At 69.3% G+C, this 109,995-nt stretch carries 113 protein-coding genes (2 of these 113 running past the window's edge); 52 read left to right on the top strand and 61 right to left on the bottom strand.

Annotated features, from left to right (window positions below):
• Nucleotides 1-262: the 3' portion of a hypothetical protein gene (locus G9C85_RS12770; RefSeq protein ID WP_166040515.1), read on the top strand. It extends 155 nt beyond the left edge of the window; 262 of the gene's 417 nt are visible here — the last part of the coding sequence; its start codon lies off the left edge, out of view; its stop codon occupies nucleotides 260-262.
• Between the two features lie 33 nt (nucleotides 263-295).
• Here the strand turns inward: G9C85_RS12770 and G9C85_RS12765 are convergent, their stop codons facing one another.
• Nucleotides 296-1,645, bottom strand: a complete 1,350-nt coding sequence (locus tag G9C85_RS12765; protein ID WP_166040512.1) for a DEAD/DEAH box helicase family protein — start codon at nucleotides 1,643-1,645, stop codon at nucleotides 296-298.
• 202 nt (nucleotides 1,646-1,847) lie between these two features.
• On the opposite strand from G9C85_RS12765, the gene G9C85_RS12760 reads away from it, so the two are divergent.
• The 3 genes from G9C85_RS12760 to dnaJ all read left to right on the top strand — a co-directional run bounded on the left by G9C85_RS12760 (nucleotide 1,848) and on the right by dnaJ (nucleotide 6,345).
• Nucleotides 1,848-2,963, top strand: a complete 1,116-nt coding sequence (locus G9C85_RS12760) for a nucleotide exchange factor GrpE (RefSeq protein ID WP_166040510.1) — start codon at nucleotides 1,848-1,850, stop codon at nucleotides 2,961-2,963.
• Nucleotides 2,964-3,086: 123 nt separating this feature from the next.
• Nucleotides 3,087-5,006, top strand: a complete 1,920-nt coding sequence (gene dnaK, locus G9C85_RS12755) for a molecular chaperone DnaK (RefSeq protein ID WP_166040508.1) — start codon at nucleotides 3,087-3,089, stop codon at nucleotides 5,004-5,006.
• 148 nt (nucleotides 5,007-5,154) lie between these two features.
• Nucleotides 5,155-6,345: a molecular chaperone DnaJ gene (dnaJ, locus tag G9C85_RS12750; protein ID WP_166040506.1), complete on the top strand. Its 1,191-nt coding sequence runs from the start codon at nucleotides 5,155-5,157 to the stop codon at nucleotides 6,343-6,345.
• 61 nt (nucleotides 6,346-6,406) lie between these two features.
• On the opposite strand, the gene G9C85_RS12745 is transcribed toward dnaJ, so the two are convergent.
• Both G9C85_RS12745 and G9C85_RS12740 read right to left on the bottom strand, forming a co-directional pair.
• Nucleotides 6,407-7,210, bottom strand: a complete 804-nt coding sequence (locus G9C85_RS12745; protein ID WP_166040504.1) for a PH domain-containing protein — start codon at nucleotides 7,208-7,210, stop codon at nucleotides 6,407-6,409.
• A 3-nt stretch (nucleotides 7,211-7,213) separates the two neighbouring features.
• Nucleotides 7,214-8,017 (bottom strand): hypothetical protein, encoded by an 804-nt coding sequence (locus G9C85_RS12740; RefSeq protein ID WP_166040502.1) that lies wholly within the window; start codon nucleotides 8,015-8,017, stop codon nucleotides 7,214-7,216.
• Nucleotides 8,018-8,193: 176 nt separating this feature from the next.
• Here G9C85_RS12740 and G9C85_RS12735 point away from each other — a divergent pair, with 176 nt between their 5' ends.
• Together G9C85_RS12735 and G9C85_RS12730 are read left to right on the top strand one after the other, a co-directional pair.
• Nucleotides 8,194-8,919 (top strand): hypothetical protein, encoded by a 726-nt coding sequence (locus G9C85_RS12735; protein WP_166040499.1) that lies wholly within the window; start codon nucleotides 8,194-8,196, stop codon nucleotides 8,917-8,919.
• Nucleotides 8,920-8,956: 37 nt separating this feature from the next.
• Nucleotides 8,957-10,099, top strand: a complete 1,143-nt coding sequence (locus tag G9C85_RS12730) for a PQQ-binding-like beta-propeller repeat protein (protein WP_166040497.1) — start codon at nucleotides 8,957-8,959, stop codon at nucleotides 10,097-10,099.
• Between the two features lie 93 nt (nucleotides 10,100-10,192).
• Here the strand turns inward: G9C85_RS12730 and G9C85_RS12725 are convergent, their stop codons facing one another.
• On the bottom strand, nucleotides 10,193-11,062 hold the full coding sequence (locus tag G9C85_RS12725) for an SDR family oxidoreductase (protein ID WP_166040495.1): 870 nt from the start codon (nucleotides 11,060-11,062) through the stop codon (nucleotides 10,193-10,195).
• A 194-nt stretch (nucleotides 11,063-11,256) separates the two neighbouring features.
• Here G9C85_RS12725 and G9C85_RS12720 point away from each other — a divergent pair, with 194 nt between their 5' ends.
• The gene (locus G9C85_RS12720) at nucleotides 11,257-11,970 is read left to right on the top strand and encodes a helix-turn-helix domain-containing protein (protein WP_166040494.1); all 714 of its coding nucleotides are present in this window, start codon (nucleotides 11,257-11,259) and stop codon (nucleotides 11,968-11,970) included.
• Between the two features lie 81 nt (nucleotides 11,971-12,051).
• Here G9C85_RS12720 and G9C85_RS12715 read toward each other — a convergent pair whose 3' ends face one another.
• The 8 genes from G9C85_RS12715 to G9C85_RS12680 all read right to left on the bottom strand — a co-directional run bounded on the left by G9C85_RS12715 (nucleotide 12,052) and on the right by G9C85_RS12680 (nucleotide 20,106).
• The gene (locus G9C85_RS12715; protein ID WP_166040492.1) at nucleotides 12,052-12,786 is read right to left on the bottom strand and encodes an ABC transporter ATP-binding protein; all 735 of its coding nucleotides are present in this window, start codon (nucleotides 12,784-12,786) and stop codon (nucleotides 12,052-12,054) included.
• A gap of 37 nt (nucleotides 12,787-12,823) precedes the next feature.
• On the bottom strand, nucleotides 12,824-13,600 hold the full coding sequence (locus tag G9C85_RS12710) for an ABC transporter ATP-binding protein (protein ID WP_166040490.1): 777 nt from the start codon (nucleotides 13,598-13,600) through the stop codon (nucleotides 12,824-12,826).
• Nucleotides 13,600-14,817, bottom strand: a complete 1,218-nt coding sequence (locus tag G9C85_RS12705; RefSeq protein WP_369680811.1) for a branched-chain amino acid ABC transporter permease — start codon at nucleotides 14,815-14,817, stop codon at nucleotides 13,600-13,602. The genes G9C85_RS12710 and G9C85_RS12705 overlap by 1 nt, the downstream gene beginning before the upstream one ends.
• Entirely contained in the window at nucleotides 14,814-15,755 is a 942-nt protein-coding gene (locus G9C85_RS12700; protein ID WP_166040488.1) for a branched-chain amino acid ABC transporter permease, read from the bottom strand. Before G9C85_RS12700 ends, G9C85_RS12705 begins: the two co-directional genes overlap by 4 nt.
• Nucleotides 15,756-15,813: 58 nt before the next feature.
• A complete protein-coding gene (locus G9C85_RS12695; RefSeq protein WP_166040486.1) occupies nucleotides 15,814-17,097 on the bottom strand; it encodes an ABC transporter substrate-binding protein in 1,284 nt (427 codons plus the stop codon).
• Between the two features lie 221 nt (nucleotides 17,098-17,318).
• Nucleotides 17,319-19,322, bottom strand: a complete 2,004-nt coding sequence (locus G9C85_RS12690; RefSeq protein ID WP_166040484.1) for an AMP-binding protein — start codon at nucleotides 19,320-19,322, stop codon at nucleotides 17,319-17,321.
• 124 nt (nucleotides 19,323-19,446) lie between these two features.
• The gene (locus G9C85_RS12685) at nucleotides 19,447-19,773 is read right to left on the bottom strand and encodes a transcription factor S (RefSeq protein ID WP_166040481.1); all 327 of its coding nucleotides are present in this window, start codon (nucleotides 19,771-19,773) and stop codon (nucleotides 19,447-19,449) included.
• Between the two features lie 99 nt (nucleotides 19,774-19,872).
• Nucleotides 19,873-20,106: a hypothetical protein gene (locus G9C85_RS12680; RefSeq protein ID WP_166040480.1), complete on the bottom strand. Its 234-nt coding sequence runs from the start codon at nucleotides 20,104-20,106 to the stop codon at nucleotides 19,873-19,875.
• A gap of 189 nt (nucleotides 20,107-20,295) precedes the next feature.
• On the opposite strand from G9C85_RS12680, the gene G9C85_RS12675 reads away from it, so the two are divergent.
• On the top strand, nucleotides 20,296-20,796 hold the full coding sequence (locus G9C85_RS12675) for a DUF5797 family protein (protein ID WP_166040478.1): 501 nt from the start codon (nucleotides 20,296-20,298) through the stop codon (nucleotides 20,794-20,796).
• Nucleotides 20,797-20,824: 28 nt separating this feature from the next.
• On the opposite strand, the gene G9C85_RS12670 is transcribed toward G9C85_RS12675, so the two are convergent.
• Nucleotides 20,825-21,910: a DUF5787 family protein gene (locus G9C85_RS12670; protein WP_166040476.1), complete on the bottom strand. Its 1,086-nt coding sequence runs from the start codon at nucleotides 21,908-21,910 to the stop codon at nucleotides 20,825-20,827.
• Nucleotides 21,911-22,013: 103 nt separating this feature from the next.
• Nucleotides 22,014-22,451 (bottom strand): bis(5'-nucleosyl)-tetraphosphatase, encoded by a 438-nt coding sequence (locus G9C85_RS12665; protein WP_166040474.1) that lies wholly within the window; start codon nucleotides 22,449-22,451, stop codon nucleotides 22,014-22,016.
• A gap of 118 nt (nucleotides 22,452-22,569) precedes the next feature.
• Here G9C85_RS12665 and G9C85_RS12660 point away from each other — a divergent pair, with 118 nt between their 5' ends.
• The 4 genes from G9C85_RS12660 to G9C85_RS12645 all read left to right on the top strand — a co-directional run bounded on the left by G9C85_RS12660 (nucleotide 22,570) and on the right by G9C85_RS12645 (nucleotide 25,398).
• Nucleotides 22,570-22,902 carry an uS10/mL48 family ribosomal protein gene (locus G9C85_RS12660; protein WP_166040472.1) on the top strand — a complete coding sequence of 111 codons (333 nt, stop codon included), beginning with the start codon at nucleotides 22,570-22,572 and terminating at the stop codon, nucleotides 22,900-22,902.
• Nucleotides 22,903-23,063: 161 nt separating this feature from the next.
• Entirely contained in the window at nucleotides 23,064-24,341 is a 1,278-nt protein-coding gene (locus G9C85_RS12655) for an amidohydrolase (protein WP_166040470.1), read from the top strand.
• A gap of 83 nt (nucleotides 24,342-24,424) precedes the next feature.
• Nucleotides 24,425-24,853, top strand: a complete 429-nt coding sequence (locus tag G9C85_RS12650; RefSeq protein WP_166040468.1) for a hypothetical protein — start codon at nucleotides 24,425-24,427, stop codon at nucleotides 24,851-24,853.
• Between the two features lie 110 nt (nucleotides 24,854-24,963).
• The gene (locus G9C85_RS12645) at nucleotides 24,964-25,398 is read left to right on the top strand and encodes a hypothetical protein (RefSeq protein WP_166040466.1); all 435 of its coding nucleotides are present in this window, start codon (nucleotides 24,964-24,966) and stop codon (nucleotides 25,396-25,398) included.
• Between the two features lie 141 nt (nucleotides 25,399-25,539).
• On the opposite strand, the gene G9C85_RS12640 is transcribed toward G9C85_RS12645, so the two are convergent.
• Nucleotides 25,540-26,910, bottom strand: a complete 1,371-nt coding sequence (locus G9C85_RS12640) for a geranylgeranyl reductase family protein (protein ID WP_166040465.1) — start codon at nucleotides 26,908-26,910, stop codon at nucleotides 25,540-25,542.
• Nucleotides 26,911-27,020: 110 nt separating this feature from the next.
• Between G9C85_RS12640 and G9C85_RS12635 the strand changes: the two genes are divergently transcribed.
• Together G9C85_RS12635 and G9C85_RS12630 are read left to right on the top strand one after the other, a co-directional pair.
• Nucleotides 27,021-27,353: a 2Fe-2S iron-sulfur cluster-binding protein gene (locus tag G9C85_RS12635; protein WP_166040463.1), complete on the top strand. Its 333-nt coding sequence runs from the start codon at nucleotides 27,021-27,023 to the stop codon at nucleotides 27,351-27,353.
• A 146-nt stretch (nucleotides 27,354-27,499) separates the two neighbouring features.
• Nucleotides 27,500-27,739, top strand: coding sequence for a hypothetical protein (locus G9C85_RS12630; protein WP_166040461.1), 240 nt, complete (start codon nucleotides 27,500-27,502; stop codon nucleotides 27,737-27,739).
• A gap of 112 nt (nucleotides 27,740-27,851) precedes the next feature.
• Here the strand turns inward: G9C85_RS12630 and G9C85_RS12625 are convergent, their stop codons facing one another.
• Nucleotides 27,852-29,015 (bottom strand): MBL fold metallo-hydrolase, encoded by a 1,164-nt coding sequence (locus G9C85_RS12625; protein WP_166040459.1) that lies wholly within the window; start codon nucleotides 29,013-29,015, stop codon nucleotides 27,852-27,854.
• A 61-nt stretch (nucleotides 29,016-29,076) separates the two neighbouring features.
• Here G9C85_RS12625 and G9C85_RS12620 point away from each other — a divergent pair, with 61 nt between their 5' ends.
• A complete protein-coding gene (locus tag G9C85_RS12620) occupies nucleotides 29,077-29,709 on the top strand; it encodes a rubrerythrin family protein (protein ID WP_166040457.1) in 633 nt (210 codons plus the stop codon).
• A gap of 95 nt (nucleotides 29,710-29,804) precedes the next feature.
• Nucleotides 29,805-30,008: a hypothetical protein gene (locus G9C85_RS12615; protein WP_166040455.1), complete on the top strand. Its 204-nt coding sequence runs from the start codon at nucleotides 29,805-29,807 to the stop codon at nucleotides 30,006-30,008.
• Between the two features lie 68 nt (nucleotides 30,009-30,076).
• On the opposite strand, the gene G9C85_RS12610 is transcribed toward G9C85_RS12615, so the two are convergent.
• The 3 genes from G9C85_RS12610 to G9C85_RS12600 all read right to left on the bottom strand — a co-directional run bounded on the left by G9C85_RS12610 (nucleotide 30,077) and on the right by G9C85_RS12600 (nucleotide 33,277).
• Entirely contained in the window at nucleotides 30,077-31,465 is a 1,389-nt protein-coding gene (locus tag G9C85_RS12610) for an AI-2E family transporter (RefSeq protein WP_166040453.1), read from the bottom strand.
• Nucleotides 31,466-31,729: 264 nt separating this feature from the next.
• Nucleotides 31,730-32,968, bottom strand: coding sequence for a mandelate racemase/muconate lactonizing enzyme family protein (locus G9C85_RS12605; RefSeq protein ID WP_166040450.1), 1,239 nt, complete (start codon nucleotides 32,966-32,968; stop codon nucleotides 31,730-31,732).
• Nucleotides 32,969-33,007: 39 nt separating this feature from the next.
• Nucleotides 33,008-33,277, bottom strand: a complete 270-nt coding sequence (locus G9C85_RS12600; protein ID WP_166040448.1) for a hypothetical protein — start codon at nucleotides 33,275-33,277, stop codon at nucleotides 33,008-33,010.
• A gap of 142 nt (nucleotides 33,278-33,419) precedes the next feature.
• On the opposite strand from G9C85_RS12600, the gene G9C85_RS12595 reads away from it, so the two are divergent.
• Nucleotides 33,420-33,854 (top strand): hypothetical protein, encoded by a 435-nt coding sequence (locus G9C85_RS12595; RefSeq protein ID WP_166040446.1) that lies wholly within the window; start codon nucleotides 33,420-33,422, stop codon nucleotides 33,852-33,854.
• A gap of 212 nt (nucleotides 33,855-34,066) precedes the next feature.
• Complete coding sequence (locus tag G9C85_RS12590) at nucleotides 34,067-34,708, top strand: bifunctional 4-hydroxy-2-oxoglutarate aldolase/2-dehydro-3-deoxy-phosphogluconate aldolase (protein ID WP_166040444.1); 642 nt, start codon at nucleotides 34,067-34,069, stop codon at nucleotides 34,706-34,708.
• Between the two features lie 30 nt (nucleotides 34,709-34,738).
• Here the strand turns inward: G9C85_RS12590 and nth are convergent, their stop codons facing one another.
• Nucleotides 34,739-35,551: an endonuclease III gene (gene nth, locus G9C85_RS12585; protein ID WP_166040442.1), complete on the bottom strand. Its 813-nt coding sequence runs from the start codon at nucleotides 35,549-35,551 to the stop codon at nucleotides 34,739-34,741.
• 109 nt (nucleotides 35,552-35,660) lie between these two features.
• On the opposite strand from nth, the gene G9C85_RS12580 reads away from it, so the two are divergent.
• Entirely contained in the window at nucleotides 35,661-36,251 is a 591-nt protein-coding gene (locus G9C85_RS12580; protein ID WP_369680810.1) for a DUF2391 family protein, read from the top strand.
• 42 nt (nucleotides 36,252-36,293) lie between these two features.
• Here G9C85_RS12580 and G9C85_RS12575 read toward each other — a convergent pair whose 3' ends face one another.
• The 3 genes from G9C85_RS12575 to G9C85_RS12565 all read right to left on the bottom strand — a co-directional run bounded on the left by G9C85_RS12575 (nucleotide 36,294) and on the right by G9C85_RS12565 (nucleotide 37,844).
• Nucleotides 36,294-37,094 (bottom strand): class I SAM-dependent methyltransferase, encoded by an 801-nt coding sequence (locus G9C85_RS12575; RefSeq protein WP_166040440.1) that lies wholly within the window; start codon nucleotides 37,092-37,094, stop codon nucleotides 36,294-36,296.
• Between the two features lie 101 nt (nucleotides 37,095-37,195).
• Nucleotides 37,196-37,666: a DUF371 domain-containing protein gene (locus G9C85_RS12570; RefSeq protein WP_166040438.1), complete on the bottom strand. Its 471-nt coding sequence runs from the start codon at nucleotides 37,664-37,666 to the stop codon at nucleotides 37,196-37,198.
• Nucleotides 37,667-37,691: 25 nt separating this feature from the next.
• The gene (locus tag G9C85_RS12565) at nucleotides 37,692-37,844 is read right to left on the bottom strand and encodes a hypothetical protein (protein ID WP_166040436.1); all 153 of its coding nucleotides are present in this window, start codon (nucleotides 37,842-37,844) and stop codon (nucleotides 37,692-37,694) included.
• A gap of 110 nt (nucleotides 37,845-37,954) precedes the next feature.
• Between G9C85_RS12565 and G9C85_RS12560 the strand changes: the two genes are divergently transcribed.
• From G9C85_RS12560 to G9C85_RS12540, 5 genes are all read left to right on the top strand, one after another.
• Nucleotides 37,955-39,976: a hypothetical protein gene (locus G9C85_RS12560; protein ID WP_166040434.1), complete on the top strand. Its 2,022-nt coding sequence runs from the start codon at nucleotides 37,955-37,957 to the stop codon at nucleotides 39,974-39,976.
• Between the two features lie 251 nt (nucleotides 39,977-40,227).
• Nucleotides 40,228-41,118, top strand: coding sequence for a coiled-coil protein (locus G9C85_RS12555; protein ID WP_166040432.1), 891 nt, complete (start codon nucleotides 40,228-40,230; stop codon nucleotides 41,116-41,118).
• A 97-nt stretch (nucleotides 41,119-41,215) separates the two neighbouring features.
• The gene (gene sppA / locus G9C85_RS12550) at nucleotides 41,216-42,205 is read left to right on the top strand and encodes a signal peptide peptidase SppA (protein ID WP_166040431.1); all 990 of its coding nucleotides are present in this window, start codon (nucleotides 41,216-41,218) and stop codon (nucleotides 42,203-42,205) included.
• Between the two features lie 186 nt (nucleotides 42,206-42,391).
• Nucleotides 42,392-43,558 (top strand): DUF373 family protein, encoded by a 1,167-nt coding sequence (locus G9C85_RS12545; protein ID WP_166040428.1) that lies wholly within the window; start codon nucleotides 42,392-42,394, stop codon nucleotides 43,556-43,558.
• 99 nt (nucleotides 43,559-43,657) lie between these two features.
• A complete protein-coding gene (locus G9C85_RS12540) occupies nucleotides 43,658-44,380 on the top strand; it encodes a diphthine--ammonia ligase (protein WP_166040426.1) in 723 nt (240 codons plus the stop codon).
• A gap of 37 nt (nucleotides 44,381-44,417) precedes the next feature.
• Here G9C85_RS12540 and G9C85_RS12535 read toward each other — a convergent pair whose 3' ends face one another.
• Nucleotides 44,418-45,386, bottom strand: a complete 969-nt coding sequence (locus G9C85_RS12535) for a sugar phosphate nucleotidyltransferase (RefSeq protein ID WP_166040424.1) — start codon at nucleotides 45,384-45,386, stop codon at nucleotides 44,418-44,420.
• Nucleotides 45,387-45,659: 273 nt separating this feature from the next.
• Here G9C85_RS12535 and G9C85_RS12530 point away from each other — a divergent pair, with 273 nt between their 5' ends.
• Both G9C85_RS12530 and G9C85_RS12525 read left to right on the top strand, forming a co-directional pair.
• A complete protein-coding gene (locus tag G9C85_RS12530) occupies nucleotides 45,660-45,965 on the top strand; it encodes a transcriptional regulator (RefSeq protein ID WP_166040423.1) in 306 nt (101 codons plus the stop codon).
• Between the two features lie 96 nt (nucleotides 45,966-46,061).
• Nucleotides 46,062-46,478, top strand: coding sequence for a Rieske 2Fe-2S domain-containing protein (locus G9C85_RS12525; protein ID WP_166040421.1), 417 nt, complete (start codon nucleotides 46,062-46,064; stop codon nucleotides 46,476-46,478).
• A gap of 9 nt (nucleotides 46,479-46,487) precedes the next feature.
• Here the strand turns inward: G9C85_RS12525 and G9C85_RS12520 are convergent, their stop codons facing one another.
• Nucleotides 46,488-46,907: a UPF0146 family protein gene (locus G9C85_RS12520; RefSeq protein ID WP_166040419.1), complete on the bottom strand. Its 420-nt coding sequence runs from the start codon at nucleotides 46,905-46,907 to the stop codon at nucleotides 46,488-46,490.
• Nucleotides 46,908-46,946: 39 nt separating this feature from the next.
• Here G9C85_RS12520 and G9C85_RS12515 point away from each other — a divergent pair, with 39 nt between their 5' ends.
• Both G9C85_RS12515 and G9C85_RS12510 read left to right on the top strand, forming a co-directional pair.
• On the top strand, nucleotides 46,947-47,468 hold the full coding sequence (locus tag G9C85_RS12515) for an archaemetzincin family Zn-dependent metalloprotease (RefSeq protein WP_166040416.1): 522 nt from the start codon (nucleotides 46,947-46,949) through the stop codon (nucleotides 47,466-47,468).
• Nucleotides 47,468-48,133, top strand: coding sequence for a hypothetical protein (locus G9C85_RS12510; protein ID WP_166040414.1), 666 nt, complete (start codon nucleotides 47,468-47,470; stop codon nucleotides 48,131-48,133). Before G9C85_RS12515 ends, G9C85_RS12510 begins: the two co-directional genes overlap by 1 nt.
• Here G9C85_RS12510 and G9C85_RS12505 read toward each other — a convergent pair.
• Both G9C85_RS12505 and G9C85_RS12500 read right to left on the bottom strand, forming a co-directional pair.
• On the bottom strand, nucleotides 48,130-49,944 hold the full coding sequence (locus G9C85_RS12505; RefSeq protein WP_166040412.1) for a ribosome biogenesis/translation initiation ATPase RLI: 1,815 nt from the start codon (nucleotides 49,942-49,944) through the stop codon (nucleotides 48,130-48,132). The two genes, G9C85_RS12510 and G9C85_RS12505, sit on opposite strands and share 4 nt — an antisense overlap.
• A 1-nt stretch (nucleotide 49,945) precedes the next feature.
• The gene (locus G9C85_RS12500) at nucleotides 49,946-50,329 is read right to left on the bottom strand and encodes a hypothetical protein (RefSeq protein WP_193570709.1); all 384 of its coding nucleotides are present in this window, start codon (nucleotides 50,327-50,329) and stop codon (nucleotides 49,946-49,948) included.
• 177 nt (nucleotides 50,330-50,506) lie between these two features.
• Between G9C85_RS12500 and G9C85_RS12495 the strand changes: the two genes are divergently transcribed.
• Nucleotides 50,507-50,794 (top strand): winged helix-turn-helix domain-containing protein, encoded by a 288-nt coding sequence (locus tag G9C85_RS12495; protein WP_166040410.1) that lies wholly within the window; start codon nucleotides 50,507-50,509, stop codon nucleotides 50,792-50,794.
• Nucleotides 50,795-50,961: 167 nt separating this feature from the next.
• Here the strand turns inward: G9C85_RS12495 and G9C85_RS18930 are convergent, their stop codons facing one another.
• The 3 genes from G9C85_RS18930 to G9C85_RS12480 all read right to left on the bottom strand — a co-directional run bounded on the left by G9C85_RS18930 (nucleotide 50,962) and on the right by G9C85_RS12480 (nucleotide 54,961).
• Complete coding sequence (locus tag G9C85_RS18930; protein WP_166040408.1) at nucleotides 50,962-51,633, bottom strand: plastocyanin/azurin family copper-binding protein; 672 nt, start codon at nucleotides 51,631-51,633, stop codon at nucleotides 50,962-50,964.
• A gap of 294 nt (nucleotides 51,634-51,927) precedes the next feature.
• On the bottom strand, nucleotides 51,928-53,820 hold the full coding sequence (locus tag G9C85_RS12485) for a PINc/VapC family ATPase (protein WP_166040406.1): 1,893 nt from the start codon (nucleotides 53,818-53,820) through the stop codon (nucleotides 51,928-51,930).
• Between the two features lie 145 nt (nucleotides 53,821-53,965).
• Entirely contained in the window at nucleotides 53,966-54,961 is a 996-nt protein-coding gene (locus G9C85_RS12480) for a DUF368 domain-containing protein (RefSeq protein WP_166040404.1), read from the bottom strand.
• Nucleotides 54,962-55,021: 60 nt separating this feature from the next.
• On the opposite strand from G9C85_RS12480, the gene G9C85_RS12475 reads away from it, so the two are divergent.
• Entirely contained in the window at nucleotides 55,022-56,275 is a 1,254-nt protein-coding gene (locus G9C85_RS12475) for a M20 family metallopeptidase (RefSeq protein ID WP_166040402.1), read from the top strand.
• A 42-nt stretch (nucleotides 56,276-56,317) separates the two neighbouring features.
• Here the strand turns inward: G9C85_RS12475 and G9C85_RS12470 are convergent, their stop codons facing one another.
• Nucleotides 56,318-57,214: a carotenoid biosynthesis protein gene (locus G9C85_RS12470; RefSeq protein ID WP_166040400.1), complete on the bottom strand. Its 897-nt coding sequence runs from the start codon at nucleotides 57,212-57,214 to the stop codon at nucleotides 56,318-56,320.
• Between the two features lie 186 nt (nucleotides 57,215-57,400).
• On the opposite strand from G9C85_RS12470, the gene G9C85_RS12465 reads away from it, so the two are divergent.
• The 4 genes from G9C85_RS12465 to G9C85_RS12450 all read left to right on the top strand — a co-directional run bounded on the left by G9C85_RS12465 (nucleotide 57,401) and on the right by G9C85_RS12450 (nucleotide 62,441).
• A complete protein-coding gene (locus G9C85_RS12465; protein WP_166040398.1) occupies nucleotides 57,401-58,924 on the top strand; it encodes a carboxypeptidase M32 in 1,524 nt (507 codons plus the stop codon).
• A 108-nt stretch (nucleotides 58,925-59,032) separates the two neighbouring features.
• Nucleotides 59,033-60,088 carry a trans-acting enoyl reductase family protein gene (locus tag G9C85_RS12460; RefSeq protein WP_166040396.1) on the top strand — a complete coding sequence of 352 codons (1,056 nt, stop codon included), beginning with the start codon at nucleotides 59,033-59,035 and terminating at the stop codon, nucleotides 60,086-60,088.
• A gap of 218 nt (nucleotides 60,089-60,306) precedes the next feature.
• Complete coding sequence (locus G9C85_RS12455; RefSeq protein WP_166040394.1) at nucleotides 60,307-61,137, top strand: hypothetical protein; 831 nt, start codon at nucleotides 60,307-60,309, stop codon at nucleotides 61,135-61,137.
• A gap of 77 nt (nucleotides 61,138-61,214) precedes the next feature.
• Nucleotides 61,215-62,441 (top strand): 3-dehydroquinate synthase II, encoded by a 1,227-nt coding sequence (locus tag G9C85_RS12450; protein ID WP_166040392.1) that lies wholly within the window; start codon nucleotides 61,215-61,217, stop codon nucleotides 62,439-62,441.
• Between the two features lie 143 nt (nucleotides 62,442-62,584).
• On the opposite strand, the gene G9C85_RS12445 is transcribed toward G9C85_RS12450, so the two are convergent.
• The 3 genes from G9C85_RS12445 to G9C85_RS12435 form a co-directional block, all read right to left on the bottom strand.
• Nucleotides 62,585-62,980: a zinc ribbon domain-containing protein gene (locus tag G9C85_RS12445; RefSeq protein ID WP_166040390.1), complete on the bottom strand. Its 396-nt coding sequence runs from the start codon at nucleotides 62,978-62,980 to the stop codon at nucleotides 62,585-62,587.
• Between the two features lie 201 nt (nucleotides 62,981-63,181).
• A complete protein-coding gene (locus G9C85_RS12440) occupies nucleotides 63,182-63,928 on the bottom strand; it encodes a type I 3-dehydroquinate dehydratase (RefSeq protein ID WP_166040388.1) in 747 nt (248 codons plus the stop codon).
• A 188-nt stretch (nucleotides 63,929-64,116) separates the two neighbouring features.
• On the bottom strand, nucleotides 64,117-65,079 hold the full coding sequence (locus G9C85_RS12435) for a transcription initiation factor IIB family protein (protein WP_166040386.1): 963 nt from the start codon (nucleotides 65,077-65,079) through the stop codon (nucleotides 64,117-64,119).
• Between the two features lie 318 nt (nucleotides 65,080-65,397).
• On the opposite strand from G9C85_RS12435, the gene yjjX reads away from it, so the two are divergent.
• Nucleotides 65,398-65,913, top strand: coding sequence for an inosine/xanthosine triphosphatase (gene yjjX / locus G9C85_RS12430; protein ID WP_166040384.1), 516 nt, complete (start codon nucleotides 65,398-65,400; stop codon nucleotides 65,911-65,913).
• A 66-nt stretch (nucleotides 65,914-65,979) separates the two neighbouring features.
• Here yjjX and G9C85_RS12425 read toward each other — a convergent pair whose 3' ends face one another.
• Nucleotides 65,980-67,824: a flippase-like domain-containing protein gene (locus tag G9C85_RS12425; RefSeq protein ID WP_166040382.1), complete on the bottom strand. Its 1,845-nt coding sequence runs from the start codon at nucleotides 67,822-67,824 to the stop codon at nucleotides 65,980-65,982.
• A gap of 235 nt (nucleotides 67,825-68,059) precedes the next feature.
• On the opposite strand from G9C85_RS12425, the gene G9C85_RS12420 reads away from it, so the two are divergent.
• Nucleotides 68,060-68,299, top strand: a complete 240-nt coding sequence (locus G9C85_RS12420; RefSeq protein WP_166040380.1) for a hypothetical protein — start codon at nucleotides 68,060-68,062, stop codon at nucleotides 68,297-68,299.
• Nucleotides 68,300-68,507: 208 nt separating this feature from the next.
• Entirely contained in the window at nucleotides 68,508-68,957 is a 450-nt protein-coding gene (locus G9C85_RS12415) for an HTH domain-containing protein (protein ID WP_166040378.1), read from the top strand.
• A gap of 98 nt (nucleotides 68,958-69,055) precedes the next feature.
• On the opposite strand, the gene G9C85_RS12410 is transcribed toward G9C85_RS12415, so the two are convergent.
• The 11 genes from G9C85_RS12410 to ppsA form a co-directional block, all read right to left on the bottom strand.
• Nucleotides 69,056-69,676, bottom strand: coding sequence for a MarR family transcriptional regulator (locus G9C85_RS12410; RefSeq protein WP_166040376.1), 621 nt, complete (start codon nucleotides 69,674-69,676; stop codon nucleotides 69,056-69,058).
• A 52-nt stretch (nucleotides 69,677-69,728) separates the two neighbouring features.
• The gene (locus tag G9C85_RS12405; protein WP_166040374.1) at nucleotides 69,729-70,886 is read right to left on the bottom strand and encodes an SPFH domain-containing protein; all 1,158 of its coding nucleotides are present in this window, start codon (nucleotides 70,884-70,886) and stop codon (nucleotides 69,729-69,731) included.
• A 69-nt stretch (nucleotides 70,887-70,955) separates the two neighbouring features.
• A complete protein-coding gene (locus G9C85_RS12400) occupies nucleotides 70,956-71,642 on the bottom strand; it encodes an NfeD family protein (protein WP_193570708.1) in 687 nt (228 codons plus the stop codon).
• A 67-nt stretch (nucleotides 71,643-71,709) separates the two neighbouring features.
• A complete protein-coding gene (locus G9C85_RS12395; RefSeq protein ID WP_166040372.1) occupies nucleotides 71,710-72,006 on the bottom strand; it encodes a hypothetical protein in 297 nt (98 codons plus the stop codon).
• Nucleotides 72,007-72,177: 171 nt separating this feature from the next.
• The gene (pyk, locus tag G9C85_RS12390) at nucleotides 72,178-73,938 is read right to left on the bottom strand and encodes a pyruvate kinase (protein ID WP_166040370.1); all 1,761 of its coding nucleotides are present in this window, start codon (nucleotides 73,936-73,938) and stop codon (nucleotides 72,178-72,180) included.
• Between the two features lie 133 nt (nucleotides 73,939-74,071).
• Nucleotides 74,072-75,133: a CNNM domain-containing protein gene (locus G9C85_RS12385; RefSeq protein WP_166040368.1), complete on the bottom strand. Its 1,062-nt coding sequence runs from the start codon at nucleotides 75,131-75,133 to the stop codon at nucleotides 74,072-74,074.
• Nucleotides 75,134-75,268: 135 nt separating this feature from the next.
• A complete protein-coding gene (gene metG, locus G9C85_RS12380; RefSeq protein ID WP_166040366.1) occupies nucleotides 75,269-77,485 on the bottom strand; it encodes a methionine--tRNA ligase in 2,217 nt (738 codons plus the stop codon).
• 157 nt (nucleotides 77,486-77,642) lie between these two features.
• The gene (locus G9C85_RS12375; RefSeq protein WP_166040976.1) at nucleotides 77,643-78,143 is read right to left on the bottom strand and encodes a YqaA family protein; all 501 of its coding nucleotides are present in this window, start codon (nucleotides 78,141-78,143) and stop codon (nucleotides 77,643-77,645) included.
• Nucleotides 78,144-78,525: 382 nt separating this feature from the next.
• Nucleotides 78,526-79,602, bottom strand: a complete 1,077-nt coding sequence (gene mfnA / locus G9C85_RS12370; protein WP_166040364.1) for a tyrosine decarboxylase MfnA — start codon at nucleotides 79,600-79,602, stop codon at nucleotides 78,526-78,528.
• Nucleotides 79,603-79,715: 113 nt separating this feature from the next.
• Nucleotides 79,716-80,921: a hypothetical protein gene (locus tag G9C85_RS12365; protein ID WP_166040362.1), complete on the bottom strand. Its 1,206-nt coding sequence runs from the start codon at nucleotides 80,919-80,921 to the stop codon at nucleotides 79,716-79,718.
• 102 nt (nucleotides 80,922-81,023) lie between these two features.
• Nucleotides 81,024-83,357 carry a phosphoenolpyruvate synthase gene (gene ppsA / locus G9C85_RS12360; RefSeq protein WP_166040360.1) on the bottom strand — a complete coding sequence of 778 codons (2,334 nt, stop codon included), beginning with the start codon at nucleotides 83,355-83,357 and terminating at the stop codon, nucleotides 81,024-81,026.
• Between the two features lie 177 nt (nucleotides 83,358-83,534).
• Here ppsA and G9C85_RS12355 point away from each other — a divergent pair, with 177 nt between their 5' ends.
• Nucleotides 83,535-84,170, top strand: coding sequence for a hypothetical protein (locus G9C85_RS12355; protein ID WP_166040358.1), 636 nt, complete (start codon nucleotides 83,535-83,537; stop codon nucleotides 84,168-84,170).
• Nucleotides 84,171-84,200: 30 nt separating this feature from the next.
• Here the strand turns inward: G9C85_RS12355 and G9C85_RS12350 are convergent, their stop codons facing one another.
• On the bottom strand, nucleotides 84,201-85,112 hold the full coding sequence (locus tag G9C85_RS12350) for a PhzF family phenazine biosynthesis protein (protein WP_166040356.1): 912 nt from the start codon (nucleotides 85,110-85,112) through the stop codon (nucleotides 84,201-84,203).
• Between the two features lie 97 nt (nucleotides 85,113-85,209).
• Between G9C85_RS12350 and G9C85_RS12345 the strand changes: the two genes are divergently transcribed.
• Nucleotides 85,210-85,794 carry a CoA pyrophosphatase gene (locus G9C85_RS12345; protein WP_166040974.1) on the top strand — a complete coding sequence of 195 codons (585 nt, stop codon included), beginning with the start codon at nucleotides 85,210-85,212 and terminating at the stop codon, nucleotides 85,792-85,794.
• Between the two features lie 100 nt (nucleotides 85,795-85,894).
• On the opposite strand, the gene G9C85_RS12340 is transcribed toward G9C85_RS12345, so the two are convergent.
• Nucleotides 85,895-87,187, bottom strand: coding sequence for a TRC40/GET3/ArsA family transport-energizing ATPase (locus G9C85_RS12340; protein ID WP_166040354.1), 1,293 nt, complete (start codon nucleotides 87,185-87,187; stop codon nucleotides 85,895-85,897).
• Nucleotides 87,188-87,256: 69 nt separating this feature from the next.
• Entirely contained in the window at nucleotides 87,257-87,685 is a 429-nt protein-coding gene (locus tag G9C85_RS12335) for a response regulator (protein WP_166040352.1), read from the bottom strand.
• 298 nt (nucleotides 87,686-87,983) lie between these two features.
• Here G9C85_RS12335 and G9C85_RS12330 point away from each other — a divergent pair, with 298 nt between their 5' ends.
• Complete coding sequence (locus tag G9C85_RS12330; RefSeq protein ID WP_205254354.1) at nucleotides 87,984-89,060, top strand: hypothetical protein; 1,077 nt, start codon at nucleotides 87,984-87,986, stop codon at nucleotides 89,058-89,060.
• Here G9C85_RS12330 and G9C85_RS12325 read toward each other — a convergent pair.
• On the bottom strand, nucleotides 89,048-90,148 hold the full coding sequence (locus G9C85_RS12325) for a pyridoxal phosphate-dependent aminotransferase (RefSeq protein ID WP_166040350.1): 1,101 nt from the start codon (nucleotides 90,146-90,148) through the stop codon (nucleotides 89,048-89,050). The genes G9C85_RS12330 and G9C85_RS12325 overlap by 13 nt on opposite strands.
• Before the next feature lie 239 nt (nucleotides 90,149-90,387).
• On the opposite strand from G9C85_RS12325, the gene G9C85_RS12320 reads away from it, so the two are divergent.
• Together G9C85_RS12320 and G9C85_RS12315 are read left to right on the top strand one after the other, a co-directional pair.
• Entirely contained in the window at nucleotides 90,388-90,888 is a 501-nt protein-coding gene (locus tag G9C85_RS12320; RefSeq protein WP_205254366.1) for a CinA family protein, read from the top strand.
• Nucleotides 90,889-91,018: 130 nt separating this feature from the next.
• Nucleotides 91,019-91,543, top strand: a complete 525-nt coding sequence (locus tag G9C85_RS12315) for a metal-dependent hydrolase (protein WP_166040346.1) — start codon at nucleotides 91,019-91,021, stop codon at nucleotides 91,541-91,543.
• 37 nt (nucleotides 91,544-91,580) lie between these two features.
• Here the strand turns inward: G9C85_RS12315 and G9C85_RS12310 are convergent, their stop codons facing one another.
• Nucleotides 91,581-92,345, bottom strand: coding sequence for a PHP domain-containing protein (locus tag G9C85_RS12310; RefSeq protein WP_166040344.1), 765 nt, complete (start codon nucleotides 92,343-92,345; stop codon nucleotides 91,581-91,583).
• A 95-nt stretch (nucleotides 92,346-92,440) separates the two neighbouring features.
• Here G9C85_RS12310 and G9C85_RS12305 point away from each other — a divergent pair, with 95 nt between their 5' ends.
• Together G9C85_RS12305 and G9C85_RS12300 are read left to right on the top strand one after the other, a co-directional pair.
• Nucleotides 92,441-92,821, top strand: a complete 381-nt coding sequence (locus tag G9C85_RS12305; protein WP_166040342.1) for a hypothetical protein — start codon at nucleotides 92,441-92,443, stop codon at nucleotides 92,819-92,821.
• A gap of 90 nt (nucleotides 92,822-92,911) precedes the next feature.
• Nucleotides 92,912-93,211, top strand: coding sequence for a hypothetical protein (locus G9C85_RS12300; RefSeq protein ID WP_166040340.1), 300 nt, complete (start codon nucleotides 92,912-92,914; stop codon nucleotides 93,209-93,211).
• Nucleotides 93,212-93,430: 219 nt separating this feature from the next.
• Here the strand turns inward: G9C85_RS12300 and G9C85_RS12295 are convergent, their stop codons facing one another.
• The 5 genes from G9C85_RS12295 to G9C85_RS12275 all read right to left on the bottom strand — a co-directional run bounded on the left by G9C85_RS12295 (nucleotide 93,431) and on the right by G9C85_RS12275 (nucleotide 98,517).
• Entirely contained in the window at nucleotides 93,431-93,868 is a 438-nt protein-coding gene (locus G9C85_RS12295; protein WP_166040338.1) for a transcription elongation factor Spt5, read from the bottom strand.
• A gap of 3 nt (nucleotides 93,869-93,871) precedes the next feature.
• A complete protein-coding gene (locus tag G9C85_RS12290; protein WP_166040337.1) occupies nucleotides 93,872-94,090 on the bottom strand; it encodes a protein translocase SEC61 complex subunit gamma in 219 nt (72 codons plus the stop codon).
• 202 nt (nucleotides 94,091-94,292) lie between these two features.
• Nucleotides 94,293-95,474, bottom strand: coding sequence for a cell division protein FtsZ (gene ftsZ / locus G9C85_RS12285; RefSeq protein WP_205254353.1), 1,182 nt, complete (start codon nucleotides 95,472-95,474; stop codon nucleotides 94,293-94,295).
• Nucleotides 95,475-95,610: 136 nt separating this feature from the next.
• Nucleotides 95,611-97,035 (bottom strand): D-aminoacyl-tRNA deacylase, encoded by a 1,425-nt coding sequence (locus G9C85_RS12280; RefSeq protein ID WP_166040335.1) that lies wholly within the window; start codon nucleotides 97,033-97,035, stop codon nucleotides 95,611-95,613.
• Between the two features lie 78 nt (nucleotides 97,036-97,113).
• Entirely contained in the window at nucleotides 97,114-98,517 is a 1,404-nt protein-coding gene (locus G9C85_RS12275; protein ID WP_166040333.1) for a sodium:calcium antiporter, read from the bottom strand.
• A gap of 141 nt (nucleotides 98,518-98,658) precedes the next feature.
• On the opposite strand from G9C85_RS12275, the gene G9C85_RS12270 reads away from it, so the two are divergent.
• The 7 genes from G9C85_RS12270 (at nucleotide 98,659) to G9C85_RS12240 (ending at nucleotide 105,326) form a co-directional block, all read left to right on the top strand.
• Nucleotides 98,659-99,504, top strand: a complete 846-nt coding sequence (locus tag G9C85_RS12270; RefSeq protein WP_166040331.1) for a universal stress protein — start codon at nucleotides 98,659-98,661, stop codon at nucleotides 99,502-99,504.
• A gap of 91 nt (nucleotides 99,505-99,595) precedes the next feature.
• Entirely contained in the window at nucleotides 99,596-100,423 is an 828-nt protein-coding gene (locus tag G9C85_RS12265) for a shikimate dehydrogenase (protein WP_166040330.1), read from the top strand.
• 83 nt (nucleotides 100,424-100,506) lie between these two features.
• Nucleotides 100,507-101,283, top strand: a complete 777-nt coding sequence (locus G9C85_RS18600; protein WP_193570705.1) for a helix-hairpin-helix domain-containing protein — start codon at nucleotides 100,507-100,509, stop codon at nucleotides 101,281-101,283.
• Between the two features lie 69 nt (nucleotides 101,284-101,352).
• Nucleotides 101,353-102,957, top strand: a complete 1,605-nt coding sequence (gene pabB, locus G9C85_RS12255; RefSeq protein ID WP_166040328.1) for an aminodeoxychorismate synthase, component I — start codon at nucleotides 101,353-101,355, stop codon at nucleotides 102,955-102,957.
• Nucleotides 102,957-103,676 carry an aminodeoxychorismate/anthranilate synthase component II gene (locus tag G9C85_RS12250; RefSeq protein WP_166040326.1) on the top strand — a complete coding sequence of 240 codons (720 nt, stop codon included), beginning with the start codon at nucleotides 102,957-102,959 and terminating at the stop codon, nucleotides 103,674-103,676. Before pabB ends, G9C85_RS12250 begins: the two co-directional genes overlap by 1 nt.
• Entirely contained in the window at nucleotides 103,661-104,611 is a 951-nt protein-coding gene (locus G9C85_RS12245; protein ID WP_166040324.1) for an aminotransferase class IV, read from the top strand. The genes G9C85_RS12250 and G9C85_RS12245 overlap by 16 nt, the downstream gene beginning before the upstream one ends.
• Before the next feature lie 25 nt (nucleotides 104,612-104,636).
• Complete coding sequence (locus G9C85_RS12240; RefSeq protein WP_166040322.1) at nucleotides 104,637-105,326, top strand: HAD family hydrolase; 690 nt, start codon at nucleotides 104,637-104,639, stop codon at nucleotides 105,324-105,326.
• 49 nt (nucleotides 105,327-105,375) lie between these two features.
• Here G9C85_RS12240 and G9C85_RS12235 read toward each other — a convergent pair whose 3' ends face one another.
• The 5 genes from G9C85_RS12235 to trpC form a co-directional block, all read right to left on the bottom strand.
• On the bottom strand, nucleotides 105,376-105,933 hold the full coding sequence (locus G9C85_RS12235) for a SprT-like domain-containing protein (RefSeq protein WP_166040321.1): 558 nt from the start codon (nucleotides 105,931-105,933) through the stop codon (nucleotides 105,376-105,378).
• A 42-nt stretch (nucleotides 105,934-105,975) separates the two neighbouring features.
• Nucleotides 105,976-106,791, bottom strand: coding sequence for a 2-amino-3,7-dideoxy-D-threo-hept-6-ulosonate synthase (locus G9C85_RS12230; protein WP_166040319.1), 816 nt, complete (start codon nucleotides 106,789-106,791; stop codon nucleotides 105,976-105,978).
• Nucleotides 106,792-106,838: 47 nt separating this feature from the next.
• On the bottom strand, nucleotides 106,839-107,678 hold the full coding sequence (gene trpA / locus G9C85_RS12225; protein ID WP_193570750.1) for a tryptophan synthase subunit alpha: 840 nt from the start codon (nucleotides 107,676-107,678) through the stop codon (nucleotides 106,839-106,841).
• Between the two features lie 71 nt (nucleotides 107,679-107,749).
• Nucleotides 107,750-108,985 carry a tryptophan synthase subunit beta gene (gene trpB / locus G9C85_RS12220; RefSeq protein WP_166040315.1) on the bottom strand — a complete coding sequence of 412 codons (1,236 nt, stop codon included), beginning with the start codon at nucleotides 108,983-108,985 and terminating at the stop codon, nucleotides 107,750-107,752.
• Nucleotides 108,982-109,824 carry an indole-3-glycerol phosphate synthase gene (trpC, locus tag G9C85_RS12215; RefSeq protein WP_166040313.1) on the bottom strand — a complete coding sequence of 281 codons (843 nt, stop codon included), beginning with the start codon at nucleotides 109,822-109,824 and terminating at the stop codon, nucleotides 108,982-108,984. The genes trpB and trpC overlap by 4 nt, the downstream gene beginning before the upstream one ends.
• A 159-nt stretch (nucleotides 109,825-109,983) precedes the next feature.
• On the opposite strand from trpC, the gene G9C85_RS12210 reads away from it, so the two are divergent.
• Nucleotides 109,984-109,995 carry the 5' portion of an alpha/beta fold hydrolase gene (locus G9C85_RS12210; RefSeq protein ID WP_166040311.1) on the top strand. The gene runs 951 nt beyond the window's last position, so only the first 12 of its 963 coding nucleotides appear in the window; its start codon is at nucleotides 109,984-109,986; its stop codon lies beyond the right edge, outside the window.

Genomic DNA, 109,995 nt, shown 5'->3' with positions numbered 1-109,995 from the left:
CACGACGACCGCGCCCGGCCGCGGCCTCCAGGCGAGCTTCACGTACGCGACGAACGCCGACACCGACGCGTTCGCGGTCACCGTCACCGTCACGAACGCGATCGACGAACCCCGGTCGGCGGTGCTCGTCGTCACCTGGAACCGCGACGGCGAGACGCAAACCGAGGAACGAGACGTCTCCCTCGACCCCGGCGAGGACGTGTCCTTCGAGATGACGTTCCCCGAGGTCGGGAACCTCTCGTTCGACTGGCGCGAACCCTGACCCGCGACGGGCCGATAGCGGCATTGCCCGGAGTCACCGTCGCCGGCTCGCGACGCGCTCCTCGGCGGTGTCCGCGCTCACGATCTCGTAGAGGCGCGCGGTCTTCCCGTCGCGCGGCCGGAGGATGCGGCCGAGGCGTTGCGTGAACTCGCGCTCGCTCCCGCTCCCCGAGCAGACGACGCCCACGTTCGCCTCCGGGACGTCGACGCCCTCGTCGAGGACGTTCGAGGACACGATCCGCGAGTACCGGCCCTCGCGGAACCGGTCGAGTATCTCCCGACGCTCGCTCGCGCTCGTCTGGTGCGTGACGACGGGGACGAGGAAGCGTTCGGCGACCTCGTACGCGAAGTCGTTGTGTGCCGTGAACACGATGACGCGGTCGTCGCGGTGCCGGTCGAGGACGTCCCCGAGCGCCGCGACCTTCGCCTCGCTCCCGAGCATGATGCGGCGCGCGCGCTCCTTCGCGAGGAGGGCTTCGCGTGCCTCGGGGTCGGTCCCAGATCGTTTGACGAGTTCCTGGTAGTCGCTCCCGCTGCGCATCTGGATGCCCGAGGTGGCGAGGTAGTCCGTGAACGTCTCCTGGTTCGCCTCGTAGCGTTCGCGTTCCTCGGGCGTGAGTTCGACCTCGACGCGCTTGACGTCGTACGGCGCGAGGTGCTCGCCGGCGAGGTCGTCGACGCTCAGGCGGTGGACGAGCGGCCCGACGAGTTCGGCGACGACCTCGTGGGCGTCGTCCGGGCGCTCGAACGTCGCCGTGAGCCCCATCCGAGCGGGCGCGGCGAGTAGGCGCGCGGCGTCGCGGTAGCCCTCGCCGCCGAGGTGGTGGACCTCGTCGAACACCACGAACCCGAACCGGTCGCCGACGTCCTCGGCTTTGAGGTACGCCGAGTCGTACGTCGACACCGTGATCGGCTCGATACGCTGCTCGCCGCCCCCGAACTGGCCGATGGGGACGTCGAACTCCGCCTCCAGTTCGGTGCGCCACTGTTCGAGCAGGTCGATGGTGGGGACGACGACGAGCGTCGGCGTCGACAGCGCCGCCATCGCAGCGAGCGCGATCACGGTCTTCCCGCTCCCGGTGGGGAGTTCCAGGTTCCCGCGCCGCCCGGCGTCCTCCCAGGCGTCGACGGCGTCCTCCTGGTAGGACCGTAGCTCGTACGACGTCTCCAGGTTCGGGACGTCGTCGAGGTCGAGGCCGCGGTCGTCGACGGCGACGTCCGCGGCCGAGAGCGCATCGCGGATCGCCGCGTATCGGAACGCCGGGGCGCGGAGGCCGCCGCTCCGCGGGTCCGACTCCACGCCAGGGAGCGTCGAGCGGACTGCGTCCGAGACGTCGCCGTCGACGCGCACCGAGCCGTTCTCGTACCGGAGCGTGACGGTCACGCCTCCACGTCCGACCGCGCGCCAGATAAGCGAGTCGCTCGATAGCGAATCGATCGATTGCGAATCGGTCGATAGCGAGTCGGTCGACTGCGGCTCGTTCTCCTCGACGGACCACCCGCGGAACCGCGGCGCGAACCGGCGGTCGCGGCCGCCGCGGCACGTACCTGAATCCTTTTATCCGAAGGGGGGTTTTGTTTCCACCATGACCGAAGACGACGGTTCAGTGGACTCCGCGGTCGACGCCGAGGAGGCCGACGACTCGGCACCCCCCGACGGTGCCGAGTCGGGGGGCGAACAGGGCGCCGAAGACGCCGATGACGTGGCCGACAACGACGCGAACCCCGACGACGGCTTCGTGACGGCAGACCCCGAGCCTGCAGCGGACGCGGCCGACGTCGACGAACCGGTCGGGGGCACCGGCGGCGAGGACGCGACCCGGGCGGCGACGCCCGTCAGCGAGGACATCGTCGACCGCGTCGCCGAGTACGACGACGACGCCGCGGGCGAGGTCCGTGCGCTCGTCGAACGCGCGTTCGAACTGAAGACGCAGGCCGAGCGCGTCCCCGAACTTGAGGCTCGCGTCGACGAACTCGAGGACGACGTCGAGTCGCTCCGAGAGGAGCGCGAGGACCTCCAGTCGAAGCTCCGACGGAAGCAAGCGGACTTCAAGAACTACAAGGAGCGCCAGAAGCGCAAGCAAGAGGAGATGAAGGAGCGCGCGACCGAGGACCTCGTGGAGCGCATCGTCGGCGTCCGCGACGACCTCAAGCGCGCGCTCGACCAGGACGTCGACGACGGGGAGAGCATCCGCGACGGCGTCGAGATGACGCTCAAGGAGTTCGATCGCGTGCTCGCCGAGGAGAACGTCGAGGAGATCGCGCCCGAGGCCGGCGAGGACGTCGACCCGCAGCGCCACGAGGTGATGGTGCGCGTCGACAGCGAACACCCTGAGGGCACCGTCGCCGAGGTGTTCAACCCCGGGTACGAGATGGCGGACCGCGTCGTCCAGGCGGCGCAGGTGACGGTGAGCAACGGCGCGAACCACTCCACGCGCGACGAGGACGCGAGCGCGGACGCGGACGAGTCAGCAGCGGAAACGGACGGTTCGAGTGAGGGGAGCGACGCGGAGACCGACGGTTCGAGTGAGGGGAGCGACGCGGAAACGGACGGTTCGGGCGTGGAGGGCGAGGCGGACGGCGAGGAGTCGGGCGACGAGGCGGTGGCGCTCGGCGGTGAAGTCGACGACGGGACGGCGTCGGGGGAGGACGTCGGTCAGGCGAGCGACGAGGACATTAGTGCAGCCCTCGACGACGAGTAGTCTTCTCTCGCGCACTCGAAAATTAGTTCAGGACGGGGCCCTGGGGCGGTTGAGACATTTTAATTCGCCGAGAGGCCGTGTAAAGCAAGTTTTAAACGGCGCAGGTTGCTATGGCAAGACAACATGGCGAGCAACAAGATTCTCGGTATCGACCTCGGTACCACGAACAGCGCGTTCGCGGTGATGGAAGGTGGGGACCCGGAGATCATCGTCAACAACGAGGGCGACCGAACGACGCCGAGCGTCGTCGCGTTCACCGACGACGGTGAGCGCCTCGTCGGGAAGCCCGCGAAGAACCAGGCGATCCAGAATCCCGAGCGAACGATCGCCTCCATCAAGCGTCACATGGGCGAGGAGGACTACGCGGTCGAGATCGACGACGAGGAGTACTCGCCCGAGCAGATCTCGGCGATGACGCTCCAGAAGATCAAGCGCGACGCCGAGGACTACCTCGGCGACGACGTCGAGAAGGCCGTCATCACGGTGCCCGCGTACTTCAGCGACCGCCAGCGGCAGGCGACGAAGGACGCCGGCGAGATCGCGGGCTTCGACGTGGAGCGCATCATCAACGAGCCGACGGCCGCCGCGATGGCGTACGGGCTGGACGACGATTCTGACCAGACCGTGCTCGTGTACGACCTCGGTGGGGGGACGTTCGACGTCTCCATTCTCGACCTCGGCGGCGGCGTGTACGAGGTCGTCGCGACGAACGGGGACAACGACCTCGGTGGGGACGACTGGGACCACGCGATCATCGACTGGCTCGCCGAGGAGTTCGAGAGCGAGCACGGCATCGACCTGCGCGACGACCGGCAGGCGCTCCAGCGCCTGAAGGACGCCGCCGAGGAGGCGAAGATCGAGCTCTCGAGCCGGAAGGAGACGGAGATCAACCTGCCGTTCATCACGGCGACGGACGACGGCCCGATCCACCTCGAGGAGAGCCTGACGCGAGCGAAGTTCGAGTCGCTGTCGGCGGACCTCATCGAGCGCACGCAGGGCCCGACCGAGCAAGCGCTCGACGACGCGGGCTACGACAAGGGCGACATCGACGACGTCATCCTCGTGGGCGGGTCGACGCGGATGCCCCAGGTCAAGGAGCAGGTCGAGGCGATGCTGGACATCGAACCGAAGGGGAACGTCAACCCGGACGAGGCGGTCGCGCTCGGCGCGGCGATCCAAGGTGGCGTGCTCGGCGGCGAAGTCGACGACATCGTCCTGCTGGACGTGACGCCGCTCAGCCTCGGTATCGAGGTGAAGGGCGGGCTGTTCGAGCGTCTCATCGAGAAGAACACGACGATTCCGACCGAGGAGTCGAAGATCTTCACGACGGCGGCGGACAACCAGACGACGGTCCAGGTGCGCGTGTTCCAGGGCGAGCGCGAGATCGCCGAGGAGAACGAGATGCTCGGCGAGTTCCACCTCACCGGCATCCCGCCGGCGCCCGCTGGCACGCCCCAGATCGAGGTGGCGTTCAGCATCGACGAGAACGGTATCGTGAACGTCACGGCCGAGGACAAGGGCAGCGGGAACAAGGAGGACATCACGATCGAGGGCGGTGCTGGGCTCTCGGACGCGGAGATCGACCAGATGCAGGAGGAGGCCAAGGAGCACGCCGAGGAGGACAAGCTCCGGCGTGAACGCATCGAGGCGCGGAACAACGCGGAGGCGACGCTCCAGCGCGCGGAGAAGCTCCTGGACGAGAACGCCGACGAGGTCGACGACGCGCTCGTCGGGGACATCGAGGCGCAGATGGACGAGCTCGAGGCGACGCTCGAGGACGACGAGGCCGACAAGGAAGAGATCGAGGACGCGTCGAAGGCGCTCTCGGAGGAACTCCAGGAGATCGGTAAGCAGATGTACGACGGCGCGGCCCAGGGTGGCCCGCAGGGTGGCCCCGAGGGCGGCATGGGCGGCGCCGGTATGGGCGGCGAAGGCGGCATGGGTGGCATGGGCGGCGACGGTGCCGCGGCCGCCGACGGCGACGACGAGGAGGAGTACGTCGACGCCGACTTCGAGGACGTCGAAGAGGACGAGGAAGCGTAAGCGACGAGTCGGTCGGCCGGTCCGTTGCGGTTCTTTCTTCGCGGATGTGGGTTGCGTGGCGTCTGTAGTGGGTGAGCGCTGCGTGCGTGGTGGCGAGTGGAACCCGCTCTTTTGAAGTGGCTCAACGGAGTAACGGACTACAACGAGAATGACGGAGGACTTCTACGACGCGCTCGGCGTGGGTCGGGATGCGTCCGAGGACGAGATCAAGCAGGCCTATCGGAAGAAGGCCGCGGAGTATCATCCGGACGTGTCCGACGCGGAGGATGCGGAGGAGAAGTTCAAGCGAGTGAAGAAGGCCAAGGAGGTGTTGACGGACGAGGAGAAGCGGCAGGCGTACGATCGGATGGGCCACGAGCGCTTCGAGCAGGCGGAGAAGCGCGGCGGGTTCGACGGGCGTGGCGGTGCCGGCGGTGCCGGTGGCGCTGGTGGACCGTTCGGTGGCGCTGGTGGGCCGTTCGGCGGTGGCGGTGGCGCTGGCGGTGCCGGCGGGATCAACGACATCTTCGAGCAGTTCTTCGGTGGCGGCGGTCAGGGCGGTCAGCGCGGGCCGCGGCCGGGTCGGGACCTCCGGATGGAGCTCGAGCTCGACCTGGAGGAGGCGTTCGAGGGCGTGATGAAGGAGGTCTCGATCACGCGGCCGTCGCGCTGTTCGGTCTGCGACGGCGAGGGGCATCCGCCCGAAGCGAGTGCCGAGACGTGCCCGGAGTGCCAGGGCGAGGGGCGCGTGACGCGCGTCCAGCAGACGCCGTTCGGGCGGATGCAGCAGACCGGCGAGTGCCCGCGCTGTGACGGCGCCGGCGAGCTCTACGACGAGACGTGCAGCGAGTGCCGCGGGGATGGTATCGTGCGCGAGGACGTGACGATGCGCGTGGACATCCCGGAGGGCATCGACACCGGACAGACCATTCGCCGCGAGGGCGAGGGTGCGCCCGGCGAACCGGGGGCGCGCAACGGCGATCTCCTCATCGACGTTCGCGTCCGCGAGCACGACGAGTTCGAGCGCGACGGCGACGACCTCTACTATCGGCTCCCGATCTCGTTCCCGCAGGCGACCTTCGGCGACGAGGTGACCGTGGACGTGTTCGGCGAGGACGTCGACGTGGAGATTCCAGCTGGCACGCAGAGCGGCGAGCAGTTCCGCGAGCGCGGCGCGGGCATGCCGCGAACGCACCGGCGCGGTCGCGGGAGTCTCGTCGTCCAGGTGCAGGTCGTGACGCCGGAGCCCTCGGAGCTGAACGAGGAACAGAAGGAGTCCCTGGAGGCGTTCGCGGAGGCCGGTGGCGAGGAGATAGAGCTCTCCGAGGGATTCTGGCAGAAGATAAAGAACACGTTCTGAGCGCAGCGCAGTGGCAGTCGTCTGGCCGCCGGTCCGGTCGAGCCTTTAATCCGCTTCGTTCTCAGTCGTCGCGAGCGTCGGGTTCGGCGGACTGGCGCGAGTCGTCGTTCCCGGAGACTGGCCGGCGGGCGTCGTCGCCGGCGTCCGAGAGCGGGTCGTCCTCGAACGCGTCACCGCTGTCGTTCGGGGCCGAGTCGGCGTCGGTGACCGTGCTGGCGGGCGCGCTCTCCGTGCCGTCAGCGGACGTCGAGGCACTGTCCGCGGTGGCTGCGTTCGCACTGGCGGCCTGGCGGCGTCCGCCCGCCGCGTTCGCGCCGTCGCCCTGAGCGTCCGCCCGTTGCTTCTCCAGGAGTTCGAGGACGGCGGACTGGAGGCGTTCGGGTTCGGCGGCGTTGTCGAACTCGACGTAGCCGATGCCGCGATTGGAGCCGACGGCGAGGAACGAGATGGTCCCGTACCCGAGCAACGCCTGCGTGCGACTCCGTGACAGCTCGACGCCGCGGATCATGTGCAGCGGGAGTTCCCTGGATTGCTCGCGGTACGCGAGCCGGTACTGGCGGCGGACGCTGTCCGACGTCACGACGTACTGCGTGCGGTGCAGGACGACGTACTTGATCGCGAGGCGGACGAGGCCGACGACGGTGAGCGCGAGGACGACCAGGCCCGCGAGTCGCGCGTACCCCTGCTCGCCGAAGAGCTCGGGGTTCGAGTAGAGGTACGTGCCGACGAACCCGCCGACGAGTACCGTCACCGCGAGGTACCCGAGGACGAGCGTCGTCGCGGGCGTGCCGACGGCGACGTCCTCGCCGCCGAAGGTGTCTTCGTCTCGGTCCGTCAGGAACTTGGTGTGAGTGTCTTCTGTCATGGGTTAGCCGACGATGGGGACGCCGAGTTCGTACGCGAGGATGGTGCCGACGATGTACAGGGCCGGTGCCGCGCCGACCGCTGCGAGGACGAGCAGCCCCGTGAATCGGGACGCGCCGTGGTTGATGCGCGCGCCGAGGTACATCGAGTAGAGGTAGTAGAGGACGCAGACGACGAGGCCGGCGATGACGAGCTGGCCTTCGTTGGAGATCGCGGCGATGTTCACGGGGTCGGGACGCCCGGACGGGAGGGCGAGATCCGACCCGAGGAGGTCGATGAGGAGGTAGACGAACTGCGCTTGCAGGGCGACGACGAACTCCGCGGCGACCGAGGTCGTCTCGGCCTGCGAGAGGTACCAGACGAGACTGAACATCCCGGCGAGGTACGCGCTCGTCGAGTACGTGATGGTGTGCGCGGTCTGGAGGATGCCATCCGAGTTCAGCGTGAGGAGGACCGCGACGTGGTAGTTGACGAGCGTGAGGACCGCTGCGACGGTGAGGAACGCGGAGTTCTGGACGAGCGCGGAGAGGAACTGCCACGCCGTCTCCGGGTCGCTGAACCCGCCGACGACTGCGGCGAACCACTCCGGGGACGCCGCCGTGCTCTGCACGCCGATGCCGGCGAGCGTCAGCGGGATCGCGTACAGTGCGAGGTTGACGACGTAGACGACTGCGAGCCGGTTCAGTTCCAGCGCCGTCCACAGCCACCCGCCGGCGTACTCGTCGGTACGGGACCGCACGAACCGGTGCGGCTGGAAGACGGCGTCGAACAACCCCCGAACCACCCCTGCGACGTATCCTGTTGCCATCGCGTAACACCGCTACGTTCTGACACCACCTGCATAACGATTGCGGCACTCCTCCAGACCGACTGGCTGCGGATTCGCGTCGAGTACTGGCCAGTCGTGCGGTTCGTACGCGCGGTCGCTATCGGGAGCGGGTCGAGACCGTCGCGTCTTTTGGGAGTGGTCGAGAACGCGAGGGTATGGAGACCCTCGTGGACCTCGTCGCTCGCGACCGGCGGTCGGACGCGGACGCGCTGCGCGCACCGGCCGAGGACCAGTTCTTCGACTACCATCGGCTCTGCACGACGACGTGGAAGACCGCGAACTTCCTGCACGCGAGGGGCGTCCGTGCCCGTTCGACGGTCGGCGTCGGCGTGGACGCACGCGCCGAACCCGTCCTCTCGGTGCTGGGCGCCGCGCTCCTCGGCGCGAAGTCGTACGTCGGCGCACCACGGAGCGTGGACGCGCGCGCCGTCGTGAGTCACGTCGACGACGTCGACGACTACGACCTCGACGCCGGCACCCAGCGAGTCGCGTACGGCGGCGACCACGCCGACCCCGGCGTCTATCACTTCGAGGGCGACGTCTGGAGCGAGAACCCCACGATGCCGCCCGAAGCCGACTCGCGTGCGGCCGTCAACGTCGCGCTCGTCACTGGCGCCGACGCCGTCACGCACGGCGAACTCCTCGACGCTGCACGCGACGTCGCCGACCAGTTCTCGCTTACCGACGAGACCGAGGTCGCGGTCCGTGCGCCGCTCAGCGACCCGCGCGCGTTCGCTGGCGGCGTCCTCGCCCCGCTCCTCGTCGGCGGCAGTCTCGTCTTCCCCGACGACGACACCGTCGCCGACGCCGCCGTCCTCGCACCCGACCGCGAGGCGCCCGAGGAGCGCGTGCTCGGGGTCCGCGACGTCGACCTCGGATAGAAGAATACATATGAGTTAGTCGTTAGTTCACACGAACGTGAACGAGAATGTTTCTCGACGGCGGCTCCTGCAGGCTGGAACACTCGCTGGCATCGCCGGCCTCGCCGGCTGCAGTTCATTGACCGGGAGTGGGAGTGGCGATCTGGAAGCGACGGCGGTCGGTGCGGGCTCGTCGTGGGCGACGGACAGGGGGAACACCCAGCGCACGGGACACGCCTGGGGGACGGCCCTCGAAGCTGAACCGACGGTCGCGTGGACGCAGGAGGCGGACGGAGATTCCCTCACAGCCATCGACGGCAAGGTGTTCACCGCCGGTGACGGGTTCGCGGCGCTCGACGCGGCCAGTGGGGAGCCGAAGTGGCGCGTGAGCGAATCGGAGACGTTCGAGAACGGCGGCGGGCAACAGCCGACGGTCGTCGGCGATACCGTCGTGCAGACGACCTCCGGTTCGAGCACGGAGGGGGCCGTCTACGCGTTCGACGCCGAGACCGGTGACCGTCTCTGGGCGCACGAGGTGGCGGAGATCCATCACGCACCTCTCGTCGTCGACGGCACCGTCTACGTATCGCCCCACAGGGAACTGTACGCGTGGGACCTGGAATCGGGCGAAGAGAAGTGGACGCTCGACACGGGCGGTGCAGTGTCCGCCATCGGCGACACCGTCTACTTCGCCGACCGAAAGAGCAAACTGTTCGAACTGGACCCGAGCTCCGGCAGCAAGAACCTCCTTCACGAGACGACGATACTCGAGCCCAGTTACGTCGACGAGACGGTCTATCACTTCTCCGCGTCATACGAACAACTGGTCGCCACGGACCTGTCGAGCGGCGACGCCAGCTGGACGTTCGACCTCGACACCCTCGATCACACGCGTCACGCTATCGCGGGCGACCTCGTCCTCGCCGGCACCCACGGAGGGGAACTGTACGCGATCGACCGCGAAGACGGGAGCGAGCGATGGACGGCGACGACGTCGGGCGCCTTCCGGACGCCGATCGTGGTCCGGGACACGGTCTACCTGGCGACCGCCGACGGCGCAGTCGTCGCGCTCTCGCTCGACGACGGGAGCGAGCGATGGCAGAAGGATCTCGGTGACGGATGGGTGGGTTCGCCCGCGTACGCGAACGGAACGCTCTACGTCGTGCACGACGGCGAAGTGAAGGCACTGGAGTCGAACTGATCGATCCGGCGCACTCGCCGCACGTCTCGGGACGTTCTCGATCCTGTCCTCTCGTGCGTTCTCCACTTCTCGAGCGCGTCGCGGTCCTCGATGCTACTCGTAGGTGAGCGTCATGCCGCCGTCGAACAGGAGGTCTCCGCCGTTGAGGTGGTCGCCGTGCGTCGAGAACCCGAAGACGAAGAGGTTCGCGACGTCGACGGGCTCCATCATCTCCTTCACGCGGGACTGCCCGAGCATGACGTCCTCGATGACCTCGTCGACGGAGATGCCGCGCTGGTCGGCGGTATCGGGTATCTGGTCGGTGACGAGCGGGGTCTTCACGTACCCGGTGCTGATGGAGAACGACCGGAGGCCCGCCCCGCCCTCGGCCGCGATGGACTGCGTGAGGCCGCGGAGACCGAACTTCGAGACGTTGTACCCGACCTTGTCGGCGGTGACGTAGTGGCCGTGGACGGACGCCATGTTGCCGACGGCGCCGACGCCGTCGTCGGTCCCCCGGACGTGCGGGATGGTGCGTTTCGAGAGCGCGATGGGCGCCCGGAGCATGACGTCGTGCATCTGGTCGTACTTCTCCATCGGGAAGTCCTCGATGGCGTCGATGTGCTGGAGGCCGGCGACGTTCGCGAGGTACCGGACGGTCCCGCTGGCGGCGGCGTCCTCGACGATCCGGTCGAGGTCGGCGTCCCTGGTGAGATCGGCGACCGTCGTCTCGATACGTCCGTCGACGTCGAGGGCCTCGGCTTCGGCGGTCGTCTCGGCGAGTCCGTCCTCGTCGACGTCGGTCGCGAGGACGGTGAGGCCGTTCGCGGCGACGGCGAGCGCAGTCGCCCGTCCGATGCCGGAGCCGGCGCCAGTGACGATGCAGACGTTCTCGCGCGAGAAGTGCTCGTCGTCGACGAACAGCACGTCGTCGTCGGTGATCTCGTCGACCGTCAACCGGTCGTGAGATGGGCTCTCTGTCATCCACTAGTGGTGGTCCAGACAGCGGTGAAAAACGAGAGGTTGACATGTATACCACCCGCGATCCGTCACGATGGCAGTCGATGTCGACCGCTCATCGCACTGACGTTCGACGTCGGCGAGCGGGAGTCGCGCGGCCGGCGGCCGCAGCCAGGTAATCAAAAGGAATAAGCGGGCGGGAGGTCATCGATTGTTAGATGATATCACTCCAGATGGACATGGTCCAGTACGACTGTCCGTACATCGACACGACAGTCGAGAACGACGTGTCTTTCTACACTCGCCAGTGGGACTTCGACCACGAGCGCGAGGAACTGGAGACGCGGATCGTCGTCGACGGCGACGACCGGGGCGCGGTCGACAACGGCCTCGGCACGCTCCGCGACCACCCGAACATGCGCGGGTACGACCTGCTTCGGCGCGACGGCGACATCGCACTCATCCGCTCGCGCATCGGCCAGACGAACGCGATGGAGGTCATCCGCGACCGCGGCGGCTACATCACGGGACCCTTCGAGATCGTAGCAGGGAGCGAGATCTGGAACGTCGGCTTCGACCGCGAGGGCGTCGCCAACGGCGCGCTGAGTGCGCTCGAACGCAACAACGACTTCACCGTGGAGTCCCGGGAGTCGATGGCGCTCGAGGACTACTACGACCTGATGCGGAACGTCGACCCAGCCACGTCGCTGCTCGACGGCTGCCGCGAGCTCTCGACGACCGAGCGGGAGACGCTGCGGGCCGCCGTCGCCGACGGCTACTTCGAGACGCCCCGCGACGCGACGCTGTCGACGCTCGCGGAGACGTTCGGGGTGTCGAAGATGGCGGTCTCGAAGAACCTGCGCCGGGGCGAACGGAAGCTCCTCGGGCGCGTGATGGACGCGATCGAGGAGATCGACGTCGAAGACGAGTAGGACCAGCGGCGCGCGACTCCAGGCGCGATTGGCCGCTTCCCTTCATCGGTCGCTTACTGGCCGCTGTCCTTCCTCAGTCGCTTACTGGCCGCTGCCCTGCATCAGTCGCTGTATCTCCTCCTGCTGGACGATCTCCGTCGGGTCGCCGCTGTCGACGATCTCGCCGCGTTCGATCACGTAGAGCTCGTCGACGACCTCCGGGACGTGCGTGACGTTCGATTCGGCGATCAGGACCGCGATGCCCTGATCGTTGATGTCCTCGATGTAGCCCTTGAGGCGTTCGACGATGATGGGCGCGAGCCCCTCCAGGGGCTCGTCGAGGATGAGGAGGTCGGGCTGGAGGCAGAGCGCGCGACCGATCGCGACCATCTTCGCCTGACCGCCGCTGAGGTTCTCGACGAGTTCGTCCCGGCGGTCGTCGAGTTCGTCCAGCAGGTCGAACACGCTCTCGACGACGGCGTCCTCGTCGGTCACCCCGCGAGCGTCGCCCGACGTCCAGATCGGGAGTCGGAAGTTCTCCTCTATGGTCATCCCCGTGAACAGCTTGCGGTCCTCTGGCTGGTAGCCGATGCCGCGGCGCGGAACGACCTCGGGTCGGAGCGCGGTGAGCTCCTCGCCCTTGAACCGGACCGAGCCGCCGCGGACCTCGGTGAGGCCCATGATGCCCCGGAACGTCGTCGTCTTCCCGGCGCCGTTCCGGCCGACGAGCCCGATCGCCTGCCCGGACTCGACGTCGAGGTCGACGTCGTCGGTCACCTGGAAGCCGGCGACGGCGGCGTCGAGTCCCCGGACGCTGAGGAGCGGTTCGTCGCTCATGCTGCCACCTCCCTGCTGATGCGGGAGGCGTCGGCGGTCATGCTTCGACCCCCAGGAGGACGCGGCGCAGTTCGTCGTCCGTCTCGAGTATCGACGCGTCGCCCTCGCCGAGCACGGCGCCCTGGTGGAGCGCGATGACGCGGTCGGCGTGCTCGCTGACGATGTCCATGTCGTGCTCGATGGCGACTGTCGTCACGTCCTCGGCTTTGCTCACGTTCACGATGGTCTCCATGACGTAGTCGGTCTCCTGTGCGGACACGCCCGAGGTCGGCTCGTCGAGCAGGAGGACGTCCGGGTCGAGTCCGAACGACATCGCGACGTCGAGCAGTTTCCGGTCGCCGTGCGGGAGCGTGTCCGCGACGACGTGCTGCTGGTCGTCGAGCCGGAAGCGCTCGAGGAGGTCTTCGACTATCGCCTCGACGCCCTCGTGTTCGTCGCTGAAGCTGAACGCGCTCCCGAGCAGCCCCTGCTCGGAGAGCACCGCCGTCCGCAGGTTCTCCCTGACGGTCATCTCCTCGAACACGTGGACGACCTGGAAGCTCCGGACGACGCCGGCCTTCACGCGCTCCTCGGGCGCCATGTCCGTGATGTCCACGGACGTCTCCTCGCCGTCGTCGTCCGTCCGATGGAGGACGACGCTCCCCTCGTCGGGCTCCAGCAGTCCCGTGAGGAGGTTGACGAGCGTGGTCTTGCCGGCGCCGTTCGGGCCGACGATGAACACCATCTCGCCGTCCTCGCGACCGAACTCGACGTCGACGTCGTCGGTCGCGACGAGCTGGCCGAACGCCTTACGGAGGTTGCGTGCTTCCAGCATTATCGCACCCCGAACACGAGTACGACGAGGTTGCGTTTCGCGCGCGAGAGCGCGGCGACGAGCGCGTCGGCGCCGTCCTGGACCCAGTCGCCGGCGACCGACGGGTCGTCGACGAGCGCCCCGGCGCGGTCGCGGAGCGGACTCCCGGACTGGAGCGAGCCGACGATGCCCCGTGGGAACCCGAACACGAGCAGGACCAGCACGAGGCCGGTGAGCGCGTCGAAGTAGTTCGTGAAGTCCTGGCCGACGTCCTGCAGGAACACGAGCACGATCCCGCCGACGAGCGGCCCGATCAGGGTCCCGAACCCGCCGAGGATCGCCATGAACAGGATCTCTCCCGACCGGAGGAAGTACAGCGTCGACTCCGGGCGGACGTGCTGCTGGACGAGTCCGTACATGCCACCGGCGAGAGCGCCGTAGACGCCCGAGAGCACGAACGCCGCCAGGACGTACCGCCGCACGGGAATACCGATGAACTGGGCGCGCGTTCGGTCTTGCCCGATGGCGTCGAGCGCGTTCCCGAACGGCGAGTTCACGATCCGCCACATCACGAACAGCGCGACGACGACGACGAGCACCGTCAGGTAGTAGACGACGACGGCGTACACGTCCGGCGCGAGGTCCGCACCGAGCAGCGTCGCCTGGTTCGCGTCGCCGGGCCTGACGGAGATGCCGTCGCTCCCGCCGACGTAGCTCTGTCCTTGCGCGATCGCGTACAGGAGCTGGCCGAACGCGAGCGTCAGCAGCGAGAAGTACAGGCCGGTGTGGCGAAGCGAGAGGAACCCGATGACGCCCGCCATCAGCGTCCCGATGAGCGTCGCCGCGGCGAGCAACAGGATCATGCTCGTCACGTCGAAGTGCGTCGCGAGCACGCCCGCAGTGTACGCGCCCGTCCCGAAGAACGCCGCGTGCCCGAACGAAACGAGCTTCGTGTGCCGGAGCAGGACGTTCAGGCCGACGGCGGCGAGCCCGAACAGGACGCCCTGGTGGAGCACGCGGAGTTGGATACTCGACGAGAGCGACGCGATGTCCGGGACGGCGACGAACAGCACGAGCAGCGCGAGCCAGCCGACGACGCGGAGCGGCGTCAGCACCATCCCGCGGGTGACGCGCACGTACCGCTCGCCGTCGTGCGTGGTCGTGGACGGCAAGTAGCTGCTGCGCCCCCACGCCTCGAGCGGCCGCGGGTCGTCGGCGGTGGACGGGTGGTCGGTCACGCCGTCTCACCCCACGTCCCGAACAGGCCGTTCGGTTTCACGAGCAGGATGAGCGCCATGATCGCGAACGGCGCGGCGATCTCCGCCGGCGGATACTGCCAGACCGCCCACCGGCTGAGGACGCCGACGAGCATCGCGCCGACGAACGCACCTCGGAGACTCCCGAGGCCGCCGATGACGATGACGACGAACGACAACACGAGCGGGTTCGCGCCCATCTCGAGGTTCGCCTGGCTCTGGGGGAGCGCCATCGCGCCGGCGAATCCGGCGAAGAACGCGCCCATCGCGAACACGAGCGTGAACGTCCGGTCGGTGCTCACGCCGATCGCGGTCGCCATCTCGCGGTCGATCGCGGTCGCCCTGATGATGCGACCCATCTTCGTCCGGTTGAAGAAGTAGAACAGCCCGACGACGACGAGCGCCCCGACGGCGATGATGACGAGCTTGAACGTCGGGAAGTTCAGGCCGACGAACTCGGCGGCCGGGATGGCGTTGATGCCGCTGTAGACGTCCCCAGCGCGGACGGGCAGCGGCCCCCAGATGAACTTGTTGACGTCCTTGAGTATCAGGAGGAGTCCGAACGTGAGCACGAGCTGGTACACCTCGTCTCGCCCGTAGAGCGGTCTGAGGAACAGCGCTTCGAGGAGTACGCCGAGCGGTATCAGGACCGCGGCCGCGACCGCAGCGGCGAGCAACGCGACCACGAGGAAGACGGCGAGCCCCACGACGCCCTCGGGTGCCGCGACCAGCCCGGTGGCGTACCCGTACACGGAGAACGCGACGTACGCCCCGACGGCGTACAGCTCCCCGTGCGCGAGGTTGAGGACGTCCAGGATGCCCAGGATGATCGTGAGTCCCGAGGCTATGAGGAACAGGATGAACCCGTACTGGATGCCGTTGAGCGTGTGCGTCGCGAAGTTCGCTACGTCGACGACCATCGTCCCTCGCGACTTCGGGTCGGTTTCGGATGCATCGAGGCCATGAGTGCGTGTGTCGTCACCAGCTGTTGACCCACGCTTCGGCGTCCGTGCCGATCGGGGGTGCGACCTCCTGGGGCGTGAAGACGTTCACGTCCTCGAGGACGGCCCGTCCGAGGTCGTCGTCCCACTCCATCCGGCCGGAGTACGCGTTGGACTTGCCCTGGTGGTCCGACCCCATCACGTGGTAGCCCGCGGGCGTGTGGAACCCGTGGTCCTCGAGCGACCGCGCGATCTGCTCCTGGGACGGCCAGCCGCCCGTGAGCTGGACGGCCTTCTCGGTCGCGGTCGCCCACGCCGTCACCGCGCCGTACCCGCTCATGAAGTGCGCGGTCGGGACGACGTCGTACTGGTCCTGGGCCTCCTGGAACAGGTCTTCGTTCGGACTCCAGCGCGACCCGTTCGGGAAGTCCCAGTACCAGTTGCGGCTGCCCGAGAACGCCTCGGCCTGCTCGACGACGTCCTGCCCGAGTTCGTCGACGGCGCTGTAGAGGACGCTCCCGACGAGTTGGGTGTTGTCGAACATGTCGTTCGCCGCGGCCTGGTTCATGAGCGTCGTGACGTCGCCGCCCCAGCAACTGGAGAACGTGACGTCCGGCTCGGTGTCGTTCACCTGCGTGATGTGCGTGGACATGTCGTCCGCGAGGAGGTCCGGGAACCCCTCGTGAGTGACCTCGACGTCGCCGACGAGCTTCTCGATGGCGAGCTTGAAGAACTTCCACTCGTCCTGCCCGAACGCGTAGTTCGGGTTGATGCCCGCAATGGAGTCGATGTTGTCCGCACCGAGCCGCGAGACGGCCTCGCGGGCGGCGGTCACGCACTCCATCACGTCGTAGTTCTGGAAGCGGAACGAGTACGTTGGGTCCGGGACCGTGTCCTCGTACAGCGTCGTCACCGTGCCGTCCGTGCCGACGTTGACGACGCCCTGGGACTCGACCTCGGGGGCGAGCGCCGCGTGCCCGCCGCTGGAGATCGGGCCGAACGTCACGTCCTTGCCCTCGTCGACGAACTGCGTGTAGTTCTCGACGGCGGCGTCCGCCTCGTGCGCCACGTCCAGTTCCATCTCCCGTCCGGCGATACCGCCGGCGTCGTTGATGCGCTGGATGGCGATCTCGGCGCCGTACTGGGCCTGGAGGCCGAGGACCGACGCCGCACCCTCGGTGTACGTCTGTAACCCGGCCTGGATCGGTTCGTCCGGGACGTCGGCGTCGCCGTCGGCGACAGCGCCGTCGTCGTCGCCGAGGATCGTGCTGCAGCCGGCGAGCGCCGCGGCGACCGCGGTCCCGCCTACCATCCCCAGCATCGAACGTCGATCGATTCCACCGTCGGAGTCCGTGTTGTGTCTCGTCATTGTCGATTGCACGCAGTGGCGGACCACCGGCATGTGCCAATGGTACCCACTGTCACGTCTATGGGATGGAGACAGACGGCGGAATAACCGCGTGTTTACACGTCAACCCGCGCCCGTCACGGTCCGCGAATCCGCGACGGCGGGGCGAAGCGCGAGAACGAGCGCCAGCGCGCTCAGCGAGCGTTCTCCACTTCCTCGAGCGCCTCGGGGTTCTCTATGCTGCTCATGTCGCCGAGTTCCTCGCCAGTGTAGACGCCCTCGATGGCGCGACGGATGATCTTCCCGCTCTGGGTCTTCGGGAACTCGTCGACGAACAGGACCTCCCGCGGCCGGAAGGGCTTCCCGAGTTCCTCGCCGACGACGGCGCGGAGTTCGTCGCGGAGGTCGTCGGACTCCTCGAACCCGTCCTCGAGGACGACGTACGTGACGACCGCGGTCCCGGTGGTGTCGTCGGGCGCGCCGACGGCCGCGGCCTGATTCACGGCGTCGTGCTCCATGAGCGCACCCTCGACCTCCGCGGGGCCGACCTTCCGACCCGCCACGTTCAGGGCGTCGTCCGCGCGCCCGTGGAGGAACCAGAAGCCGTCCGCGTCCATCTGCGCCCAGTCGCCGTGATCCCAGAGGTCCTCCCAGCTGCTCCAGTACTCGTCGAGGTAGCGCTCGTCGCCGCTCCACAGGCTCTTGGTCATGCTCGGGCAGGAGTCCCGGGCGACGAGGAACCCGCGCTCGTTCGAGTCCCTGATGGACTCGCCGTTCTGATCCACGACGTCGATGTCCATCCCGAGCCCGGGCCCGCCGAGCGTACAGGGCTTCAGGTCGTTGATTGGCATCGGCATCAGGAAGCAGCCACAGATCTCCGTCCCACCGGAGATGTTGATGATCGGGGCCTCGCCACCGCCGACCTCGTCGAGGAACCACTGCCAGCTCTCGGGGTCCCACGGCTCGCCCGTCGACCCGAGAATGCGGAGCGAGGAGAGGTCGTGCCCCTCGAGCCACTCGTCGCCGTGCTTGCGGAGCGCGCGGATCGCGGTCGGCGAGATCCCGAACTGCGTCAGGCCGTGCCGGTCGATCATCTCCCAGAACCGGTCGGGCTCGGGGTGGTCGGGCGCGCCCTCGTACATGAAGATCGTCCCGCCGAACGAGTGATTCCCGATGAGCGTCCACGGCCCCATCATCCACCCGATGTCGCTCACCCAGAAGAACCGGTCGCTGGGCTTGACGTCGAACCCGAAGTACAGTTCCTTCGCGCACTGCACCTGGACCCCTGCGTGCGTGTGCACGATGCCCTTGGGCTTCCCGGTGGTGCCCGACGAGTACAGGAGCATCGACTCCTGGTCGCTGTCGAGGGACTTCGAGTCGTACGCGTCGTCGCGCGTCTCGACGGCGTCCGCCCACGTCTCGTCGCGGCTCGTCCACGCGATGGACTCGTCGTCGCTGTCGACGAGCCCCAGGCGCTCGTAGACGACCGTGTGCTCCACGTGTCCGGCCTCCTCGATCGCTTCGTCGGCGGCGTCCTTCAGCGTCACCTCGCCGCCGCGGCGATAGAAGCCGTCGCCAGTGAACAGCACCGAGCACTCCGAGTCCGCGATCCGGGTCGCGGTCGCGTCCACGCCGAACCCGGAGAAGATCGGGACCGCGATCACGCCGACCTTGAAGCAGCCGTAGAGGATGCTCGTCACCTCCGGCACCATCGGCATGTACAGCCCGACGGTGTCGCCGGTCCCGACGCCGACGGACTCCAGGTAGTTCGCGACCATGTTCGACTGCCGGTGGAGTTCGTGATAGGTCACCTCGCGGACCTCGCCGTCCTCGCCCTCCCAGATCGTCGCGACCTTGTTCCGGCGCTCGCTGTCGGGCGCCGCCCACCGATCGACGACGTTGTGCGCGAGATTCAACTCGCCGCCGGGATACCAGTCCGTGAACTGCGGGCCATCCGAGTCGTCCCGGACGCTATCGTAGTCCTCGTAGAACTCGATGTCGAGGTAGTCGACGACCTCGTCCCAGAACCAGTCGACGCCGCTCGCGGGCTCTCCCGCCAGCTCCGTCGTCGTTCGCTCGATCAGTTCGTCGTAGTCGTCCATGCCGTAGGTCTGCATGAACTCGTAGACGTTCGTCGACTCCACGAACGCCCGGTCGGGTTCGAACGCGACCTCGGACACGTCCTCGAGGGATTCCATGTCGTTTCGCAACTCTCGCAGGCACGACAAAGAAGTTTCTCAACGAACGGGCCCGCGAAGAGGACGTCGCGAACGCGAACGCGGACGCGGACGCGCCCGCAGACCGCGAGCTAGTCGAGCGCCCTCAGTTGTCGTCCTCGCGCCACTTGTGCTCGCACTCGGTGCAGATGAAGAACCGCGTCTCGGACTCGTCGGCCGCGCGAATCTGCTGCATGTAGTAGTACGCCCGGTCGTTGTCGCACTTCGGGCAGTGCTCGGTCGACGTCGGCAGGCCTCGCTCCTCGGCCTCCGTGACGTCCACGACCTCCGAGTGCTCCTGGCCCTCCGTCGTCACCATCTGGGCCTGCTCGGTCTTCGCGTCCGCACGGGCCTGCTCGTGCCCGCAACTCCCGCACACCCAGTGGTCGCCCTCGGTCTTCATCATCGAACCGCATTCGTCACAGAACTCCATCCTTGGCCCGGAGCTACGGCCGGGCGGCGTGTTAAGTCGTCCGCTTCGCCCGGACCGATAGCGTGCTCGCGCGGCACGCGACCACGCCCGGCCGCGACGTCAGCCGGGGCCGTCGCGGTCGACGACGGCGTCGAGTTCCGCTCGCAGGTCGCCGGCGCCGTGGAACGCGTCGCTGTCCGTCTCCGAGACGAGCACGCCGAGGTTCGCCACGCCGCCGTCCGGGAGCTCGACGGTGACGTCCGCGAGTTCCGCGGCGGCGTCGTCGCGGACGAGCGGGTACGAGAACTCCGCGAGCGCGGCCTCGACGCTGTCGTACGCGAGGTTCCCCTCCATGCCAGTTAGTGACGAACGGTTGGGCCTTAGTGGTACCGCCGACCACCCCCGTCCGGTCGGCGAGCACGACGAAACCGGAAAAGCACGACGAGACCGGACGAGCACGACGAAACCGGACGAGCGCCCCCGGATCGTCTCCGGCGGCGGAGTCCAGAAGCGGGAAATACGGGCCGCCTGTAACCCCGAGTGATGACGCTCTCCGAGGAGGCACGCGACCGGCTGGCGGACATCGTGGAACTCCAGCCGACGAAGAACGGGGAACTGCAGGAGCGCTGGGGGATGGAGAGCGGGAGCGACGTCCACCAGTACCTCGAGAACGAACTGGGCGAGCACTACTACCGGAACGACGACAGCCTGATCTGCGCGACGCCGGAGGCCGCGGAGCTCGTCGACGTGGAACCGGGGATCGTCTCGGGCGACGACGGGACGACGACGGCGGTGCGCGTCCCGCGCCTGCAGGCCCGTATCGTCGAGGTGCTGCCGACGGCCGACGAGGACGGCGACAGCGTGGTCGCGGTCCTGCACGCGCTGCGGGACGCGTACGACGTGGATCCGTCGACGGACGACGTGCGGTCCGCGCTCCAGGCCCTCAAGCGCAAGGGCGTCGTCGAGGCGGTCTACACGACCGTCCCGACGTTCCGGCTCGCGGTCGACCGCGACGAACTCGACGTCGCCATCTCCGACGAGTAGCGGTCAGCCGTCTCAGACGACTCCCGTCTCAGGCGTCGTCCGGCGTCGGCCGACGCCGCTGCTGACGTCGCTCGAGAACGCGACGCGCGCCCTTCCCGGGGCCGCCGTCGATCGGCCACCCGCGCTGGCGCCACGCCGGCGGTTCCGGCTCGAAGTCGCCACACGCGCCCCGGCACTGGGCGCTCGTCTGGCAGCGGTCCTTCGCCTCACAGAAGGGAACGAGGCCGTCGCCGGCGGCCTCGAGCGCGAAGTGCCGGCAGTCCGGGCGCATCGCGTCGACGTACGACCGCCACCCGCGCTCGTACGCGCGCTCCGCGATCGCCGCTCGCTTCTCTCGCTTCCAGTCCACGTCCACGTACTCGAAGCGCGCCGCGGACGCGTCGAAGCCGTCCGTGGAGTCCGCGGCGTCGGGGTTCTCGAGAACCCTGGTACCGGGGTCGTCCACGGCCAGCGACCGCGGGTGCCAGACGACGTCCGCGGTCGTCCGCTCGGCCTCGGTGCCGACGGCGTCGTCGACCGCGAGGATGCCCGCCTCGACCGGCAATCCCTCCAGGAGCGCCGGTTCGACGCGGTCGTCCGTCGAGCGCGTCGCGACCCACGCCTCGTCCGCGAGCGAGAGCGCGACGTCGGTCTCGACCTGGTCCGCGAGCACGTCCGCGGCTTTCCGGTCCAGGTCGGGCTTGTTCTCGACGGCGACGATCCGCCGCACCCAGTCCGGGTACGGCCCGATGCGGCGGATCTCGATGCGGCCGCCGCGCTTGCGGTGCTCGATCGCGCCACGCGCCGACAGCGCGTGGATCGCCTCGCGGACGTACCGCCACGGATACCCGGGGTCGGGAAGTGCGTCCCGATAGTACGTCCAATCCGCGGGCGCGTTCCGCACGACGTGCAGGTCGTTCGATGAGAGCGCTCGCTCCCCGAACGCCCCGCGCGCCGTCAGGCCCGCGAGGTCGCACTCGACGACGACGGTGTCCCACCGGCGGTCGCGCGTGCCGAGCTGGCGCGCGACGAGCACGGCGCTGTCGCGCTCGCGGCCCGGCGGCCACTCGCGCTCCGCCCAGCGACACACCGCCAGTTCGAACGGGAACTCCGCGTCCGCACCCGGAAGCGTCACGCCACCGACTCCGCGACCGACCACCGAATCCCTTTCGGTGCCAGCGACCCCCGCGTGGAGCCGCCGCTCCGCGTGCCGAACCGCCGGGTCGGCGTCGACGCCGCTATATCTCGTCCTCGTCCTCGAGCGCGTTCAGGTACTCGTGGGCTTCCTCCAGGATCTCGCGCGGCCCGTCCTGCGTGACCGTGTTCACGGCCTGGTCGTAGTCGCGCCACTGGAGGTCGCGGTGCTCCGTGGACAGCTCGGCGCTCGCCTCGTAGGACTTCGCGATGAACAGGTGCACGGTCTTGTGGATGGTGTCCCCGCCGGCCTCGAAGACGTAGTCGTAGTCCTTGCGGAACCCGTCGAGCAGGCGGAAGTCGTGGATGCCGGCTTCCTCCTTCACCTCGCGGATGGCGGTCTGCTGTAACTCCTCGTCGCCCTCAACGCCGCCCTTCGGGAACTCCCAGTCCCCGGGACGGCTCTTGAGGAGAAGGTACTCGCGCTGGCCCCGAGTGTCCCGGAAGAGGATGGCACCCGCGCTCGTAGCTTCGACTGTCATTGCAAGTACGTAAACCACCCCGATTTAAGAGAATATCGGAGAGCGTTCCACGTCGGTCTCCCTCGCCGCGACAGTTCCGTTGTCCTTTAGGTAGTCGCCCGAGTGGGACAGTACACGAATGAGCTTCGTCACACGCCTCACCCTGGAGAGCGGGGACCGGACCGTCCTCGATTCGGTCGTCGACGACATCTGCGACGCCGCCTCGCGGAAGGGCGCAGAGCTGAAGGGTCCGCGCTCGCACCCGCCGACCGAACTCCGAGTCCCGCTCCAGAAGTCCGTCGCGGACGCGGACGCGTTCGGCAACTGGGAGTACACCGTCTACGAGCGCACGGTCGAACTCGTCGGGCACGACGACCTCGCGCGCTCGATCGCGGACTGGGAGTTCCCGTCCTCCGTCCACGTGAGCGTCGAGGTCGAGAACGTTCGCTCGCAGGGCCAGCGCCCGCTGTAGTCGCGTCGGCGTCCAGCCGATCTGGCGGCGGTGGAGTTCGAGGTGTCCGTGCGACGAAGTCCGTCTTCTCGCGTCGTCGTCGCGTCCTGCGTCGCGTTCCGAACCGAGGAGCCGCGCGCGAGCCTGGGTCAATTAAGTACGCGGCGGGCCTGGGGTGGGGTATGACACGAGTCGACCGCGAGCGACTGGTCGCGTTGCGTCGCGAGTTCCATCGACAGCCCGAACCGGCGTGGCGCGAGTTCTGGACGACCGCGCGCATCGTCGAGGAACTGGAGGCGATCGGCGTGGACGAACTGTACGTCGGGCGGGACGCGCTCGACGGCGAGCACCGGATCGCACTCCCGGAGGACGCGGCGCTCGGCGAGTGGTTCGAGCGGGCGCGCGACGCCGGCGTGGACGAGGAGACGCTCGCCGCGATGGAGGGCGGATACACGGGCTGCGTCGCCGTCGTCGACTGCGGACCGGGCCCGACCGTCGGGTTGCGCGTCGACATCGACGGCCTGCCGCGCGCGGAGTCCACGGACGACGAGCACGTCCCGGCGAAGGAGGGGTTCCGGTCCGAGACGGGCGCGATGCACGCCTGCGGGCACGACGGTCACGCCACCATCGGTCTCGGCGTCGTCGAGGCGATCCGCGACTCCGAATTCTCGGGGACGCTGAAGGTGTTCTTCCAGCCCGCCGAGGAGGTCATCGGCGGCGGGAAGGCGATGGCGTCGAGCGAGCACCTCGCGGACGTCGACTACCTCTACGCCGTCCACCTCGGCCTCGACCACCCGACGGGCGAGGTCGTGGCGGGCATCGACGGGTTCCTCGCCGTCGAGCACCTCGACGTCCGGTTCGAGGGAGCGCCCGGTCACGCCGGCGCGAAGCCCGAGGAGGGACGGAACGCGATGCAAGCGATGGCCGCGGCGGTCCAGAACATGTACGGGATCAGCCGGCACTCCGACGGCGCGACGCGCGTGAACGCCGGCGTCGTCGAGGGCGGGACGGCGTCGAACATCATCGCCGAGGACGTCCGCGCGCAGATCGAAGTGCGTGGGGAGACCACCGAACTGAAGGACTACATGAGCGATCGCGTCGAGGACGTCGTCGCGGGCGCGGCCCGGATGCACGAGTGCGAGTTCGACGTCTCCCTCGGTGGGCAAGCGCCGAGCGCGACGAGCGACCAGGCGCTCGTCGACTACGTGTCCGACGTCGCCGGCGGTACCGAGGGCGTCGACTCGATCGTCGAGCGGGACGAACTCGGCGGGAGCGAGGATGCGACCTTCCTCATGCAGGCCGTGCAGGACCGCGGCGGACTGGCGTGCTACGTCGGCGTCGGCACCGACCATCCCGGCGGGCACCACACCGCGACGTTCGACGTCGACGAGGACTCGCTCCCGATCGGCATCGACGTCCTCGTCGGCGCCATCGAGCGCGTCGCCGCGGAACGGCCCTGACACGGGTTCGACCGTCCGCTATCGACTTTCCTTCGACCCCCGAGTCGGTAACTTTACGTTCGTTACTATTGGATGTTCAAGGCATGGTCGCGACGCATCGGCCCGCCGGGGTCTCGTTCGCTGCAGGATGGGCCGCCATCGGTGGGGCATGGAACCTGCTGGGCGCGTTCGGCGCGGGAGTGCTCGGCATCGGCGCCGCGAGCACCCCCGGCGTCGCCGTCGTCGCGCTCCTGCTATCGGCGTTCCAGGTCCTCCTCGGGTTCGGGATGCTCGTCCTCGCGGGCGGCCTCTACAAGGTCCAGTCCTGGGCGCGCCTCGGCGGGATCGTCCTGTTCGGCCTGTTCTCGCTCGTCGAGGCCGTGAGCGTCCTGGCTGGGAGCATCGGTTCGCTGCTCGTCCTCGGGCTGAACGCTGCCGCACTCGCCGTGCTCGTCCTCGACGCCGACGCGTTCGGGACGTCTCGTCCCGACCTCTCGGAGGGCTCCGCCTCGAGTTATCGTCCCGGTCGCTGAACGGGCACCCGTCGGCGCGCAACCGCACCCGTGGAATCGACGCCCGACCAACAGATAATTCCGCCAGTCACTCCGAAGATTTTATCCATCGCTGGCGCATTCGTTCCAGTATGTCGAAGCGAAAAGAACGAGCGACTGGAACCGCAGTCGCGGCCGTCTGCGGGCTCCTCACCGGCGGCTTCGCCCTCTCGGTGGCACTCCTGGAGTTCCTCGTCGGCCTCCACTTCGCACCTGGGACGCTCGTCGCCCAGGTCGCGTACTTCGTCGGCGGGTTCCTCGTCGTCGGCATCTCTGCGGGCGTGTTCTCGATGCGTCCCGCCGCTCGAAAGCTCGCCGTCCCCGTGCACCTCGGTGCCGCCGGCGTCTTCGCAGTCATGTGCGCGAGCAACCTCGACGCCACCTCCGTCGCGCTCGTGGGCGCCGTCATGGCCGGGATCAACGTCGTCGCCATCGTCGCACTCCTCACCTCGGAGGACATCGCGGTCGGCGGCCGCACGGACACGAGCGACGACCACGCCATCGACATCGGCACCGGCTTCCGCTGACCGCGTCCACGCCGGCGACCTCGATCTTCGACGCACACCGTCGAGCACGCGACGCAAACCGTCGAGCACGCGACGCACACCGTTAGGCGACCGCTCGCTATCGACAGTCGGTCTCGAAAGCACTCCGAGAAGGGGCTGCGGTCAGTACTTCGGGTCCGCGCCCGTCGTCGCGTACACGTCGTCCATGATGTCGTCGCGTCGATTCTGCCACACGTCGAAGCTGTCGGGCGAACTCGGGTACTGCTCGTAGTGCGAGAGCAGGTCGTCCGCGACGGTCTTCGTCCTGTAGAAGTCGTAGATCTGGCCCCAGTACCCGAAGCTCTTGATCGCGGCCTTGAGTTTGAGTTTCAGGCCGAAGCTCGTCGACCCCTCGTACAGTGCCTCCGCGAGGTTCTCGCCGGGGAGTGCCGCGAGCAAGCCCATGAGGTCGTCGACGTCGACCGCGGTCGAGAGGATGTTGTACACGTCCAGGGCCGCGTATCGGCCGCCGAAGTGCTCCATGACGCGCTCGTTGTACGCCCAGAGCGCCGCCTCGCTCACGTCGCCCGCGGCGATCGCGTCCATCGCTTGCTCGGCCGCGTACTTCCCGGCGTACGCCGCGCCGGCGATCCCGCCGCCCGTCGTCGGATTGACGTGGCCGGCGGCGTCGCCGACCGCGATGAACCCTGGCGCGACCGCGGAGTCGTACGGCCGCCGCGTCGGGAGCGCCGCGCCGAGTTTGTCCGTGACCGTCGCGCCCTGGAACTCCGGTCGCGCTCGCAGGTCGCGCTTCAGGTCCTCGACGAGCTTCATCGGCTCCTCGGTCATCTGGAACCCGAGTCCGACGTTGATCTCCGTCTCGGTGCGAGGGAAGTACCAGAGGTAGCCCGCCGCGCGCTCCGTCGGCTTGAACACGAGCGCGTCCGACCACTCGACGGGTTCGTCGACCTCGACGATCTCGCGGTACGCCGAACAGAACTGCGAGTACGTCACGTTCGTGTCGAACGTCGCGGCCTCCAGGTCGGCCTTGTCCTGGAGGATGCTGAGCGCGCCCGCGGCGTCGATGACGACGTCCGCGTCGTACGTGACGACGTCGCCCTTGCGCTTCCCGCGGACGCCGGCGACCTGGCCGTCGGCGGTCTGCTGGACGTCCTGCACGACCGTGTCGTAGTGGAACTCCGCGCCCGCCTCGCTCGCCCCGTCGATGATGAGGCGGCCGTACTCCCAGCGGTCGATGACCGCGAGTTCGCCCGGGACCGGAATGTCGAGGACGGTGTCCTCCTGTGGGATCTCGAAGCGACCGTGGTCGACGTCCGTGTTCGTGAACGCCGACTCGATCTTCGACTTCGGGATCGCCTCCGGGAACGCGTTCGCGCCCTTCAGCGCGTCGCCGCACGCGATGTGGCCCGCCTCCTCCTCGGTCTTCCGTTCGACGACGGCGACGGACAGGCCTTCGCGGGCGAGCGTCGCCGCGGCGTAACAGCCCGACGTGCCGGCACCGACGACGACGACGTCGTACTCGTGCGTGGTCATACGCCCGGAGAATCGCGCCACTATGAAGAAACTTTACACGCGAATCCGTCGTCTCGACGGGGCCAGAATTGTAGTAAAGAGTTTTGTTCCGGGTCCCGGAAGGCGTGGACATGACGGAGTACACCGTGGAGTTCGTGGGGACGGGCGAGTCCATCACCGTCTCGGACAAGCAGACGATCCTCAAGCGATGCATCGAGGAGGGCATCGCCCAGGAGTACTCGTGCCGGGTCGGGATGTGCCTGGCGTGCTCGGCGGAGATCGTCGAGGGCGACGTCACCCAGCCCGCCGCCCGCGGTCTCACGGACGAGGAGAGAGAGAACTACGCGCTGACGTGCATGGCACGCCCGAACTCGGACCTCAAACTCGACCGCGGCGAGTACCCGCCGAGCATCGAGGACGACGTCGACGCGATGGGCGACCAGGCCGCGGCCGCCGACGACTGAGCGGAACGCGTCGACGATCGGCCGGACGTGTGGACGACCGGCCGTAACGCGAACCGCACGTCCATCGTGCGCGCACCGGGTGGGACGCAGGCGTCGGTCGAGTCGACTCCGCACGGCTTTTATAACGAGACGTCGTTCCGTGGCGTATGGCCGGTATCGTCACCACGCTGTTCGCCTCCGTACTCGCGTTCGCCGCCGGTGGACTGCTCGCGACGCCGTTCACCACGTTCGACGGGGACTCCACGAACCAGGGGCTCGCCGCAGTGAACGGACTCGTCTTCGTTGGCGTCGCTTTCTACGTCCAACTGGAACCCCTCTTCCTCATCGGGTCGCTGTTCGCCGGCGTCCTCGTCGTCGGCGCCATCACCGAGTTCCTCCGCCAGTAGCGTCCGTCTCCGACGCATCCCGGTGCGGCGACGTATCGACACGAATCGGTCGCCACTCAGTCTGCAGCGCGAATCGGTCGCCACTCAGTCTGCAGCGCGAATCGGTCGCCACTCAGTTCACTGCGCAGTTGTTCGGGCCGAGTTCCAGTTCGAACGCCGTCTCGTCGTCGATGGACTCCCGGCCGAGGTTCACGTCGACGATGCGCCGGTAGTTCTTCGGTGGCGGCGACTCGGAGAGCACCGCGTCGACGAACGCCGCCCGGTCGCGACCGACTGCGTCCAGGGTGTCGTGGACGTCGGCGACGGTCGTCGAGAACGTGCCGTCGTCGGCGCGCGGCGCGTCCGGACTCCGGTGCCCCGGGAACAGTCGCGTCGTCGGCGGAAGCGAGCAGAGCTGCTCCGTGATCGTTCGATGCAGGCGTTCCGCGAGGTCGAGCGCTCTCGCCTCCGGGTCATCGTCGAACTGTGCTTCGAGGTCCGGTCGGGCGACGCCGTCGACGAAGACGGAGTCGCCGACGAGGACCGCGTCCCCGAACTCCAGGCCCGTCATCTCCGAGGTGTGGCCGGGAAGTCCGACCGCGCGCACGGCCGCGTCGCCGAACGCGAGCGTCTCGCCGGCCGCGAGCGGTCGTGCACCGTACGTCAGTCCGCGCTCGCGCGCGCCCTCCGGCAGCACGGGCTGGGCGTCCGTGCCGCGCGCGACGTCGCGAACGCCGGAGACGTGGTCGGCGTGCACGTGCGTATCGATCGCGTACGCGATGTCCGCGTTCCGGTCGCTCGCGTCCCGCGCGTACCGGTCCGTGAACGCCCGGAGCGGGTCGACCACGACCGCCTCGTCGCCCGAGACGAGCAGGTAACTCAGGCACCCGCTCGACGGCCGGTCGTACTGGACTATCGTCCCCGCGCTCGTCTCCGTCTCCACGGACGTGATGAGCCGCGCCCACCCCTCCATGCCCGCTTCCAGATGGACGGCGTCCACGCCGGCCTCCGCGAGCGCGTTCGCGACCTCCGCGCTCGCCTCGCCGGCCGCGCACACCACCACCAAGGGCTCGGGGACGTCCGCGACGAGGTCCGCGACGTCACCCGTCACCTGCGCCTGCACGAACCGCGAGTACGGCACCTGCTCGACGGTGACGTTAGGGCCGTCGATCCGCCACTCGTCGACCTCGTCGCGGTTCCGGAGGTCGACGATGGCGACGTCGTCGCCGCGCGCCACCCGGTCGGCGAGTACGCGCGGCGCGACCGTCGGCGCGTCCGAGACGTCCTGGGAGGTCATGTCGGGGCGTACGTGGCGAGGCGAGATAAAGTTCAAGCCCTCGCGCTCGCATCGCTTCGACATGGACGCCGCTGCCCTCCGGGACGCCGTGGAGACCGCGAAGCAGTCGGAGCTGGATCGATTGGGGTCCTCGAAGTACCTGATCGCGCTGACGGGCGCCGACCTCGGCGAGGACGCCGTCCTCGCGGCCGTCGCCGAGAGCGAGTACCTCGCGCGGGAGACGTTCGCCGGCTGGCGGGACGACGCGACCGACGACGACGTCCGGGAGGCGTTCTCCGCCGTCGCCGACCAGGAGGCCGAGCACTACGACCGCGTCTGCGACCGCCTCGGCGCGCGCCCGGAACCGGACCACGCGGGCGCGGTCCACGGCTACCTCCGCGAGCGCGAGGACGCCGTCGCGAGGATCGCGGGCGGGCTCGTCGGGCGACCGCTCGTCAGCCTCCGCGCGCACACGCAGGTCGTCGGGTTCTACGTCAACGAGGCCGACAGGGCGGGCGCGGACCTCTTCCGGGACCTCAAGGCCGAGACCGCCGAGGAACTCGATACCGGCCTCGAACTCCTCGACGCGCACTGCGAGACGGACGAGGATCGCGAGCGCGCGCAGGCGACCGCCGAGTACGTCGTCCAGCTCGCGTACGACGAGTACGCGGACTCGCTCACCGAACTCGGCGTCAACCCCAAGTCCACGTGCTGAGGCCTGCCGGGCCATCACACGTTCGAACCTGACCGCGCCGCGACCGCAGCGACCGAACCAGTCGTTTCAAGACCCTGACGTGAGTGGCGTCGTGCATGGACGAACGCTGCCCCGATTGCTCGGTCACCCTCGAACGCGTCGAGTTCGGCATGAGCGACGCCTGGAACCCGCACGTCCGCACCGGCGAGAAGAAGGACGGCCTCCTCGGGAAGTTCGGCATGAACGAGACCGTCGACGTCGACGCCGTCATGTGCCCCGAGTGCGGCCTCGTCCGCCTCTACGCCGACGTCGAGCGCTGACGCAGAACGCGGCCTCGAACCGAAGCGCCCGAATCAGTCGTTCGCCGCCTCGAACCGAAGCGCTCGAATCAGTCGTTTGCGGCCTCGTCGTCGCTCCCGACGCCCCGGTGCGCGTCCACCGGGTCGGACCGCGTCGGCTCCCCGAGTTCCCCCGGCGGCAGCTCGTCCGCGGTCGGTGGCGGCGCGTCGGCGTCCGGCGACTCGTCGCCTCCGAGCGTCGGAGCGGCGCGTGGCGAGTCGTCGACCAGCCCCCCGTCGACGTCGTCGGACTCGCCGAGTTCCGGGACTTCGCGCTCCGGGTGGAACAGCCACGGGACGACGATGCGCGCGAACTCGAACAGGACGACGAGGACGAACGGCCCGAGGAACAGCCCGTACCACCCGAAGAGGAACGGGCCGAGCGTGTACGCGAGCATCACCGCGCCGACGTGGAGCGAACGGCCGCTCACGTACGGGCGCAGCAACTGGTCGGGGATGTAGTCGACGACGACGAACGAGATGGCGAGGAAGGCGACGGGGAACCAGAGGTCCTCCGGCCCGCTCAGTGCGGTGAGGCCGAAGAGGTACGCGGCCAGCGGGAGCGTGACGAGCTTGATTCCGATGACGGGGACGAGGCTCGCGACGCCGACGATCAACCCGAGGAGCAGCGGTTCCGGGATGCTCGAGGACGGCGGCGACACCAGGTTCAGCGCGACGAACGTCAGTACAGCGAGGAAGCCCGTGAGGAGTGCGTTCAGGATGTTCCCGAAGAACACGTTCTTCAGGTCGCGGTCGACCGCGACGAAGTACGCGTCCAGGATGCCGCCCGGTTCGACGAACGTCCCGCGCGCCCACGCCGCCACCCGGTAGTCGTCCCGTAGCAGGTAGAACGTGACGATGAGGACGACGAACGCGTGGACGAGTACCGTGAACAGCTGGCCGACCGTCGCGAGCACGATCCCGAGGCCGTCACCGAGGCCCGCACCGAGCGCGGGGTCCGCGAGCCGCATCGGGTCCTCGACGATCGCCGCGATCGTCCCTGGGACGTCCGAGAACAGCGAGTCGAGGTTCGCGTACGGCTCGACGAGCGCCGTGAGCTGGTCGCTGAGTTCGCTGTCCATGACGTCCGCGAACGCCCGCACCGCCACCACGACCGTCCACGCGACCAGCGCCAGCACGGGAAGTCCGACCGTGAACAGCGTCACGGCGACGGCGACCGTCCGCGACTCGATCCGCGGATGCACGAACCGCGAGAACACCGGCCGCGACACGTAGTACGCGAACACGCCCAACACGACCGTCCCCACGTACTGCCACACGAGGAACGCGAACACGACCGCGAACGCGAACGCGACCACCCAGAGCGCGACCCGGCCCCGATCGACGTCGAGCACCCCCAGCCCGCGATCGAGGCGTACCCCGCTCTCGTCGCCCGATTCCACGGCCTCCCCGTCCTCGTTCGTCGCACCTTCGTTCATGATCGACCTCGCGAGCTCGGCAGCCGAGCACGCCAGCGTCCGACGGACCAGCACGCCAGTCCGAGCCGACGAGTCTGCTCGACCGCGCCGGATTCACTCGACCAGACGAGCGCACCCCGAAAAACGATAGTTCAAGACAACAGTCCAGGTACGACCACTCGCAGACCACTTGCTCGCACACGGTCGCGGAACGAACGAGAGAACAGCACGAACGAGACGCACGGTTCGACGAGTCCCTTCGCTCGCGTGTCGAGCCCGACGAAGCTACGCTTCGTCGAAGAGGGTCTCGCCGTCGACCATGTGGGCCTCGACGGCGTCCATGTCCAGCGTCACGCCGAGTCCCGGCTCCTCGGGGACGGTGATGTAGCCGTCCTCGATGACGTCCTCCTCGACGAGGTCTGCCCACCAGTCGAGCTCGTAGGAGTGATACTCGACGGCGAGCGAGTTCGGGATGGCCGCAGCGACGTGTGCGGACGCCATCGTCGCGACCGGCGAGGAGACGTTGTGCATCGCGACCGGGACGTAGTACTGGTTCGCGACGTCCGCGATCTTCCGCGTCTCCCGCATCCCGCCGACCTTCGGCAGGTCCGGTGCGACGATGTCGACCGCCTGGTTCTCGATGAGGCGGCGTTCCTCGGTGACGCGATAGCGGTTCTCGCCGACCGCGATTGGCGTCGTCGTCGACTTCGTGACCTCCTCCTGGACCTCGAGGTTCTCCGGCGGTACCGGGTCCTCGAGCCACCAGACGTCGTACTCCTCGAGCTTGCTCGCCAGTCGCTTCGCGGAGCCCGCGGAGAACGTCCAGTGACAGTCGAACGCGACGTCCGCTTCGTCCTTCACGCGCTCGGTGACCTGTTCCACGATGTCGACCTTGTGCCGGATCTGGCCGGGGCGGAGGTGGCGGTTCGCGCGGTCCTTCTCGAACCCGGTCGGGATGTCGAGGTCGAACTTGAGCGCGTCGTACCCGAGTTCGTCGACGACGCGCTCGGCCTCGTCCGCGCACGCTTCGGGGTTCGCCTCCTGCTCGGTGTGGCAGTCGCAGTAGACGCGGACGTCGTCGCGGTACTTCCCGCCGAGCAGCTGGTACGCGGGGACGTCGAGGAGCTTCCCCGCGACGTCGTGGAGCGCGAGTTCGATGCCGGAGATGGCGGTGACGGTCACGCCTTCGATGCTTCCTTCGCCGCTCATCTTCTGGACGAGGTGCTCGAACAGCCGGTCGATGTCGAGCGGGTTCTCGCCGACGAGGAACGGCGTCATGCGCTCGATGAGTTCCGGGACGCCCGCGCCCCAGTAGGCCTCGCCGGTGCCGACGACGCCCGCGTCCGTGTAGACGCGGACGAGCGTCCACGGGAAGTTCCCGTTCACCATCGTGGTCTGGACGTCCGTTATCTCGACGTCGCGGCCGCCGCCGCGGTCGCCCGTGACGCCCATCGTGTCGCCCGACAGGTCGCGCATCGTGTACTCCGCGTTCGGGTCGTGGAGGTCGGCGTAATCGATTCCCATAGAGTAGTGTTTACTCGTGTTCCAGTAAAGTTTTCGACGCTACGGTGGGTTGTCGTCCTCGACGACGCGATCGCGCTCCCAGTCCGGCGGCGGCGAGTTCATCGACGCCACCTCCTTGCGGATCCAGCGGACGTACGCGCCCAGGACCCCGATCGCGACCACCGAGAACGCGAGCGTGACGAACGCGAGCAGCGTCGCGGCCCCACCGAGGTCGAGGAACGCGATCGCGCTCGCGGAGAGCACGACGTACGTCCCGAGCAACGCGAACAGCGTCTGCAGCGACAGCAGTCGACGAATCAGCCCCCACATGGCTGGAGCGTGAACTGCCACCACCTTGGCTATTGTGCCGTCCGCTGCCGGGACGGTACCGGCCGGTGCCGCGTGAGACCGAACCCGATTCGGACGCGACGCCGACCGGTTTCAAGCCGCTGGCGGTCGTTCGGCCGAGTGGATGCGCTCGACACATCACTTCGTGCTATCCGTGCTCGTCGGCGCCGCGACCGTCCCGTTCGTCGACGCGCCCGTTCGTCCGGTCGTCGTCGTGGCGTACGTGGCCGTCCTCGGCGTCGGCATCGACCTCGACCACTTCGCGCTGGCGTGGTACAACTCCGGGTCGCTGCGTGCGCTCCGCGGATGCCTCGCCGACCCGCGGCGCGTGTTCGTCGCACAGGACGAGATCTTCGAACCGGGCGAGGTCTGGCCGCTCGAGCGACTGCTCTCGCACGCGGTACTCGGCGGCGTCCTCGTCGGCGGACTGCTCGCGGTCGACGCGGTCGCGCTGGCTGTCGTCTCGGGGGTGGTGCTGTACGTGCACGTGCTCGCCGATCTCGCGTGGGACGTCCTGCACCAGGAGCGGTACTTCGAGAACGTTCGGGCGGCGACGTGACCGGCGTCGGGTCGCGAGCGTGGCCGGAATCGACTCCAGGTCGCGAGCGTGGCCGGAATCGACTCCAGGTCGCGAGCGTGGCCGGAATCGACTCCAGGTCGCGAACGTGGCCGGAATCGACTCCGCGTCCCGAACGTGGCCGGAATCGACTCCGCGTCCCGAACGTGGCCGTTGGGCGTGGGTTTATGTCTTCGCCGATTGGATTCTCGAGCATGAACGAGACGGTCGCACGGATGCACGAGAGCGGCGTAGTCGCCGTGCTGCGGGGCGTGGAGCCGGACGTCGTCCTGAACGTCGCGGAGGCGCTCCGCGAGGGCGGCGTGACGGCGATGGAGGTCACGATGGGGTCGCCGCGGTCCCTGGAGGCCCTGGAGACGCTCGCGGGGCACTACGACGGACAGGACGTCGTCGTCGGGGCCGGGACGGTCCTCGACGAGGCGACGGCGCGACACGCCCACCTCGCCGGGGCGGCGTTCGTGGTGAGTCCGACGTTCGACCGCGGCGTCGTCGAGGCGTGCAACCGCTACGGGGTCGCGGTCGCGCCCGGCGTGGCGACGCCGACGGAGGCCCTCGACGCGTTCGAGGCGGGCGCGGACGTCTGCAAGGTGTTCCCGGCGTCGACGTACGGCCCCGGCTACCTGTCGAGCCTCCGTGGCCCGCTCCCCCAGATCCCGCTGATGCCGACCGGCGGCATCGGCCCCGACAACGCCGCGGCGTACGTCGAGGCGGGCGCGGAGCTGGTCGGCGCTGGCAGCTCGCTCGTCCCCGACGACGCACTCGAGCGCGAGGACTGGGCGGCGATCACGGCGCGAGCCGAGGAGCTGGTCCGCGCGGTCGAGGGCGCTCGCGACTGACGGCTGAGAATCGGCGAGAGGCCTCGGCGTTCAGTCCGCGGCCTCGCTCGGGTCCTCGACCTCGCCGGTGACCGGGTAGACGCCGACCTGGTCGCAGGCGTCCGCGAGCGGGCACGCGTCGGGGTCGTCGAGACACGCGGGCTTCCGGGCCGTGCAGTACTCGCGACCGAACTGGATGGTCGCGGTGTGCCCGAACCCGCACTTCTCGGCCGGTACCTCGCGTTCGAGGACGGCGCGGACGGCCTCGTGGTCCGCGTCCGGGGGCGCGATGCCCATCCGGCGGTAGATCCGGTGCACGTGCGTGTCCACGGGGAACACGCCGCCCTGGCCGCCCGCGAACAGGAGCACGCAGTCCGCGGTCTTCGGGCCGACGCCCTTCAGTTCGAGGAGCGTCTCGCGGACCTCGCCGGGGTCGCCGTCGCGGACGAACGCGTCGAAGTCGGTCGTCGACCCGAACGCGTCGAGCACCCACTCGGCAGCGCGCTGGATGCTCTCTGCCTTCTGGTTGTAGAGCCCGGCCGACGAGATGGTCTCCGCAAGCTCGTCGCGGGGCGCGTCGACGAGGTTCGCGGCCAGTTCCTCGACGGGTCCGAATCGTTCGACGAGCGCGTCGTGAGCGGGCTGGCTCGCGACGTCGCTCGTGTTCTGGCTGAGGATGGTGCGGACGAGGCACTCGAAGCCGTCCCGGCCGCCGTAGGCCTTCTGCCAGTACAGTTCGCCGAGGCGGTCGACGACCGCTTCGGCGCGCGTTCCCGCAGTCGCCGGGTCGAAGGTGGCCTCGACGCCGCCACCGGCGCTTCCCCCGGAGATGTTCACGTCCGGTTCCGCGTCGTCGTCGCTCATACTCGCACACTGGGGCGACAGCGCCAAGTAGGGTTCGCCCGACGAAGACGAGACGACGTCCGGTTCGCCCGACGAAGATGTTAGTACGTCGGACCGTGACGCCACGGGCATGAGCGACGCCGCGATGTACGAAGGACCGATGGACGACGACGAGGGGGAGTCGCCGGACATGGGCGACCTCTACGACGAACTGGAGGCGCTCGCGGACGCCGTGGACGACCCCGACGAGCGCGAGCGCGTCGAGCGCGCGATGCGGACGGCGGCCGCGGTCGAACCCGGTGGGCTGTTCGGGCGCGTCATCAAGGGCTTCGACCGCGGGGACGTCGCGGAGGCGCTCCTCGGGAGCGCGCTGTTCGGCATCCCGATGCTCGTCGAGGGCGGCACCGGCGAGGTCGGCGCGTTCCTCGCGACGCACCCCGTCTCCGTCGTCGGGACGCTCGCGTTCACGGTCGCCGCGATCGTCGGCATCCTCTACGTCAGCGACTTCCAGGACGTCCGCGTCACGCACCGCATCTTCGGGGTCGTTCCGCGGCGACTCGCGGGCGTCCTCGGAATCTCGCTCGCGTTCGCAATCGTCTCGATGACGGCGTGGGGCCGCGTCGAGTGGGCGACGCCGCTCTCCGCGGCCGCTTCGGTCTCCGTCGCGTGGGTGCCGATGGCGATCGGCGCGGCGCTCGGCGACATCCTCCCCGGGACCTGACCACGAGCATCGCCCGGGACACCGGTTGCCGGCGGGTGGGGGTCACTCGACGACGGCGCGCACCTGGAGGTACTCGACGCGAACGACGTTGTCCGCGAACCAGTCCTCGAGGACGCCGACCGCCTCCTCGCGGAGTCGCTCGCGCGCGTCGTCGTCCGCCAGCCCCCCGAGGACGGGCGAGAGCGGCCCGGACTCCTCGGCGAACTCGCGCCAGAAGTGCTCGGGGGAGACGTACCGGAAGCGCGCGAACCGCCGCGCGAACGAGAAGTCCGCGACCCCGGGGACGTGCTCGCGGACGAAGTCGGGGTCGCCCCACTGGAGGTGCGAGGTCGCGTCCGCCTCGCGTCCGTCGACGTACCCCGTCAGGACGTCCGTGAGGTCGCCGACGACGCCGTCCGGCGACCACGCCGTGAACGCGACCCGACCACCGGACTGCGTGACCCTGGCGAGCTGGCGGCCCGCCGCCGCGGGGTTCGGCGCGAACACGTGCCCGAAGTTCGAGAGCGTCGCCTCGAACGCGTCGTCGCGGAACGGCAGGTGTTCGGCGTCGCCCTCCAGGAACGAGACGTCGACGGCACCCTCGACGTCAGCGCTCGCGCGCGCCAGCTCCAGCATCCGGCGGGAGAGGTCGACGCCCACGACGCGAGCGCCCGCCTGCGACGCCGTGAGCGCGACGTTCCCCGTGCCGCAGCCGACGTCGAGCACGTCGTCGCCGGGGTCGACGCCAGCGGCGTTCACGAGTCGAGCGATCGCCGGAAGGAGGTTCGGTGCGAGCGACGGGTACCGGCCGGTCGACCAGGCGTGGCGAGCGGCGGCCTTCGAATCGGCTCGGTCGTCGTCCATGCCTCCACGTCGGTGGGCGGAAGTCAAAAGTCGGGGTGCCTCGACGAATCGGTCGCAGGTATCGACGGCGCCGGTTGCCTCGGCTGCATCTGTATCGAGCGTTACGTCGCCGGTTCGACCTCGAGAACGACGCGGACGTCGGCGCCGGCGGCGAGCGCGTCGACGACGTCTCGGTCGACGGACTCGGCTGCGCCGTCGGCCGCGTGCATGATCGTGCGGTCGTCGACGTGCGTCGACGTCCGCCCGACCATGCTCCGGTCGTCGGTGAGCGCCAGGTCGGGGTGGCCTCGTCCCTCGAACGTCACCGACGCGTCGTCGACCTCGAGCGTGACGCGGACCGTCGCGTCGACGTCCTGGAGCGCGGTCCTGAAGTCCTCGGAGAAGTCGGCAGGGGCGCGGTCGGCGTCGACGGCGAGGATGCAGTCGCCCGCGGGCGTGAGCCAGTCGTCGGTCGTCACCTCGAACGTGCTCGCGTGCTCGGCGGTGACGTTCTCGTGGCCGGTCGCGTGCACGACCTCGCGACGCGTCTCGGCTGCCTCGTCCTCGGTTGCAGCTCTCTCGTCTGCGGTCATGGCCGCGAGTTCCTCGTGGGCGTACTTAGCGCTCGCGGACCACGGTGACCGTGACAGTCCCGCAGTCGCACTCGTACATGCGGCGTTCGCCGTCGCCGAGGTCCATCGCGAGGCCGAACGCCGCGTCGTCGAGCGCCGCGTCGCAGCCCTCGCAGGTCGCCGTCAGTTCTTCGAGCATACACCGTCTGTCGACCTACTCCCATATCAGGGTGAGCCGTCCGCGCGGTGAAAGTGAAAGTGGTCGGCGGACACAACGCCTATGGGTTCGGCCCGCGCCACTTTCACCGAATGGCTGGTGAGTGGCGCGCTGGCGCGGTCGACGAAGACGACGGCTCGGGGTCGCCGACGGTGGACTCGTGGGAGCCGGTGACGGTGCCCGGACGACCGGAACGGTTCGCGGGCGCGGACGCCGTCGCGTACCGAAAGCGGTTCCCGGACCCGAGACAGACCGCGAGCCAGCGCGCCCTCCTCGACTTCCGCGGACTGTTCGGGACGGCGACAGTCTACCTGAACGGGGACGTCCTCGGCACGCACGACACGTACTTTCGGCCGGCGCGCTTCGAGTTCGAGCCCGCCGACGAGAACGACCTCGTCGTCGTCTGCCGTCGCCCGACCGACGGATACGCCGGCGCGTACGGCACCGACGACGTCCCGGATCGGCTCGCAGTACCGGGCATCTGGTGGGGCGTCCACCTCCGACTCCGACCGCGATCGTTCCTCGCGGACCTCGCCGTGAACGCCCGACGTCCCGAACCCGACCGCGGCGTCGTCGACGTCGCCGCGACCGTCGACGCCGGAGAGGCCGTCGACGACGCCGTGACGCTCTCGGTTCGCCCGGAGAACTTCCGGGGGAGCGGCGGGTCGATGGAGCGCGTCCCCGTCGACGCCGACGCCGGCTCCAGAGTGACGGTCACGCACTCCGTCGAGGTCCGCGACCCCGCAGCGTGGTGGCCCGCGGACCGCGGCGACCCGAACCGCTACACCGTTCGCGCGACGTTCGGCGATCAGGAACGTAGCGTCGCCACGGGGTTCTGTACGGTCGCGTTCGACCGCGACGACGGTCTCCGCGTGAACGGCGAGCGCGTCCGCGCCCGCGGCGTGAACGTCCTCCCGACGACGGAGCCCGAGGCCGACCTGGAACGCGCTCGCGACCTGAACGCGACGCTCGTCCGCCTGCACGGGCACGTCCTCCCGGAGTCGTTCTACGACGCCGCCGACGCCGCCGGCGTCTTCGTCGCCCAGGACCTCCCGCTCACCGGACCCGGACCCCGCGACGTCGACCGGAGCGTCGAGCGCGGTCGTTCGCTCGCTCGCGCGCTCGCGACGCACGTCGACCACCACCCGAGCGTCGCGTGCTACGGCGTCCACGACGACCCCGTCGACCCGTTCGCCGACCGCATCCCGAGCGGGCGCACCGCGCGCTACCGGCTCCGAACCCGGGCGGCCCGCATCAGCGTCGACCGCGACCTCGCCGACGCCGTCGCCGACGCCCTCCCGCCGGACGCCGTCGCGTTCCCCGTCTGCGGCGCGCTCGGGACCAGCCCGGACGCCGCCCACCTCTACCCGGGCTGGCAGTACGGCCGCGCCGCCGACGTCGACTGGCTCACCGACACCTACCCCGACGCCGCCCGCGTCGTCACCGAGTTCGGCGCCGGATCGCTCGCTGACGGCGCCGAGACCGCCGATGGAGCGGTGACCGGCGGCGCCGAGACCGCCGATGGAGCGGCGACCGGCGACTCGACTCCGGTTGGATTGGACCGAGACACCCTCGACGCCGTCCTCGACGACGTCGACGCCGGCCCGTGGGGCGACCCCACCGGCGACGGCGCCGGGGAGCAATGGGGCGGTGCTGCCGGCGACGGCGTCGTCGCTCGCTCGCAGGGCACGCAGGCGCGGGTGCTCGCTCGGGTGGCAAGCGGCTTCCGGCGGCACGGGACGGCGGTCCTCGCCGCGTTCTGCCTCCGCGACGTCGACGACGGCGGCGGGATGGGCGTCTACGCTCGCGAAGGCACCGCCAAGCCCGCCGCGGGCGCGCTCGCCGATGCGCTCGCACCCGTCCAGGCGTTCCTCGCGGAAGACCCACCCGGCACGGTCGACGTCGTGCTCGTCAACGACGCGCCCGCGACCGTCTCCGGCACGCTCGCCGTCCGATCCGACGGCGGCGACGGCGTCGACGAGCGCTTCGACGTGGAGGCACCCGCCCTCGGCGTCGCGACCGCCGGCAGCGTCACGGTCCCCTCGTCTGCGACAGCGGTGTCACTGTCGTTCGAGACCGGCGCCGGCGCGGTCGACCGCACCATTCGTTTATAACCACGGACGACCCGTGTGGGAACCGTTCACTCCCGTCGTGGGCACGCCCTCGCACGGTTTCGCCGGTTCGAGGGACCGGCAGATTTAAATTACAGGATGCGGTATGTACGGGTACCAGAACGCCGCCGGGTGTTCGGGTAGCATCGCTCGCAGACCAGAATGACACGGAATCTTATCGCAGTAGCGTTCACCCAGGTCTCGAGCATCCGCTATCGCCCCGGCGCGGGACGGAATAGAGGGTTGACTAACCCATGGTAGATTCGATAGACACATCCAAGAACGTAGAGCTCACAGAAGACGACCTCGAGAACAAGAGCAAAGGTCAGCTCATCAAAGTCGCTGGCCAGCTCCGAGATCGACGGAACGATCTCAACCAGATGGCGTCGGAACGCGCCTCCTCCCGCGACGACCTGAACGCGAAGACTCGCGAGAAGGTCGACGAGGCCCAGGAGCACCGCGAGAAGCGCGACGAACTCAACGAGCTCGTCCAGGAGCACAAGGAGAAGCGCAACGAACTGAACGCCGACGCGAACGAACTCTTCGACAAGGTCGAGCGGATGAAGTCCGACCTCGACCTCGACGAGGGCACGGACCTCGAGAAGCTCGAGTCCGAGATCGAGGACCTCGAGTTCAAGCAGCAGACCGAGGTGCTCTCCAGCGAGGAGGAGAAGGAGCTCATCGAGAAGATCGAGAGCAAGCGCGAAGAGTACCAGGAACGCGAGGAGAAGATGGGCAACACCGAGGACCTCGACGAGCTCGTCGAGGAGGCCGAGGAAGTCCGCTCCGAAGCGTCCAAGCACCACCAGAAGGTGACGGAGCTCGCTGACAAGGCTCAGGAGCACCACAACCAGATGATCGAGGCCTACCGCGAGGCCGACGACATCCGCGACGAGGCCGACGAGATGCACGAGAAGTTCGTGCAGGCTCAGGAGGCGGCCGACCGCCACCACGAGGACTTCGTACGCGTCCAGAAGCGCCTGCGCGAACTGGACAAGCAGGAAGAGGAGGAGGAGCAGGCCGAGCGCGAGAAGAAGAAGGAGGAGGTCCAGGAGGAAGCCGAGGAGATCTACGAGCGCTTCAAGGACGGCGAGACCCTCGACACCGAGGACCTCATGAAGCTGCAGAAGGCCGGACGCCTCTAGACGCGGGTTCTCTTTCCGTTCTGTTTCGACCGAGGTCCGCGAGCGACGGCGTTCGCGGTCGCGGTCGTTTTTGTAGGGGGCGCTCTAAAGCGGGGGTATGGTTGACGCTCGGAGCGTGCTCCGTCTCGGTATCGTCCTGCTCGGCGCCCTCGTGGGCGTGGTCGTCGGCTGGTGGTTGTTCGTCGGCTGGGGACCGGATCCGCTCGCGGTCCTCCTGGTGCTCGCGACCGCGGCCGTCCTCGTTCGCGTCACTGGAAGCATCGCCAGCAGCGTGCTCCCCGGATACAACGTCGCGGAGGTGGAAGTGAAGGGCCCGATCACGCGCGACGGCGGTGGCGGTCGGCTGCCGTCGTCGCCGACGTCGCCGGGCGCGGACGAGATCGTCGAGCAGATCGAGCGCGCCGACGACGACGGCAGCGTCGACGCGCTCCTCGTGAAACTGAACACGCCCGGTGGCGAAGTCGTGCCGAGCGACGACATCCGGACCGCCGCGAAGCGATTCGACGGCCCCACGATCGCGTACACGAACGACCTCTGCGCGAGCGGCGGCTACTGGATCGCCTCCGGCTGCGACGAACTCTGGGCGCGCGACGCCAGCCTCGTCGGGAGCATCGGGGTGATCCTCGGCCAGGTGAACGCGAAGGAGCTCGCGGACAAAGTCGGGGTCCAGTACGAGGCGCTGACCGCCGGCGAGTACAAGGACGCCGGGTCGCCGCTCAAGGAGTTCACGGACGACGACCGCGAGTACCTCCAGGGCCTCGTCGACGAGTGGTACGACGACTTCGTCGAACGCGTCGCCGACGGCCGCGACATGGACCCCGACGCCGTCCGCGACACCGAAGCGAAGGTGTACCTCGGCGAGACCGCTCACGAGATCGGGCTCGTCGACGCACTCGGCGCGCGCGACGACGTCGAAGACGAACTCGAACGCCGACTCGGCACCGACGTCACCGTCGAAGCGTTCCGCCCACAGCACGGCCTCGGCGAACGCCTCCGCGGCAGCGCCCAGGCAGTCGCGTACGCCGCCGGCGCCGGCGTCGGGAGCGTCGTCGCGAACGACGACGGCCCCGACTTCGAACTCCGGTAACGAGCCCAAAACAGCCACCACAGAAACGGCGACCTGGCGGTCGCCGTATGCTCGTGCAGTCAATCCCCTCCACACCAAAACACCGCACAGCACAGCCACCACAGAAACGGCGACCTCGCGGTCGCCGTATGCTCGTGCAGTCGGTCCACGGCAGATTTATACGGCCGGTCCTGTTCGATTACGTCAGTGGCTACGCTGGTCGTGTGCGTGGACCGGGCGGACGACATCGGCCGGAAGACCGGGCTGGAGACGCCGATCGTCGGCTGGGAGGCCGTGCGGTCGCTCGTGACGGACGTCGGACTCGCGGACCCCGAAGATTCGAGCGTGAACAGCCTCCTCGAGACCCTCCGGGTCGCTCGGGACCTCCGCGACGGCGACGAAGAGAGCGTCGTGGCGGTGGTGTCCGGCGCGAGCGACAGCGTCGTCGGCGCGGACCGCGCCGTCGCACTCCAGCTCGACGACCTCATCGCCGAATACGATCTGGATCGCGCGGTCGTCGTCATCGACAGCGCGGAAGACGAACGGCTCGTCCCCGTCGTCGAAAGTCGCCTGAACGTCGACAGCGTCGACCGCGTCGTCGTCCGGCAAGCGAGGGACATCGAGTCGACGTACTACCTCCTCAAGCAGTTCCTCGCCGACGAAGAACTCCGTCAGACCGTCCTCGTCCCCATCGGGCTCGCGTTCGTCGCGTTCCCCGCGCTCGCGTTGATGTACAGTCCCGCCGTCGGCGCGGCGACGATCACCGCCGTCATCGGCGTGTTCCTCCTCTACAAGGGATTCAGTATCGACGACGTCATCACCGACGTCGCGAGCCAGACGCGGGACGCCCTCTACTCGGGGAACGTCTCCGTCGTCACGTACGTCGTCGCCGTCGGGCTGACGCTCGTCGGCGTGTTCGTCGGCGCGCTCGGCGCGTCGAACGTCGAGAACGTCGAGGGCGTCGTCGTCCCAGCGATGCGGTTCGCGTACGACTCGATACCGTGGCTGACGACCGCGGGCGTCACCGCGAGCGTCGGCCGCATCCTCGACGAATCACTCACCGACGACCGATCGCTGTCCTCGTCGAGCCTCAACATCCCGTTCGTGCTCGCGTCCGTCGCACTCGTCGTCCGCGGATTCAGCGGGTACTTCCTCGAACGCGCCGGGATCTTCGATCGGTTCACGGTCCCGACGACGCGCCTGGGCGCGGTCCGCATCGAGTCGTTCACGCTCGGCACCGGCGAACGCCTCGCCGTGTTCGTCGTCGCCGCCGTCCTGCTCGCGATCGTCGGCGTCCGCATCGCCGCGTTCGTCACCGAGACCTCCATCGAGGACGACGCCATCGACGACGACGAACTCGAGACCGGGTCCTGAACGCGGGCGAAGCCGCCACCAACGGGCCCGGTCGCCGCGACGTGTCCGAGTGAGGCCGAAACCGCGGGAGGTTTCCGCTCGTAGCGCGTCCTCGCTCGTATGACAGCAGACGGTTCGTGGGTCGGCCTGTTCTCCGGCGGGAAGGACTCCTCGTGGGCGATATACCGTGCGATGGAGCGCGGCCTGGACGTCTCTCGGCTGGTGACGGTGCATCCCGAGAACGACTCGTACATGTACCACGTGCCGGCGACGCACCTGACCGCGCTCGCCGCGGAGAGCATCGGTATCGACCTCGTCGACGTCCATCCCGAGGACTTCGAGGCCGAGACTGCGACGGACTCCGGCGAGCAGGGGGACACCGAACTCGAACCCCTGGAGGCCGCGCTCGAGGCGCTCGACGCGGACCTCCCCGGTGGCGTCGCGGGCGTCACCGCTGGCGCGGTCGAGAGCGAGTACCAGACCTCGCGGATCGAGGCGATGTGCGAACGTCTCGACTGCGACCTGTTCGCGCCGCTCTGGCAGGAGGACCCCCGCGAGCTCGCGGCCGCGATGCTCGACGCCGGGTTCGAGATCGTCGTCCTCCAGGTCGCCGCCGGCGGCCTCGACGAGTCCTGGCTCGGTCGCACACTCGACGCCGCGGCGTTCGACGAACTCGAAGCGCTCAACGACGAGTACGGGGTACACGTCCTCGGCGAAGGCGGCGAGTTCGAGACGTTCGTCGTCGACGGCCCGCACATGGAGCGACGGATCGACCTCGAATACGACACCGTCTGGGAGGGCACGCGCGGGCACGTCGAGATAACGGACGCGACGCTCGAGTGAGCCAGGAGGACGCGACGTGGAAGAGAGCTGACGGGCGCTACGAGCCGTTCGTGATCTGGCTGTGCGCGCCGATGAGTGCGCCCGCGAGGTCGAGGTTGTCCAGGTGCGTGTGTTCGTCGATGATGGAGTCCCGCAGGTCGCAGTCCGCGATGGTGGCGTCCGAGAACACCACGGAGTGGTCGAGGTGGCTGTCCGAGATCTCTGCGTCGCCCATCACGTGCACGTTCTCGCCGAGGGTCGTGTTCGAGAGGGTCGCGCTCTCGGCGACGTGATTGTCGCCGTTGAGGTACCAGGCGACCGCTTCGAGATAGGAGTCCGGCGTCCCGATGTCGAACCACGCGCCGTCGAACGTGAACGCGTACGTGTCCTCGCGGGACTGCAGCCACTGCACGAACCACCCGGGTTCGTCCGGGTTGTTGTCGCCGTCGAGGTACGTCTCGAGCATCCCGACGGTGTCCGCGGTGAACGCGTAGCACGCGATGGAGACGAGCGTACTCTTGGGGTCGTCGGGTTTCTCCTGAAAGTCGACGACGCGGTCGCCGTCGAGCTCGACGAGCCCGTAGGATTTCGCGCGTTCCTTCGACCCGACGTCGTACGCCGCGAGCGACGGCGCGCCCTTCGCCTCGAAGAAGTCGACGAACTCGGAGACGTCGAAGCTAATGAGGTTGTCGCCGGCGACGACGACGAGGTCCTCCTCGATGCCCTCGCGGTCGACGAGCTGGGCGAGCGCGCCGATGACGCCGAACTTCTCGTCCTCGCCCGTCGTGTCCTCGACGGAGAGCGTCGGTTTCCGGAACTCGCTGTCGGCGAGGTACGCCTCGAAGTCGTCCGCGAACCGCTCGTTCGTCGAGACGTAGACGTCCGTGATGCGGTCGTCGGATTCCAGCTCGGAGAAAATCTGGTCGATGACCGTCGAGTCACCGACCGGGAGGAACATCTTCGGTCGGTGCTTCGTGATCGGCCACATGCGGGTGGCGTAACCCCCCGCGAGCACGACAGCTTTCATACCCCCGGGTTCTCTCCGTCATTTTAAGACCTTTGTCCTTCCCTGTCGTCGAAATGGAAGGACGACTCGGTCGTTCCGCCGCGTGCTGTGGTACGTAGCCAGACGAAACGCGGCGACTCGGTCGTCGCCACGACGCTCGTCGCCGCGTCGACGATCGCGGTCGCCGGGGTCGCCCTGATGCTGCCGGGGTGGACGCGGCCGGGGCCGCAGCAGGGCGTTTCTCTGCCGGGGGTCGCAGCAAGACGTTTATCGGTCGGTCCCAAAACCCGACGTATGCGCGAGGCCGACGCGACCACCCGGCAGCGCATGACCGATCGACTCCGCGCCGAACCCGCCACCCCGAGCGCGCTCGCGACGGAGTTCGAAGTGACCGCCGGCGCGGCCCTCCGGCACGTCGAACACATCTCGCACACGGTCGAGGGGAGCGACGGCGACGAGGAGCTGCTCGTCGCCCCGCCGGAGTGCGTGGAGTGCGGGTTCAGCGAGTTCGACGACCTCCTGAACCGCCCGTCTCGGTGCCCCGAGTGCAAGCACGAGGGCGTCGAGGAACCCGCGTTCGTCATCGAGACGCGATCCTGACCGGGGGCGTCGATTGCGACCGGGTATCTCGCTCGACAGCGCGGTCTCGCCCGCGACCGCAAGTCCAATACCGTCGCTGGCTCGTACGTCCCCTCGATGACCGAGGGGACGCGGGTGGCGGCGGTCGAGGACGCACCCGTCGGGTCGACGCACCTGTTCAGGGTGCGGGACGCCGACGGCGAGATCGACGAGGCGCTGCTCACGCGACTCGAGGACGGCGTGGTCGCGTACCTGAACCGCTGCATGCACTTCCGGCACGTCCGCATCGACAAGGGCGATGGCGCGTCGATGCGCGACGGCGAACTCGTCTGCGAGAACCACGCCGCGATGTTCGACGCCGACTCCGGCGTCTGCACGTACGGGCCCTGCGAGGGCGCCGTCCTCGACGTCGTCGAGACGACGACTCGCGACGGGGGCGTCTTCCTCGTCGACGACGACTACGAGTACGTCGGCGACGGCCCGATCGAGACCGACGACGGCGCCAGTACGTCCGACTCGAACGTCGAGTGGTGACGCGAGCGCTCACCTGCGTGCCGTTCTGCGACTACTCGCGACGTACAGCGTCTCGCGGACGCCGTCGAGCGCCTCCGGGGTCGCGGGGACGACCGCCGGGTCGGCGCCGAGGGTCGTGAACGCGGCGTCGGCGCCGACGCTCCGGGCGACGTCGACGAGCGCGCGCTGGAGTTCCGGCGGGCAGTTCAGGGCGTACACGACGTCGGCGTCGGCGTACACCGAATGGTCCGGTGTCGTCACGTCGTCGACGACGAACGCGACGCCCTCGGGGACGCTCCGGGGGCGGACGTCCGTCGCCGTCACGGTCCGCCCGCGGTCCGCGAGTGCGGCAGCGACGGCGTGGCGGCACCCGACCCCGACCTCGACGAGGACGTCGTAGTCGTCGAGGCGGTCGGCGAGCGCCAGGTGGCGTGCGTCTCGTGGTCCCACGCCGGGATGTTTATAGGTGGACGTACCTAACCGTAGCGCATGCTCGTCGACATCGTCCCTGTCGGGGAGGTGCCGGCGCACGTCAAGCGCGCCGCCTCCGAGGGACTTCGATCTGTCTATGGGTGCGACGTCACCGTCCACGACCCCCAGTCCCTCCCCCGGGACGCCTTCGACACGCAGCGCAGCCAGTACGCAGCCGAAGAGTTCATCCAGCTCGCCGAGCGCGTCGGCTCGGGCTCGAAGAACATCGCGGTCACGACCAAGGACCTCTTCTATCGCCGCCGGAACTACGTGTTCGGGCTCGCGTACCTCGACGGGAGCGGGAGCGTCGTCTCGACGTACCGCCTCCAGACGTCGAGCGACGGCGGGCTCGCCGAGTCAGACTCCGAGGACGTCTACCAGGACCGCATCCGGAAGGAGATCGTGCACGAGATCGGGCACACGCTCGGGCTCGAGCACTGCGACAACAAGCGCTGCGTGATGAACTTCTCCCCGACCGTCCGCGAGGTGGACGTCAAAGAGGAGACGCTCTGTGGCACGTGCCAGCGACAGGTCCTCTGATGGCGCTGCCGCCGGGATGGCATCGCGAGTACGAGGGACGCCACGGCGCGGAGTACTTCTACGAACGACGGAACCTCACGGTGAGCGTGCTCCCCAGGTACGAGCGCGCGCAGGGGCGAGCGAGCCAGAAGGAGCCGTCGCGGTACGTCGTGCGCGTCCACCGGTTGCTGTCGCCGGGGCCGAGCGTCCCGTTGACGCTCGGGGAGCGCGAGACGTTCGCGGACGCGAACGCCCTGGCGCGGAAGTACATGACGCGCGTCGACTCGGTGCGTCTCCGGGCCGCGGACGACGACCTGCTCGCGGCGTTCGCGGGCGTGGCGACGTACGACGACGACGTCCTCAGGGCGCTGTGCCGGTCGATCGCGGGCTCGGCCGTCCGCACGGTCGTGCACGTCGACGACGACGAAGTGGCGGTGGCACACGAGACCGACGAGTCGGCCGCGGCGGTCCGCGAACGACTCGGTGATCGACTGCGTGCGCTCGCCGGCTTGACGATGCCGTCCGACGAGGCGGTGTACGTCGCGACCGACGGCGGCGACCTCGCGTGGTTCCCGCGCGGCCCCGACGCCGGCACGCTCGTCGAGTTCGCGTCCGGCCACGACGACGTCAGCAGCTTCCTCGAAGAGATTGCGACGTTCGTAAAGCGACGAGACGAGGACGGCTAGTTCGCGTAGTAGTACTCGCCGTCCTTGCGCTGCTGCTTGTCCTTCTGGCTGCCGGGCTTGTTGACGCGTGGGCGCTTCGTGCGTTCGTCGCGGCGGAACGTGACGCCGAGGTTCGAGAGGAACTCGTTCATCCCCGACCGCATCTCCTGGGGCGGCGTCGCGTGTCCGTGCGCGGCGGGCTCGCCCTCGAACACTTGCAGGCGGTCCGCGAGCAGGTCGATCATGTAGATGTCGTGGTCGATGACCATCACGGTCGCGTCCTGGCGTTCCGCGTACCGGCGGATCGCCCGGGTCGCCTGCACGCGCTGCTCGACGTCGAGGTGCGCGCTCGGCTCGTCGAGCAGGTAGAGGTCGGCTTCCTCGCTCAGGCACGCCGCGATCGCGACGCGCTGGCGTTCCCCGCCCGAGAGGTCCTCGAGGTTCTGCTCCATGATGCGCTCTAGCTGGAGCGGCTGCGCGATCTCGGTGTCCCAGTAGCTCGACCCGAACTGGTCCGTGATCGACTGCAGGAACACGTCGACGCGCATCGGTTGCGCGATGTCGATGTACTGGGGCTTGTACGAGATGTCGAGGTCGACGTCGATCGCGCCGCTCGTCGGCTCGATCTCGCCCGCGAGCATCTTCGCGAACGTCGACTTCCCGATGCCGTTCGGGCCGACGATACCGAGCACTTCGTTCTCGCGGATCGCACCGCCCTCGACCTCGAGACCGAACTCGCCCTCGCCGTAGCTCATCTCCATGTCCGGGTACTCCGCGAGCACCTGCCCGCTCTCGACGGGCCGCGGGGCGTGCTCTTCGAACTGGATGGGGTTCGGGCGGATGCGCATGTTCTCGTTCTCGAGGTACCCCTTGAGGTACTCGTTGATGCCGTTCCGCACGCTCTTGGGGTCCGTGACGACGCCGTACGCGCCGGGTTCGCCGTACGCGACGTTCAGGGTGTCGGCGAGCAGGTCGAGGATGGCGAGGTCGTGCTCGACGACGAGCATCGACTTCTCCTCGTCTTCGGCGAGTTCGCGGATGATGCGCGCCGCGGTGACGCGCTGCCCGATGTCGAGGTACGGCGTGATCTCGTCGAGGAAGTAGAAGTCCGCGTCGCGAGCGAGACACGCGATGATCGCGACGCGCTGGAGTTCGCCACCGGAGAGCGAGTCGATGGACTGGTCCATCACGGGCCCGATCTCCATGCGTTCCACGAGGTCGTCGAGGACGCCGCGTTCGTCCGTCGCCGCGAGGAGCTCGCGCGTGTTCCCGTCGAAGCGCGACGGGATCTCGTCGACGTACTGGGGCTTGCGTGCGACCGTCAGGTCGCCCTCGTCGAGCCGCCGGAGGTACGTCTGCTGTTCGGTCCCGCGGTACTCCTCCATCACGGCTTCGAACGACGGCGGGTCCGCGTGCTCGCCGAGGTTCGGCATCATCTCGCCGGCGAGGATGCGGACCGCGGTCGTCTTCCCGATCCCGTTCGGGCCGAGGACGCCCGTCACCTGTCCCTGGTTGGGCGCCGGTAGTCCGTACAGCGAGAACGCGTTCTCGCCGTAGCGGTGCGCGGGTCGATCGTCGAGCTCGCTCGGGAGGTTGATGATCTCGATCGCGTCGAACGGACACTTCTCGACACAGATCCCGCAGGTCTCACCGAGACAGATCTCCTCGCTGATCCGGACCTGGTCGGGCTTCCCGTCGACGGTGTCCTCCCCGCGGACCGTGATGCAGTCCTTCCCGGTGCGATTGGGCGGACAGAAGTTCTTGCACTCGTAGTTACAGCGGTCGGGCTGGCAGCGCTCCAGGTCCACGACCGCGATGCTGTCGTCGGCCATGTCAGTACGCCAGTGCCGCGAGTGCGTGCTTCGCTCCGACCGCGAACGCCTCGTTCGCCTCGGTGGCGGCGTGCGCGCCGGAGGTGAGGATGATGGTCCACGTCACGAACCACATCGCGAACGTGATGAAGAGGATGAACAGGAAGTCCTTCGCGCCGAAGTCGTCCTTCAGGATGCCCAATACCTTCTGAAGTGGGTACTGGACGAGGATCGCGACCGCGACCATGACCTGGGCCGTCTGGTCCATGGCGGCCTCCGTCATCGGGAGGTCCTGGGTCACGTACCACGAGCCGAAGGCAGCGGCGACGCCGAGGAACGCGGCGATGCCGGTTCGCGTCACGGCGAGGACGTGTGCTTGTCGTTGGCTCTGCGTCTCTGTCGCCATGCGTGTAGGTCCGAGTCGTCGCCCCAAAAGGCGTTCGCTCTCCACCGCGACGTGCGGGCTCGCGTCGACGACGCGTTCGACGGACGGACGACTCGCGCGCGATGCCTTCGACGGTTGGGCGACCCGGGCGCGGTTCGGGTCAATCTTTAAGACCGAGGGGCGTTTCGATTCGTAACGATGAGTGACTCAGGGGAGGACCTCGACGAGCTACCGCCGAGCGCGAAACTCGTCTACAAGGTACTCGAATACGACGGCCCGCTCACCCAGAAACAGATAGTCGAGGAGTCGATGCTGTCGGCGCGCACGGTCCGGTACGCCCTGGAGCGACTGCAGGACATCGACCTCGTCAGTCAGGACGTCTACTTCGCGGACGCCCGCCAGAGCCTGTACGAGTTGACGGGCGAACCCATCGCCGCGGACGGCGGCGAGGCCGAGGGCGACGTCGAGACCTGCTGCGCGGAGTAACGACCGATAGTCGACGGCCTTCAGTCGAACCGGGTCGGTTCGGGCCGGGTTTCGGCGAGGTCTCGTCGCGGTTCGCTCCGTTCTTCGTCCATTCGTCCTCTTGGCGACGCGTCTCTCGACGGCTGTTCGAGTGCGTTCTCTGTTCAGTGTGGAGAGTCTGCGAGACGCTATTGGCCCGCGCCCTGGCCTCGCCCGAACGTCGCGGTCGTGACCGCGTTCAGTGCCGCGAGCATCTCCGCGGCGGCGTCCGGGAGCGAGTCCTGTGGCTCCGCGAGCGCCGGTTCGTTCGCGAGGTCCGGCGTTCCGACCACGACCCTGCCGACCATCCCGAGGCTCTCGTGGGGACGACAGAAGTAGTCGTAGACGCCGGGGGCCTCGAACGTCCGTTCGAACGTCGCGCCCCGCTCGTCGAGGAGGCCGCTGTCCCAGCCGGTCGCGTCCGCGGGCACGCGCTGCGGGCGGTCGTTCGCCTCGGCGTACGCGGTCGCGGTGTGCGCGCCCTGGACGAGCTCCCACGTCACGGTGCTCCCGGCCTCGACCCACTGGACGGGGTCGCTGTAGAAGTTCGGCCCGTTCGTCGCCGAGACCATCCCGATCCGTATCCCGGCCGACTGATCGCCACCCGTCTCGGTCCCCTCCTGGCTCGCGCCGAGTCCGGAGACGGCCGCGAGTCCGACGAGGCCGCCGGTCGCCTTCGCGAACGACCGGCGACTCACTCTCGACAGGGCGGCGGTCGTCGGGCGTGGACTGGTTTCGTCGGCAGTCGCGTCGTCGCCAGTCGCTTCGTCGATACGCGCGTCGTCGTCGCTCGCGTCGGCGGAAGTGGATGGACGAGTCATGGGTATTCGGTCGGCCCCTCGGTTCGAGAGACCGACCGGGACCTACGGCTCGCACGTCGATAAAACGGGTCGGGATTCACGCGGATTCGCAGTTCGATAAACCCGTCAGCAGTCGGGGCCCGGACCCCCCGTACCCGACTGGAAGGAGCGGCCAAGCCGTCGCCTACTGGCGACAGTACGCCCAGTGGCCCGGCGAGTCGACCGGGCACCCGTCCAGCGAACCGAACGACCCGTTCCAGCGAACCGGACGGAGCACTCCAGCGAGCCGGTCGGTTCTCGCACCTGCGACCGGCGTCAGGCCGTGTGGACGGCGATGGTCGCCTTCCGGTCGACGGCGCGCTCTAACTCCTCCGCGATGCCGCTCCCCCGAGACACCTGGACCTCGCCGCCGCGGCCGACGGTCGCCGTGAACAGGTACTCGTTGCCAGCGCGCACCTCGACGGTCTCGCCCGTGTGACCCTCGACCGGGATGACGACGTGTCGGCTCGTGATCTCCGGCTGGACGAGCTGGCCGGTCTCCTCGGCGCCGCCGGACCCGCCCGACGCGCTCGCGGAGCCGCTCGACGCGTTCGCCGACCCGCTCGACCCGCCAGTCTCGTAGTGGGGGTTCTCGTCGTGCGTGCGGACGTCGATGTCGATCCCGAGGCGGTTCTCGACGTCCTGGATGCGGCCGCCGCCCTTCCCGATGACGCTCGAGATGTCGTCGTCGTCGACGTAGACGACTGCCGTGTTCTGGCCCTTCAGCTGGACGCTGACGTGGCCGCGAGCGATCGAGCGGATCTCGCGCTCGATCTCTTGCTTCGCGATGCGGTCGACGCCGGAGTCGCTGCTCTCGCCGGCGTCCTCCAGCGGGACCGTGACGACCTGCCGGTTGAACGTGTAGATCTCGTACTTGGGTTCGCCGCTCTCGAACTCGTTGATCGTGATGACGGGGCGCGCGAGGTCCTCCTCGGTGAGGCCGTGCGGGACCTTCACCTCGGTCTTGACGTCGTACACGGTGTCGACTTCGCCGGCTTCGATGTAGACGACCGTGTCGACGACCTGCGGGATCATCCCGAGTTCGACGCGGCCGACGAGGCGCTGGAGCGCGTCGATCGCGCGCGTCGCGTGCACGACGCCGACCATGCCGACGCCCGCGAGTCGCATGTCCGCGAACACCTCGAAGTCGTCGGTCTTCCGGACCTCGTCGTAGATCGTGTAGTCCGGCCGCACCATCAGGAGCGAGTCGGCGGTGTTCGCCATCGACCCGTCGAGTTCCGTGTACTGCGTGATGTCCGGCCCGACCTGGAGGTCGCGGGGTTTCTCCATCGTCTTCACGGAGAAGTCGTGCTCTGCGAGGTAGTTCGCGACGGCTTGCGCGAACGTCGACTTCCCCGCACCGGGGCTCCCGGAGATGAGGACGCCGCGCTGGCGCTCGAGGAGGCGGTCGGTGAGTTCGTCCGCGAACTCGTAGTCCTCGATGGTCGTGAGCGCGATCGGGCGGACGGCCGTGATCTCGATGCCGTCCGCGAACGGCGGGCGCGCGACCGCGATCCGGTAGTCGCGGAACTGCACGATGTCCATCCCCGTCTTCGAGAGCTCGAGGAACCCGTCCGACTCCTCCTTGGCGGCGTTGACGACCTCGTTCGCGTACTCGTCCATCGTCGCCTCGTCGAGCGGGTCGTCCGCGACCGGGACGTAGTGCATGTCGCCGATCTCGCCGCGCTTTGCCTTCGGGACCGCGCCCGCCTTGAGGTGGACGCTCATCGTGTCGTCGTCGAAGTAGTTCTCGATGGCGAGCGTCCCGAGTTCCTCGACCTCCGGGGAGACGACGTCGACGTCGATGCCCTTGGCCGTCGCGACCTGGCCCTGGACGACGTCGCTCGTCAGGAACGTCGCGCCGCGGTCCTCCGCGATCTCGCGGATGAGCGCGTCGATCTCGCCCTCGCTCGCCGCGTCGATGGCGACGTCGTCGGGACGCTCCCCGACGTACTTCAGATTGATGACGTCGTCGTCGGCGCGCTCGGCGAGTCGCTGCAGTTCCTCCAGGCCCGCCCAGCCGGTGTCGTGGCCGGCGTTGGCCTGCGCTTCGAGCTCGGCGACGACGGCCTCGGGGACCATGACGGTCGCGCCCTCGTACGTGCCGTCGTCGACCTTCGCGGACACGCGGCCGTCGACGACCACGCTCGTGTCCGGGACTACGTTCATGCACGACTCTACGGGCCTCGCCGTTTAAAAGGGTGGTTTGTTGGTCGCTCCCACGACCGACGCGGCGGCCGGGAGCGGGCGCGAGCGCCCGGCGAGCACCCCGGCGTCGCGCGTTCAGTGGTCGTCGACGGCTGCCGTCGCGCGCTCAGCGGTCGTGGCCGGCGACGTCCGCGTCGACGTCGTCGAGGTCGCCGGTGTCGACGTCGATGTCGACGGCGTAGCGGTCGAGCGCGAACAGGATGACGGCGCCGACGACGGCGACGGCGACGAACTGCGCGAGGACGTCGGTCGTCCACGCGAGGCCCTCGCGCCGCGAGACTTCGGTGACGGGCGCGCGGAGGGCGCCGGCGACGAGTGCGACGAGGAAGGCCATGGTGGTCCGGCGGTCGGCCTCGAGCGCGCGGTCGACGAGGCGCGCGACCGTGAGGAGGCCGACGGCGGCGCCGGCGAGGAACGCGACGACGGTCGCGGCGGGGTCGAGGACGCGGTCGACCGCGCCGCCGGTCGCGAGCGCGAGCGCGGCGTCGACGAACCCGGAGAGTGCCTCGGTGAGGTACGTGTACTGTCCGAGGACGACGAGGATGAGCGCGCCCGAGATGCCGGGGAGGATGGTGGCGCTGATGGCGACCGTGCCGGCGAAGAACGTGAGTGCGAGGTTGTGACCGGCGAGCAGTTCGACGTCGCCCGAGAGCGTGAACGCGACGAGGAACCCGGCGACGGCCGCGATCGCGTGCCGGCGCGTGTCGAGACTGATCTGGCGGGAGAGCACGAGCGCGCTCGCGAAGATGAGCCCGAAGAAGAACCCGAACAGCGCGACGGGGTGGGTGACCTCGGCGTAGTGGACGATGCGGGAGATGACGACGATCGCGAGGGAGATGCCGACGGCGAGCGTCCCCAAGAAGAGCGCGTCGGTGTCCTCGACGACCGCCCAGAGGCCGCCCGCGTCGAGGCTCGCGACCGCGCGGAGCGCGCGAACGGCGGCGTCCGGCGTCAGGTCGGTGATGGCGTCGATGAGACGGTCGTAGATGCCGGCCAGGAGTGCGATGGTGCCGCCGGAGACGCCGGGGACGGCGTCGGCGGTCCCCATGCAGAGTCCGACGAGGAACATGCGGAGAGAGAGTCCGTTGGCGTCGTCCGTCATTGCACACGGGTTCGAAAAGCGCGGAGAAACCTCTTGTGGAGTCGCCTCACAGTCTCGCCCATGACGAATCCGAGTTCGAACGTGGGCGCTGACGGCGACGGGCGCGACGAGCCACCCGAACGCGACGAGCCACCCGAACGCGACGCGGTCCCGGAGGTCGTGGCGTTGACGCGCGAACTCGTCGCCGTTCCCGTCGACGACGCCGAGGCCGTCGCGGGCGACCGCATCGAGGCGTGGCTCCGCGAGCACGCCCCCGGCGACGTCCTGCGGGACGATCACGGGAACGTGTTCGCGCGTCGGACGCCCGGGAGCGAACCTGCGGAGACCGACCGCGAGCTCGCGGACGCGGGGGACGTGACCGCGCGCGACCGGCCGACGCTCGCGCTCGTCGGCCACCACGACGTGGTGCCGCCGGACGACTCGCAGGTCGCGGCCGACGGGACCATCGCGTTCGAATCGAGCGCGGACGGCGAGCGCGTCAGGGGTCGCGGGACGGCGGACATGAAGGGCGCGGTCGCGGCGACGATGCTCGCGTTCCGGGACGCCGACCTTACTGACTCCACTGCACCCGAGCGCGATCTCGCGTTCGCGTCGTTCGTCGGCGAGGAAGCGGGCGGCGTCGGCGCTCGCGCGGCGATCGCGGACGGGTTCGCGCCCGAGTGGGCAGTGGTCGGCGAGGGGTCGACTGGGTACTCGACGCCGGACGCGACCGACGTCGCGGTCGCGCACAAGGGCCGGCGAGCGGTCACCGTCACCGCCGACGGAACCTCGGTGCACGCGAGCGTCCCCGAGGACGGCGCGAACGCCATCTACCGCGCGACGGATGCGGTCGACGTCCTACGCGAACTCGAGTGGCCGAGCGTCGACGTCGCCGGCGAGACGATCTCGGGGAGCGTCGTCGTCACGGAGATCGACGGCGGGAGCGCGTGGAACGTCGTCCCCGACTCCTGTTCGGTGACGGTGGACGAGCGGACGGTGCCCGGGGAGCGCGCGCCCGTCTCGCGCGTCGAGGCCGTCGACGGCGTCACGTGGACGGTCGACCAGGACCTCCCGCCGATGCGCTGTCGCGACGACGCGTTCGCGGACGCCGTGCTCGCGGCGGCGGCCGACTCGCAGGACGCGACGCCCGAACTGGTGAGCAAGCCGCACGCGACCGACGCGGGGTGGCTCGACGACCGCGCCGGCGTCGCCTGCGTCGTCTGCGGCGTCGCCGAACCGGGCGAAGCCCACACCGCCGGGGAGAGCGCGAGCGTCGCCGTCCTCGACCGCTGTGCGCGAATCTACCGCGCGATCGCCGAGCGACCGTTCGCCTGACCGCTCGTCGGTCGTTCGAGTCGACCGGGTGCGCTCGATCGCTCAGGGCGTCTCGGGCGTCGCCTCCGGCGAGCGCCCGCGGGCGAGGACGACGGGGGCGACGTGGAGGGCGGCGGCGACGCCGAGCATCGCGAGACTCATCGCGAGGAGGAACGGCTCCGTGCGGTGGACGCCGAGCCAGAGGAGCGCGGCGAGGAAGTAGCCGTGCGTGAGGAACACCGCGAGCGACGGGAGCGTCGCGGGCTGGCGGAGCGACGCGTTCGAGCGCGCGACGGCGATACCAGCGGCGACCATGCAGGACCCGAGGACGATCGCCTTCCGGAGCGTCGACTCGAGCGTCACGACGTCCCACGCGAACATCGCGACGTAGAGGAGCGCGGACGCGGCGACGAGCGTCACCGCGGCAGCCACTGCTCGGGCCCTGACCTCGTCCACCCCGTCGGACCACGCCGCGGTCGCTGCGCGACCGAGCGCGACGTCGTAGACGGCGACGAACAGGAAGCCGACCGCGAACCACCCGAAGAAGTTCCCGAGCGGCACGCCGAAGTACTCGCCGGCGGGCGTCCACGTCCAGAACCCGACGGGCTGGACGCGGATGGCGACGGCGTCGAGCGCGAGGTCGACGTGCAGCACGAACAGCGCGACGAACGCCGCGCGAGCAGGCGGGTCGATCTCCCAGCGGCGCGCGGTCTCGTAGCCCGCGTACAGGACGACGCTCCACCCGAGCCCGATCGCGAGCGGAATGCCGGCGACGTCGACGAACCGCGCGGCCGGGTACGTGTAGTCCTCGAACCCGAGGACGACGAGCTTCTCCAGCACGACCCCGTAGACGACGGCCGTTCCGAAGAACGGCAGGTCGCGAGTCCGGTACGCGTGCACGCCACAGAGACCCGCGACGACGACCGTCAGGAGCTCGAAGCTCGCGTACGGCGAGAGCATACCGGGAACCTCGCCGGAGTGGTTCATAAACCATCGGGTCGAAACTGCCTCCTGTAGCATACGGCGTCCGCCAGGACGCCGTTTCTGGAGTTGCAGTGGTGTCGCGGGTGGCGCTGGCGAGATCGTCGAGCGGTGGGCCGGTGAGAATCCATGCTTTCATGAGCAGGTAGCGGAAAGTATTGCGCGATGGATACGGACGCTTCTGTGGCGACGGAGACGCCGGCCGCGTACGAGGAGTTCCTCGAGACGGTCACGCGATACAAGAACCTCGGGTACGCGAGGGGAGTGCTGTCGTGGGACCAGGAGGTCATGATGCCCGAGGCGGGGACGCCGGCGCGGTCCCGGCAGACCGCCGCGCTGTCGGCCGTGAGTCACGAACTGCTGACGAGCGACGAGCTCGGCGAGCAGCTCGACGCGCTCGCGGACGCGGACCTGACCGACGAGCAGGCGGCGGTCGTCCGCGAGGTGTCCCGCGAGCGCGAGCGAGCGACGAGCGTCCCGACCGAGCTCGTCGAGGAGATCAGTCAGAAGACGAGCGAGGCGCACCCGACGTGGAAGGAGGCGAGGGCCGAGGACGACTTCTCGACGTTCGCGCCCGCGCTGGCGGAGCTCGTCGAACTGAAGCGCGAGTACGCGAATCACATCGCGCCCGAGAAGGACCCCTACGAGACGCTGTTCGAGGAGTACGAACCGTACCTCGGACTCGAGACGGCCGAGCGCGTACTCGACCGCCTCAAGGAGGAGCTCCCGCCGCTCGTCGACGCGGTCCGCGACAGCGACGCCGACCTGGCGGTCGATTCGTTCGACGACACCTACGACACCGACGACCAGATGGCGTTCGTGCGTGCGGTCCTGGACGAACTCGGCTACGACTGGGACCGCGGACGGCTCGACGAGGCCCCGCATCCGTTCTCGTCGGGCACGCAGTACGACGCGCGCGTCACGACGCGATTCGACGAGGAGGACCCGCTCGGCGCGACGTACTCGACGGTCCACGAGTTCGGGCACGCGTCGTACACGCAGGGACTCCCCGACGAGCACTACGGGACGCCGCTGGGCGAAGCCCGCGACCTGACCGTCCACGAGTCCCAGAGTCGCCTCTGGGAGAACCACGTCGGCCGCTCGAAGGCGTTCTGGCAGTACTTCCTCCCGGAACTCAAGGCGCACTTCGACGGGCTGGACGACGTCACCGTCGAGGACGCCTACGAGGCCGCGAACCAGGTGTACGAGGACAACCTCATTCGCGTCGAAGCGGACGAGCTCACGTACCACATGCACGTCGTGGTGCGCTTCGAGATCGAACGCGACCTGATCTCGGGCGACCTCGACGTCGAGGACGTCCCGGAGGCCTGGAACGACAAGTACGAACAGTACCTCGGGATTCGTCCGGAGACGGACGCCGAGGGCTGCCTGCAGGACATCCACTGGAGTCACGGGAGCTTCGGGTACTTCTCGACGTACTCCCTGGGGAGCGTCCTCGCCGCGCAGCTGTACGCCGCCGCCGAGGACGACCTCGACGACCTCGACGCGAAGCTCCGCGAGGGCGAGTTCGACCCCCTCATGGAGTGGCTGAACGAGCACGTCCACCGGCACGGGAAGCGCTACGAGACCGACGACCTCGTCGAACACGCGACCGGCGAACCCTACACGGCCGACTACTTCCTCGACTACGTCACCGAGAAGTACGAGGACCTGTACGACCTCGCGTAGGCCCGCTGCGCTCCCTGGCTTCGCACGGGAACGCTTCCGCTGGCAAGCGTCGCGGGTTGTTCGCACGTACACGTAGCCTTATCCGACCGGAGAGCACAGGGGAGTGACATGGCCGACGACGTCCTCATCTACGGATCTTACGGGTACACGGGCGAGTTGATAGCGAAGCAGGCGGCGGCGTCGAGCGACCTCGACCCGACCGTGGCCGGTCGGAACGCCGAGAAGGTTCGGTCGCAGGCGAGCCGATTGGGGCTGGAGGGCGCGGTGTTCTCGCTTTCGGGCGGCGACGACGTCGCGAGCGAGATCGGGGACTTCGACGTGGTCCTGAACTGCGCGGGCCCGTTCTCGCGGACGGCAGAGCCGATGGTGGACGCGTGCATCGAGACGGGCACGCACTACCTCGACATCACGGGCGAGTGGCAGGTCTTCGACGCGCTCGCGCAACGGAGCGAGGAAGCCGCGGACGCGGGCGTCATGCTCCTGCCGGGGACGGGATTCGACGTGGTGCCGTCGGACTGCCTGGCGGCGCACCTCGTCGACCGGCTGCCGGACGCCGAGTCGATCACGCTCGCGCTCGGCGGGATGGGCGGCCTGTCGCGGGGGACGGCGATGACGATGGTCGAGGGGTTCGGCGACGACGGCGTCGTCCGCGAGAACGGCGAGTTGAAGCGCGTCCCGCAGGCGTTCGACGACCGCGAGTTCGAGTTCTCGCACGGCACCCGGAGCGCGATGACGATCCCCTGGGGGGACGTGGTGACGGCCTACCACTCGACGGGCGTGGGGAACGTCCGCGTGTACTCGGAGACGCACCCGGACACGATCTCTCGCCTCCGGACGTTCCGCAAGCTCGCACCGCTCGTGCAGACGGGGCCGGTGCAGTCGCTCCTGAAGTGGCTCGTCGACCGCCGAATCGACGGCCCGGACGACGAGCAACTCCGCGAGGGTAGCGGCGAGATCTACGGCGAAGCCGAGAACGCAGCCGGCGAGCGCGTCGTCTCGCACCTCGAGACCCCGAACGCGTACGCGCTCACTCGCGACACCGCCCTGCTGTGCGTGCGTCGCGTCCTCGACGGCGACGCCCCCACCGGCTACCAGACGCCGTCGACCGCGTACGGGAAGGACCTCGTGCTCGAGGTCGACGGCGTCGAGCGAATCGACGACTGACTCCGCGAGCATACGGCGGCCTACTGCCCGCACCAGCATACGGCGTCCGCCAGGACGCCGTTTCCGCTCCTCCCTGACTCCACCAGCATACGGCGGCCTACTGCCCGCACGAGCATACGGCGGCCGCCAGGCCGCCGTTTCCACGCGCTAATTCTCCAAGCGTACGGCGGCCGCGGCGCCGGAGAAAGCTTTTGTCGTCGCCCGCATCAGAGTCGGGTATGAGCGGACGCGACGACGACGTGTTCGACGTCGACGACCTCCGGCGTTCGGTCGGTGGTGCGTGGCGGGCGGTCGGTGGCCAGCCGGTCGTGCTGGGGGTGGCGCTGGCGGTGGTCGCGACGGCGCTCGCGCTCGGAGTGGTGCCGCACGCGCTGGGTGCGGTGGGTGCGGATACCGTCGACACCGGCAGTGGCCCGAACCCGAACCCCGCGGAGTCCGGGGACGGAGCGCGCCAGCGCTACCAGAACTATCTGACGAACATCACGTTCCTGTTCGCGCCGATACTGCTCCCGGTCGTCGCGGTCGGCGTGGCGTTCGCCGGAGCGCTCCGCGCCCGCGGGTCGCGGCGCACTCGCGTCGGCGGCGTCGCCCTCGGTGCGTTCGTCGGCGTCGCGGTCGGGTTCGTCGCGTTCGTCGCCGTCGCCCACCTCGCGTACGGCCAGGCCGGAGAGGGCTACATCGTCGAGGAGTCCTCGGTGTCGCTCGCGTTCGGCGCGATCGCGGTGAACGCGCTCGCGCTCGCCGCGGTCACCGCCGTCGGGAGCGCGCTCGCGGGCGTCGCCGGGACGCTCGTCGAACCCGAACCGGGTAGCGCGGGCGTTCCGACGCGACCGGTCGACGAAGCGGTCGACGGCGACGAGACGGTAGGGAGCGACGAGGACGTCGTCGACGCGGCAAGCGAGACGGACGGCTCGACCGAACGCCCGGCCAACGTCGACGACGCCCCGGCGAACGATTCCCGTGACGTCGGCGGCCAGCACGGCTCGCACACGCCGACGTACGACCCCGACGGCCGGAACTGGGACGGCACCGGCGAGGACTCCTCCTGACCCGGGCTCGTTGCCCGCGCTTTCGCGTCGGTGTCGCATCCGCCACGTTCAAGCGACCGCCACGAGGAGATAGCGGCATGACACGCGAAGTCTGGCTGAAGGCCGACGACGAGGTCGGCGACTGGGACGCTCGACGGCGTCGCATCACCGCCGGTCTCGAGGCCGGCGTGGACTGGGTGGTGGTCGACGAGGCCGACGTCGGGCGCGTCCGCGAACTCGGCGAGGTGAACGTCGCGGCGTTCAGCGCGGACGGCGACAGCACGCTCGTCGACGACGCCGACGAATCCGGCGTCGACCGCATCGAGGACGCAGAGGGCGACGACGACGAGGAGGGCGGCGACGCGATCGACGTCGAGCCCGCGGACGCGTACCTCGTCGGGAAGGGCGGCGAGGGCGACGGGACGGTGTCGCTCCCGCCGGACCTCTCCGGGTCGGCGGACCTGTCGACGGTACGGCGCGGTGCCGCGGACGGCTCGTACGTCGAGATCCGCGGACAGGAGTACGAGGCGTTCGCGGAGGCGGCCGCGGACGCTGGCGAGTACACGATCGTCGTCGGCGAGGACTGGACGATCATCCCCCTGGAGAACCTCATCGCGCGCATCGGCGACGAGACGACGCTGGTCGCTGGCGTGACGACCGCGGAGGAGGCGCGGACGGCGTTCGAGACGCTGGAACTCGGCGCGGACGCGGTCCTCCTGGACTCGGACGACCCGGACGTCGTCCGGGAGACGGTCGCGGAACGGGACGCGACCGAGCGCGAGCAACTGGACCTGACGTGGGCAGAGGTAACGAGTATCGAACAGACCGGGAGTGCGGACCGCGTCTGCGTGGATACGGCGTCGCTGATGGACGACGACGAGGGGATGCTCGTCGGGTCGATGAGTCGCGGGCTCGTGTTCGTGCACGCGGAGACCGCGGAGTCGCCGTACGTCGCGAGCCGGCCGTTCCGCGTGAACGCGGGCGCGGTGCACGCGTACGTGCGGACGCCCGACGGCGGCACGAAGTACTTGAGCGAACTCGGGTCGGGCGACGAGGTCCAGCTCGTCGACGTCGACGGCGGGACCCGAGAGGCCGTCGTAGGCCGCGCGAAGATCGAGCGCCGGCCGATGTTCCGCGTGGAACTGGAGCGCGACGGCGACCGGTTCGAGACCCTCCTCCAGAACGCGGAGACGATCAAGGTCCAGACGCGCGAGGGCCGGACGGCGGTCACGGACCTCGAGCCCGGCGACGAGCTCCTCGTGTACTACGAGGACACCGCGCGGCACTTCGGCGAAGCAGTTGATGAACGGATAATAGAGAAGTAGTCGCTCTCACGGAGCGACGAACGCCGAGCCGGCGCGTCAGCGCCGGTGAGGGCGAGTGGCGCTACGCGCCTCGAGGAAGCGAGACGGCGAAGCCGTCGAGCACGTCGCTTCTACGGAGCGACGTACGCCGAGCCGGCGGTCGCTTATTCTGTCGTTGGTTCTTCGAACTCGTAGGTGCACCAGTGACAGAAGCCGTGCGTGGGGTCGATCTCGCGGCCGCATCGGGGGCAGGTGGGGCCGTCGGTGGGTTGCTGGTGGGTCTGGAGGGCCTGGACGTAGGCGTCCATCATGGCGGCGAACTGGACGACGGTGACGGCGATGGTGCCCCAGTCGGACATGCTTTCGGTGGCGCGCATGACGGACTCGAACGTGGGGTCGGCCACGTACGCGGATTCGGGGAGGAAGATGGCGAGCGTGGAGATGAACAGGCCGGCGAAGAGGAGGGCGCGCACCCAGCGGCGGAGGAGTGCCTGGCCGAGGCCTGGGAACAGCAGCGAGCAGATGCCGACGGCGACGGCGCGCACCCGAGTACCGAGCATGGGGCGGCGTTTTCTCGCCGGGGTCTTTACCGTTCGGTTTCGTCGGACGCCGCGTTCGGAGTGGACGTGTGGCGTCGACGTTCCTGGCAGCTAGGCTCACCGGAGGTCGTGGACGTTCCTGCCAGCTAGACTCACCGGAGGTCGTGGACGTTCCTGCCAGCTAGACTCACCGGAGGTCGTGGACGTTCCTGCCAGCTAGACTCACCGGAGGTCGGCGACGAGGCCGGCGAGCGTCGCGAGGTCGTACTGGCCGGGTGCGGTCGCGCGCTCCGGGTCGACGGGCGCGTACCCGATTTTCGACCCGTAGACGGGTGCGACGGCGCGCGTGTGCCGGCCGACCGCGCCCATCGCCATCGTCGCCACTGGTTCGTCCGCGAGCTCGCTCGTCACCGCGAGCACGTCCAGGGCGTCGCGCGTGGATTCGGCGGTCACCGCGAGCTTCGCCACGTCCGCGTGCTCGAGGCCGGTGGCGAGCGTCTCGCGCATCGCCGCTCGGGACGGCGTGCGCTCGAAGTCGTGACTCGACGCGATCACCGCGACGTCGTTCGCTCGTGCTTCCGCGAGCACGGTGTCGACGCCGGGCGATCCGGCGGCGAGGCTCGCGAGTTCGACGTCCACCGCCGCGACCGCGTCGACGCTCGCCGCCGCCGCGAGCGACTCCAGGCGATTCCGCGCTCGCGTCTCGTCGACCGCGTCCTGCTCGCTCGGCGGCACGTCCGGCGCCGCTTCGCCGCCCTCCCACGCCGCGCGGTTCGTCGCCACCACCGGCAGGTCGCCGTCGTACTCGGCGAGCGCCGTCACCGACGGCGACACCGCTCCCGCGTCCGCCGCCGCGTCCACCGCGTCCATGCGGTACTCGATCGCGTCCGCGTGCTCGCGCGCCACCGCCGACGCGGCGTCCGCGAGATCGTCGGTCGCCGCACACAGCACGAACGACTCGAAGTCCATGCCCGGCTATCCGTCGACAGCGCGGGAGAAAGTTCCGGTCGCGACGGCACTCGCGGCCGTCGTCCGCTGGAACCCTCGGTCGTGAAAACGGCGGCCTGCCAGCCGCCGGATGCTCGTGCGGTCAATCAGCTCGAAACGGCGGCCTGACGGCCGCCGTACGCTCGTGCAGCCGGTTTACGCTCGTGCAGTCAGGCGAGTCCGAGCGTGTCCTCGGCTTCGAGGAGCTCGTGGTAGCGGTTCCGGATGGTGACCTCGGAGATGTCGGCGACGTCGGATACGGCGGCCTGCGTCGTCTTCTCGTTGGTCAGGAGGCTCGCGGCGTAGACGGCGGCGGCGGCGAGGCCGACCGGCGACTTCCCGGAGTGAACGCCCTTCTCCTTGGCGGTCTTGAGGAGCGAGCGCGCGCGGTGCTCGGCCTCGTCGCTGAGTTCGAGACCGCTCGCGAACCGCGGCACGTAGCTCTCGGGGTCCGCGGGCGCGACCTGGAGGCCGAGTTCGCGGACGACGTAACGGTACGTGCGCGCGACCTCGTTCTTCTCGACGCGCGAGACGTCGCCGATCTCGTCGAGGCTGCGCGGGACGCCGGCCTGGCGCGCGGCGGCGTACACCGCGGAGGTCGCGACGCCCTCGATGCTGCGACCCGGGAGGAGGTCCTCGTCGAGCGCGCGCCGGTAGATGACGCTGGCGGTCTCGCGGACGTTGTCCGGGAGGCCGACCGCGCTCGCCATGCGGTCGATCTCGCCGAGCGCCTGCTTGAGGTTGCGTTCCTTGCTGTCGCGCGTGCGGAAGCGCTCGTTCCACTTGCGGAGGCGCTGCATCTTCTCGCGCTGGCGGGAGTCCAGCGAGTTGCCGTAGGCGTCCTTGTCCCGCCAGTCGATGTTCGTCGACAGCCCCTTGTCGTGCATCGTGTTCGTCGTGGGCGCGCCGACGCGGGACTTCTCGTTCTTCTCCTGGGCGTCGAACGCGCGCCACTCGGGGCCGCGGTCGACCTCGTCGGTGTCGACGACGAGTCCGCACATGTTGCAGACCGTCTCCTGACCCTCTGTGACGACGTCACCGTTGCACTCCGGGCAGGTGACCTGCTCGCCCTTCTCCGATTCCTCTTCCGTGCTCGCGACTCTCGTTCTGGTTCGTGTTCGTGCGTCTGTCATGGTTGGTGCGAAGGCGGGGGCTACCGGGGGAGCGGCCGAACGTGAGAACCCGGACGCCCGCAGTTCCGTAACACCTTGATGACGCACGCCACTACATAAGGGTTCCGGAATTTTCTTCCAGAACCGGAGTAATCGCCCGCTAGAGCGGTGCATGTGAACGAACGACAAAACATCTAAGTACCACCACGTGGTCGGCAGCCGTCGGCGAACTGCTCCGGAGGCACCCGAACGCCTCCACGGAGTCCCCGCGTCGACGGTCGAATACCGGGCGGCGCAGTGAGCAACGCCTATACCACCCTCGCCCCCAAAGCATCTCGTATGTTCGTCGGCGTCGGCTCGACCAATCCCGTGAAGCGTTCAGCCACCAAAGCCGCCATCGGCGAGATGCCGGGGCTGTCCGTCGACGCCGTCGACGTCGACAGCGGCGTCCCCGAGCAACCCCGCGGCCACGCTCAGACCGTCGAGGGTGCCATCTCGCGCGCTCGTCGAGCGTACGACGCCGGCGAGTTCGACCTCGGCGTCGGCATCGAAGGCGGGATCGCCGAGTTCGACGGTGTCGACGGCCGCTTCCTCGTCATGTGGGCGGCCGTCACCGACGGCGACCGCGTCGAGACCGCGAGCGGCCCCGCCCTTCGCCTCCCGGACGCGGTCGCCGAGCGCGTCGACGCCGGCGAGGAACTCGGCCCGGTCATGGACGACGCGTACGGTCGCGAGAGCGTCGCCACCCAGGAGGGCGCCGCCGGCATCCTCACCGGGAACGTCGTCTCGCGCACCGACGCGCTCGAGACCGCCGTCGCCGGTGCGCTCGGGCCGTTCGTCACCGACGCCTACTGACTCCTGGAGACCACGCGCCGTCGGCCGCGACTACTGTTTCGCGGGGTCGGACTCGGCGGGGTCGAGCTACTGTTTCGCGGGTTCGGACTCGGCGGGGTCGACCTCGTCCGCGCTCTCCGCGACCGCTTCCGTCAGCGAGACGTTCAGGACGAGCATCGACCCGAGGCCGCCGACGACCGTCACGACGTTCTTCACGAAGTGGTCGACGACCGCGACGGCGAGTGCCACCTCCGCACCGACGCTCGCTGGCGTCAGCGCGACGACGAGGAGCGTGAACGCGCCCTCGTAGAGCCCGACGCCACCGGGCGTGAGCGGGAGTACCTTCGCGAGGTTCCCGACGCTCACCGCGAAGAACGCGACCGCGAGCAGCCACGGGAGCGCGAGCACGTCGAACCCGCCGAACGCGCGCATCACGACCACCGCGGTGAGGACGTCCAGCGTCCAGATGACGACGCTCGACCCGGCGATCACCGAGAACGCCCGCCCGTCGCTCGCGACGCGCTGGATGTCCCCGACGAACTGCTCGAGGACGCCGGCGACGTAGCCGACGTAGGAGTCCGAGGAGATCGACTGGAGCGCCGCCTCGATGCGGTTCCCGTCCGTCCGCGCCGACGCGACGATGGCGACGACCGACCCGATCGCGAGGATGCCGACGACTGCCGCGAGGTAGACCGCGGTCTGTCCGCTCTGTCCGACGTCGCCGCTCGCGGCCTCGCCCGCGAGTGCCGCCTGGAGGTCCGCCGCGTTCCCCGTCGCGACGAGCGCAATCAGGACCGACCCCGCGAGCATCGTGATGGTGAGGAGGTCGAACACGCGCTCGACGGCGAGCGACGCGAACCCGGACGGATAGGGAATGCCGCGTCGGGCCTTGACGACGTACGCGCGGACCGCGTCGCCGGCGCGCGCGGGGAACACGAGGTTCCCGGTCTGGGAGATGAATATCGCGCCCGTGAGGAACCCGACGTCGCTGTCGTACCCGATCTCCGAGAGGATGTCGCGGTAGCGGACGCCACGCAGCGGCCAGGACAGCAGGTAGACGACCGCCGACGCCGCGACGAGCGCCGGGTCGGCGCCCGCCATCTTGTCGAGCACCTCTCCAGGGTCGAGGTACAGCGGCATCAGTCCGATAGCGACGAGCGTCAGGAGCGTCCCGGCGACGATGCCGACGCGGCGGTTCACGCGCGGCGACACCGACAGCTCCCACCAGGTCCGGACGATCTGGCTCCCCATCCCGAACACGTCCCGGACGAGGTCGACCTTCGTGTCGCCCTTGGGCTCCCAGTCGACGGGGAACTCCTTGACGCGCATGCCGCGACGCTGGGCCTTCACGAGGACCTCGGTGTCCCAGAACCAGTGCTGGTCCTGCACGACCGGCATCAGTTCCAGGAGGGCGGCCCTGTCGAACGCCTTGAACCCGCACTGGTGGTCCTGGAGGTCGGAGCGGAGGAACAGTCGCGTCAGGCCGTTGAAGACGCGACTCGGGACGCCGCGCTTGGCGGGACGGTCGGCTTCGCGGCCCGCGATCCACCGGGAGCCGGTCGCGACGTCGTATCCCTCCGTGCGGACGGACTCGACGAGTTCCTCCAGGTGACGCATGTCGGTCGCCATGTCCGTGTCGAAGTACACGAGCGTCTCGCCCGCCGACGCCTCGAACGCGCGCTCGAGCGCGCCGCCGCGACCGAGTCGCTCGTCGGCGTGGAAGTGCCGGACGCGGTCGTCGGCCGCCGCCATCTCGTCGGCGATCTCCGGCGTCTCGTCCTCGCAGCCGTCCTCGGCGACGATCACCTCGAACGCGTCGGGCGGGAGGAACGCGGCGAGCGCGTCGAGGGTCGTCTCCACCGTGGTCCTGATGGTGGCCGCCTCGTTGTACGCGGGGAGGACGACACTCACCTCGACGAACTCGCGACTCATTGGGTCGGACTGCGTCATCCGCCGGTAAGAAGTTTCTGAACCGTTCTGGAAGCGACGGACGGAAGCGACTCCCTGCGTTCGAGGGACCAGACGGTACGTTCGCGTTAACCGGCCGTACCAACGGTGGACAGCCAGGGGGACCCAGGCACCATCTGTCGTCGGAGAACCGCAAGCAAGCGGCGGATTAACCACCCGTACCAAACCCCCTAAGGGAGCCGCTCCCGTCGTCTCGTGTATGAGCACGAGTGCCGCGGCGACGACGGACCTCTCCGAGAAGCAGCGACGCATCCTCGAGTACCTCCGGGGCGAGGCCGACGCGAAGACGTACTTCAAGTCCCGCCTCATCGGGCAGGACCTCGACATGACCGCGAAGGAGGTCGGGACGAACATGACGGCCATCGCGGCCGGCGACTTCGAGGTCGACGTCGAGAAGTGGGGCTACTCGTCTTCGACGACCTGGAAGGTGACCACGTAGGCCGAACCGCGAACTCGTCGACTCCCGCCGCCTGTCATCCACCACGCCCCAGTCGGGCCCCGACACCCCGACCCGGACCGGACCCCAGCGAGGGCCACGCTTTTCGCGGTCCGTTTCGCTCCGTCGCACCGTGTACCCCCGCGTTCGGTATCGAGGACCGACACTCACCGAACGGTTTATGATGAACGTTGATTAAGGACTAGGCGTCATGACCGCGACACTCAACGTCTACCTCAGGGCGTACACGCCGATCTCGAAGTCCCAGGACGAGGTCGTCGCCGCGGCACGCACGCTCGACGCCACCGACCGCGTCGACGACTGCGAGTTCACCGAATGGCCCGCGACCGTCTCCCTCGACCGCGACGTCGAAGCCGTCGACGTCTACGAGACCGTCACCGCGTGGGGCGACGCGAACGACGTCGACGTCAGCACCCCGTTCCGGCTCCACACCCGGACCAACCCGATGACGGACGACAGAGAGAGCGTCCTCCACACGCCAGTCGTCTACCTCACGCTCGAATACGACGGCGACCTCGCCGGCGTCGCCCCCTGCACGCTTCCCGACGGCACGCACGTCACCGCGAAGGCGTTCCTCGACGCCCTCCAGGACGAACGCGACCCGTACCGCGCACTGGCCACCGGCGCACTCGTCGCCTGACCACGCCAGGGAGCACGGTCACGCCAGCCCTCTTTCTTCGCCGTGCGCTGACCGCATCATAACGATCGAATCGAACCGATTCTCCCAGAACCAGCCAGCTACGCGTCGAACGTCACGAGGTCCGCCGCCTCGCGCGAGAGCGCGACCGCGCGCTCGTCGAAGCTGTCCGCGTAACCGACGACGAGCAGCAACACCGTCTCCGGCGCCGCCACCGCGTACCCGTCCTCGCGCGACAGCAACCCCGCGGCCTCCAGTTCGCCCGCGTACTTGCTCACCGTCGGCCGCGACACGCCCAGTTCGGTGGCCAGGTCCGACGGCGTCGCCGACGAGTCTCGCAGGAGCGTCACGAGCATCCCGCGCGGCGTCTCCCGACGCAGGTAGCCGAGCGCGCGCATCTCGAACTCCGAGAACTCCCCGGCCGGATACAGGCGCTTGTAGTCGCCGTCCCGGTACACCGACACCCGCCCCTCCTCGACGAGCTGCCGGACGTGATGCTGGGTCTCGCCCGTCCCGAGCTGGAGGTCGTCGCGCACCTTCGAGAAGTGCGCGCCCGGCGTCGTCGACAGGTACCCCGTGATGGCGTCGCGGACGTCGCTCTCGCTCGCGTCCGCCCTCGAATCGGCGTCCGAGAACGTCGCGAGCGGGCTCGCCGCGCCGAGCGCAGCGAACCGCCGGAGCGTCGCTCGCTTCTGTTCGTCGACGCCGTCCTGTTCGGTCATCTATCAAATACGCGTTGCACGCGGAGAAATAAAACCGCTTCGCCTGTCGCGCTCAGTTCGACTGGGACTCCTCGCCGTCCATCTCGTCGGTCGCGGGATTGAACTCGTCCTCCATCTCCGCGATGACGTCGTCCGGGTCCTGGATGTCCGCGGGGTCCTCGCCCTCCTTGATCGCCTGCGCTTGCTCCTCCATGGCCTCGACGTCGGGCTCGCTCTCCTCCTCGATCTGACCGAGGATCTCGTCGATGTCGTCGAGCCCGAGGATCTCGCGGGTCTCCTCGTCGAAGTCCTTCGTCTCCAGTTCGCCGTCGCCGGTCTTCACGTCGCTCCCCGTGAGGTGCTTCCCGTACCGGCCGAGCATGCTCGAGAGCTCCTGGGGGAGGATGAACGTCGTCGACTCGCTCTGCCCGATGTTCTCCAGGCTCTCGAGGCCCTTGTCGATGATGGCGCGCTCGCCCATCGCCTCCGCGGACTTCGCGCGGAGCACGGTCGAGATTGCGTCACCCTGCGCCTCGAGGATCTGGCTCTGCTTCTCACCCTGCGCGCGGATGATGTTGGACTGCTTCTCACCCTGCGCTTCCTCGATCGCGGAGCGCCGTTCACCCTGCGCTTCGAGGATCATCGCACGCCGCCGGCGCTCGGCGGACGTTTGCTGCTCCATCGCCTGCTGGACGTCCTTCGAGGGGTTGACCTCGCGGACCTCGACGGACTCGACGCGAACCCCCCACTCGTCGGTGGGTTCGTCGAGCTCCTTGCGGATGCGCGCGTTGATCTCCTGGCGCTTGTTGAGCGTGTCGTCGAGCTCCATGTCGCCGATGACGGCCCGTAGCGTGGTCTGTGCGAGGTTCGAGACGGCGCGCTTGTAGTCGTCGACCTCGAGGAACGCCTTCTTGGCGTCCATGACCTTGATGTAGACGACGGCGTCGGCGGTCACGGGCGAGTTGTCGCGCGTGATCGCTTCCTGGCGCGGGACGTCGAGCGTCTCCGTGCGCATGTCGAACGTGTACGTCTTCGACACGAACGGCGTCACGAAGTTCACGCCCGGGTCCAGGAGCTTCTGGTACTTCCCAAACCGGGTGTACGCTCGCTTCTCGTACGCGTTGACTATCTGGACGGAACTGGCGAGAGCGGCGATCGCGAGGACCAACACGATGACGACGAGCAGCAGCACTATCGTGCCGCCGGCACCCTGCAGTGGTAGCAATACCATAGTTCGACCTTTGATGGACGACTAAAAAGCCTTCTTGTTTCTCTACTAACTAAACGGAACTGATACCAATCAGGCCCGTTCCGTCTCGGTCTCCTCTTCGCCGTCCTCCGACCGCGCCTCCTCATCGTTCGCGGCCGTCTCACCCGCTCTTGTGGACGAGTCGCTCGAGGACGCCCTCGACCTCGTCGTCGCCGTGTCGTCCGAATCGCCCTCGTCCGTGCTCGCAGTCGAATCGTCCGCGGTCCTGCCGCGCGCGAGTTCCCGGTCGATGCTGTCCTCGCGGATCCTGTCCAGGGACGCGACCGTCAGGACGTTCCCGCCACCGGGGTCCGTGACGATGACCTCCTCGCCCTCCTCGATGTCGCCGTGCTCGGAGCGCGCGCGATAGTTCGGATCGAAGCCACCACCCTTCTGGAGTCGGACCGCACCGCCGCGGGACGTGATGGTCTCCGTGACCACCGCCGTCACCCCGGACAGGTCGTCCGAGTCGGTCGTCTGCCCGCGGTCCGGGCCGTTGTACAGGTCCATCTCGCGGAACGCGAAGTACGCGAACACGCCGAACACGACGGTCATGAGCGCCAGCGCGACGACCGACGAGAACGCTCCCCCGAGCAGGATGCCGACGACTCCGGAGAGGAACAGCGCGACGCCGACGACGACGAACTGCGCACCGGGAATCACCGCCTCCGCGAGCATCAACGCAGTCCCCGCGAGGACCAGCAATAGCGGCAATCCCACGCCGAGAGGGTCGACCATGCGCGACGCTTGGTGGGCGGTCCGATTAAACCTTGTGCGGCGACGCGAACGAGAATCCGGCGCGACGTCAGACGCTCAGCACGAGGAACGCGACGAGGCCGACGGTCGCGAGGACGCCGAGCACGACGAACGCGGCGTTCTCCGCGTCGATCGACTGGGGCGTCACCGGGTCGTCGCCCGACGGATACTCGGGCTCGTCGTCCTCTGCGAGTTCGGCGAGGTCGCGCTCGACGGTCTCGCGGACGTCGTCGTCGACCGATTCGGTCCCGGAGCCGGTGTCGTCGCGCCCGACGCCCCACTCGAAGCCGTCTTCGCGAACGTCGTCTGCGCCGTCCGCGTCGTCCACGGACGTGTCCTCGTTCATGCACCGTGATAGCGGACGCAACGTGAAAAACCGCCGGGTCCGCGCCGTCGCAGCATTCGAATCGAACGCGCCGCCGGCGTCGGGGTGGCGTCGAACCGTCCCGGCAGACCGGGTCGGCGTCGGAGTGGCGTCGCACGGTCACGACCGACCGGGTCGGCGTCGGGCGCGCCGTCAGTACTCGGCGCGCTCGGTTCCGGGCCGACGGATCTCGCCCTCGTAGACGACGCCGCGTTCCGCGTCCAGCGTCACGACCTCGCCCGCTCGGCCGCCGACGACGTCCGCGCCGCTCACCATCGGGATGCCGACCTCGCGCGCGACCAGCGCGGGGTAGCCCGTCATCCCCGACCGGGCGTCGACGATGCCGCCGATCCGGGAGACGTCGCCGTGGAACTCGTCGTCGAAGTCCGCGTCGAGCGCGACGATCGCGCCCGCCGGGAGGTCAGTGATGTCGCCGTCGGGAACGTGATGGAGCGGTCCCGAGACGTATCCCGAGACGACGCCGCGCCCGGCGGCGAGCGTCTCCGCGGCGATGTGGACCTTCAGCATGTTCGTCGTCCCGGCTCCCTCGAGGTCGGTCATCATCCCCGAGAGGACGACGACGGTGTCGCCGCTCTCCGCGACGTCGGCGTCGAGCGCGGCCTGCACCGCGTGCTCGATGACGTCGTCAGCGCCCGAGACGCCGAGCGGCGCGTACTGCGCGTTCACGCCCCACGAGAGTGCGAGCTGGCGGCGCACGCGGTCCGCGTTCGTCGCCGCGACGATCGGGACGTTCGGTCGGTACTTCGCGGTCTTCAGCGCCGTGTAGCCGGACTCGGTCCCGGCGACGATCGCGCTCGCCCCGAGGTCGCGAGCGAGGTAGCGCGCGGACCGCGCCAGCGCGTCCGTCCGGGAGTCGTCCGCGCCCGGGACGCGGCGCTCGTTCGCCTCGTCGTACTCCTGGTCGCCCTCGACCTGGCTGACGATGCGGTCCATCGCCTTCACGACCTCGACGGGGTGGTCGCCGATTGCGGTCTCCCCGGAGAGCATCACGGCGTCCGTGCCGTCGAGGACTGCGTTCGCGACGTCGCTCGCCTCCGCGCGCGTCGGCCGGCGCTCGTGGACCATCGAGTCCAGCATCTCCGTCGCCGTGATGACGGGCGTCCCCGTCTGCTGGCAGCGACGGATGATGCGCTTCTGGATCATCGGCACCTGCTCCATCGGGAGCTCGACGCCGAGGTCGCCGCGCGCGACCATGACGCCGTAGGCGGCGTCGATGATCTCCTCCAGGTTCTCGACCGCGCCGGCGCGCTCGATCTTCGCCACGACGGGGACGTCCGCGCCGAGGTCCTCGAGGACCTCCGAGACCTCGAAGACGTCCGCGGCGTCGCGGACGAACGACGCCGCGACGAAGTCCACGTCGTGCTCGGCGGCGAGTTCCAGGTCGCGGCGGTCCGACTCGGTGACGACCTCGAGGTCGAGGTCGACGCCGGGCGTGTTCACGCCCTTGCGACTGGCGAGTTCGCCGCCGTCGTCGACGCGAGCGTGGACGCCGTCGTCGTCGACGCGTTCGACAGTGGTCTCGATGCGGCCGTCGTCGAGCAGGACCTTGTCGCCGGGTCCGACGCCCGCGATGTCGCAGGACAGCCCGACGACTTCCGGCGTGGCGGTGTCGCCCGCGACGAACGTGACGGTGCTCCCCGTCTCGACGTGGATGGGTTCGTCGAGCGGCGCCGTCCTGACCTCGGGGCCCTGCATGTCGACCATCGTGGCGAGCGGGAACTCCGTCTCCTCGTCGACCGACCGGACCGTCTCGACGATGCTCGCGCGACTCTCCAGCGTACCGTGACTGGAGTTGACGCGCGCGACCGACATGCCGGCGTCGGCGAGGTCGCGTATCGTCCTGCGGTCGCTCGAGGCGGGACCGAGCGTGCAGACGATCTTGGCTCTTCGCATGCCAGTCGTTACACTGCCGCCGTCCAAAAGCCTTCTCGGTTGACTCGTCTCCGAGTACTCACGTTGCCGTCCGCGATATCGCAGTCGGCACCCGCTCCCGTCGCCGTCTCGCCGACGCCCGCCTGACGCCGTCTCAGTGCGCGTCCAGCGGATCCTCGACGTCACCGGTCACGGACTCGAGGAGGTCCGTCACCGTGACCAGACCGACGACCTCGCCGTCCTCGAACACGAGCGCCAGCTCCTGGCCCTCCGCCTGGAACTGGTCGATCGCGTCGCTGACGTCCACGTCCGGCGAGAGCGTCATCGGTGGCGCCGCGAGCGATTCGAGGTCCACGTCCCCGCCATCGAACGCCCCAGGATGCTCGGCGAACGCCGGCAGGTAGACGATCCCCTCGAACTCGGTGAGGTCCTCGCCGACGAGCGGGTACCGCGTCTGGGGCTGCTCGGCCATCCGCCGCCGGTTCTCCTCGGCGTCGACGGCCGTCGACAGCGCGACGACGTCGTCGGCGGGCACCATCACGTCCCGGACCGGCTGCTCGCCTATCGCGAGCGCGTTCATCACCTCCTCCTGGCGTTCCTCGGACAGGTCGCCCTCGTCGAGCACCGACCCGAGTCGGTTCCGGAGGTCCGCGCGGGACTCGATCACGTCCTCCTCCGTCTCCAGCCACGCGCCCGTCATCTCGACGCCGAACAGCTTCAGCGTCAGCTTCGCCACGTAGTCGCCGAGCGCGATGATCGGCGAGATCGCGCGATGGAACCAGTACAGCGGCGTCGCGCCGTACCGGCAGACGAACCGCGAGCGCTCGACGCCGAGGTACGTCGGCGTCTGCTCGCCGTGCGTGAGGTGCACGAGGTTGATGATGAGGAACGCGATCACCGCGCCGGCGCCGACGGACGCGAACGCCGTGTTCGCAAACACCGGCTCGAAGATCGCCGCGAGCGCCGGCTCGGCGACGATCCCCACCGCGATGCTCGACGCCGTGATCCCGACCTGGCACGTCGTCAGGTAGAGCTCTAGTTCCTGCGTCATCTCCCACGCGCGCTCGAGCGCCCCGCCGGCGCCGTCGCCGACGAACTCGCGCTCGGAGAACTGGCGAGCGCGCGTCAACGCGAACTCGATCGCGACGAAGAACCCGTTCGCGAGGATCAGTCCCACCCCAGCGAGCAGACGCACCGCTACCTCGACTGTGTTCATCACATCAGGACCGTCGAACCACCTGGTACTTGAAAGTAAGTACAAGAGGACTAGTACCGGACCGCCGCGAGAACGCCACCCCGACATGCCCGGCGTCCGCGACGCCGTCCGTTCGAATCGAGCCGGGAAATCAGGCTAGCGGACCTTCGTGCCCGGCTCCGAGTCGCCGTGCGTCGTCAGGAGGTCGGCGTCCTCGCCCGCGGCGAGCACCATCCCGTTGGACTCCACGCCGAACAGCTCGTTCTGCTCCATGTTCGCCACGACGACGACCTTCGTCCCCGGGAGGTCGTCGAGGTCGTGGAGTTGCTTGATGCCTGCGACGACGGTCCGCGTCTCGGCGCCGAGGTCGACGTCGAGTTTCGCGAGCTTGTCCGCGCCCTCAATTGGCTCGGCGGCCTCGACGCGGCCGACGCGGAGGTCCATCGCCTGGAACTCGTCGAAACTGATGCGGTCCTCGCTGAGAGGTTCGACGTCCGTCATGCTCGCATCTTCGCTCGCCGTCGAGTCGTCGCTTTCGGTCTCGGCCGCGTCCGCGTCGCCGTCGTCCGCGTCGCCGTCGTCCGCGTCCGCGTCGCCGTCGTCCGCGTCGTCTTCGGCGGCCGCGATCTTCTCCGCGAGCGCCGCCTCGAGTTCGTCGACGCGCTCGTCCTCGACCTGCTCGAACAGCTCGTCGGGCTCGCCGAACGCGCCCGGCGCCTCGGTCGCCGCCTCGAGCGTGACCTCGCTGGCGTCGACGTCCTCGCCGAGCTGCGCGAACGCGCGGTCGGCCTTCTCCGGCATGAACGGCTCGACGAGGACCGCGACGGCCTTCGCGACCTGCACGCAGTCCCGGATCACCTGCGCTTGCTCCGCACCGCCGTCCTCGAGCTTCCAAGGCTCGTGGCCCTGGATGTACTCGTTCCCGAAGCGCGCGAGCCGCACGCCCGCCTCGCTCCCCTCGCGGAGGTCGTACTCGTTGACCGCGTCCCGGAACTCGTCGATTGCCGCCTCGATTCGCTCGGCGACGTCCTCGCTCACGTCGACCTCGGGGGTTCCGTCGAAGTTCCGCGCCGCGAACAGCAGGCTCCGGTAGAAGAAGTTCCCGACGGTCCCGACGAGTTCGCCGTTCACGCGCTCGGCGAACCGCTCCCAGGAGAAGTCGAGGTCCTGCTGGAACCCGCCCATCGTCGTCAGGTAGTACCGCAGCAGGTCCGGGTGGAACCCCTCGTCGAGGTACTCCTGCGCCCAGATCGCACGATTCCGGCTGGTGGAGAGGCCCTTCCCGTTGATCGTCACGAACCCGGTCGCACAGACGGCGCGCGGGGCTGTGTAGCCGGCGACGTGCAGCATCGCGGGCCAGAAGATCGTGTGGTGCTGGATGATGTCCCGTCCGATGACGTGGATTATCTCGCCGTTTCGACTCCCAGCCGCATCCGCGTCGGTCGCGTCGGTCGCGCCGGGCGCACCCGCGGCGGCGTCGACCTCGCCGTCGCCGTCCGTCGCCTGCGGCTTCCAGACCGCCTCCCAGTCGTAGGTTTCCGCGCCGACGCGTTCGCTGTACTGCTTCGTCGACGAGACGTACTCGATCGGCGCGTCCACCCACACGTACAGCACGAGGTCGTCCTCCGCGCCGGGGTAGTCGATTCCCCAGTCCATGTCTCGCGTGATGCACCAGTCCTGGAGGCCGCTCTCGATCCACTCCCGGGGCTGGTTCCGGGCGTTGCTCGTCCCCTCCAGGCCGTCGAGGAACTCCGTGAGGTAGTCGCTGAGGTCGCTCACCGCGAAGAACTTGTGCTCGCGGTCGCGGTACTCCGCGCTGTTGCCCGTTATCGTACTCACGGGGTCCTCGATCTCGCCCGGTTCGAGGTGACGGCCGCAGCCCTCGTCGCACTCGTCGCCACGTGCAGTCTCCCCACAGTACGGGCACGTCCCGCGAACGTAACGGTCGGGGAGCGGCTGGTCCTCCTCGGGGTCCCACGCCACCTTGATCTCCTTCTCGTACACGTACCCCTCGTCTTCGAGCGTCGAGACGATCTCCCGGGTCAGCTCGATGTTCGTCTCGTCGTGCGTGTGCCCGTAGTTGTCGAACTCGACGTTGAACTTCGGGAACGTCGCCTCGTACTGCTCGTGGTACGCCATCGCGAACGTCTCCGGGTCGACGCCGTCCTGTTCCGCGCCGACCGCGATCGGCGTGCCGTGCATGTCCGACCCGCTGACGAACGCCGTCTGCTGGCCGAGTTTTCGAAGTGCGCGGCTGTACGCGTCGCCTGCCGTGTACGACCGCAGGTGACCGACGTGGAGGTCGCCGTTCGCGTACGGCAACCCGCACGTCACCACCGCGGGCTCGTCGGTCGGGTACTCGTCGCTGCTCATGGCTATTCCTCCGGTCGGTGCGGGCCTAAAACCCGCCGGTTCGTGCCCGATACCGAGCGTGCTCGTCGGGACCGTACTGGTCGCTCGTCGAGACCGTACTGGTGGGTGGTCCGCGCGAGCGATGCGAGAGCACGACGGAACGGCGTTCGCGGCCCCGTCAGATGATCGCGAGCACCGCCTCCGCGCCCGCCGCCCAGAGCACCAGGCGGCCGACGCTGCCCGCGAACGTCGCGAGCGCGAACTTCACGTAGTCCTCCTCGAGCACCGAGAACGCGTAGATCGAGAGGGTGTCCGGGAACCCGGGAACGCAGAGCGCCAGTGCGAGCCCGACGTAGCCGTACTTGCGTGCGATTTCGACGGTCTGTTTCTCGCTCCACTCGACGACGTCGAACCGCGACCGGCGGAGGAACGAGATGACGGGGCCGGACTCCTTGGCTTCCTGTCCGAGGTGGAACGCGAACACGCTCCCGGCGGCCTTCCCCGCGCCACTCACGAGGACGATGATGCCGAGTTCCATCCACGCCGGCAACCCGACGTTGATCGGGGCGAGCAATACGACCTCGCTCGGGAGCGGGAGGACGAACGCGATGAGGAACGAGTAGAGGGCGACGATGCCGAGACCCACCCAGCCGGTCGCGGTCCGCACCAGCCCCTCCAGCCACTTGAACTCCCACCAGGGGCCGTCCGTGCACTCGGGTCTCGCCGGGACGGTCGTCGTCCCGTTCGTCGAAGCGGTCTCGTTCGGCGTCGCACACTGCGTCGTCGTGGTCGCCTCCTGGGAGAGCAATGTCGCGGCAGCGTCGACGTCGACGCCGCCGACCGGGGGGGCACTCGCCTGGAGGGCAGCGGCGGCGTCGAAGAGGGCGTCGACGCCAGCGGGCGCGAGTGCGAGGGCGGCATCTACCACGGTTTGCTCGACCGTGACGCGGCACGAAACCTAAGCCTTGTCTTCTGCACTCGCGACGCGACCGCTCGCCGTCTCGTGGACGCACAGGTCGCGAGAAGCACCGGTCACAGACCGCCGCGCGCGACCGTCGCAGTCACCGACCGCCGCGCGCGACCGTCGCAGTCACCGACTCGACGTCCGCGACGAACGACTCCAGCATCTCCCGCGTGACGTGGGGCATGCAGACGACGCGGAGTTCGCCGTCGCTCGTCCGCGAGAGCCGCCACTCGCGCTCGCGGAGCGCCTCGAACGCCTCGTCGGTGACGCTCGCCGCGACCAGCGGGAGCTCCGGGTCGACGACGTTCAGGCCGGCGGCTGCGAGCGCGTCCGCGAGCCACTCGGCGTTCGCCTGCGCGCGTTGGGACGCCTCCCGATAGCCGTCCGGCCAGAGCGCCCGCAAGGCCGCGTGCGCGCTCGCCACGCCAGCGCCCGACCGCGTCCCCGTGAGCGTCGCCTGCGACGCCGACTCGAGGTACGGCGTATCCACCGCGAGCGCGTCGAACAGCTCGGCGTCGCGCGCGAGCAGCCCGCCGGCCGGGATGGCGGCCTGCCCCATCTTGTGCGGGTCGATCGTCATCGTATCGATGGATGCGTCCGCGAAACTCCAGTCGTGGTCCGTGAACGGCAGCACGAACCCGCCCCAGGCCGCGTCGACGTGCACGAGCGCGCCGTACTCGTGCCCGACCGCCGCCAGCTCCGGGATCGGGTCGACGCGCCCGTACTCCGTCGACCCCGCGACGCCGACGACCAGCACCGTATCCTCGTCGCAGAACCGCTCGACGGCCCCGACGTCCGCCGTGTAATCGTCCTCCAGCGACGTGACGCGAAGTTCCACGCCGAGCACGTCCGCCGCCTTCTTGAACGAGAAGTGCGCGCTCTCGGGCACGACGACGTTCGGCGTCTGCGTCACCGCGCGGTTCCGCGCCATCCGCACCGCCTGGATGTTCGCCTCCGTCCCACCGGAGGCGACGTACCCCGACGGGTCGGCGACGCCAACCACGTCACCGAGCATCTCGACGACCTCGGTCTCGAGGTCGGCGACGGACTGGTACGTCGCGGGGTCGCCCGGGTTCGTCGCGAGAAATCGCTCCGCGGCCTCGCGAGCCGCCGGGTGCGGTTCCGTGCACATCGAGGAGAGCACCCGGTCGAAGTCCTGCGGTTGGCCGCGCATACAGACACGTTCGTCGTCCACAGTTTATCAGTTTTGTTTCGAGAAGTCACTGCGGCGAGACCGGCCGCGAGCGGTGCGGACGCACTCGGTACACCGATTGGACGGGGCCCCGGTCAGGCGACTGGTGCGCCCGCCACACCGACGCCGTCCGCCGACCCGACCACGCCGACCTCGGTGACGGGCGCGAGCGACCCGACGCTCCCGTTCGTCGTCGGACCGACTTCCGTCCGTACGACGACCTCGCCCTGGTCGCCGTACATCGCGAGGTTCACGGACCCGCCGATGCCACCGTCGAACGCCGGCGGCGACCCGAACGTGACGTTCAGGTCGCGGCCGCCGGCCGAAGCGACGTAGATCGTCTCGCCGGCTTCGAACGCCTCCGGAAGTCGCGTGAACGCGACGCCCTGGCCCTCGGTCGGCGTGAGGACGAGTTGCGTCCCTGCCGCGACGGTGTCACCGCCCTCGTGCGTGATCGCCAGGACGCTCCCGTTGTACTCGTAGGAGAAGTCCACGGTCGTCGCCTCCTCGCGGATCGTCCCGACCCACGACGGCGTGGCGACGTCCACGCCACCGACCTCCGCGAGACGGAACTCGAACGACGACGTCGCGTTCCCGTACTGTGCCTCCTGGGTCGCGTTCACGGAGAGTTCGTGGATGCGCCCGTTCGGCGACACGACGAACCGGCCGTCGTAGGACGTGATCGCCTGCGCGCCCCGGACGTCCGACGCGTTCCGGGCGACGTACTCGATGCGCGTCTCGCCGTCGACCTGGAACGTGCGGTTCACCGCGAAGTCGCCGAGGCGAACGTACTGGACGAGTTGCTGCGAGTAGTTCAGCGACGACGCGCTATCGTCGATGCGGTAGTCGCTGTAGACCGTTCGAGTGGCGTTCGAACTCTCGGTGAGTACCCACGTGTCGTTGACGAACGCGCGCGTCGTCGAGTTGCCCTGCGCCGTCTTCGTCTCGTACTCGTAGACCGTGTTCCCGTTCGCACCGACGCGCTGCACGCCGTTGCGTTCCATCGAGAGGATGCCAGTGGAGTTCTGGAACGTCTCCACGCGGTAGCTCGTCCCCGAGAGCGAGCCGTGGTGTGCGGCGAGCAGTTTCGTGCCGTTGACGCCGTCGGCGGTCATCCACGACGGCGTGTCGACGTCGTCGAATCCGGTGTCGGCGCCGCCGTCCGTGGTGCCGTTCGTACCGGGGTCGGTCGTGTCACCGTCGGTCGTCGCCGTCGTCGCCGTCGTCTGCCCGCCGTTGCAGCCAGCGAGTGCGAGCATCGCCGCGACGGCCACGACGAGGAGGGCTCTCCCTGTATCCATGTATGGACTGGTCCCGGCCGGGCGTAAGTATCTCTTGGTTCGGCGAACGAACGGGCCACGTGTGCAAGTGGCGTGACGACAGCTCCGGCGGCCGTGGTCGCGTCAGCGGACGTCGTCGAGGAGGAGCTTCTGCTCGACGCGCTTGACCTCGTGCTGGACGTCCCGGACCGCGTCGATGTTCGCGGAGATACTGGACACGCCCTCGTTCACGAGGTACCGCACCATCTCGGGCTTCGAACCGGCTTGCCCGCAGATCGACGTGTCGACGTCGTGCTCGCGGCACGTCTCGATCGTCCGCCCGATGAGCTCCAGGACCGCCGGGTGGAGTTCGTCGAAGCGATTGGCGACCCGGCCGTTGTTCCGGTCGACCGCGAGCGTGTACTGGGTGAGGTCGTTCGTCCCGAAGCTCGCGAAGTCGATGCCGGCCGCCGCCATCTCCTCCACGCAGAGCGCGGAACTCGGCGTCTCGATCATCACGCCCCACGTGCGCTTCTCCGGGTCGATGCCGGCCTCCTCCATGAGCGCCTTCGCTCGAATCACGTCCTCGGCGTCGTTCACGAGCGGCAGCATCAGTTCGACGTTGTCGTACCCCATCGAGTACATGCGACGGAACGCCTCGAGTTCGTGCTTGAACGTCTCGGGCGCGTCCAGACTCCGCCGGATGCCGCGGTACCCCAGCATCGGGTTGTGCTCTTCGGGTTCGTCCTCGCCGCCCTGGAGCTGTCGGAACTCGTCGGTCGGGGCGTCTAGCGTCCGCACCCTGACGGGGCGCGGGTAGAACTCTTCGGCGACGCGCTGGATGCCGTCGATGATCTCGTCGACGTACGCGTCGACGCCGTGATCCGCGACGTACTTCTCCGGCGTCTTGTTCGTCGACATGATCATGTGCTCCATGCGGAGCAGCCCGACGCCGTCCGCGCCCGTCGCCGCCGCACGATCGCCGGCTTCGGGGATGGAGACGTTGACCTTCACTTCGGTCGCGGTCATCGGCTTCACGGGCGCCTGCGGGCGGACCTCCTCGACGGGTTCGCGCTCCTCGTCGGGGGTCTCGACCGCGCCCTCGCGGATCGTGCCCTTGTCGCCGTCGATCGTGATCGTCTGGCCGTCGGCGAGCGCGGTCGTGCCGTCGCCCGCGCCGACGACCGCTGGGACGCCGAGTTCCCGCGAGACGATGGCGGCGTGACTCGTCATCCCGCCCTCGTCCGTGACGATGCCCGCCGCGCGCTTCATCGCCGGCACCATGTCCGGCGTCGTCATCTCGGTGACGATGATGTCGCCCTCCTCGACCTTGTCGAGCTGGTCGAGCTTCTTCACGATCCGCGCCGCGCCACTAGCGATGCCGGGACTGGACCCGAGACCGGAGACGAGGACGTCGCCGCTCCCGCCGTCGGTCGTCGTGCTCGCCCCGTCGACTGCCGCCGTCTCGTTCGCGTCCTCGGCACCCACGTCGACCCCTGCGTCGACGCGCGTGTCGCCGGCGTCCTCGACGTCGTCCGCGATCGTCGTGATGGGGCGGGACTGCAGCATGTAGACCTCGTCGTCGACGATCGCCCACTCGACGTCCTGGGGCGTATCGTAGTGCGTCTCGACGGTCTCGCCGAGCTCCTGGAGCGCGCCGAGCTCCTCGTCGGTCAGGACGCGCCGCTCCCGGTCGCTCTCGGGGACCTCGCGTTCGACGGTCTCGCCGGTCTCGTCGTCCTTCTCCATCATCACCTTCTTGTCCGCGACCGTCACCTCCTCGACGGTCCCCGTCTGGCGGTCGAGGACGTAGTTGTCCGGCGACACGGACCCGGAGACGACCGCTTCGCCGAGCCCCCACGCGGACTCGACGATCATCTTCGGTTCGCCCGTCGAGGGGTGACTGGTGAACATCACGCCGGACTTCTCCGCGTCCACCATCTGCTGGACGACGACCGCGATGTTGACGTCGCTGTGCGCGAACCCCTGCTGTTTCCGGTAGTAGATCGCGCGTTGCGTGAACAGGCTCGCCCAGCACTCGCGAACGCGCTCCAGGAGGTCGTCCGCCCGGATGTTGAGGAACGTCTCCTGTTGTCCGGCGAAGGAGGCGTCGGGGAGGTCTTCGGCGGTCGCCGAGGAGCGCACGGCGACGAACTCCTCGCCGTCGCCGAGGTCCGCGTACGCGCCGAGGATCTCCTCGCGGAGTTCGTCGGGGAACGGCGAGTTCAGGATGAGCTCGCTCGCCCGCTCCTGGGCTTCGGCGAGCGCTTCGGTGTCGTCGACGTCGACGTCGACGGCCTCGAAGAGTTCGTCGGCGATGCCGGCCTCCTCGATGAACGTCCGGTAGGTGTCCGCGGACACGACGAACCCCGGCGGGACCGGGAGTCCGGCGGCGGTCAGTTCACCGAGGGAGGCCCCTTTTCCGCCGACGCGCTCGAGGTCGCTGGCTCTGATGTCGTCCAGCCACAGTACTGCCATCTGTGTGCGGTCGTGCGCCGGAAACAACCAAGAAGGTTCCGACACCAGCGAGTGTACGTTCACTCGCCCACGGATGAAAACCGCGGGCGAAAACGAAAGGGAGGCGGCTCCTGTGGTCGATTCGATGACATTCGCGGGGCCCCAGAGTTAATACGACCGCCGCGCGAGCGTGCCTGCATGGATGGCAAGCAGACCGTCAAGTACGTCGCGCTCTATCAGGTGCTCGCGACGCTCGCGACAGTGGTGGGACTCGGCATCGTCGGCCTTGGCGTCTCGATGGGGTTCGGCGAGACCATCGCGATCGTACTGAACGACGCCCCCCAGAACTGGGGCGACGCGATCGCGGCCGCGAACCCGACCGTATTCGGTATCCTCGCGGTCGTCGGCGTTCTCGTGTGGCAGGTCGGGAAGTCGCTCGCGCTCGTGTTCACGATAGGGAAGGTCGCCGAGGGCAGTGCCGGCACCGCCGGTGGCGCCGATGTGGACGCCGCAGCCGTGAAGCGCGAGGTCCTGAGCGACGTCGACGACCGCCTCTCCGGCATCGAGTCCGACGTGAAGCGCCACGAGAACCGGATCTCGCAAGCGTCGAGTGCATCGCCGAAGGGGTCGTCGCGCAGTGACGAGAGCGAGGACGACGCGTCGAACCGTCGGTCGCGGCGACGCGCGAGCGAGTCCGCGAGCGCCACCGGCGACGACGCCGACGCCTCGAGCGACGACGCCGAGTCGAACCGCCGGAGCAACCGGCGGTCCTCGCGGAGTTCGTCGGCGGACGCCCGGAGCGGCTCCGGGTCGAGTTCGAACGGGTCCGAGTGAGGTGCGAGCGGCGAGTCGAACGAACGCGGGTCAGGCCTCGACGATGTCGTCTTCTTCGTGCGCCGGAACGCGGAGCCGGCCGTCCATCGCGGTCGTCGACTGGCCGCCCACCGTGACGGTCTCGCCGCGGACGCGGACGCGGACGATTCCGGGCCGGTCGACGAAGTGCCCTTGCTCGCAGACGACCTCGTCCGGGAAGTCCGTGAACGCACCCGACTGCCGGAGGTACGCGCCCACTGCGCCGCTCGCGGTGCCCGTGACGGGGTCCTCGGGGATGCCGAGGCCCGGGCAGAACGCGCGAGCGTGGAGCGTGCTCTCGCCCTCCAGCGCGTCGAACGTGAACAGGTAGACGCCCGCGGCGTCGTACTCGTCGGCGAGCGCAGCGACCGCGTCGTCGTCCGGGTCCGCGCCGCCGACGTGCTCGAGGAAGTTCACGGGCACGACGAGGAACGGCAGGCCGGTGGAGGCGACGGCCGCCGAGAGGTCCGCGCCGACGTCCTGGAACGCCGCCGGGTCCACGCCGAGCGCCTCACCGACGCGCTCGTAGTCGACGTCCACGGGCCGGACGACCGGCGCGTCCTGGGTCATCCACACCGTCCCGTCGTCCTCCACGTCGACGTCGAGCACGCCGACGTTCGTCTCGATCGTGTGCGACCCAGCGTCGATTCGGTCGTCATCGAGGAGGAACCCGTGCGTCGCGACGGTCGCGTGCCCGCAGAGGTCGACCTCCTGCGTCGGCGAATAGTACGCGAGCGCGCGGTCGGCGTCCGCGCTCTCCGTGACGAACGCCGTCTCGGAGACCGCGAGTTCGCGCGCGACCGCCTGCATCTGTTCCGGCACGAGGTCGTCCGCGTCGGGGACGACGCCAGCGGCGTTCCCGGCGAGCGGTTCGGTCGTGAACGCGTCGACGAGCGCCACCCGTCGCGTGTCGTTGTCGGTCACGTCACGAGCGACGACGCCACGGCCCAAGAATCCACAGGTCCCGCGCTCGCTCCGCGAGGGTGAACGCTATACGGGTCGCGTCCATACGGTGAAGCGAATGGACCTCGGCCGCATCCGCGCGCTCGACCCGATCACCGTCACCGACCAGCCGCGGGACGCGGGCGTCCTCATCCCGATCGTCGAACGCGCAGACGGCGACTACCTCCTGTTCACGAAGCGCAGCGACGACCTCGGCAAGCACCCCGGCCAGATGAGCTTCCCCGGCGGCGGCCGCGAACCCGGCGACGCCGACATCGAGGCGACCGCGCTCCGCGAAGCGTTCGAGGAGATCGGGCTCGCACCCGAGGAAGTCGAAGTCATCACGCGCATCGACGACATCCGCACCATCACCGAGTACGCCGTCACCCCCGTCGTCGCACGCATCCCCGACCGCACGTACAAGCCGGACGAGCGCGAGGTCGCGGCGGTCGTCGTCGTCGCCGTCGACGACCTCCTCGACGACGAGAACTACGAGGTCGAACGCCGCGACCACCCCGAGTACGGCGAAGTCGTCGTCCACTACTTCCACGTCGACGACTACACCATCTGGGGCGCCACCGCCCGCATCCTCGTCCAGTTCCTCGAACTGACAACGGACTGGCGCGCACCCGACAAGATGGACCGCGAAGACCGGATCGCCTGACTCCGCGACGCAAGACCCGCGCGCTACTCCGCTCCTACAACGACCGCAGCAACCACTAGTCGCGGGCGACGCGAGACCCTCGCTCCGCTCGGGCCTCGCGCTACTCCAGGCAGTGAGCGACGACCCTGAGCATGCGGTCGCCGGCGACCTCGTCGGCGAACAGCGGCACGCGCTTGACGTCGTGTCCGCGGAAGACGTCCTGCGCTCGCGCGAGGGCGTCCTGCTGGACGCTCCAGCGCTGCTGGCAGAATTCGCAGTCCTCGAGGTCTGGCGTCACGAAGTCGGTCGCGTCGACCGCGTCCGTGACGTCCGCGAGGTCCTCCATCACCTTGTTCACGACGACGGTGCCGTTCGGGATCGAGTAGTCGTCGAGCTGGCGGATGAGGCGCTCGGACTCGAGGACGCTCATCTCCTCGGGGATCATGACGACCCGGAAGTCCGTGCGGGCGGGGTCCTGGAGGACGTCACGGAGTTCCTCGATGCGGTCCGCGAGCTCGCGGAGGTCGTCCACGCCGCCCGCGTCCTGGGCGTCGTCGTCGCCGAACATGCCCATCATGCCGTCCATGAGTCCGCTGAGGCGTTCCTTGATCGACATCATCCGGCCGACCATCGAGTCCATGACCTCCGGGAGTTCGAGCAACCGGAGGGTGTGGCCGGTCGGAGCGGTGTCGACGACGACGCGGTCGAACCGCGGGTCGTCGATGTACTCCATGAGGAGCTGGATGGCAGCGGCCTCGTCCGCGCCCGGGACGGCACCGCCCATCATCGACCCGAGCGGGTCGTCGCCGCCGAGCATCTCGCCGAGGCCGCCCATCGGGCCGGCGCCGCCGTTCGCGCCCCCGAACGGACCCGAACCGCCACCGCCCGACTGGCCGCCACCGCCCAGCCCGCCCGACTGGTCTCCACTGCCAGGGCCGCCGGCGGCGTCCGCGAACGGGTCGTCGTCGCCGAACCCCTCGCCGTTCCCGGTGACGCCGAGCGCGTCGACGCCCTCCTCCGCGGCGACCTCCGGGTCGATCTCCGCGCCCCAGAGCGGGACGTCCTCGCGGACGCGCCCGGGTTTGGCCGGGACGTCCACGCCGAGCGTGTCCGACAGCGAGTGCGCGGGGTCCGTCGAGACGACGAGCGTCCGCGTGCCGTCGCTCGCGCTCGCGAGCGCAGTCGCCGCCGCCATCGTCGTCTTCCCGACGCCGCCCTTCCCGCCGTAGAGCACGTACTCGGGTGCGTCGACGCCGTCGAGCGAGACGTCCTCGGTCGTGCGCGTCTCGGGCTCGCCGCCAGCGTCGTCGACCACGTCTACGTCGATGTCCGACGACCCGTCGTCTGCGGCGTTCTCGTCCGCGACGTCGTCGTCCTCGACCTCCTCGACCGGCGAGACGTCGATGTCACTCATACGCCGCGGTTCGCGACTCGGACTTGTGTACTTCCCGGTCTCCCGAGAGGGGGCGCCGCCCCCGTGGAGTCACCGTGCGTACCGGTCGAGGGTCCCGACGAACTCCTCGCAATCGACGGGTTTGTCGAGTTTGGCGGCGACCGCCCCACCGCCCAGGGGCCCCCCGTCCTCGTGGTCTTCGAGTCGGCTGGCGCTGACGACGACGACGTCGCCGTCGAACGTCGTCTCGTCGAGTCGCGCGAGGACTTCGGGACCCGAGACCTTCGGCATGTGCAGGTCGAGCACCAGGACGTCGACCGCGGCGTCGAGCGCTGCCAGTGCCTCTTCGCCGTCGGCGGCCTCCCGCGTGTCGTAGTGTCGTTCGCGCGCCAGCCAGAGTCGCTCGGTCTCGCGGAACGCGTCGTCGTCCTCCGTCAAGAGCACGGTCGTTGCGTCCCGCTGTCGGCCGAGGTCCCGAGCGTCCTCCCGGGCGGCGTCACCTGTGATGTTTTTCGCCATTGATCGTCCTGTCATCCGCCCTGTTCGAACGGCTCAGAAATCAATACACCATATTTTGGACTGATGGGTTGTTTTGAACAACCGGGTGACCCGACAGCATCTGAGAACAGCGTCCCCGGACGGGCTGGTTCGCTGTCGCCCGGCTGGTTCGCTTCGTTCGACGGTCGCAGTCACTCTTTGTCGACGTGCGAGGACGCTCGACCGATCGGTGTGCCACCGGCCGGTACGCTCGCCTTCACGCGCATTGCCAGCAATTAACCAAGTGGGTTCGCGCCCTGCGTTCCGAGCGGTTTCGCCCATGCACGAGCAGACACGACTGGCCGACGACGGGGGACAGGGCGGCGACGCGAGCGGCGCCGACCGCTCGGAACGGCGTTCGCACGGCGATCACGACGCGTCCCGGCGGCGACTGCTCCGGGTCGCCGGCGGCGCGATCGCGACGGTCGGCCTGAGCGTCGGTTCGTCCAGCGCCGCGGGTGCCACGGCGGGGGCGACGGCAGACGGGACGTCCACGGCGGCCGACCTCGACCGGGACTGCCAGGACGCGACGCTCGAGCCGAGCATGACGCACTACGATCACTCGGTTCACGACGTCTGCGCGGACGACCACTACGAGACGCGGGCGCTCCAGTACCGCGTGCGGTCGACCCTCGAGTCGCAGTACCCGACCGTCGGGTCGCTCGTCGACGACGGCTTCGTCCCGTACTTCGACTTCTTCGCCGAGGAAGCGACGTGGTCGCACTGGCTGCATCCCGAGTACGTCGGCGACGACGGCGTCCTCGACCCGGCCCGTCCCGAGTCCGTGCTCGTCGACCACGAGTACTGGCGACCGATGGGCGTGATGTTCATCGCGACGCCGGACGGCGACCGCCTCGATCCGCCGCCGTCCGTGTACGCCGAGTCCGGCGGCGAGTGCACGCCCTGGCACGCGCACGTCGGCGTCCCCGGCCGGTACGCGTGGGCGAAATTCCGCGCTGCGGACGGCGGAGCGGTCGAATGGCCGTGCCGGACGCCGTGGATGATGCACGTCTGGAACTACGCCGACGAGCACGTGTACGCTCACGGCGCGCCCGACGACCGCGGCGGCGCACCCGCCGAACCCGCCGGGTTCGACACGGACGCCGACACGAGCGAGGAACCGCTCGCGCCCGAGCACCTCCCGGACGCGCTCCGCGAACGCAGCCGCGACCGCTGGGGCGACGTCGCCACGCGCTGGGGCGACGCCTGGGCGGACGCCTGGGACGAAGCCACCGACGGCGACGCCACCGACGGCAGTGGCGGCAGTGACGGCGAAGCCGACGACGAGGACGACGGCGACGGCTGGGATCTCCCGTGGAACGTCCCGCGGTCGTTCGACCTCGGTCAGTCGAAGTAGGCCGCGAGCCGCTGCGCTGCCTCGTCGACGCGGGGCGTGACGAGCGCGAAGCGCAGCCAGTCGTCGTACGCGTCCCCGAACGCCTCGCCGGGCATCCCCGCGACGCCCGCCTCGTCGACCAGTCTCTCGACGTTCTCGAGCGTCCCCGGGAACCCCTCGAAGCGCGCGAGGACGTAGAACGCGCCGTCGGGGACGGTGTACTCCGCGCCGGCGTCGTCGAGCGCGCTCGTGAACGCGTCCACGCGCTCGCGGAGCAGTTCGCGGTTGGCCTCGTGGTACGCGGGGTCGGTCTCGCGGAGCGCGCGGTACGCGGCGTGCTGGCCGGGGCGCGTCGTCGCGACGTTCACGAGCATGTGCCGGCTCTTCGCGTCCTCGACGAGGTCGTGGGGGAATATCGCGTACCCGACGCGGAGGCCGGTGGCGGCGAACGTCTTCGAGAACGAGTTCGTGACGACCCGGTGGTCGCTGTCGACGGAGAGCGCGCTCACGAACGACCCCGAGAGGTCGTAATGGTCGTACACCTCGTCGCTCACCAGGACCGCGTCGTTCGCCTCCGCGATGGCGACGAGGTCCTCCACGGTCTCGCGCGGGTACACGGCGCCAGTCGGGTTGTTCGGCGAGTTCACGACGATCGCGGCGGTGTCCTCGCTCGCCGCCTCGCGGACCCGCTCGGGGTCGAGTTGCCCGTCGCTCTCGGCGGGCACGAACACTTGCTCGCCGCCGAGCATCGTCGTCTTCCCCGGATAGTACGGGTAGACGGGGTCGGTGAGGATCACGTCGCCACCCGGCTGGCGTTCCAGCGCGCGCGCCATCGCGAGGTAGTTCGCCTCCCCCCCGCCGTTCGTCACGATTATCTGCTCGGGGTCGACGCCGCGACGCTGGGCGATCTCCTCGCGGAGGTGCGCCAGCCCCTCGCTCGGCGGGTACTGGAACCGGTCGCCGGCGAAGTCCGCGTACTCGCGGAGGCCGTCACGGAGTGCCTCCGGCGGCTCCCAGTCCGGGTTCCCGCTCACCATGTCGACGACGTCCCGGTCCGCGTCGGCCGCGTACGACATCACGTGGAAGAACAGCGGCGTCTCGTACTCCATACCCGAAGGCGTCGCACTCGTCCCCCGTAGGTCTATCGCGACCCCGCCAGGGCGTGCCGACCCGGCGTCGTCCGGCAGACGAGCGAGTCGGTCCGGCATCGGTGACGGACGAAGCGCTCAACTCGCTCGCGCGAGTGCGTTCGACCATGGACGACGTCGAAGACCACGAGAAGGGGCGAACGCCGGACGACGGCGTCGACGACCCCCAGGCCGAGGCCGTGGACGAACGCACGCTGGCGATGGCGGTCGGCGACCGGCTGCGCGAGCGCGAGGAGACCGTCGCCGTCGCGGAATCCTGTACGGGCGGCCTCGTCGGCGCGCGCATCACGACCGTCCCGGGGGCGTCGGACTACTTCGAAGAGGGCGTCGTGACCTACGCGTACGGCGCGAAGGAGCGACGCCTCGGCGTGAATCGAGAGGCGCTCGACGCCCACGGCGCCGTCTCGGAACCGGTCGCGCGCCAGATGGCACGGGGCGTGCGCGACACCGCCGACGCGACATGGGGCGTCTCGACGACGGGCGTCGCCGGGCCGACCGGCGGTACCGACGACGCCCCCGTCGGCACCGTCTACGTCGGCGTCGCCTACGCCGCGCCCTGGGGGAGCGAGGCGTCGTTCGCGTCCGTCGAGCGCTACGCGTTCGACGGCGACCGTGCGGCCGTGCGCGACGCGACGGTGACCGCCGCGCTAGCGGACCTCGTCGACGCGATCGATGGGGAGGCAGAACGGACAGATTCCTGATGTAGGATCGACGGCGCAGGACGGGGGACCTGACAACCGCTACGGACGAGCGTCTGACGCGCGTCAGACACGGAGAGGGCTTCGAGGTGGCACACTTATGTTCGAGTAGTCGACAGTGTCCATACGGCGAATGAACAAGAAGGGACATATCCTCAACGGAGCACTTCTGGCACTGGGGCTCGCGTACATCCGGTCGCCGCTCGGCGACCAGCCGCTGGCGGCCGACGTCGAGACGCTCCTCGTCGACGCGACGCTGCTCCTCCCGCCGCTCGTGCTCGGCGCACTGCTTCCCGACATCGACACCGCGTTCGGGAAACACCGCAAGACCCTCCACAACCTCCCGCTGCTCGCCGCCTTCGTCGCCTACCCGTTCTTCTTCGGGAACCTCGAGTTCGTGTGGATCGGCATCGCCACGCACTACGTGCTCGACGTCCTCGGGAGCAAGCGCGGCATCGCGCTATTCTACCCGTTCTCCTCGAAGGAGTACGGGTTCCCCATCGGCGTCCGGACGTCGAGCAGCTGGTCCGGCCCGATGACGATAGCCATCACGGGCTTCGAGATCGCGGTGTGCGCGCTCGTCGCCGCCGTCGCGATCAGCGGCTTCGACTTCCAGCTCGAGACGGCCCGGCAGACGATCACCGCGCTCTACCCATAGAACCGCCACGGGGACGATCCCGGGTCCCTCAGGTCGCTCACTCGTAGACGGCGACGTCGTCGAACCGAGAGCCGTACAGGAGGTGGCGCGGATGCGTCGGCTCGGTGCCCTGCAGGAACGTGCGGTCGACCTTCGCCCACGTGTTCTCGAACCCGAGGTGCGAGAACTCCACTGCCTTCCAGAACCGATGCGAGAGCGACGACCGTCGCCCGACGCGACGCGCATCGTCGCTCTCGAACGCGTCGACGACGTCCGCGGGCGTCTGGATCTCGCCGTCGAACGCCGTCCACACCTCGCCGACGCTCCCCGGCACGTGCGCGTACGACGACCCGAACGGCGCCACGTCGAAGTCCGCCACGAGGCGCTTCGCGCGGTCGGCCCACCCACCGAGGAGCTTCGGGTTGTACGCCTCTACGGCCGCGATCTGGTCGCGGTACCGCTGGATCTCCTCGTACCCGAGACTCACGTTCAGGAACGTCGGGTGCGGGACGAGCACCGTCGCGTCCTGCCGGTCGAACTCGGCCATCGCGCCCTCGAGCGTGATGAAGTCCGGCACGGGCTCCGAGAGCCCGATCGCGAGCACGTGCCGACGGTTCCGCCACGTCCCCGTGAACACCTCGCGGCCCGGGACGACGAGCAGCTCGTCGTCGCTGTACCGCGCCGCCGCCTCCCGGACGTCCGGCAACTGCTCGAAGTGCGGCGCGTACACGAGCGCGTCCACCCCGCGGCGCTTCGCGCGCTCGACGACCGCGTCCGACAGCACCTTCACGTGCGCGTCCACCCGGAACTCGTCGCTCCCCATACTACTCCATCGAATCGCGCCGGCCGATATAAGAGCGACGAAACCGCTGCCCGCAGTCGCGGTGCTTATCTGTACTAGCGACGACCCGTCGGACAATGGCTACCGAGACCACGCACGCGCTCGCACTCGCCGCCCTCGCGGCGTGCGCGACGGCTCTCCTCAGCGTCCCCGTGCTCGTCGCACCTCTTTCGACGGCCACCACGGTCGCTGCCGTCGCCGCCGTCGCCGTCGCCGTCGCCGGTATCGTCCTCGTCGTCGCCCGAGACCTCCGCCGCGGCCCGAACTGGCCAGTGCGACTCTACCGTAGCGGCCTCGTCGCCGCCGTCGCGTCGTTCTTCGCCACCACAGCACTCACCCCACCGGACCCCCTCTCGCAAGTTCGCTACGGCGCGCCCGCGCTCGGCGTCGGCCTCCTCCTCGCGCACGTCGCCGTCGCATACGACGTCGACAGAGCGATCGTCACCCGCATCCGCTGACCGCGGTCGTCGACAGAGCGATCGTCGCCCGCATCCGCTGACGTCTCTGACAACCTTCAAGACAGCGACCGCCGTACGGGCAGACATCGAATGTCCTGGGAATGTGGAATCGAGGACTGTGGCGGCATCTTCGAGACTGCCGAGGACGCCATCGTCCACCAGACCACCGACCACGAGCGCTGCGAGTGCAAGGTGTGCGGGACCGTCGTCCCCGACGGCTACCTCGCCATCCGGCACGCGTTCACCGAACACACCCGCGCCGAGTACGTCCGCGCGTACGGCGCGAGCGCACAGGAAGTCCGCGACCGCGAGGAAGTCAGGGACGCCATCGAGAGCGAAGCGGACCTGAACGCCGTCGTCGAACGACTCAACGGCGACCCGCGCGCCTGAGCGCGGCTCCGCAGTCGCGTCCCTACTCGGAGTGATTCGACTGCGAGAATCGAGCCGAACGCGAGCGCGAACCCCTCAGCGACCGCCTATCGCGCTTCGGCGTCTCGCGGCTCGCTACCATTCGCCGTTCGACTTTCCGAGGAGCGATTCGCTTCGCTTCACCGCTCCTCGCTGTTCCCATGAGTGAGCGCGCGAACGAACGGGAGCACGAAGAGCGCGTCAGCGCTCTTCGGAGTCCAGCACGCGAATCTGGTCGCCACGAACGGTGACCGGAATCGGGACGGTCGCCTCGTACAGTTCGACCGTCACCTGGTCCTTGCCCTCGTCGATGCGTTGAACCTGCGCCTTCTCGCCCTTGAACGGGCCGGCGATGAGCTCCACGATGTCGCTCTCGGCGATCCCCTCGACGTCCGGCGTCGGCGAGAGGAAGTGCTCGACCTCGCTGATGTCGGACTCGCCGGGGATGGTACCCCGGGCGTGCGGGATGTCCTCGAGCACGCGCTCCAGGATGCCCGAGTCGTCGGCCTCGACCATCACGTAACTCGTCAGCGAGTCGGGGGCAAGCGCAGCGTGGATGTCCTCCATCTCGCGGTTCATGATCATGTCCGCGACCGTTCGTTCCTGGCTGGCCGTGGTCTTGACAGCGTAGATCGGCATCTGTTACCACCACAGCGCGAGCGCGGCACCGCCCGCCGCCGGATCGGTGATGAACGACGTGACCAGCAGCGACATGAACTGTGCGATGATGAACCCGAGGATGCCGACGAGCACGATGCCGGCACCGGCGATCTTCGCGATCTGCGAGAACTCGGTGAAGGACGGGGTGCTCGCCAACTTGAGCACGCGGACGTACGACGAGAGCTCCGTCGGTAATTCCATGCGCGCCGATTCGACGCGCTCGCTTTTCTATCTATTGCATTCGCACCGGCCGCCCGAACCGTGGCCGACCGCCCGCGGGCGTCGACGCGCCACCGGGCGCGTCGGGACTGGTGGATGGAAGACGGAAGGACGTCCGAACGCCGTCGCCGACGGTCGCGTACGAGTCAGCAGTCGACCGCTGGCTCGACGGCGTCGCGTCAGTTCACTCGATGAAGTCGATGTCGTTGCCGGACTGCTGCATCTGGTCGCGCTGCGCGGCCGGCTGCGAGGACACCTGTGCGTCGCCCTCGTCGCCGTTCCCGTATATCTGCGGGGAGTCGACGCCGGTGACGACGATCATCGTCCGCATGCGGCCCTCGAGGGACTCGTCGACGCTCGTCCCCCAGATGATGCGGGCGTCCGGGTCGATCCGGTCGTAGATCTCCTCGACGACGCCCTCGGCCTCCTCGATGCTCATGTCGTTCCCGCCCGTGACGTTCACGAGCGCGGACGAGGCGCCGGAGATGTCGACGTCGAGCAAGGGAGAGCGGAGTGCGGACGTGACGGAGTCCTTGGACTTCGCGTCCGAGTCGGACTCGCCGAGACCGATCATCGCGACGCCGCCGCGCTCCATGACGGTGCGGACGTCCGCGAAGTCGAGGTTAACGAGCCCGGGCTTCGTGATGAGTTCCGTAATGCCCTTCACCGAGCGCATGAGGACTTCGTCGCTGACCTTGAACGCCTGCTTGACGGGGAGCTTCCCGACGGAGTCCAGCAGGCGGTCGTTCGGGACGACGATGACGGTGTCGGAGACGTCCCGCAGACGCTCCAGGCCGGCTTCCGCGTTCGTCCGCCGAACCTCGCCTTCGGCCGTGAACGGCGTCGTGACGATGCTGATCGTGAGCGCGCCCGCTTCGCGGGCGGCCTTCGCGACCACGGGTGCGGAACCGGTCCCGGTGCCGCCGCCGAGGCCGGCGGTGACGAACACCATGTCCGAGCCCTCGATGGCGTCGTAGATCTCGCTCTGGGACTCGAGCGCGGCCTCCTCGCCCACTTGGGGCAGGGACCCGGCGCCGCGGCCGCCGGTCTTGTCCTCGCCCATGAGGATCTTCGTGTCCGCCTCGATCTCGTAGAGGTGCTGGACGTCCGTGTTCGCGGCGACGAGCTTCGCGCCCGTGATGCCCTCCTCGTGGATGCGGTTGATGGTGTTCCCGCCCGCGCCCCCGCACCCGACGACCGTGATGTTCGTCTGGAGGTCCTCCAGGACGTCCTCCAGCTGGTCGTCGGTCATGGTGCCGGACTCGCGCGATGGCGCCGGCGAGTGGGCGTCGTCCCCACCCGACCGACGCCCGGGGTCCTCCCCGCCCTCGGCCTCGTCAATAGCGTCTTCGACGATCGAATCCATCCTTGACCCTCTTTATTCTATGGAGGGTAATTACGTTTCCCCTCTCTGTCAGACGTCCGCATGACGGAAAATTCGCGGTCGGTCCAAGCGTAGTAAGCGGCGCTTACCGGCCAGATGGGGAGCTTCAGACCATCGATTAGATTTCGAACACGTCCTCGCGGTGGGTCGTGACGTCCTCGGGACGGACGCGGTCGCCGTCGACCGTCACCGCTTCGCCGCCGGCGAGTCGCCCGAACTTCGGGCCTTCCGGGACGCCCTCTTGATGCGCGCGCCGCGGGTCGAACGCCTCCTTCGACGCGACCACGCGGTCGCCGTCGCGACGCACCGCGTCGTAGTCTTCGGCGACCACGTCGACGAGCGCGTCGACGAGCGCGTCGTACGCGTCCGCGTCGGGGAACGCCGCGCGACCCTGGACCTGCGACCCGCCGTTGCGCGTCTGGAACGCCACCGTCTCGGTCTCGACGACCGTGCGCGTCCGGTCGGCGTCGACGGACCGCGCCGTCTCGACGAGGGCGTCGGGGAGCGCGCGCGTCACCCAGTCGTCGGCATCGCCGGCCGTCCACCGTCGTCGGTCGCCGAACCGGACGCCGTCGGCGACCGACCCGAGTTCGTCCTCGACCGCCGCGACCGCCTCGAGGTCGCGGTCGGCGACCTCGCGGAGCCACGTCTCGCTGACCACGCGATATCCGAGGTCCTCGACGACTGCTTCGAGGTCGGGGCGAGTCCCCTCGACGAGCGCGTGCTCGGCGTCGCTCGCCTCGAACGCCCGGTCGAGGACGCCCCGGTGCTCGCCGGGGTCGCCCATCGCGTCCAGCCCCCAGTCCGCGGCGACGTGCCCGACCGTCCACGGCGTCTCCCGGACGACGCGCTCGAACCGCGGCACGTAGTGGCCGCCGCCGAACCCGACGACGGTGCGGTCGCCCGTCACCGAGCGCTCGCTGCCCGACCGCTCGCCCATCACCGACCGCTCGCCCATCACCGACCGCTCGCCGTCCGACCGCTCGTTCCCCGACTCGGCGAGCGCCGCGAGGTCGAGGATCGCCTTCGCGACCGCGCTCGCGCCGTCGGGGTCGCGCCACTCGGTCTCGCCGCTCCCGAGTTCGACGAACAGCGACGGACAGCCGACGGCACTCGGGCCGTGGTGCGTGCACTCCATCCCGACCTCGTACCCTTCGGGCGCGTACTCGACGAACGAGTCGACGAGCGCGGCCTGCGCGCCGGGGGCGGCGGTCGCGAGCGCGTCGTCGTCGCCGCCGTACTCCGCTGGCCCGAAGTTCCCCGTGAAGTGCGCGGTCAGGAGCGGTCCCGTGTCGCCGGAGTGTCGGGACGCGAACGCCAGCAGTCCGGGGGTCGTCGAGAACGCCTCCGCCGCGTCGTCGAGTTCCAGGTGGAGGTCGTCGAACGTCCGCAGCTCGAAGGGGTCGTGGACGTAGACGTCGCCACCGCCGGCGGCGTCGGGGCGGGACTCGTCGACCGTCCGCTCCCAGTCGACGCGGTCGAGCAGGCGTTCGCCGACGTGCTCGGACGCCTCGTCCGCACGACTGACGACGATTGCGATCACGACAGTCGGTTGCGGACTCGCCGGCAAGAATGAGTCGATTCCGCGTCGGCTGCTTCGGTCCCGTATCGCCCGGACCCGTCAGTCGGCGCCCTCGGCGGGTGCCGTCCCGTTGCCGAGCGCGTACCGGGCGGTCCGCGCGCTCCGAACGAAGATGGCGGCGAGCTCCCGGCGCCGGTACCAGAACAGCCCGAGCGAGATGGCGAGGTAGAGCACCGTGTACGCGTACAGGATGGCGATGCTCAGCTCCGTCTCTCGCGCGACGGACGTCGTCGTGATGATGACGACGTACTCCATGGCCACCTGCGAGACGAACAGGACGAGGAGCATCACCGCCTCCCGGACCGAGATCTCGAAGTTCGTGATGATCGCGATCGCGAACAGGCTCTGGGCGGCCGTGATCCAGATCTCGGCGGCCTGCTTCTCGTCGAACGGCAGCGTGCCGATGCTCCCGGACGCGATCGAGTAGACGACCGCGAGCGTGCCGACCAGGAGCGTCCACTGGTTGAGCTTCGAGGAGATGAGCGCGTTGAACCCCGCCGTCGAGCGCGCCTTGTTCACGAGGTACGCGACGACGATCAGCTCCGGGCTCTCGCTCGCGAGCGGCGCGACCCACTGGATCATGAAGAACTCGGGGATGTTGTACGCGAGCCCGACCTCTTCGAGGCCGTGCGCGAACGGATGCACGGCGGTGTAGATCATCAGACCGGAGTACGCGAACAGCGTGATGGACGTCAGCGCCCGGACCGGGAACGGTCGCCGCTGGAGGTACGCTGGCACGCCGACCTGTTCCTCGTGCTCCTCAACGTCGCCGCGCACGATGATCGCGATGTACGCGACGTACAGTCCGAGGAGGACGACGGTATCGATGACGTCGATGCCGCCGAGGAACGGGACGGTGAACGCGAACACGGTCGCGACGAGCAGGAACGCGATCTCGAGGCCGATGTCGCGGTCGAGGTGGACCTTGCTCGCGAGGAACCCGTCGCTCCGTTCGACGGACGAGTCGCGTTCGCTGCCGGCGCGGTAGACGGTGAACAGCGCGATGCCTGACCAGCCCAGTCCGATGAGGATGCGGTTCGCGCCCGTCATGTTCGCGATCGCGAGGTTCGCGTCGTGACACGCGTCCTTCACGGCCTGCGTCTGCGAGGGGAGGTTGCTCGCGCTACAGGCGGCCTCGGTCGCACCGCCGCTCCCGGCCTGCCACGCGTAGAGCGCGTCGACGGCGTACTCGGGCGCGACCGCGAGCACCGCGAGCACCGCGATCGCGAACGCTCGCGGGACGTCCTTCTCCGCGGTCTCCGCGCCCCACGCGAGCATGAACGACGCGCCGAGGACCGCCACGCCGCTCACTGCGACTGTCGAGAGGTTCCCGAGACCCACCGCGTCCGGGCCACCCACGAGTTCTACCGTCACCCATGGAGCCGTGAGGAGGGCGGCGAGCGCGAGGGCGACCAGCGGGTGCCGGAGCCGGTCTTTGAGCATATCTGAAGGTCCGCCAAGGTACAAGTAACCCTTGCGATTTCCGGAGGTAGTGCTGCGTGGAATCCTCTCACGTAGCATCGAATTGGTCGCCGCGGCAGCCGCGGGTTTTTGTGCCGGGTTCCCCTATCGTTCAGTCGACACATGTTCGAGGAGGTAGTCGTCGCGACCGATGGGAGCGACTGCGGGATGCGAGCGGCGCGCGTCGGCGTCGAACTGGCGGCGACGTACGACGCGTCGGCCACGGTCGTCGTCGCCGCAGACGGCGAGCTGTCGACGGCGGACGCGCGGTCGATCGCGGACGACGTATCGGAGATCGGCGCGGCGAACCAGTTGACGGTGCGGACGCGAGTCTTGGAGGACGACCCGCGGTCGGCGATCGTCGAGACGGCCGTGGACGCGGACGCGGACGTGATCGCGATGGGGCGGCACGGACACGCGGGCCTCAGGGAGCGGTTCCTCGGAAGCGTCACGGAGCGCGTGCTGCGATCGACCGACCGGCCGGTGTTGACGGTCCCCGAGCAGGGTCAGGGCGTGGGCGACTACGAGGACGTGCTGGTGACCTCGGACGGCAGCGACGCGGCGCGGGCAGCGATACCGGCGGGTGCGAGCGTCGCGACGACGTACGACGCGACGATGCACGTGCTGTCGGTCGTGGACGTCGCTCGCGAGGCGGGGCCGTTCAACGCCGGGGGAGTGAGCGAGGAGTACGTCGACGGACTGGTCGCCGAGGCCACCGAGGAACTGGACGCGTTCGCGGCGGCCTGCGAGGAAGCTGCGGGCGACGGCGCGCTCGACCCCACGCGGTCGGTTCGGACGGGGTCGCCATCGGCGGAGATAACGGCGTACGTCGACGACGCGGGCGTGGACTTCGTCGCGATGGCGTCCCGCGGCGAGGGGTCGTTCGCCGGCCAGTTGCTCGGCAGTACGACCGACCGCGTGCTCAAGCAGGTGGACGTCCCGGTGCTCGTCGTTCGACCCGACGAGTGAGCGGCATCGGATTCCGTCCACGCAAGTACGAGCACCAGGGGGCGTTCCCGGTGACGCATGGCTTTTGGTCGGCGGTCCCGACGCCCCGCGTATGGACGTGTACGGACTAATCGGGAATCCGGTCGGGCACTCGCTGTCGCCGCCGATGCACGAGGCTGCGTACGACGCGCTCGGGCTCGACGCGCGGTACGTGACGTTCGAGCCGGACGAGGACGCGGCCGTCGACGCAGTCGCTGGCGCGGACGCGCTCGGCGTCGCGGGATTGAACGTGACGGTGCCGTTCAAGCGCGACGTCGCCGCTGCGGTCGAGACGGACGACCTGGCGTCGGCGGTCGGTGCGGTGAACACGCTCGACTTCTCCGGAGAGACGGTGACGGGACACAACACGGACGTGGAGGGGGCGGTCCGTGCGCTCCGCGAGCAGGCGGACGCGAAACTCGAGGGTTCGACGGCGGTCGTCGTCGGCGCGGGCGGCGCGGGGCGAGCGGTCGCGTTCGGACTGGCGGACGCTGGCGCGAGCGTTCGCGTCGCGAACCGGACGGTCGAGCGCGCGGAGTCGCTCGCCGCCGACGTCTCGCGGGCGGTCGACGGCGCGACCGTCGGTGCCCGCGGACTGGACGACCTCGTCGGGGCGCTGGCGGACGCGGACGTCCTCGTGAACGCGACGAGCGTCGGGATGGAGGAAGACGAGACGCCGGTCCCAGCCGCGGCCCTGCACGGCGGCCTCGTGGTCCTCGATGCGGTGTACGCGCCCCTGGAGACGCGACTCCTTCGGGACGCTACCGCGGCGGGCGCGCGGACCGTCGACGGCGCGTGGATGCTGCTCTACCAGGGCGCAGCCGCGTTCGAACGCTGGACCGACGAGCCCGCGCCCGTCGACGCGATGAACGACGCGCTTCGGAACGGCCTCTCCCAGTAAGCCTCGCTTACCGGGGGCGGGCGAGGTGGCAGGAAGCGCGCGGGCAGCGGCTTTTAAGTCCGGCGGGGTTCCACTATTCCATAATGGGACTGCTATCGAAGTTGAAGTCGGTACTCGGACTCGACGATGGCGACGAGGACCGCTCGGGGCGACGGGGCGACGACGTCGGCGTGACCGTCGAACGCGAACGCGACGACGCGGACGCCGCGAACGAGGCGACCGTGAAGGGCGTCGACGAAGGAGCCGCGTCCACGGCCGGGACCGACGATGCGACATCGCCATCGACCGACGAAGGGAGCACGTCGACGGACTCGACCGAACCGACCGACGACGCGACGACCGAACCGACCGACGACGCGACGACCGAACCGACCGACCACGACGACGCGACGGCCCGGGCGGCGACCGAAGCGGCCGCCGAGGCCGCTTCGGACGAGCCGGCGGACGCTGCCGAAGCCGAGTCGACGAAAGAATCTGCTGCCGACGCCGGATCCGACGACGACGCCGCCGAAGCGGACGCTGACACAGAAGCGACCGAAGCCGAACCCAGTGCCGAAGCGACCGAAGCCGAACCCAGCGCCGAAGCGACCGAAGCCGAACCCAGCGCCGAAGCGACCGAAGCCGAACCCAGCGCCGAAGCGACCGAAGCCGAACCCAGTGCCGACGCCGAGGCGGCCGCGGGGGAGGACGTGCAGGACATCAAGGGGATCGGGCCGGCGTACGCCGACCGGCTCGCTGCGGTCGGCATCTCGACGGTCGCGGAGCTCGCGGCCGCGGACCCCGACGCAATCGCCGAGGAGGCCGACCTGGCGCCGGGGCGAGTGAAGCAGTGGGTCGACCGCGCGAACGCGCGCCAGTAGCGCTCGTCGCCGACCGCGCTCTCCGCCGACACCGTAACACCGTTTAGCACCGGGTTCGACCTGTCGGGTATGGATTCGCCGCGGGTGGTGACCGACGCGAGCGCGTTCCGATCGGCCGCGCGGGACGCGACGCCGGGGACGCGAGTGCCCGTCGAGTTGCGCGTGGCCGTCGACGACCCGTGGGTGGCGTACCGTCGCGCTCGCCGCGGCCACGGCGAGTGGGGCGCGTTCCTCGAGACGACGGGGCTGGACGGCGCCGGGAGTTCCGCGGCTCACTCTGACGGTGCCGGCGAGCGCGAGGGCTGGGGGTACTTCGCGGTCGATCCCATCGAGCGATTCACGGCGCGCCCGGACGCGACACCGGTCGACGACCGCGAGCCGGCGCACCCGGGCGCGGCCTCGCCGTCGCTGCAGGCCCTCGAGGGACTCCTCGGCGGGTTCGACCTGGAGCGCGGCGACTGCGACGTCCCGTACCCCTGTGGCGCGTTCGGCTGGCTCTCCTACGACCTCGCGCGCGAGCTCGAATCGCTGCCGGAGTCGACCGTCGACGACCGCGGACTCCCGCACGTCCAGGTGGGCGTCTACGACGCGGTCGCGGCGTGGACGACGGCGGACGCGGCGACCGAGGGCGAGACGACGCTCCGCGTGACCGCGTGCCCGGAACTCCCCGCGGACGCCTGGGCGGACGACGGCGACCTCGACGAGGCCGTCGTCGACGCGTGCTACGAGGAGGGCGTCGAGCGCGCGAAGGCGCTCGCTGCGCGCGCGCTCTCGGGCGACCCCGAACACGGACCCGCACCGGCCGGGGACGCGAGCGCGGCGGCGTTCCGGAGCGACACCGGCCGCGAGGCGTACGCCGACCGCGTCCGCGCGGTGAAGGCGTACGTTCGCGAGGGCGACACGTTCCAGGCGAACGTCTCGCACCGACTGCGCGCCCCCGCGGCCGTGCACCCCGTCGCGGCGTACGACGCGCTCCGGCGCGTCAACCCCGCGCCGTACTCGGGGTACCTCGAGTTCCCCGGCGTCGATCTCGTCTCCGCCAGCCCCGAGTTGCTCTTGGAGCGCGACGGCGACGTCGTCCGCACGGAACCCATCGCGGGGACGCGACCGCGCGGCGACGACGCGGACGCGGACGCCGCACTCGAGACCGAGTTGGCGAGCGACGAGAAGGAGCGCGCCGAGCACGCGATGCTCGTCGACCTCGAACGGAACGACCTCGGGAAGGTCTGCGCGTACGGGTCCGTCGATGTCGCGGAGTACCGGCGCGTCGACCGCTACAGCGAGGTGATGCACCTCGTCTCGGACGTGACCGGGCGGCTGCGTGAGGGCGTCGGACTCGCGGACGCTGTCGGTGCGATGTTCCCCGGCGGCACCATCACGGGCGCGCCGAAGCCGCGGACGATGGAGATAATCGAGGAACTCGAGTCGACGCGCCGCGGCCCGTACACGGGCGCGATGGCCGCCCTGGGGTTCGACGACCGCGCGACCCTGAACATCGTCATCCGGACGCTCGTCCGCCACGACGACGAGTATCACCTGCGCGTCGGCGCGGGCATCGTGCACGACTCGGACCCCGAGCGCGAGTACGACGAGACGCTCGCGAAGGCGCGCGCGCTCCTGAACGCGGTCGACGACGCGCTCGCGGCGGACGCCGCCGTGGAGGTGCAAGACTGATGCCAGCGAAGGACGGCGCCGCGACCGAACCTGCATCGCTCGACCCGGTGCCGGGCGAGCCGCGGGTGCTGGTCGTGGACAACTACGATTCGTTCGCGTACAACCTCGTGCAGTACGTCGGCGAGTTCGCGGGCGAGGTCGTCGTCCGCCGGAACGACGCGATCGACGTCGAGGGGGTTCGGCGACTCGACCCGGACGGCATCGTGGTGTCCCCCGGCCCGGGAACGCCGGCGGACGCGGGCGTTTCGATGTCCGTATTCGAGGAACTCGACCTGCCGGCGCTCGGCGTCTGCCTCGGCCACCAGGCGCTCTGTGCAGCCAACGGCGCACGAGTCGGGCACGCCCCAGAGGTCGTGCACGGGAAGCCCTCGATAATCGCGCACGACGGCGCGGGCGTCTTCGAGGGCCTCCCCGAGCGCCTGCACGTCGGGCGCTATCACTCGCTCGCCGTCGAACGCGGGGACCTCCCGGCGTCGCTCTCGGAGACGGCGGCGACGGCGACGGACGAGGGCGCGACGCTGATGGCGGTCCGGCACCGCGAGAAGCCCCACGTCGGCGTCCAGTTCCACCCGGAGAGCATCCTCACTGGGGACGGGACGACTACCGAAGCAAGCGACGAATCGACTGCCAACGAGGGGACTGATCCCCGAGCCGGTGCGCGTCCGGATCTGCGCGTCGGCAAGCGACTCGTGAGGAACTTCCTGTGCAGTACCACGTAGACGGCGCGCTCGTCGACGCGAGCGAGGCGGCCGTGAGCGTCGACGACCGCGGGTTCCAGTACGGCGACGGCGTCTTCGAGACGATGCGCGCGTACGGCGGCGACGTCTTCGCGTTCGACGCGCACCTCGACCGCCTGGAGCGCTCGTGCGACGCGATCGGGCTCGACCACGGGCTCGGTCGCGAGGACCTCCGCGAGCGCGTCGTGGAGACGCTCGCGGCGAACGACCTCGAGGACGCGTACGCGAAGCTCTCGATGACCAGGGGCAGCCAGCCCGGAACGGTCACGCCCCGGCCGGACGTGGACCCGACGGTCGTCGTGTACGCGAAGCCGCTCCCGCGCGGTGGGCTCGACGGCGAGTCCGTCTGGGACGCGCCGGCGGTCCTCCAGACCGCGAAGACGCGGAAGCCGCCCGCGAACGCGCTCCCGCCGGGCGCGAAGACCCACAACTACCTGAACTCGATCCTCGCCCGCGACGAGCTCGTCGCGGACGCCGACGAGGCGCTCTTGCGCGATCAGGACGACCGCGTCGCGGAGGGCGCGGCGTCGAACGTCTTCTGGGTGGACGACGATGGCCTGCACACGCCCGCCGCCGACCTCGACCTGCTGCCCGGCATCACGCGCTCGGTCGTCCTCGACCTCGCCCGCGAGCAGGCCGGCGTCCCCGTCCACACCGGCGAGTACGCGCTCGACGCGGTCAGGGCGGCCGACGAGTGCTTCCTCACGAACTCGACGTGGGAGCTCCGGCCGGTCGCGAGCGTCGACGGCATCGACGTCGGCGGCGGCCCCGTCACCGACCTCCTCGCTCGCCTCTACGACCGACTGGTCGAGCAACGCCACTACGGCGCGGACGGCGGGGGCGACGCTGACGAGACGACGACGGCTGACGACGGAACCGGCGACGTCGTCGACCGCGGCGACGCCGAAGGTTCTTGACGTCGGCCGTCGAACCGGTTCGTTCATGCATGCGACGTCCCCGGATGCCGTCCTCTTCGACCTCGACCTGACGCTGTGCGAGACGACCCAGGACCGGAGCGAGGTCCTGTCGGGTACGTTCGATCGCGTCGGCGTCGATCAGTACTGCGGGGTCGCGGACCTGGCAGCGGTTGCACCGCAGGTCCCCGAGGTCTCGTCCGACCACGAGTTCTTCGTCGTGCTCTTCGAACTCGCCGCCGAACGCGTCGACGGCGTCGACCCCGACGGCGTTCCGGTCGACGACCTCGCCCTCGCGCACGACGACCTCGTCGACCACTCGCAGGTCCGGTTCCGCGACGGCGCCGAGGCCGCGCTCGAAGCCGCCCGCGACCACGGCCCGGTCGCGCTCGTCACGAACGGCGGCCGAGAGACGCAGACGACGAAACTGGAGGCGCTCGGCATCGCCGACGCGTTCGACGCGACCGTGTTCTGCGACCCGAGCGCGGGGATGCCACCAAAGCCAGACCCGAAGCCCATCCGGACCGCCGTCGACGCGCTCGACGTCGACCCGGCGGCGACGCTGCACGTCGGCGACTCGAAGGCGTCGGACGTCGCCGGCGCGCACGCCGCCGGCGCACGGTCCGCCTGGGTTCCCTACGAGGCGGCGAGCGACGACGGCGACCACGACCCCCACCACACGTTCGACGCGCCCGACGGCGTCCGCGACGTGCTCTGAACGCGGAGAAATCGGGGACTCTCGATGGGCAGCGGCTCGACTGCCGTCGCTACCAGTCGTCGACGACGGATCGAGCGCGCTCGTAGCCGGCGGCGTCCGTCCACGTGACACCGCTCTCGCGGTGCGCGACGACGACGTCGCCGCCGCAGTCCGGGCACCGGTACGCGCCCGGGTCCTTCACGGGCCGGGAGGCGCGATGCCGGCCCGCGGACCACTCGCAGCCATCGCTGCACGCGAGCGACAGTCGCGGAGCGGCGAACGACTCGCAGTGCCTGGGCGCGTCCACCGACGCCGCCTTCTCGCGGAAGCGCTCGCCGTGGCCGGCCTCGCCGAACTCCTGGAACTCCCAGGCGTGCACGAGCTCGTGCCGGATGGTGGCCGTGAACTGCCGCCAGCCGTGCTCGCGGTACGCCTGCCACGTCAACCGGATCGTGACGTCGCCCGATTCGGCGTCGTACGAGCACGCACCGGCGCGGCGGCGCGCTCGCTTCGAGATCTCCCAGTCGATGCGGTCGTGATCGACGTCGACGTCGACGCTCTCGGCGTAGATGCGAGCGTACGACAGGAGGTCGCGTGGCGTGTCCGGGTCGGGCGTCCCACTCTGCACGAGTAGCTGGCAGGAGCGACGACGGGAAAAGCGGTACGGTCCTCAGGCCTCGACGAGGAGGCCGGCGCGGTCGAGCGCCTCGTCGACGGTCGCGTCGTCGTGGACGACGGCGCTGATCGCGGTCGCGATGGCTTCGGGGTCGTCGTGCTGGAAGATGCTACGGCCCATGGAGACGCCGGCGCCGCCGGCGTCCATGACGCCGCGGACGGCGTCGACGGTCTCGCGGTCGGTGCCCTTCGCGCCGCCGGCGATGACGACGGGGAGGCGCGTGGACTCGACGACGTGCTCGAAGCTCGCGGCGTCCCCGGAGTACCCGGTCTTGACGACGTCCGCGCCGAGTTCTTCCGCGAGTCGGACCGCGTGCCCGAGCGATTCGGGGTCGGTGGAGTCGACGCCTTCGCCGCGGGCGTACGCCATCGCGAGCACGGGCATGCCGAGGCGGTCGGCGTCCCGCGTCAGTTCGGCGAGGTCCTCGATCTGGTCGGGCTCGTGTTCGCTGCCGACGTTGATGTGGAAGGAGACGGCGTCGGCGCCGGCGCGAACGGCCTCCTCGACGGTGCCGGTGACGCGCTTGTCGGCCTCGTCCGGGCCGATGGTCGTGGAGCCGTTCAGGTGGACGACGTAGCCGGCGTCGTTCTTGTTGTCGTGGACGCGCGGCGCGATGCCCTTCTGGGTGAGGACGGCGTCGGCGCCGCCGCGCGTGACGCCGTCGATGGTCGCCTCGACGTCCTTCAGTCCCTTGACGGCGCCCATGGTGATGCCGTGGTCCATCGGGACGACGAGGAACTTGCCGTCCGTCGAGATGCGGTCCAGTCGTGTGCGCTTCCCCACTCCGACGTATGTTGTGTCGCGTGTCATGTGCGTGAATCGGCGTCCGTTAGTGTGTTAGACCTTGCCATGGCTGGTTATGTCGGTTCCGATTCCGGCATGCTTTCGCCGGACCGCCGGTCCCCGGCGTCGAGCGCGCCGCGCTTCAGCTCGCGGGCCTTCGTCTCCAGCCGTTCCGCCGTCGCCGTCACCGACGTCTCGTTCTCGTGTCCTTCGGCAACGATGTCGACGAGCGCGCTCCCGACGATGACGCCGTCCGCGCCCGCTTCCACGACCGACGCCGCGTGCTCGCCGGTCTTGATGCCGAACCCGACCGCCTTCGGCACGTCCCACTCGCGCAGGCGCTCCAGGCTCGCGCCCGTCTGGTCGCTCACGTCGTCCTTCGCGCCCGTCACGCCCAGTCGCGCCTGCACGTACACGTAGCCCGACACCTGGTCCATGATGCGCTCCAGGCGGTCGCCCGCCGTCGTCGGCGCGACGATGAACACCAGGTCGAGACCGTACGCGTCGCACGCTTCCCGCAACGGGTCGGCCTCCTCCGCCGGCAAGTCCGGCACCACGAACCCCGAGATGCCGACCTCCGCGGCACGCTCGACGAACGGCTCCGGGCCCTCACCCTCTCCATACTGATAGATGAGGTTGTAGTACGTCATGCAGACGAGCGGGACCGCCACGTCGAGGTCCTCGACGAACTCGAAGAACCGCTCGGGCGTCATCCCGCCCTCGAGCGACCGGACGACCGCTTCCTGGATCGTCGGCCCCTCCGCGATCGGCTCGCTGAACGGGAGGCCGAGTTCGATGACGTCCGCACCGCCGCGTTCGAGCGCCTCGACGTACTCGATGCTCGCCTCGTAGTTCGGATCGCCCGCCGCGAGGTACGGCACGAACGCCGGCTCGCCCGCGAATGCCTCCTTCAGCGCCTGGTTCTCTACGTCTCGCGGGCTTCGCCCGCTCGACCGGTTCGAGGAACGTGGTTCCTCGTCGGCCACTACTCGAACACCTCCCCGACGTCGACCGCACCGTCGACGTCGCGCTTCTCGGTCTCCTCGACGACGGACTCGAGGTCCTTGTCGCCGCGTCCCGAGACGTTTATCACCGACACGTCACCGAGTTCCTCGGGGTGCTCCTCGGCCCACGCGAACGCGTGCGCCGTCTCCAGCGCCGGAATGATCCCCTCGAGTCGCGACAGCCGGTGGAAGGCCGCGAGCGCGGCGTCGTCGTCCACGTTCGCCGCTCGCACGCGCCCCTCGTCCACGAGGTGCGCGAGTTCCGGACCGACGCCAGCGTAGTCCAGGCCCGAGGAGACGCTGTGCGATTCGAGAATCTGGCCGTCGCCGTCCTGGAGGAGCTTCGTCCGCGCGCCGTGCAGGACGCCCTCCTCGCCCGTCGACAGCGACGCCGAGTTCGGCGCGACGCCGGCGTCCTCGTCGACGTCGAGCGACGACCCGCCCGCCTCCACGGCGACGAGGTCGGTATCAGTATCTCCGACGAACTCTGCGAACGCACCCATCGTGTTCGAGCCACCGCCCGCGCAGGCGACGACGGTGTCCGGGAGGCCGCCGGTCTTCTCGAGCGATTGCTCGCGAGCCTCCTCGCTGATGACGGCCTGGAAGTCCCGGACCATCGCCGGGAACGGCGCCGGCCCGACGACGCTCCCGATGACGTAGTGCGTGTCCTCGACGTTCGTCGCCCAGTCACGCATCGTCTCCGAGATCGCCTCCTTCAACGTCCCCCGACCCGTCGTCACGGGGTTCACGTCGCTCCCGTTGAGCTTCATGCGGAAGACGTTCGGGCGCTGGCGGTTGATGTCGCGCTCGCCCATGTAGATCTCGCAGGGCAGCCCGAGGTGCGCCGCGGCCATCGCGGTCGCGGTGCCGTGCTGGCCGGCACCGGTCTCCGCGACGATGCGCTCCTTCCCCATGTACTTCGCGAGCAAGACCTGCCCCAGCGCGTTGTTCAGCTTGTGCGCACCGCCGTGCACGAGGTCCTCGCGCTTCAGGTAGACGTCCGCGTCGTAGCGCTCGCTGAGGTGCTCGGCGTACTGGAGCGGCGTGGGCCGCCCGCCGAAGTCCCGGAGTCGATCGCGGAACTCGTCCATGAAGCCGTCCTCGTTCTCGAGGACGTACCGCTCGTAGGCCTCGGTGAGTTCCTCGATCGCCGGCATCAGTGCCTCCGGGACGTACTGTCCGCCGTACTCTCCGAATTTCGTGTCCGTCGCTGTCATCGTGTATTCTCCGTGGGGTCAGCCGCACTCCCGGCCGTCAGTCGTCGCGTGTTCGCGCGGACGTCCCCGTCCATGATCGCGCTCCCGACGAGGAGTCCGTCCGCGCCCGCTCGCCGCATCCGTGCGACGTCCTCGGTCGAACCTACGCCGCTCTCCGCAATGAGGGTGACGCCGTCGCGGTCTCCTGCCGGGACCGCGTCCGCGACGCGCTCGAACGTCCCGAGGTCGACCTCGAGTCGCGCGAGGTCGCGGTTGTTCACGCCGACGAGGGTCGCACCGGCCAGGAGCGCGCGCTCGAGTTCCGCTTCGGTGTGGACCTCGACGAGCGCCTGGAACCCGCGGTCGCGCGCCGCGTCGAGCATCGTCTCGAGGCCGGCCGCGCCCTCGACCCCGGTGTCGTCGTCGCCACTGCTTCCCAAGAACCGTGCGATGAGGAGGACGACGTCGGCCTCGACGGCGTCGAGGTCGCGCTCGCGGAGGAGGAAGTCCTTCCGGAGGACGGGGACGTCGACGGCGTCGCGGACGGCGGCGAGCGCGTCGGTGCTCCCGCCGAAGTGCTCGGGTTCGGTGAGGACGCTGAGGGCGGCGGCGCCGCCGTCGACCATCTCGCGCGCCAGTGCCACGGGGTCGTCCTCGCGGGTCCCGTCGGTCGTCGGACTCGTCGGCTTGACCTCGGCGATGATCGGCGTCCGACCGTCGGCCTCGGCCGCGTCGAAGGCGTCGGGGAGGGATCGAGCGTCGACGTCGACGCGCTCGCTCGTCGGCACCTCGCGGTCGCGCGCCGCGTCGAGGATGGCCTCGACGGCTGGCGCGAGCCCTCGCCCATCTCTAGTGTTCATTATTGTGCATCGACGGACTCATTCGTACATAAGGCTTGCGTCATCGTACCCCTGGAACGCGCTCCAGGCCCTTTTCCCGCTCGAACTGACCCCCCACCCTGGCATCGTGATTCAGTGCCGTTCCGGAACCCTTAGGCGGCTCACAGGACCCCTTCGAGTATGGTCCCCGAG

The organism is Halorubellus sp. JP-L1 (assembly GCF_011440375.1).
GTDB lineage: Archaea > Halobacteriota > Halobacteria > Halobacteriales > Natrialbaceae > Halorubellus.
This window is presented reverse-complemented; position numbering and strand designations above follow the sequence as displayed.

Bases quoted from the DNA above. Each gene is read 5' to 3' on its own strand.
- G9C85_RS12760 (WP_166040510.1), top strand. From the start codon at position 1,848: ATGACCGAAGACGACGGTTCAGTGGACTCCGCGGTCGACGCCGAGGAG.
- dnaK (WP_166040508.1), top strand. From the start codon at position 3,087: ATGGCGAGCAACAAGATTCTCGGTATCGACCTCGGTACCACGAACAGC.
- dnaJ (WP_166040506.1), top strand. From the start codon at position 5,155: ATGACGGAGGACTTCTACGACGCGCTCGGCGTGGGTCGGGATGCGTCC.
- G9C85_RS12745 (WP_166040504.1), bottom strand. From the start codon at position 7,210: ATGACAGAAGACACTCACACCAAGTTCCTGACGGACCGAGACGAAGAC.
- G9C85_RS12740 (WP_166040502.1), bottom strand. From the start codon at position 8,017: ATGGCAACAGGATACGTCGCAGGGGTGGTTCGGGGGTTGTTCGACGCC.
- G9C85_RS12735 (WP_166040499.1), top strand. From the start codon at position 8,194: ATGGAGACCCTCGTGGACCTCGTCGCTCGCGACCGGCGGTCGGACGCG.
- G9C85_RS12725 (WP_166040495.1), bottom strand. From the start codon at position 11,062: ATGACAGAGAGCCCATCTCACGACCGGTTGACGGTCGACGAGATCACC.
- G9C85_RS12720 (WP_166040494.1), top strand. From the start codon at position 11,257: ATGATATCACTCCAGATGGACATGGTCCAGTACGACTGTCCGTACATC.
- G9C85_RS12715 (WP_166040492.1), bottom strand. From the start codon at position 12,786: ATGAGCGACGAACCGCTCCTCAGCGTCCGGGGACTCGACGCCGCCGTC.
- G9C85_RS12710 (WP_166040490.1), bottom strand. From the start codon at position 13,600: ATGCTGGAAGCACGCAACCTCCGTAAGGCGTTCGGCCAGCTCGTCGCG.
- G9C85_RS12700 (WP_166040488.1), bottom strand. From the start codon at position 15,755: ATGGTCGTCGACGTAGCGAACTTCGCGACGCACACGCTCAACGGCATC.
- G9C85_RS12695 (WP_166040486.1), bottom strand. From the start codon at position 17,097: ATGCTGGGGATGGTAGGCGGGACCGCGGTCGCCGCGGCGCTCGCCGGC.
- G9C85_RS12690 (WP_166040484.1), bottom strand. From the start codon at position 19,322: ATGGAATCCCTCGAGGACGTGTCCGAGGTCGCGTTCGAACCCGACCGG.
- G9C85_RS12685 (WP_166040481.1), bottom strand. From the start codon at position 19,773: ATGGAGTTCTGTGACGAATGCGGTTCGATGATGAAGACCGAGGGCGAC.
- G9C85_RS12680 (WP_166040480.1), bottom strand. From the start codon at position 20,106: ATGGAGGGGAACCTCGCGTACGACAGCGTCGAGGCCGCGCTCGCGGAG.
- G9C85_RS12675 (WP_166040478.1), top strand. From the start codon at position 20,296: ATGACGCTCTCCGAGGAGGCACGCGACCGGCTGGCGGACATCGTGGAA.
- G9C85_RS12665 (WP_166040474.1), bottom strand. From the start codon at position 22,451: ATGACAGTCGAAGCTACGAGCGCGGGTGCCATCCTCTTCCGGGACACT.
- G9C85_RS12660 (WP_166040472.1), top strand. From the start codon at position 22,570: ATGAGCTTCGTCACACGCCTCACCCTGGAGAGCGGGGACCGGACCGTC.
- G9C85_RS12655 (WP_166040470.1), top strand. From the start codon at position 23,064: ATGACACGAGTCGACCGCGAGCGACTGGTCGCGTTGCGTCGCGAGTTC.
- G9C85_RS12650 (WP_166040468.1), top strand. From the start codon at position 24,425: ATGGTCGCGACGCATCGGCCCGCCGGGGTCTCGTTCGCTGCAGGATGG.
- G9C85_RS12645 (WP_166040466.1), top strand. From the start codon at position 24,964: ATGTCGAAGCGAAAAGAACGAGCGACTGGAACCGCAGTCGCGGCCGTC.
- G9C85_RS12640 (WP_166040465.1), bottom strand. From the start codon at position 26,910: ATGACCACGCACGAGTACGACGTCGTCGTCGTCGGTGCCGGCACGTCG.
- G9C85_RS12635 (WP_166040463.1), top strand. From the start codon at position 27,021: ATGACGGAGTACACCGTGGAGTTCGTGGGGACGGGCGAGTCCATCACC.
- G9C85_RS12630 (WP_166040461.1), top strand. From the start codon at position 27,500: ATGGCCGGTATCGTCACCACGCTGTTCGCCTCCGTACTCGCGTTCGCC.
- G9C85_RS12625 (WP_166040459.1), bottom strand. From the start codon at position 29,015: ATGACCTCCCAGGACGTCTCGGACGCGCCGACGGTCGCGCCGCGCGTA.
- G9C85_RS12620 (WP_166040457.1), top strand. From the start codon at position 29,077: ATGGACGCCGCTGCCCTCCGGGACGCCGTGGAGACCGCGAAGCAGTCG.
- G9C85_RS12615 (WP_166040455.1), top strand. From the start codon at position 29,805: ATGGACGAACGCTGCCCCGATTGCTCGGTCACCCTCGAACGCGTCGAG.
- G9C85_RS12610 (WP_166040453.1), bottom strand. From the start codon at position 31,465: ATGAACGAAGGTGCGACGAACGAGGACGGGGAGGCCGTGGAATCGGGC.
- G9C85_RS12605 (WP_166040450.1), bottom strand. From the start codon at position 32,968: ATGGGAATCGATTACGCCGACCTCCACGACCCGAACGCGGAGTACACG.
- G9C85_RS12600 (WP_166040448.1), bottom strand. From the start codon at position 33,277: ATGTGGGGGCTGATTCGTCGACTGCTGTCGCTGCAGACGCTGTTCGCG.
- G9C85_RS12595 (WP_166040446.1), top strand. From the start codon at position 33,420: ATGCGCTCGACACATCACTTCGTGCTATCCGTGCTCGTCGGCGCCGCG.
- G9C85_RS12590 (WP_166040444.1), top strand. From the start codon at position 34,067: ATGAACGAGACGGTCGCACGGATGCACGAGAGCGGCGTAGTCGCCGTG.
- nth (WP_166040442.1), bottom strand. From the start codon at position 35,551: ATGAGCGACGACGACGCGGAACCGGACGTGAACATCTCCGGGGGAAGC.
- G9C85_RS12580 (WP_369680810.1), top strand. From the start codon at position 35,661: ATGAGCGACGCCGCGATGTACGAAGGACCGATGGACGACGACGAGGGG.
- G9C85_RS12575 (WP_166040440.1), bottom strand. From the start codon at position 37,094: ATGGACGACGACCGAGCCGATTCGAAGGCCGCCGCTCGCCACGCCTGG.
- G9C85_RS12570 (WP_166040438.1), bottom strand. From the start codon at position 37,666: ATGACCGCAGACGAGAGAGCTGCAACCGAGGACGAGGCAGCCGAGACG.
- G9C85_RS12565 (WP_166040436.1), bottom strand. From the start codon at position 37,844: ATGCTCGAAGAACTGACGGCGACCTGCGAGGGCTGCGACGCGGCGCTC.
- G9C85_RS12560 (WP_166040434.1), top strand. From the start codon at position 37,955: ATGGCTGGTGAGTGGCGCGCTGGCGCGGTCGACGAAGACGACGGCTCG.
- G9C85_RS12555 (WP_166040432.1), top strand. From the start codon at position 40,228: ATGGTAGATTCGATAGACACATCCAAGAACGTAGAGCTCACAGAAGAC.
- sppA (WP_166040431.1), top strand. From the start codon at position 41,216: ATGGTTGACGCTCGGAGCGTGCTCCGTCTCGGTATCGTCCTGCTCGGC.
- G9C85_RS12540 (WP_166040426.1), top strand. From the start codon at position 43,658: ATGACAGCAGACGGTTCGTGGGTCGGCCTGTTCTCCGGCGGGAAGGAC.
- G9C85_RS12535 (WP_166040424.1), bottom strand. From the start codon at position 45,386: ATGAAAGCTGTCGTGCTCGCGGGGGGTTACGCCACCCGCATGTGGCCG.
- G9C85_RS12530 (WP_166040423.1), top strand. From the start codon at position 45,660: ATGCGCGAGGCCGACGCGACCACCCGGCAGCGCATGACCGATCGACTC.
- G9C85_RS12525 (WP_166040421.1), top strand. From the start codon at position 46,062: ATGACCGAGGGGACGCGGGTGGCGGCGGTCGAGGACGCACCCGTCGGG.
- G9C85_RS12515 (WP_166040416.1), top strand. From the start codon at position 46,947: ATGCTCGTCGACATCGTCCCTGTCGGGGAGGTGCCGGCGCACGTCAAG.
- G9C85_RS12510 (WP_166040414.1), top strand. From the start codon at position 47,468: ATGGCGCTGCCGCCGGGATGGCATCGCGAGTACGAGGGACGCCACGGC.
- G9C85_RS12505 (WP_166040412.1), bottom strand. From the start codon at position 49,944: ATGGCCGACGACAGCATCGCGGTCGTGGACCTGGAGCGCTGCCAGCCC.
- G9C85_RS12500 (WP_193570709.1), bottom strand. From the start codon at position 50,329: ATGGCGACAGAGACGCAGAGCCAACGACAAGCACACGTCCTCGCCGTG.
- G9C85_RS12495 (WP_166040410.1), top strand. From the start codon at position 50,507: ATGAGTGACTCAGGGGAGGACCTCGACGAGCTACCGCCGAGCGCGAAA.
- G9C85_RS18930 (WP_166040408.1), bottom strand. From the start codon at position 51,633: ATGACTCGTCCATCCACTTCCGCCGACGCGAGCGACGACGACGCGCGT.
- G9C85_RS12485 (WP_166040406.1), bottom strand. From the start codon at position 53,820: ATGAACGTAGTCCCGGACACGAGCGTGGTCGTCGACGGCCGCGTGTCC.
- G9C85_RS12480 (WP_166040404.1), bottom strand. From the start codon at position 54,961: ATGACGGACGACGCCAACGGACTCTCTCTCCGCATGTTCCTCGTCGGA.
- G9C85_RS12475 (WP_166040402.1), top strand. From the start codon at position 55,022: ATGACGAATCCGAGTTCGAACGTGGGCGCTGACGGCGACGGGCGCGAC.
- G9C85_RS12470 (WP_166040400.1), bottom strand. From the start codon at position 57,214: ATGCTCTCGCCGTACGCGAGCTTCGAGCTCCTGACGGTCGTCGTCGCG.
- G9C85_RS12465 (WP_166040398.1), top strand. From the start codon at position 57,401: ATGGATACGGACGCTTCTGTGGCGACGGAGACGCCGGCCGCGTACGAG.
- G9C85_RS12460 (WP_166040396.1), top strand. From the start codon at position 59,033: ATGGCCGACGACGTCCTCATCTACGGATCTTACGGGTACACGGGCGAG.
- G9C85_RS12455 (WP_166040394.1), top strand. From the start codon at position 60,307: ATGAGCGGACGCGACGACGACGTGTTCGACGTCGACGACCTCCGGCGT.
- G9C85_RS12450 (WP_166040392.1), top strand. From the start codon at position 61,215: ATGACACGCGAAGTCTGGCTGAAGGCCGACGACGAGGTCGGCGACTGG.
- G9C85_RS12445 (WP_166040390.1), bottom strand. From the start codon at position 62,980: ATGCTCGGTACTCGGGTGCGCGCCGTCGCCGTCGGCATCTGCTCGCTG.
- G9C85_RS12440 (WP_166040388.1), bottom strand. From the start codon at position 63,928: ATGGACTTCGAGTCGTTCGTGCTGTGTGCGGCGACCGACGATCTCGCG.
- G9C85_RS12435 (WP_166040386.1), bottom strand. From the start codon at position 65,079: ATGACAGACGCACGAACACGAACCAGAACGAGAGTCGCGAGCACGGAA.
- yjjX (WP_166040384.1), top strand. From the start codon at position 65,398: ATGTTCGTCGGCGTCGGCTCGACCAATCCCGTGAAGCGTTCAGCCACC.
- G9C85_RS12425 (WP_166040382.1), bottom strand. From the start codon at position 67,824: ATGAGTCGCGAGTTCGTCGAGGTGAGTGTCGTCCTCCCCGCGTACAAC.
- G9C85_RS12420 (WP_166040380.1), top strand. From the start codon at position 68,060: ATGAGCACGAGTGCCGCGGCGACGACGGACCTCTCCGAGAAGCAGCGA.
- G9C85_RS12415 (WP_166040378.1), top strand. From the start codon at position 68,508: ATGACCGCGACACTCAACGTCTACCTCAGGGCGTACACGCCGATCTCG.
- G9C85_RS12410 (WP_166040376.1), bottom strand. From the start codon at position 69,676: ATGACCGAACAGGACGGCGTCGACGAACAGAAGCGAGCGACGCTCCGG.
- G9C85_RS12405 (WP_166040374.1), bottom strand. From the start codon at position 70,886: ATGGTATTGCTACCACTGCAGGGTGCCGGCGGCACGATAGTGCTGCTG.
- G9C85_RS12400 (WP_193570708.1), bottom strand. From the start codon at position 71,642: ATGGTCGACCCTCTCGGCGTGGGATTGCCGCTATTGCTGGTCCTCGCG.
- G9C85_RS12395 (WP_166040372.1), bottom strand. From the start codon at position 72,006: ATGAACGAGGACACGTCCGTGGACGACGCGGACGGCGCAGACGACGTT.
- pyk (WP_166040370.1), bottom strand. From the start codon at position 73,938: ATGCGAAGAGCCAAGATCGTCTGCACGCTCGGTCCCGCCTCGAGCGAC.
- G9C85_RS12385 (WP_166040368.1), bottom strand. From the start codon at position 75,133: ATGAACACAGTCGAGGTAGCGGTGCGTCTGCTCGCTGGGGTGGGACTG.
- metG (WP_166040366.1), bottom strand. From the start codon at position 77,485: ATGAGCAGCGACGAGTACCCGACCGACGAGCCCGCGGTGGTGACGTGC.
- mfnA (WP_166040364.1), bottom strand. From the start codon at position 79,602: ATGCGCGGCCAACCGCAGGACTTCGACCGGGTGCTCTCCTCGATGTGC.
- G9C85_RS12365 (WP_166040362.1), bottom strand. From the start codon at position 80,921: ATGGATACAGGGAGAGCCCTCCTCGTCGTGGCCGTCGCGGCGATGCTC.
- ppsA (WP_166040360.1), bottom strand. From the start codon at position 83,357: ATGGCAGTACTGTGGCTGGACGACATCAGAGCCAGCGACCTCGAGCGC.
- G9C85_RS12355 (WP_166040358.1), top strand. From the start codon at position 83,535: ATGGATGGCAAGCAGACCGTCAAGTACGTCGCGCTCTATCAGGTGCTC.
- G9C85_RS12345 (WP_166040974.1), top strand. From the start codon at position 85,210: ATGGACCTCGGCCGCATCCGCGCGCTCGACCCGATCACCGTCACCGAC.
- G9C85_RS12340 (WP_166040354.1), bottom strand. From the start codon at position 87,187: ATGAGTGACATCGACGTCTCGCCGGTCGAGGAGGTCGAGGACGACGAC.
- G9C85_RS12335 (WP_166040352.1), bottom strand. From the start codon at position 87,685: ATGGCGAAAAACATCACAGGTGACGCCGCCCGGGAGGACGCTCGGGAC.
- G9C85_RS12330 (WP_205254354.1), top strand. From the start codon at position 87,984: ATGCACGAGCAGACACGACTGGCCGACGACGGGGGACAGGGCGGCGAC.
- G9C85_RS12325 (WP_166040350.1), bottom strand. From the start codon at position 90,148: ATGGAGTACGAGACGCCGCTGTTCTTCCACGTGATGTCGTACGCGGCC.
- G9C85_RS12320 (WP_205254366.1), top strand. From the start codon at position 90,388: ATGGCGGTCGGCGACCGGCTGCGCGAGCGCGAGGAGACCGTCGCCGTC.
- G9C85_RS12315 (WP_166040346.1), top strand. From the start codon at position 91,019: ATGAACAAGAAGGGACATATCCTCAACGGAGCACTTCTGGCACTGGGG.
- G9C85_RS12310 (WP_166040344.1), bottom strand. From the start codon at position 92,345: ATGGGGAGCGACGAGTTCCGGGTGGACGCGCACGTGAAGGTGCTGTCG.
- G9C85_RS12305 (WP_166040342.1), top strand. From the start codon at position 92,441: ATGGCTACCGAGACCACGCACGCGCTCGCACTCGCCGCCCTCGCGGCG.
- G9C85_RS12300 (WP_166040340.1), top strand. From the start codon at position 92,912: ATGTCCTGGGAATGTGGAATCGAGGACTGTGGCGGCATCTTCGAGACT.
- G9C85_RS12295 (WP_166040338.1), bottom strand. From the start codon at position 93,868: ATGCCGATCTACGCTGTCAAGACCACGGCCAGCCAGGAACGAACGGTC.
- G9C85_RS12290 (WP_166040337.1), bottom strand. From the start codon at position 94,090: ATGGAATTACCGACGGAGCTCTCGTCGTACGTCCGCGTGCTCAAGTTG.
- ftsZ (WP_205254353.1), bottom strand. From the start codon at position 95,474: ATGGATTCGATCGTCGAAGACGCTATTGACGAGGCCGAGGGCGGGGAG.
- G9C85_RS12275 (WP_166040333.1), bottom strand. From the start codon at position 98,517: ATGCTCAAAGACCGGCTCCGGCACCCGCTGGTCGCCCTCGCGCTCGCC.
- G9C85_RS12270 (WP_166040331.1), top strand. From the start codon at position 98,659: ATGTTCGAGGAGGTAGTCGTCGCGACCGATGGGAGCGACTGCGGGATG.
- G9C85_RS12265 (WP_166040330.1), top strand. From the start codon at position 99,596: ATGGACGTGTACGGACTAATCGGGAATCCGGTCGGGCACTCGCTGTCG.
- G9C85_RS18600 (WP_193570705.1), top strand. From the start codon at position 100,507: ATGGGACTGCTATCGAAGTTGAAGTCGGTACTCGGACTCGACGATGGC.
- pabB (WP_166040328.1), top strand. From the start codon at position 101,353: ATGGATTCGCCGCGGGTGGTGACCGACGCGAGCGCGTTCCGATCGGCC.
- G9C85_RS12250 (WP_166040326.1), top strand. From the start codon at position 102,957: ATGCCAGCGAAGGACGGCGCCGCGACCGAACCTGCATCGCTCGACCCG.
- G9C85_RS12240 (WP_166040322.1), top strand. From the start codon at position 104,637: ATGCATGCGACGTCCCCGGATGCCGTCCTCTTCGACCTCGACCTGACG.
- G9C85_RS12230 (WP_166040319.1), bottom strand. From the start codon at position 106,791: ATGACACGCGACACAACATACGTCGGAGTGGGGAAGCGCACACGACTG.
- trpB (WP_166040315.1), bottom strand. From the start codon at position 108,985: ATGACAGCGACGGACACGAAATTCGGAGAGTACGGCGGACAGTACGTC.
- trpC (WP_166040313.1), bottom strand. From the start codon at position 109,824: ATGAACACTAGAGATGGGCGAGGGCTCGCGCCAGCCGTCGAGGCCATC.